This is a genomic window from Pseudodesulfovibrio nedwellii (assembly GCF_027923765.1).
In the GTDB taxonomy this organism is placed as follows: Bacteria; Desulfobacterota; Desulfovibrionia; order Desulfovibrionales; family Desulfovibrionaceae; genus Pseudodesulfovibrio; species Pseudodesulfovibrio nedwellii.
On the sequence record NZ_AP026709.1, the window covers coordinates 3,027,501 to 3,142,843 of the forward strand.

At 48.1% G+C, this 115,343-nt stretch carries 106 protein-coding genes, 3 tRNA genes, 2 rRNA genes and 2 pseudogenes (2 of these 113 cut by a window edge); 71 read left to right on the top strand and 42 right to left on the bottom strand.

Features of this window, described 5'->3' with window-relative positions; all coding sequences use genetic code 11:
* The 4 genes from SYK_RS14135 to SYK_RS14150 form a co-directional block, all read left to right on the top strand.
* Positions 1-1,643 (top strand): 23S ribosomal RNA (locus SYK_RS14135) (it extends 1,299 nt beyond the left edge of the window).
* A 68-nt stretch (positions 1,644-1,711) separates the two neighbouring features.
* A 5S ribosomal RNA gene (gene rrf, locus SYK_RS14140) occupies positions 1,712-1,826 on the top strand.
* A gap of 60 nt (positions 1,827-1,886) precedes the next feature.
* Positions 1,887-2,144, top strand: coding sequence for a hypothetical protein (locus tag SYK_RS14145; RefSeq protein WP_281760918.1), 258 nt, complete (start codon positions 1,887-1,889; stop codon positions 2,142-2,144).
* 11 nt (positions 2,145-2,155) lie between these two features.
* The gene (locus tag SYK_RS14150; RefSeq protein WP_281760919.1) at positions 2,156-2,914 is read left to right on the top strand and encodes a dimethylarginine dimethylaminohydrolase family protein; all 759 of its coding nucleotides are present in this window, start codon (positions 2,156-2,158) and stop codon (positions 2,912-2,914) included.
* A 122-nt stretch (positions 2,915-3,036) separates the two neighbouring features.
* Here SYK_RS14150 and SYK_RS14155 read toward each other — a convergent pair whose 3' ends face one another.
* The 4 genes from SYK_RS14155 to SYK_RS14170 form a co-directional block, all read right to left on the bottom strand.
* Positions 3,037-5,073 carry an AsmA family protein gene (locus SYK_RS14155; protein ID WP_281760920.1) on the bottom strand — a complete coding sequence of 679 codons (2,037 nt, stop codon included), beginning with the start codon at positions 5,071-5,073 and terminating at the stop codon, positions 3,037-3,039.
* Between the two features lie 9 nt (positions 5,074-5,082).
* Positions 5,083-5,778 (bottom strand): DUF4197 domain-containing protein, encoded by a 696-nt coding sequence (locus SYK_RS14160; RefSeq protein ID WP_281760921.1) that lies wholly within the window; start codon positions 5,776-5,778, stop codon positions 5,083-5,085.
* 121 nt (positions 5,779-5,899) lie between these two features.
* On the bottom strand, positions 5,900-9,079 hold the full coding sequence (locus tag SYK_RS14165) for an aryl-sulfate sulfotransferase (RefSeq protein WP_281760922.1): 3,180 nt from the start codon (positions 9,077-9,079) through the stop codon (positions 5,900-5,902).
* A gap of 58 nt (positions 9,080-9,137) precedes the next feature.
* Complete coding sequence (locus SYK_RS14170) at positions 9,138-10,181, bottom strand: DUF1786 domain-containing protein (protein WP_281760923.1); 1,044 nt, start codon at positions 10,179-10,181, stop codon at positions 9,138-9,140.
* A 112-nt stretch (positions 10,182-10,293) separates the two neighbouring features.
* Between SYK_RS14170 and SYK_RS14175 the strand changes: the two genes are divergently transcribed.
* Positions 10,294-11,130, top strand: coding sequence for an esterase/lipase family protein (locus SYK_RS14175; RefSeq protein ID WP_281760924.1), 837 nt, complete (start codon positions 10,294-10,296; stop codon positions 11,128-11,130).
* Between the two features lie 52 nt (positions 11,131-11,182).
* Here the strand turns inward: SYK_RS14175 and SYK_RS14180 are convergent, their stop codons facing one another.
* Entirely contained in the window at positions 11,183-12,766 is a 1,584-nt protein-coding gene (locus tag SYK_RS14180; protein ID WP_281760925.1) for a HEAT repeat domain-containing protein, read from the bottom strand.
* Positions 12,767-12,796: 30 nt separating this feature from the next.
* Positions 12,797-13,255, bottom strand: a complete 459-nt coding sequence (locus SYK_RS14185) for a chemotaxis protein CheX (protein WP_281760926.1) — start codon at positions 13,253-13,255, stop codon at positions 12,797-12,799.
* 311 nt (positions 13,256-13,566) lie between these two features.
* On the opposite strand from SYK_RS14185, the gene SYK_RS14190 reads away from it, so the two are divergent.
* From SYK_RS14190 to SYK_RS14200, 3 genes are all read left to right on the top strand, one after another.
* On the top strand, positions 13,567-14,316 hold the full coding sequence (locus SYK_RS14190; protein ID WP_281760927.1) for an N-acyl homoserine lactonase family protein: 750 nt from the start codon (positions 13,567-13,569) through the stop codon (positions 14,314-14,316).
* Positions 14,317-14,411: 95 nt separating this feature from the next.
* A complete protein-coding gene (locus tag SYK_RS14195) occupies positions 14,412-15,320 on the top strand; it encodes an AEC family transporter (protein ID WP_281760928.1) in 909 nt (302 codons plus the stop codon).
* Between the two features lie 81 nt (positions 15,321-15,401).
* Positions 15,402-15,902 carry a hypothetical protein gene (locus tag SYK_RS14200; RefSeq protein ID WP_281760929.1) on the top strand — a complete coding sequence of 167 codons (501 nt, stop codon included), beginning with the start codon at positions 15,402-15,404 and terminating at the stop codon, positions 15,900-15,902.
* A gap of 52 nt (positions 15,903-15,954) precedes the next feature.
* On the opposite strand, the gene SYK_RS14205 is transcribed toward SYK_RS14200, so the two are convergent.
* A complete protein-coding gene (locus SYK_RS14205; RefSeq protein ID WP_281760930.1) occupies positions 15,955-16,638 on the bottom strand; it encodes a DUF554 domain-containing protein in 684 nt (227 codons plus the stop codon).
* Positions 16,639-17,019: 381 nt separating this feature from the next.
* Between SYK_RS14205 and SYK_RS14210 the strand changes: the two genes are divergently transcribed.
* The 4 genes from SYK_RS14210 to SYK_RS14225 all read left to right on the top strand — a co-directional run bounded on the left by SYK_RS14210 (position 17,020) and on the right by SYK_RS14225 (position 21,026).
* Positions 17,020-17,106: transfer RNA gene (locus SYK_RS14210), tRNA-Leu, on the top strand.
* Between the two features lie 164 nt (positions 17,107-17,270).
* Entirely contained in the window at positions 17,271-18,563 is a 1,293-nt protein-coding gene (locus tag SYK_RS14215; RefSeq protein ID WP_281760931.1) for a hypothetical protein, read from the top strand.
* An 89-nt stretch (positions 18,564-18,652) separates the two neighbouring features.
* Entirely contained in the window at positions 18,653-18,901 is a 249-nt protein-coding gene (locus SYK_RS14220) for a hypothetical protein (RefSeq protein WP_281760932.1), read from the top strand.
* Positions 18,894-21,026 carry an AAA family ATPase gene (locus SYK_RS14225; RefSeq protein WP_281760933.1) on the top strand — a complete coding sequence of 711 codons (2,133 nt, stop codon included), beginning with the start codon at positions 18,894-18,896 and terminating at the stop codon, positions 21,024-21,026. Before SYK_RS14220 ends, SYK_RS14225 begins: the two co-directional genes overlap by 8 nt.
* Positions 21,027-21,615: 589 nt before the next feature.
* Here SYK_RS14225 and SYK_RS14230 read toward each other — a convergent pair.
* From SYK_RS14230 to SYK_RS14245, 4 genes are all read right to left on the bottom strand, one after another.
* Positions 21,616-21,873, bottom strand: a complete 258-nt coding sequence (locus SYK_RS14230; RefSeq protein ID WP_281760934.1) for a Fic family protein — start codon at positions 21,871-21,873, stop codon at positions 21,616-21,618.
* Positions 21,874-21,994: 121 nt separating this feature from the next.
* Positions 21,995-22,288, bottom strand: coding sequence for a Fic family protein (locus tag SYK_RS14235; protein WP_281760935.1), 294 nt, complete (start codon positions 22,286-22,288; stop codon positions 21,995-21,997).
* A 1,273-nt stretch (positions 22,289-23,561) separates the two neighbouring features.
* Positions 23,562-23,933: a hypothetical protein gene (locus SYK_RS14240; RefSeq protein WP_281760936.1), complete on the bottom strand. Its 372-nt coding sequence runs from the start codon at positions 23,931-23,933 to the stop codon at positions 23,562-23,564.
* 154 nt (positions 23,934-24,087) lie between these two features.
* Positions 24,088-24,750 (bottom strand): YagK/YfjJ domain-containing protein, encoded by a 663-nt coding sequence (locus SYK_RS14245; RefSeq protein WP_281760937.1) that lies wholly within the window; start codon positions 24,748-24,750, stop codon positions 24,088-24,090.
* 488 nt (positions 24,751-25,238) lie between these two features.
* On the opposite strand from SYK_RS14245, the gene SYK_RS14250 reads away from it, so the two are divergent.
* A complete protein-coding gene (locus tag SYK_RS14250) occupies positions 25,239-25,652 on the top strand; it encodes a BrnA antitoxin family protein (protein WP_281760938.1) in 414 nt (137 codons plus the stop codon).
* A gap of 1,158 nt (positions 25,653-26,810) precedes the next feature.
* On the opposite strand, the gene SYK_RS14255 is transcribed toward SYK_RS14250, so the two are convergent.
* Positions 26,811-27,797, bottom strand: a complete 987-nt coding sequence (locus SYK_RS14255) for a tetratricopeptide repeat protein (RefSeq protein ID WP_281760939.1) — start codon at positions 27,795-27,797, stop codon at positions 26,811-26,813.
* A 311-nt stretch (positions 27,798-28,108) separates the two neighbouring features.
* On the opposite strand from SYK_RS14255, the pseudogene SYK_RS17730 reads away from it, so the two are divergent.
* From SYK_RS17730 to SYK_RS14420, 34 genes and pseudogenes are all read left to right on the top strand, one after another.
* Positions 28,109-28,381 (top strand): annotated as a pseudogene (locus SYK_RS17730) (prepilin peptidase); the annotation flags it as partial.
* On the top strand, positions 28,382-28,840 hold the full coding sequence (locus tag SYK_RS14260; protein ID WP_281760940.1) for a hypothetical protein: 459 nt from the start codon (positions 28,382-28,384) through the stop codon (positions 28,838-28,840). It begins immediately after the preceding pseudogene.
* A gap of 1 nt (position 28,841) precedes the next feature.
* The gene (locus SYK_RS14265; RefSeq protein WP_281760941.1) at positions 28,842-29,735 is read left to right on the top strand and encodes an alpha/beta fold hydrolase; all 894 of its coding nucleotides are present in this window, start codon (positions 28,842-28,844) and stop codon (positions 29,733-29,735) included.
* 3 nt (positions 29,736-29,738) lie between these two features.
* On the top strand, positions 29,739-30,095 hold the full coding sequence (locus tag SYK_RS14270; protein WP_281760942.1) for a prepilin-type N-terminal cleavage/methylation domain-containing protein: 357 nt from the start codon (positions 29,739-29,741) through the stop codon (positions 30,093-30,095).
* The gene (locus tag SYK_RS14275; RefSeq protein WP_281760943.1) at positions 30,092-30,742 is read left to right on the top strand and encodes a type II secretion system protein GspJ; all 651 of its coding nucleotides are present in this window, start codon (positions 30,092-30,094) and stop codon (positions 30,740-30,742) included. Before SYK_RS14270 ends, SYK_RS14275 begins: the two co-directional genes overlap by 4 nt.
* Before the next feature lie 4 nt (positions 30,743-30,746).
* A complete protein-coding gene (locus SYK_RS14280) occupies positions 30,747-31,742 on the top strand; it encodes a type II secretion system protein GspK (RefSeq protein WP_281760944.1) in 996 nt (331 codons plus the stop codon).
* Positions 31,743-31,755: 13 nt separating this feature from the next.
* Positions 31,756-33,276: a PilN domain-containing protein gene (locus tag SYK_RS14285; RefSeq protein WP_281760945.1), complete on the top strand. Its 1,521-nt coding sequence runs from the start codon at positions 31,756-31,758 to the stop codon at positions 33,274-33,276.
* Positions 33,273-33,779, top strand: coding sequence for a hypothetical protein (locus SYK_RS14290; protein WP_281760946.1), 507 nt, complete (start codon positions 33,273-33,275; stop codon positions 33,777-33,779). The genes SYK_RS14285 and SYK_RS14290 overlap by 4 nt, the downstream gene beginning before the upstream one ends.
* Positions 33,780-33,791: 12 nt before the next feature.
* Positions 33,792-35,228, top strand: a complete 1,437-nt coding sequence (locus tag SYK_RS14295; protein ID WP_281760947.1) for an ExeA family protein — start codon at positions 33,792-33,794, stop codon at positions 35,226-35,228.
* Positions 35,229-35,247: 19 nt separating this feature from the next.
* A complete protein-coding gene (gspG, locus tag SYK_RS14300) occupies positions 35,248-35,712 on the top strand; it encodes a type II secretion system major pseudopilin GspG (RefSeq protein ID WP_281760948.1) in 465 nt (154 codons plus the stop codon).
* On the top strand, positions 35,687-36,172 hold the full coding sequence (locus SYK_RS14305) for a pilus assembly FimT family protein (protein WP_281760949.1): 486 nt from the start codon (positions 35,687-35,689) through the stop codon (positions 36,170-36,172). Before gspG ends, SYK_RS14305 begins: the two co-directional genes overlap by 26 nt.
* 8 nt (positions 36,173-36,180) lie before the next feature.
* Entirely contained in the window at positions 36,181-37,155 is a 975-nt protein-coding gene (locus SYK_RS14310) for a tetratricopeptide repeat protein (protein ID WP_281760950.1), read from the top strand.
* Positions 37,143-37,982 (top strand): type II secretion system protein N, encoded by an 840-nt coding sequence (locus SYK_RS14315; RefSeq protein WP_281760951.1) that lies wholly within the window; start codon positions 37,143-37,145, stop codon positions 37,980-37,982. The genes SYK_RS14310 and SYK_RS14315 overlap by 13 nt, the downstream gene beginning before the upstream one ends.
* A gap of 1 nt (position 37,983) precedes the next feature.
* Positions 37,984-39,987: a type II secretion system secretin GspD gene (gene gspD, locus SYK_RS14320; RefSeq protein ID WP_281760952.1), complete on the top strand. Its 2,004-nt coding sequence runs from the start codon at positions 37,984-37,986 to the stop codon at positions 39,985-39,987.
* A complete protein-coding gene (gspE, locus tag SYK_RS14325; RefSeq protein WP_281760953.1) occupies positions 39,987-41,687 on the top strand; it encodes a type II secretion system ATPase GspE in 1,701 nt (566 codons plus the stop codon). Before gspD ends, gspE begins: the two co-directional genes overlap by 1 nt.
* 3 nt (positions 41,688-41,690) lie before the next feature.
* A complete protein-coding gene (gspN, locus tag SYK_RS14330; RefSeq protein WP_281760954.1) occupies positions 41,691-42,644 on the top strand; it encodes a type II secretion system protein GspN in 954 nt (317 codons plus the stop codon).
* 99 nt (positions 42,645-42,743) lie between these two features.
* Positions 42,744-48,272, top strand: coding sequence for a glycoside hydrolase family 99-like domain-containing protein (locus tag SYK_RS14335; protein ID WP_281760955.1), 5,529 nt, complete (start codon positions 42,744-42,746; stop codon positions 48,270-48,272).
* Between the two features lie 174 nt (positions 48,273-48,446).
* Positions 48,447-48,644: pseudogene (locus SYK_RS14340) on the top strand (transposase); the annotation flags it as partial.
* Positions 48,645-48,748: 104 nt separating this feature from the next.
* Positions 48,749-49,882 (top strand): DegT/DnrJ/EryC1/StrS family aminotransferase, encoded by a 1,134-nt coding sequence (locus SYK_RS14345; RefSeq protein ID WP_281760956.1) that lies wholly within the window; start codon positions 48,749-48,751, stop codon positions 49,880-49,882.
* Positions 49,883-49,885: 3 nt separating this feature from the next.
* Positions 49,886-50,854, top strand: coding sequence for a glycosyltransferase family 2 protein (locus SYK_RS14350; protein WP_281760957.1), 969 nt, complete (start codon positions 49,886-49,888; stop codon positions 50,852-50,854).
* On the top strand, positions 50,855-51,805 hold the full coding sequence (locus SYK_RS14355) for a WxcM-like domain-containing protein (protein WP_281760958.1): 951 nt from the start codon (positions 50,855-50,857) through the stop codon (positions 51,803-51,805).
* The gene (locus SYK_RS14360) at positions 51,792-52,193 is read left to right on the top strand and encodes a GtrA family protein (RefSeq protein WP_281760959.1); all 402 of its coding nucleotides are present in this window, start codon (positions 51,792-51,794) and stop codon (positions 52,191-52,193) included. Before SYK_RS14355 ends, SYK_RS14360 begins: the two co-directional genes overlap by 14 nt.
* Before the next feature lie 32 nt (positions 52,194-52,225).
* Positions 52,226-53,746, top strand: coding sequence for a glucosyltransferase domain-containing protein (locus SYK_RS14365; protein ID WP_281760960.1), 1,521 nt, complete (start codon positions 52,226-52,228; stop codon positions 53,744-53,746).
* Between the two features lie 196 nt (positions 53,747-53,942).
* Positions 53,943-54,683, top strand: a complete 741-nt coding sequence (locus tag SYK_RS14370) for an IS4 family transposase (RefSeq protein ID WP_281760961.1) — start codon at positions 53,943-53,945, stop codon at positions 54,681-54,683.
* The gene (locus SYK_RS14375) at positions 54,610-55,092 is read left to right on the top strand and encodes a transposase (protein ID WP_281763278.1); all 483 of its coding nucleotides are present in this window, start codon (positions 54,610-54,612) and stop codon (positions 55,090-55,092) included. Before SYK_RS14370 ends, SYK_RS14375 begins: the two co-directional genes overlap by 74 nt.
* A gap of 219 nt (positions 55,093-55,311) precedes the next feature.
* Positions 55,312-56,097 (top strand): hypothetical protein, encoded by a 786-nt coding sequence (locus SYK_RS14380; protein WP_281760962.1) that lies wholly within the window; start codon positions 55,312-55,314, stop codon positions 56,095-56,097.
* 161 nt (positions 56,098-56,258) lie between these two features.
* Positions 56,259-57,424 (top strand): IS3 family transposase gene (locus tag SYK_RS14385; protein ID WP_281760963.1). Its coding sequence is split into 2 segments (ribosomal slippage): positions 56,259-56,534 and positions 56,537-57,424, totalling 1,164 coding nucleotides; the frame shifts between segments, so codons are not numbered across the junction.
* Between the two features lie 90 nt (positions 57,425-57,514).
* Positions 57,515-58,498, top strand: a complete 984-nt coding sequence (locus SYK_RS14390; protein ID WP_281760964.1) for an AAA family ATPase — start codon at positions 57,515-57,517, stop codon at positions 58,496-58,498.
* Between the two features lie 2 nt (positions 58,499-58,500).
* Positions 58,501-59,466: a DUF3150 domain-containing protein gene (locus SYK_RS14395; protein ID WP_281760965.1), complete on the top strand. Its 966-nt coding sequence runs from the start codon at positions 58,501-58,503 to the stop codon at positions 59,464-59,466.
* Positions 59,467-59,473: 7 nt separating this feature from the next.
* Positions 59,474-61,063, top strand: coding sequence for a cobaltochelatase CobT-related protein (locus SYK_RS14400; RefSeq protein WP_281760966.1), 1,590 nt, complete (start codon positions 59,474-59,476; stop codon positions 61,061-61,063).
* Positions 61,064-61,086: 23 nt separating this feature from the next.
* Positions 61,087-61,422: a hypothetical protein gene (locus SYK_RS14405; protein WP_281760967.1), complete on the top strand. Its 336-nt coding sequence runs from the start codon at positions 61,087-61,089 to the stop codon at positions 61,420-61,422.
* Positions 61,423-61,437: 15 nt separating this feature from the next.
* Entirely contained in the window at positions 61,438-61,623 is a 186-nt protein-coding gene (locus tag SYK_RS14410) for a hypothetical protein (protein WP_281760968.1), read from the top strand.
* 262 nt (positions 61,624-61,885) lie between these two features.
* Positions 61,886-62,221, top strand: a complete 336-nt coding sequence (locus SYK_RS14415) for a hypothetical protein (RefSeq protein ID WP_281760969.1) — start codon at positions 61,886-61,888, stop codon at positions 62,219-62,221.
* A gap of 104 nt (positions 62,222-62,325) precedes the next feature.
* Positions 62,326-62,478, top strand: a complete 153-nt coding sequence (locus tag SYK_RS14420) for a hypothetical protein (RefSeq protein ID WP_281760970.1) — start codon at positions 62,326-62,328, stop codon at positions 62,476-62,478.
* 11 nt (positions 62,479-62,489) lie between these two features.
* Here SYK_RS14420 and SYK_RS14425 read toward each other — a convergent pair whose 3' ends face one another.
* From SYK_RS14425 to SYK_RS14435, 3 genes are all read right to left on the bottom strand, one after another.
* Positions 62,490-62,942 (bottom strand): hypothetical protein, encoded by a 453-nt coding sequence (locus tag SYK_RS14425; RefSeq protein ID WP_281760971.1) that lies wholly within the window; start codon positions 62,940-62,942, stop codon positions 62,490-62,492.
* Between the two features lie 597 nt (positions 62,943-63,539).
* Positions 63,540-64,769 carry a tyrosine-type recombinase/integrase gene (locus SYK_RS14430; RefSeq protein ID WP_281760972.1) on the bottom strand — a complete coding sequence of 410 codons (1,230 nt, stop codon included), beginning with the start codon at positions 64,767-64,769 and terminating at the stop codon, positions 63,540-63,542.
* A 300-nt stretch (positions 64,770-65,069) separates the two neighbouring features.
* Entirely contained in the window at positions 65,070-65,837 is a 768-nt protein-coding gene (locus SYK_RS14435; RefSeq protein ID WP_281760973.1) for a substrate-binding periplasmic protein, read from the bottom strand.
* Between the two features lie 517 nt (positions 65,838-66,354).
* Between SYK_RS14435 and SYK_RS14440 the strand changes: the two genes are divergently transcribed.
* Positions 66,355-68,274, top strand: a complete 1,920-nt coding sequence (locus tag SYK_RS14440; protein ID WP_281760974.1) for a methyl-accepting chemotaxis protein — start codon at positions 66,355-66,357, stop codon at positions 68,272-68,274.
* 370 nt (positions 68,275-68,644) lie between these two features.
* Here SYK_RS14440 and SYK_RS14445 read toward each other — a convergent pair whose 3' ends face one another.
* Positions 68,645-68,902 carry a hypothetical protein gene (locus SYK_RS14445; RefSeq protein WP_281760975.1) on the bottom strand — a complete coding sequence of 86 codons (258 nt, stop codon included), beginning with the start codon at positions 68,900-68,902 and terminating at the stop codon, positions 68,645-68,647.
* Between the two features lie 9 nt (positions 68,903-68,911).
* Positions 68,912-69,580 (bottom strand): YkgJ family cysteine cluster protein, encoded by a 669-nt coding sequence (locus SYK_RS14450; RefSeq protein WP_281760976.1) that lies wholly within the window; start codon positions 69,578-69,580, stop codon positions 68,912-68,914.
* A gap of 378 nt (positions 69,581-69,958) precedes the next feature.
* On the opposite strand from SYK_RS14450, the gene dsrA reads away from it, so the two are divergent.
* The 7 genes from dsrA to SYK_RS14485 all read left to right on the top strand — a co-directional run bounded on the left by dsrA (position 69,959) and on the right by SYK_RS14485 (position 76,411).
* Positions 69,959-71,278, top strand: coding sequence for a dissimilatory-type sulfite reductase subunit alpha (dsrA, locus tag SYK_RS14455; RefSeq protein WP_281760977.1), 1,320 nt, complete (start codon positions 69,959-69,961; stop codon positions 71,276-71,278).
* A gap of 18 nt (positions 71,279-71,296) precedes the next feature.
* Positions 71,297-72,442, top strand: a complete 1,146-nt coding sequence (gene dsrB, locus SYK_RS14460; protein WP_281760978.1) for a dissimilatory-type sulfite reductase subunit beta — start codon at positions 71,297-71,299, stop codon at positions 72,440-72,442.
* Between the two features lie 68 nt (positions 72,443-72,510).
* On the top strand, positions 72,511-72,759 hold the full coding sequence (locus tag SYK_RS14465; RefSeq protein ID WP_281760979.1) for a dissimilatory sulfite reductase D family protein: 249 nt from the start codon (positions 72,511-72,513) through the stop codon (positions 72,757-72,759).
* Between the two features lie 86 nt (positions 72,760-72,845).
* The gene (locus SYK_RS14470) at positions 72,846-74,240 is read left to right on the top strand and encodes a cobyrinic acid a,c-diamide synthase CobB (protein WP_281760980.1); all 1,395 of its coding nucleotides are present in this window, start codon (positions 72,846-72,848) and stop codon (positions 74,238-74,240) included.
* Positions 74,241-74,318: 78 nt separating this feature from the next.
* On the top strand, positions 74,319-75,449 hold the full coding sequence (locus SYK_RS14475) for a DegT/DnrJ/EryC1/StrS family aminotransferase (protein WP_281760981.1): 1,131 nt from the start codon (positions 74,319-74,321) through the stop codon (positions 75,447-75,449).
* 6 nt (positions 75,450-75,455) lie between these two features.
* Positions 75,456-75,806 carry a hypothetical protein gene (locus tag SYK_RS14480; RefSeq protein WP_281760982.1) on the top strand — a complete coding sequence of 117 codons (351 nt, stop codon included), beginning with the start codon at positions 75,456-75,458 and terminating at the stop codon, positions 75,804-75,806.
* Between the two features lie 107 nt (positions 75,807-75,913).
* Positions 75,914-76,411 (top strand): peptidylprolyl isomerase, encoded by a 498-nt coding sequence (locus tag SYK_RS14485; RefSeq protein ID WP_281760983.1) that lies wholly within the window; start codon positions 75,914-75,916, stop codon positions 76,409-76,411.
* Between the two features lie 107 nt (positions 76,412-76,518).
* On the opposite strand, the gene SYK_RS14490 is transcribed toward SYK_RS14485, so the two are convergent.
* From SYK_RS14490 to SYK_RS14525, 8 genes are all read right to left on the bottom strand, one after another.
* Positions 76,519-77,133, bottom strand: coding sequence for a hypothetical protein (locus SYK_RS14490; RefSeq protein WP_281760984.1), 615 nt, complete (start codon positions 77,131-77,133; stop codon positions 76,519-76,521).
* Positions 77,134-77,275: 142 nt separating this feature from the next.
* Complete coding sequence (locus SYK_RS14495) at positions 77,276-78,013, bottom strand: ABC transporter ATP-binding protein (protein WP_281760985.1); 738 nt, start codon at positions 78,011-78,013, stop codon at positions 77,276-77,278.
* Positions 78,010-78,777 (bottom strand): ABC transporter ATP-binding protein, encoded by a 768-nt coding sequence (locus SYK_RS14500; RefSeq protein WP_281760986.1) that lies wholly within the window; start codon positions 78,775-78,777, stop codon positions 78,010-78,012. The genes SYK_RS14495 and SYK_RS14500 overlap by 4 nt, the downstream gene beginning before the upstream one ends.
* 9 nt (positions 78,778-78,786) lie before the next feature.
* The gene (locus SYK_RS14505) at positions 78,787-79,857 is read right to left on the bottom strand and encodes a branched-chain amino acid ABC transporter permease (RefSeq protein ID WP_281760987.1); all 1,071 of its coding nucleotides are present in this window, start codon (positions 79,855-79,857) and stop codon (positions 78,787-78,789) included.
* 15 nt (positions 79,858-79,872) lie between these two features.
* Positions 79,873-80,784 (bottom strand): branched-chain amino acid ABC transporter permease, encoded by a 912-nt coding sequence (locus SYK_RS14510; protein ID WP_281760988.1) that lies wholly within the window; start codon positions 80,782-80,784, stop codon positions 79,873-79,875.
* Positions 80,785-80,907: 123 nt separating this feature from the next.
* The gene (locus SYK_RS14515; RefSeq protein WP_281760989.1) at positions 80,908-82,089 is read right to left on the bottom strand and encodes an ABC transporter substrate-binding protein; all 1,182 of its coding nucleotides are present in this window, start codon (positions 82,087-82,089) and stop codon (positions 80,908-80,910) included.
* A 248-nt stretch (positions 82,090-82,337) separates the two neighbouring features.
* Positions 82,338-82,949, bottom strand: a complete 612-nt coding sequence (gene cysC, locus SYK_RS14520) for an adenylyl-sulfate kinase (protein ID WP_281760990.1) — start codon at positions 82,947-82,949, stop codon at positions 82,338-82,340.
* A complete protein-coding gene (locus SYK_RS14525; RefSeq protein WP_281760991.1) occupies positions 82,936-84,675 on the bottom strand; it encodes a long-chain-fatty-acid--CoA ligase in 1,740 nt (579 codons plus the stop codon). The genes cysC and SYK_RS14525 overlap by 14 nt, the downstream gene beginning before the upstream one ends.
* Positions 84,676-85,187: 512 nt before the next feature.
* Between SYK_RS14525 and SYK_RS14530 the strand changes: the two genes are divergently transcribed.
* The 3 genes from SYK_RS14530 (at position 85,188) to SYK_RS14540 (ending at position 88,055) form a co-directional block, all read left to right on the top strand.
* Entirely contained in the window at positions 85,188-85,835 is a 648-nt protein-coding gene (locus SYK_RS14530) for a winged helix-turn-helix transcriptional regulator (protein ID WP_281760992.1), read from the top strand.
* 1 nt (position 85,836) lies between these two features.
* Positions 85,837-86,928: an N-acetylneuraminate synthase family protein gene (locus tag SYK_RS14535; RefSeq protein WP_281760993.1), complete on the top strand. Its 1,092-nt coding sequence runs from the start codon at positions 85,837-85,839 to the stop codon at positions 86,926-86,928.
* A 170-nt stretch (positions 86,929-87,098) separates the two neighbouring features.
* Positions 87,099-88,055 carry a chemotaxis protein gene (locus SYK_RS14540; RefSeq protein ID WP_281760994.1) on the top strand — a complete coding sequence of 319 codons (957 nt, stop codon included), beginning with the start codon at positions 87,099-87,101 and terminating at the stop codon, positions 88,053-88,055.
* On the opposite strand, the gene SYK_RS14545 is transcribed toward SYK_RS14540, so the two are convergent.
* From SYK_RS14545 to SYK_RS14565, 5 genes are all read right to left on the bottom strand, one after another.
* Positions 88,052-88,333: a DUF2325 domain-containing protein gene (locus SYK_RS14545; RefSeq protein WP_281760995.1), complete on the bottom strand. Its 282-nt coding sequence runs from the start codon at positions 88,331-88,333 to the stop codon at positions 88,052-88,054. The genes SYK_RS14540 and SYK_RS14545 overlap by 4 nt on opposite strands.
* A 285-nt stretch (positions 88,334-88,618) precedes the next feature.
* The gene (locus SYK_RS14550) at positions 88,619-89,950 is read right to left on the bottom strand and encodes a right-handed parallel beta-helix repeat-containing protein (RefSeq protein WP_281760996.1); all 1,332 of its coding nucleotides are present in this window, start codon (positions 89,948-89,950) and stop codon (positions 88,619-88,621) included.
* 44 nt (positions 89,951-89,994) lie between these two features.
* On the bottom strand, positions 89,995-90,552 hold the full coding sequence (locus SYK_RS14555; RefSeq protein ID WP_281760997.1) for a hypothetical protein: 558 nt from the start codon (positions 90,550-90,552) through the stop codon (positions 89,995-89,997).
* A 96-nt stretch (positions 90,553-90,648) separates the two neighbouring features.
* Entirely contained in the window at positions 90,649-92,235 is a 1,587-nt protein-coding gene (gene groL / locus SYK_RS14560) for a chaperonin GroEL (protein ID WP_281760998.1), read from the bottom strand.
* Between the two features lie 170 nt (positions 92,236-92,405).
* Positions 92,406-92,666, bottom strand: coding sequence for a co-chaperone GroES (locus SYK_RS14565; RefSeq protein ID WP_281760999.1), 261 nt, complete (start codon positions 92,664-92,666; stop codon positions 92,406-92,408).
* Positions 92,667-92,881: 215 nt separating this feature from the next.
* Here SYK_RS14565 and SYK_RS14570 point away from each other — a divergent pair, with 215 nt between their 5' ends.
* The 8 genes from SYK_RS14570 to SYK_RS14605 all read left to right on the top strand — a co-directional run bounded on the left by SYK_RS14570 (position 92,882) and on the right by SYK_RS14605 (position 100,286).
* The gene (locus SYK_RS14570) at positions 92,882-94,354 is read left to right on the top strand and encodes an alpha,alpha-trehalose-phosphate synthase (UDP-forming) (RefSeq protein WP_281761000.1); all 1,473 of its coding nucleotides are present in this window, start codon (positions 92,882-92,884) and stop codon (positions 94,352-94,354) included.
* A 352-nt stretch (positions 94,355-94,706) separates the two neighbouring features.
* Complete coding sequence (modA, locus tag SYK_RS14575) at positions 94,707-95,486, top strand: molybdate ABC transporter substrate-binding protein (RefSeq protein WP_281761001.1); 780 nt, start codon at positions 94,707-94,709, stop codon at positions 95,484-95,486.
* Positions 95,474-96,256 (top strand): ABC transporter permease, encoded by a 783-nt coding sequence (locus tag SYK_RS14580; RefSeq protein WP_281761002.1) that lies wholly within the window; start codon positions 95,474-95,476, stop codon positions 96,254-96,256. Before modA ends, SYK_RS14580 begins: the two co-directional genes overlap by 13 nt.
* On the top strand, positions 96,253-97,314 hold the full coding sequence (locus SYK_RS14585) for an ATP-binding cassette domain-containing protein (protein WP_281761003.1): 1,062 nt from the start codon (positions 96,253-96,255) through the stop codon (positions 97,312-97,314). Before SYK_RS14580 ends, SYK_RS14585 begins: the two co-directional genes overlap by 4 nt.
* Before the next feature lie 20 nt (positions 97,315-97,334).
* The gene (gene tsaA, locus SYK_RS14590) at positions 97,335-97,829 is read left to right on the top strand and encodes a tRNA (N6-threonylcarbamoyladenosine(37)-N6)-methyltransferase TrmO (protein WP_281761004.1); all 495 of its coding nucleotides are present in this window, start codon (positions 97,335-97,337) and stop codon (positions 97,827-97,829) included.
* Between the two features lie 117 nt (positions 97,830-97,946).
* A complete protein-coding gene (locus SYK_RS14595) occupies positions 97,947-98,180 on the top strand; it encodes a hypothetical protein (RefSeq protein WP_281761005.1) in 234 nt (77 codons plus the stop codon).
* A 65-nt stretch (positions 98,181-98,245) separates the two neighbouring features.
* Positions 98,246-98,701 (top strand): hypothetical protein, encoded by a 456-nt coding sequence (locus tag SYK_RS14600; RefSeq protein WP_281761006.1) that lies wholly within the window; start codon positions 98,246-98,248, stop codon positions 98,699-98,701.
* Between the two features lie 199 nt (positions 98,702-98,900).
* On the top strand, positions 98,901-100,286 hold the full coding sequence (locus SYK_RS14605) for a DUF697 domain-containing protein (protein WP_281761007.1): 1,386 nt from the start codon (positions 98,901-98,903) through the stop codon (positions 100,284-100,286).
* On the opposite strand, the gene SYK_RS14610 is transcribed toward SYK_RS14605, so the two are convergent.
* Together SYK_RS14610 and SYK_RS14615 are read right to left on the bottom strand one after the other, a co-directional pair.
* Positions 100,283-100,810, bottom strand: coding sequence for a C40 family peptidase (locus SYK_RS14610; protein WP_281761008.1), 528 nt, complete (start codon positions 100,808-100,810; stop codon positions 100,283-100,285). The genes SYK_RS14605 and SYK_RS14610 overlap by 4 nt on opposite strands.
* A 6-nt stretch (positions 100,811-100,816) precedes the next feature.
* Positions 100,817-101,374, bottom strand: a complete 558-nt coding sequence (locus SYK_RS14615) for a BON domain-containing protein (protein ID WP_281761009.1) — start codon at positions 101,372-101,374, stop codon at positions 100,817-100,819.
* Positions 101,375-101,544: 170 nt separating this feature from the next.
* On the opposite strand from SYK_RS14615, the gene SYK_RS14620 reads away from it, so the two are divergent.
* Both SYK_RS14620 and SYK_RS14625 read left to right on the top strand, forming a co-directional pair.
* On the top strand, positions 101,545-101,973 hold the full coding sequence (locus SYK_RS14620; RefSeq protein ID WP_281761010.1) for a hypothetical protein: 429 nt from the start codon (positions 101,545-101,547) through the stop codon (positions 101,971-101,973).
* 10 nt (positions 101,974-101,983) lie between these two features.
* Positions 101,984-102,535 (top strand): hypothetical protein, encoded by a 552-nt coding sequence (locus SYK_RS14625; protein WP_281761011.1) that lies wholly within the window; start codon positions 101,984-101,986, stop codon positions 102,533-102,535.
* A 9-nt stretch (positions 102,536-102,544) separates the two neighbouring features.
* On the opposite strand, the gene SYK_RS14630 is transcribed toward SYK_RS14625, so the two are convergent.
* From SYK_RS14630 to SYK_RS14665, 8 genes are all read right to left on the bottom strand, one after another.
* Entirely contained in the window at positions 102,545-103,447 is a 903-nt protein-coding gene (locus tag SYK_RS14630; protein WP_281761012.1) for an RluA family pseudouridine synthase, read from the bottom strand.
* 72 nt (positions 103,448-103,519) lie between these two features.
* Complete coding sequence (locus tag SYK_RS14635; RefSeq protein WP_281761013.1) at positions 103,520-103,882, bottom strand: YdbL family probable chaperone protein; 363 nt, start codon at positions 103,880-103,882, stop codon at positions 103,520-103,522.
* The gene (locus SYK_RS14640; RefSeq protein WP_281761014.1) at positions 103,872-104,087 is read right to left on the bottom strand and encodes a hypothetical protein; all 216 of its coding nucleotides are present in this window, start codon (positions 104,085-104,087) and stop codon (positions 103,872-103,874) included. The genes SYK_RS14635 and SYK_RS14640 overlap by 11 nt, the downstream gene beginning before the upstream one ends.
* 12 nt (positions 104,088-104,099) lie before the next feature.
* The gene (locus SYK_RS14645) at positions 104,100-106,487 is read right to left on the bottom strand and encodes an intermembrane phospholipid transport protein YdbH family protein (protein ID WP_281761015.1); all 2,388 of its coding nucleotides are present in this window, start codon (positions 106,485-106,487) and stop codon (positions 104,100-104,102) included.
* A gap of 234 nt (positions 106,488-106,721) precedes the next feature.
* Positions 106,722-108,026 (bottom strand): TRAP transporter large permease, encoded by a 1,305-nt coding sequence (locus SYK_RS14650; protein WP_281761016.1) that lies wholly within the window; start codon positions 108,024-108,026, stop codon positions 106,722-106,724.
* Positions 108,026-108,514: a TRAP transporter small permease gene (locus SYK_RS14655; RefSeq protein WP_281761017.1), complete on the bottom strand. Its 489-nt coding sequence runs from the start codon at positions 108,512-108,514 to the stop codon at positions 108,026-108,028. The genes SYK_RS14650 and SYK_RS14655 overlap by 1 nt, the downstream gene beginning before the upstream one ends.
* Positions 108,515-108,569: 55 nt before the next feature.
* Positions 108,570-109,577 carry a TRAP transporter substrate-binding protein gene (locus SYK_RS14660; protein ID WP_281761018.1) on the bottom strand — a complete coding sequence of 336 codons (1,008 nt, stop codon included), beginning with the start codon at positions 109,575-109,577 and terminating at the stop codon, positions 108,570-108,572.
* A 53-nt stretch (positions 109,578-109,630) separates the two neighbouring features.
* Positions 109,631-111,283, bottom strand: a complete 1,653-nt coding sequence (locus SYK_RS14665) for an FG-GAP repeat domain-containing protein (protein WP_281761019.1) — start codon at positions 111,281-111,283, stop codon at positions 109,631-109,633.
* A gap of 207 nt (positions 111,284-111,490) precedes the next feature.
* Here SYK_RS14665 and SYK_RS14670 point away from each other — a divergent pair, with 207 nt between their 5' ends.
* The 3 genes from SYK_RS14670 to SYK_RS14680 all read left to right on the top strand — a co-directional run bounded on the left by SYK_RS14670 (position 111,491) and on the right by SYK_RS14680 (position 113,151).
* Positions 111,491-112,774: an RsmB/NOP family class I SAM-dependent RNA methyltransferase gene (locus SYK_RS14670; RefSeq protein WP_281761020.1), complete on the top strand. Its 1,284-nt coding sequence runs from the start codon at positions 111,491-111,493 to the stop codon at positions 112,772-112,774.
* A gap of 181 nt (positions 112,775-112,955) precedes the next feature.
* A tRNA-Val gene (locus SYK_RS14675) sits at positions 112,956-113,031 on the top strand.
* A gap of 43 nt (positions 113,032-113,074) precedes the next feature.
* A tRNA-Asp gene (locus SYK_RS14680) sits at positions 113,075-113,151 on the top strand.
* A 295-nt stretch (positions 113,152-113,446) separates the two neighbouring features.
* Here SYK_RS14680 and SYK_RS14685 read toward each other — a convergent pair.
* Positions 113,447-114,637, bottom strand: coding sequence for an autotransporter outer membrane beta-barrel domain-containing protein (locus tag SYK_RS14685; RefSeq protein WP_281763279.1), 1,191 nt, complete (start codon positions 114,635-114,637; stop codon positions 113,447-113,449).
* Between the two features lie 41 nt (positions 114,638-114,678).
* A protein-coding gene (locus SYK_RS14690; protein WP_281761021.1) for a hypothetical protein crosses the window boundary here: on the bottom strand, positions 114,679-115,343 show its 3' portion. The gene runs 451 nt beyond the window's last position; 665 of the gene's 1,116 nt are visible here — the last part of the coding sequence; its start codon lies off the right edge, out of view; the stop codon is at positions 114,679-114,681.

Below are 115,343 nucleotides of genomic sequence, written 5' to 3' on the forward strand. Positions count from 1 at the left end.
TGAGTAACGATAAAATAAGTGAGAAACTTATTCGCCGTAAACCTAAGGTTTCCTGGGTAAAGCTAATCTTCCCAGGGTAAGTCGGCCCCTAAGGCGAGGCAGAAATGCGTAGTCGATGGGAAACAGGTTAATATTCCTGTACATGTATATGTGTGCGATGGAGGGACGCAGAAGGATAGATGGTCCGGGTGTTGGATATTCCCGGTGCAAGCGTGTAGGGTTGAACTGTAGGTAAATCCGCAGTTCTTTATGCCTGAGACGTTATGCCGAGTCTTTAATCGACGGAAGCCATTAATTCCATACTGCCAAGAAAAGCTTCTAAGTTTAGCATATGCATACCGTACCGCAAACCAACACAGGTAGGTGGGTCGAGCAGACCAAGGCGCTTGAGAGAACTCTGGTTAAGGAACTCGGCAAAATGACCCCGTAAGTTCGCAAGAAGGGGTGCTTGAAATTGTGATCATTTTACTATGTGAGCAACTTCAAGACGCAGTGAATCGGGGGGGGCGACTGTTTACTAAAAACATAGGTCTCTGCTAAGTCGTAAGACGATGTATAGGGACTGACGCCTGCCCGGTGCTGGAAGGTTAAGAGGTGGGGTTAGACTTCGGTCGAAGCTCTGAATCGAAGCCCCAGTAAACGGCGGCCGTAACTATAACGGTCCTAAGGTAGCGAAATTCCTTGTCGGGTAAGTTCCGACCTGCACGAATGGCGTAACGATCCCCCCACTGTCTCAACCAGAGACTCAGTGAAATTGAATTCCCAGTGAAAATGCTGGGTACCCGCGGAAGGACGGAAAGACCCTGTGCACCTTTACTGCAGCTTGACATTGGTATTTGATTAATAATGTGTAGGATAGCTGGGAGACTTTGAAGCATGTTCGCTAGAGTGTGTGGAGTCAACCTTGAAATACCAGCCTTTATTACTTAGGTATCTAATCCGTAGCCGTCATCCGGCGCGGAAACAGTGTCTGGTGGGTAGTTTGACTGGGGCGGTCGCCTCCTAAATAGTAACGGAGGCTTGCAAAGGTTACCTCAGGCTGATTGGAAACCAGCCGTTGAGTGCAAAGGCATAAGGTAGCTTGACTGTGAGAGAGACATCTCGAGCAGGAACGAAAGTTGGTCTTAGTGATCCGGTGGTTCCGCATGGAAGGGCCATCGCTCATAGGATAAAAGGTACGCCGGGGATAACAGGCTGATCGCGTCCAAGAGTTCACATCGACGACGCGGTTTGGCACCTCGATGTCGGCTCATCACATCCTGGGGCTGAAGCAGGTCCCAAGGGTACGGCTGTTCGCCGTTTAAAGTGGTACGCGAGCTGGGTTTAAAACGTCGTGAGACAGTTTGGTCCCTATCCTCCGTGGGCGTAGGAGAATTGAAGAGGGTCTGCCCCTAGTACGAGAGGACCGGGGTGGACGAACCTATGGTGTTTCTGTTGTCACGCCAGTGGCATTGCAGAGTAGCTAAGTTCGGATAGGATAACCGCTGAAAGCATCTAAGCGGGAAGCCAGCCTCAAGATTAGTTCTCCCTGGACATTTATGTCCCTAAAGATCCCTTGAAGACTACAAGGTTGATAGGCTGGGTGTGTAAGCAACGTGAGTTGTTCAGCTAACCAGTACTAATAGATCGTGCGGCTTATTTAACAACTTAATGGAATTCTCTCTTCCCCTGTTTACTTATATATTTGAGTAGACATTACTCAACTCTTTTTCTTGGTGCCCAAGGAGGAGGGGGTACACCCGGTCCCATTCCGAACCCGGTAGTTAAGCCCTCCATCGCCGATGATACTGCATGGTAGCGTGTGGGAAAGTAGGTCGGTGCCAAGGATCTTTTAAGAAAAGCCCTGATTCATATGAATCAGGGCTTTTCTGCGTTCTCAACTCAACATGCGAAAACCAAAGTTGACCATCCCGGCCAGATCAATCAAGACTTTATCATTGTTTCCGGCCACCAATTCCCAGCCCGCACTCAAATTGTTTCTCGAATGTGCACACCTGGTGGAAGAGTCGGAACCATCCGGTTATTATCAAGATATTTCAAAAGCCTTGGTTTTCTCTGAACCAGGGCTTTTTGTGTTTTTGAGCCGGCTCTTGACCATTTTGCCCGAAGTCTGCATTCTGTTTTTAATTATAGGACTCATTTGAGGAGAGACGACATGTTCACCCGCGCGATCACCCGCCGTCCATCTGAAGAGATGGTCAACGGCATCACCTCCGCCAGTCTTGGTAAACCGGATTTTCAGCTCGCTTTGAAACAGCATGAGGCCTATTGTCAGGTGCTTATTCATCTTGGCCTTGATGTGACAGTACTTGATTCTGAACCGGGATTTCCTGACTGCTGTTTTGTGGAAGATACCGCTGTGGTTTGTGAGGAAGTGGCAGTTGTTACGCCGTTGGGGGCGTCTTCTCGGCAAGGGGAACAGGAGAGCATTGAGCCTGTCCTTGCCCTGTTCAAACCTGTCGTCAGGATATCCTCGCCAGCCCATATTGAAGGTGGCGATGTGTTGCAGGTTGAGGATACGTTTTATATCGGACTTTCTGACAGGACAAACCATGAAGGCGCTGTGGCCTTGGGTGCTGCCGTGGAACCGTTTGGATATAAATGGAAAGAGATGGCCTGTTGTCCAAGTCTTCATTTCAAGACGGATGTGAATTTTATCGGTAATAATACCATTTTGGTTTCGCCGTGTTGCGAGGATATGGAAGAGTTGGCCCACTTTGATCGAATAGTCGTTGAAGATGATGAGGCCTATGCTCGGAATTGTCTTTTAATTAACGACACGGTCATTGTCCCTGATGGGTTCCCCCAAACGCTTGCCAAGGTTCGTGGCACAGGTGTGGAAACCGTCGTTCTTGATGTCTCAGAATACCGTAAGCTCGATGGCGGATTGACGTGTTTGTCGCTTCGTTTTTAGTTTTTTCTATAGAAAAGGCCGCTCGAGTTACCGAGCGGCCTTTTTTACGTTGTGTATCTTGGTATGGAGATAAATGGTGATCAAAGGTATTCTTTGCTCACCGGATTGAGACTCTGGGTAAGCTATTTCTTTTTAAGCAGACCGCCGAAAGGATTGGTCGGCTTATCGGTTGTGTCGGTTTTTGACCCACCGAGAATGTCTTTCTTCAGTTTGTCTTCCAAGCCTTTAGTACCCTGTTTGAATTGCCCTTTAAGCAAAGCTTCTGCCATCGCCTTTGCATCAAGGCTGATTGATGGGTCATTGAGGTCTCCTTTGACGTTGATGGGCAGGGGGAGGCCTTTAAGGTCTTCCATGGATGCACCATCCTGACCTTTGAGAGTGCCTACAACCGTTACTGTCGCTGTATAGTCGGTGTTGTTTTTCGGCAGGTTGGCCCATCCTTTTCCGGTGACTCGCAAGAGGGGGGACTTCATCAGCAGATCATCATTGGTTATGTGACCATTTTTGAGGACTGCGGAACCGAGCAGCTCAGCAAAGTCTGTCCGGGCCGGTTCGTCGGAGCTAGTGGGCTTGCCTTTGATTTTATTCCAACCGTCGCGGAGCATCTTGGCTACATTCACACCGTTGATCGCGCCATCTGTAAAGGCAAAGGATGCCGTGCCAGTGACAGTTTGTTTGATGTTGGGAGGGGTCAGGCCCATGCCCTTGAGGTTGTATTTGACGATCGTTGTGCCGAGCACATGGTCCTTGCCGGTTAGATCCTTGAGCAACGGTCCCGCCTGAACACCCTTGAGATCAGCTGTCTCGCTCCAGCTTGCGATTTTTGTATTGGCGTTGAGCATAGAGTGCGCCATGAGGGTTCCCTCGTAGAGGTTTGCGGAAAAAGGTTTGATCGTGACAACACCGTCTTTTGCTTTCAGTTCACAAAGGATGTCCGAGATCCGCAAGTTTATGGCCTTGAGTTTTCCAATGGTCATCTTGGCGTTCAGATTTAGTTCTTTGAGTGCGTTGAGGTCGGGTTCTTGAGTTGGTTTTTCTGTGCCTATGTCGGAGGCTGCTGGTTGAGCCTGCGTTTTAGGATCGTCTGATTTGGGTGGCATGTATCTGTCAGCATCAATGTCGTCGACGTTGACGGAAAAAGCGATGGCCGGTTTGGCAAAGTTCTTGACCGAGCCGGTGGCTGTGATGGTGGTGTCGTCCAGTTTTACTGTCATGTTTTCTAAAGATACGGCAGTATCAGAACCATTGTATTTTAGATCGAATCTTAGCTTTTCCAGGGCTTTTGGGTCTGCTGTTTCCAATGATTCCATGCCTATTTCCTGCATGAGCTTTTTGATGGAGGCTTCGGCTAGCGAGAGTTCACCGGAAAAGGCATTTTTTCCGTTTGCAGATTTGGCGAAGAAGTTTCCTGCCAATTCAAGGTTGAGGGCTTTGAAGAGCATTTCGTCAATTTCGACAGTTCCTGCTTTTTGGTCAAATTTTGCGAAGCCGGTCAGGGTCGGACGAGTTTCGATTTTGGGGGAGTCGAGCTTGAGATCAAAACGTAACTCGAATGGGAAGCGAACTGCATCTCCCACTTCTCCAATGATGAGACTCAGATTGCTTAATGAGCTTGTGCTGCCTGCCTGCTCGTCGTCATACAGAATATTGGCGTTGGTGATTTCAACACCCTGTACAGACAAGCTCTCAACCTTGTTTTCTTTGATTTTGGGCTCTTCCGCCACAGGTTTCTGTTCTGATTGGGTTTTGTCCGTGTCTTTGACGAGGTCATCCCAGTTGGTGATGCCCTTTGTGTTTTTCGTCAGGTTGAGGGTCAATCCGTCTAATACGACCATGCCAATGGTGGCATTGCCCGAGAAAAGCGGAAGGATACGGATAGAGGCTTCCGCTTTGTTGATGCGGACCATTTCAGCGGGACTGAAGCCTTTCGCATTGCCAAGAGCCATGGGCCCGACCTCAAGGCCGAGGGTTGGGAAAAAGGTGAAGCCGATGTCGCCTTCAAAAGTGAGATCTCGACCGGTTTCTTCTTTTACAGCCTGAGAAATTTCTCCTTTGTACTCATTCGGGTCAACCGTTGTTACAAGGATAATGACCGCGATAATGAAGAGAGACAGGATGGTTCCTGCCGTTATCAGGAGGATTTTTAGCAGTTTGTTCATTATTTGCTCCTAAAAGAGTTTTTTAAGAAGTTCACTTGCATTGGCTGCACCATTGGATCGTAAATCTTTTTCCTGATCACCAATGTACATGAACATGGCATCAAGAGCCTTGTCTGTCACGTAATCCGTCGGATTAAAGGGAGAGCCAGAGGCATTGGACATGAGCTGGGCTGCTGATATGGCGTTTGTGTAAGCTCCAAGGCCTGCTGTTTCCAGTTGTTGTTCGACAATAGGCCGAGCCAGTTCTTTGAGTGTTGGACGTGCTGTTTCTTCAAAGTAATCCGTAATGGACGTATCGCTGCCGCTGACCATGGATGCGGGGTTACCTATGTCCATGGTGTCGATGGTTTTGTGGAAGAGCCCACCAATGGGTTCGACTGAACTTTCTGCCGCCGTGTTGAATGAGGAAAGTAGTCCTGATTCGCCAATCATGGATGAAAGCATGTCGGGAAGTGGGATTGATGCGGCCGGATTGGCAGCGAACCCGCCGTCTTTCCCAAGTTCTGCAACAGCGTAGTCAGTTCCCATATGTAGGACTTCTCGAATGCCAGCGTCGGCTTCTGTCGGCGTGTAGGGCAATCCGATCGCTTTGGATCCAGTGTCTCCCATTTCCTTGAGAGAGTCTCCCCACCCTGCCATTCCGGGCAGAACAAGCAGTGTGATCGATAAAAATAAGGAAACCGGGAATTGGAGTATTAGCCTCATAGGGTGCTCCTTCTTGTAAAAATTATTTACTTGAAAGCATACCACGCGGCGTGGCCTCTGCCTAGGGGAGAGTAATTATTATCACAAGAAAAGAGCGGCCCGGAGACCGCTCATTAATATTTTACTTATTGATCGAAAGTCGCTTTAGCCCCGGATGTTCAGGAGGAATTCGTGTGGCACGGAATATTCGGTGGTTTGAAGTACTGTTGGAGCCTGTATACGTGTATTCCCAAACGGGTTTGGCATTGGCAGATACTTCGAGAATGCGTCCTGCCGGGCCATCACTAATGAGAGTATGTCCGTTTGCCAGTCGTTGCGCTCCGGATACTTGTTCTGCAAAAAAACGTTTGCCGCCATTCTCATTATAAGACCAGACGACCTTGGCATTGAGGCGGGTCGATTTGAAGTAGTACTCTGGAAGAATTTCGAGGACATCAGATCGCTGGGTATGTTTGTTTCCGTTGTTGAAGATGAGGATATGTTCTTTACCGGGTTTTGCACCTTTTACCCAGCGGGCATCACGTTGATCGACAAGTATGGGACGACCAGAAGCTCCGTATGCCTGAGGATTGCCCCATCGGAACAGAATGTCGCCTCCCCGGTGCATGATGCCTCCTGTAGTGGATGCGGCCTGACTGGTGCTGGTGGAGTGATCGATTATCCAAACTTCACCTGTATTGCGCAGACTCAGTACGATCTGCCTGAGTTGTGGGTTATAGTCGATGGAATTGGCATGGAGCCATTCAGGGCGGCGCGAAGGGTTGTAATTGATGTCTATGCGTTGCGGGAGACGAACCGGATTGGCAAAGTTCGGAGCAGACTGATTAGCATTTTGTATCAAGTGGTCCCAAGCATGCCATTCCCAGACGATGTAGCCACTACGGGGTCCTGATTTGCGAATTTCCACGATATGTTCTGCCCAGATTTTTCCATCCGGGTGGTTGCGGACTGAGCCGCCGACCGCTTCGATGTCAGACTCGTTTTTCAGCTCCCATGCCAGGAGCAAGACGTTGCCGTTGGGAAGTGGGGCAATATCGTGGTGCTGCCGGACCTTGTTCGAAACATAAGTGTATTCCCAGACAATCTGGCCGCGAGGTGAGACTTCCTGAATAATACCGCCAGTAACGTCCTTACCAATAAACGGGGTGCGGACTTCTCCTTTGCCTGGAGACACACACCGGAGCAGGTTGCCGTTGTTGAGCAAATAGACTGCACCGGAAGATTGGTCTTTGCCGTGCCACGTTTTGACGGTTTTGCCCTGCATGTCCACCAGAAGAGTGTCTTTGGACCCCATGGGCGCAAAGAGGGTGTATCCGTTGGAATCATTGACGGCTTGCGCGGTTTGCTTAGGAACGATGGCCGGAGCGGGGGGCGGGGTCGGAGTAATTGTTTTGGGTTGTTGCGCAGGGGCTTGTTTTGGTGGTGCCAGAGCCGCGGTTGAGGTCTGTGTGGGCACAGTGGCCTGTGTGACTGGTTGTTGTGGGCTTTTTGTCTGGCCCGATGCTCTGGTTATTTCCTTTTTGGACAGGCAATTGTCTCCATTAAGGTCCATGCGCCAGAATTTTTGCTGCATTTCGCCGGTTGCTTCATTGATGGTAATGCAGCCGTTGCCGTCCATGTCCATGCTCAGCATGAGTGCTTCGATATTGGGTTTCCTGCCCGGCTTGGTTGGCGTTGGCTGTGTGTCCAATAGCGAGGGCGTTGGGGCAAGCAAAGCTAGATTTTCTGGTTCTTTTTGAGGTGCAACAGGTGTCACTTTTTTTTCTTGAACCGGAGAGACTGATTTTGAGATCGTACTAGGAGTGGCTGCCACTGGGACTATGGCAACAGGTGCGACTTTTGCGGCCGGTGTAGCTGGTGCTTCTGTTACGGATTTCGGAGTCGGGGCCGCTTTGGGTGCCGGAGCTGTTATGATGGGTTCGGCAATTGGTTTTGGAGCTGGAGCAACTTTCGGGGCCGCAGAAACTTTCGGAGCGGGTGCTGCAACGGGAGCGTTCATGGTGTCGAGCAGTTTTTGATCGACGGATGCCGTGTATTTGGCTTCATAGGGTGGCAGATTTTTGATAACTTCGAATCGATCTATGTCCTTGATTCGGTATTCGAGTTTGGATGGACGGAAACGGTGTCCGTTGGTTTTGTAGCCCACGTTCAGCATGGTTTCGGATTTCCGGTCCAGGCCTGGATTGGCCCGAAAAACGGATTTTCCCTTGTAGCCATTTTGGATGACTGAATCTTGTACTTTGACAACGGATTTTTCCCCATTGAAGAATCGTGTGTCTTTGCATTCGCATTCGTTGTCCCAAACAACTGACTTTGTCAGGACTGTCGTGTTTGGTGCCCCAGCTCCTTGATAGATGGCCGGGCCGTTTTTTAATGATCGGTTACCGGTCAGTGTCGAGTAGTACATGATCGGCGTGGAGCCACCTTCATTGGCCATTCCACCGCCGTTTTCTGCTTCGTTGTTGCGGAAAATCGAGTTGAGTAGCATAGGGGCTGCCCCGAAATCGTTGAACATGCCGCCGCCGGTGATGTCTGCGATATTGGAATCGAAGACACAGGAGACGAACAGGGGAGCCGTTTGCATTTGATTGACGACACCACCGCCGTGGGCCAGTGCTGAATTCTGCCAGAAAGTACAATCCGAGAATTTTGGAGAGGTAGCAGGTTTGGCCGTGGGATTGTCTGAAGTTGCGGTCATGTTGTAGGCCGCGCCACCCATGAGAGCATGATTGTCCTGAAAGGTGCAGTTGCGTATTTCGGGTGAGGCTTGATAGTTGAGTATGCCTGCGCCAAATCCTGGCTGAGGACCAGCCGTCAGTGTCTGCGCTGTCAGTGTTTTGCCGCCGGTCCACGCCGTATTGAGGCTATACCCACCGGTAATGGTGAAACCATCCAGTACCGCATTGTTTGCGCCGACAACGACGTGAAATACGTTGTCATCAGGGATGCCGGGCTGGCCGATATCACCGGACAGAACGGTCGGGTGCTTTTTGATGTCGCGTTTTTTCAGTTCCGTTTCAACGCCGGAAAATCCGCCGATCACTTCCACCCCGGATTTGAGGTGGAAGGAGGCGTTTCTGTCATTGGTGTTTGTGGGCGTATACATGCCCTCGGCAACCCATATCTGATCACCGCTTTGAGCTGTTTCAAGAGCTAGAGTCAATGTCTTGAATGCCGTTGCCCAGGAATTCCCGTTACCGGGTTGAGTAACTTTTTCACTGACAAACAGGGTGTCTGCATGGGCGGTGGCCGAAAACAGGAGAACACAGAATATGGCGGCGATGAGTCGATTTTTATGCATAGTCGTACTCTAGTAGCCATACTCATATGTTTCAGTCAACGATCATATAAGTATAAGTTTATGTCTGGTTTTTGTCAGCCAGCGTCATGCCTTTAATAAGACCGAAACATCCGGCAAGCATCATGTCGCCACCCGGTGCCGGGAACGAAACATCATACCCTTCCAGCATTGCCCTGCGCGGACCGAGCACAAAAGTCTGCTTGAACCCATCTGCTTCTTCGGGCAGCTCTCTGGTCAGGCAGCCGTGCCCGCGCTCTTCAAAGACCTGTTCAAAGGGAAGACAACCACAGCGGAACTGCTCCAGATCGGCCCAGAGTTTTTTGCCGTTCACGCACCCGGTGTGTTGTTCGTACACGCCGTGGATCTGTCCTTTGAACAGAAGGAATGCGATAAGATGGGAGTTGCCAATGTTAACCAGGGTGATGCCTTTTTTGAAACTGAGTTCTTCGATTTCGTCCACGTATAGGGCACCGAGCACGGCAGCCGCGCCGGTGTCTGCCACCACGCCTCCTGCTATGTCTTCCTGCAGGTCGCGCAGTCGGGTCAGCATTTCGGGCGGTGTCTGGTAAATCAGAGATTCGGGACGACCTTCGCCTTCAGTCAGGAATGTCTGCCAGAGTTTGAACCGGCCACGTCGGTTGGATTCTCCGGGGTGGAATCCGTGATCTTGAGCACAGGCTGCAATGTGATCGGGCCATGGGAGCTCGGCTGCTTCAAGGAAGTTACGCCACCAGTCCTTGTCAAAGTCTGTGAGACGGACAGGTTCGAATCCTTCAGGGCATGTGTCGGTCAGTTCGATTCCCATGTCAGTGACGCGAGTGAGATCGTCGGCCATGGTGTATGCGGCGCTTCGGCTGGCGGAGACCTTGAGTCCGGCCTTTTGGTGGGCGCGGATGAACCTTGTCACTCCCCCACCCATGTTGCGGTCATGGAGCCATATGTTTTGTCCTTGCATACGCAGATTCTCAATCCTCCGACCAATTTGAAGGGCCGGGGACGGGATCACGAATTTTGGGCAATTTTCGATTTCTATATTGGGAGAATACAGCAGCACATCTTGAGTGCCGCTACCGATATCGAGACAGAGAGTGGTGTTTCCCACGTTGATCTCCTTTTTGTTTGGTAAGGAGATACACCCGGAGTCGTCCAAAGGGCAAGATGTGTCACTATGGTACCAAGTTGACACCGACTCGCTCTGCCGTCATTGTGCCGTCATGCTGATATTCATACTTTCCCTTATAGCTTTTATCGTCGTCGTTCTGTCCGCGTTGCGGTATGGAGCGTTCATTCTTTCCAATGGTATCGCTGGACAATTGTCCGAGATTCGCGAAGGCGTCGGTCAAATGGACCGAGCTGTGGGAAAGGGGCTACTCAAGGCTGTCGCTGCTGACTGTATTGTACTTCCGATGAGTCTGCTTGCCTTGCTTCCAGATCGGGAGGAATATGTTCCGGGAACCCCTATACTGATGGTTCATGGTCTGTATCATAATAAATCTGCATGGACCGTGTTTCGGCATCGACTCAAACAGGCTGGTTTTTCTAACTTGCATACGTATCAGTATAATAGTTTTACCAAGGATTTCGATGCGGCATTGGTCGGGATGGAGGCCAAGCTCGATCAGTTGCTTGCCCAGAGTTCTGAAGGCAAGGTCATTCTTATCGGTCATAGCCTTGGTGGTTTGGTTTCTCGTTGCGTGGCCGGAAAGGCTGCGTATAGGGACCGAGTGACGGCTCTGATCACTTTGGGATCTCCACATAAGGGGAGTGATCTGGCGTGGCTCGGAGGTAATCGTATGGCTCGTTCTCTTATTCCGGGCAGATATATTGCGCAAACAGTGGAAGGGACACCGGACCCGAATTGTCCCCGACTCGGTATTTATACGCTGACAGATGATTATGTTTTTCCTTTGGATATGCTTCGAACCGGGCGAGCCGGATGGCAGGAACGAATCTGTTCCTCCATGAGCCACGTGTGGATGCTCTTTTCTGAAGAGGTAGCCGAAATGACAATCGAATTTATTCGGGCATCAGAGACTTCGGAATCAGAATGATTTTGTGTTTTAGTTTGTAATAAAAAAGGCCTCTTAACGAGGCCTTTTTTATTTATAAAGTAATTTCAGCGATCTTCGCCTTAAGCTCGTCTGGCTTGAACGGCTTGGTGATGAATGCTGTGACTCCGGCTTTTGTGGCCAGATTTTGTTGTGATGCTTCGGATTCAGTGGTGACCATGATGATGGGCACATCTTCCAGACCCGGTGTGGATCGGATTTTGCCCACCAGCTCCATGCCGTCCATGACGGGCATGTTCATATCAGTGATGACTATTTCGAATTCTTCTCCCTGCTCAATGAACTCATAAGCTTCTTCGCCATTGGTAGCCATGAATGGCTCAAAGCCGAGGTCCGTCAGGATGGCCCGGTGCATGGCGCACATGGAGCGAGAGTCATCTGCGGCCAACGCTTTTTTGGAGCCCGTGGATACCTGAGGCAATCTCTGGATGTCTTGCTCCGCGCGAGAACCACCAATTTCATTGAGCACAACACGGAATTCTTCGATGATTTCTGGGTCGTTGGATTCGGCCAGTGCGTCCATCAGAGCATCTGCTGCACCCTGAGTTTCGTAGAGAGCGTCAAAAATGGCGGTTGCCTTGGAGGAAATAACGCCTCGGGCGAGTCTGTCCGCCTGATCGTCGGCTTTGATGATCATTGAGGTCAATGTGGAAATCATGCCGGGATTGACGTGTTTTTCCAGACCTCCGATAACCGCCATGAGAATAAGTTCTTCGGTTTCGGAGAGGCCATCAACCAAACAGATGATGCCCTTCATTGTGCCGATGCGCCCCAGGGCTTCGTAAACGGCATAACGGACGTTTTCATCTTCGGCCAAGCCTTTGTCAAAGGCTGCGACCAATCCGTCTGCGCCCAATTTGTTGCGCAGGAAGCCAAGGACGTTGGCAGCCAGAATTTTGTTGTCAGTGTCGCCAGCTTCGAATGCCGAGAGAAGCATGGGGATGCACTGAGCACCGATAGACAGCAGGGCATCGGTAATGATGCGTCTGACTGTGGGATTATGATGGTGTAGTTTTTCAACCAAAAAGGAGATGGTGTCGTCCGAGTCATACGTCGCGAGGGCATCCACGGCCTTCCATGTGGTAATGTCGCAGACTTCAAAACGATCCGGGGCTTCGCTTTCGGTGATCATGGCCTTGAGATGAGTAACGGACTCCGCATCTTTCAGCTTACCGAGGGCTTCGATGCAGGAAGACTGAATGAAAGCGTCTTCGTGGCTCAGGAATCTTCTGAATATAGGCAGGGCTGAATCGTCAGCGATACGAGCCAGAGAAGTGAGGATTTCCATGAGGCGGTCGAGGTCCGTCTCTGTTTCGGCAAGGGCAACCAAAGGATGGGCTGCTCTTTTGATTGCATATTCGCCTGCAACTCGAATGCAGAGAATTTTATATCCGTCATGGGAGTCGTTTAGGCCTGCAACAACCTCGTTTTCATTGCTGGACAGGACTGCGTTGAGGGCGTTGACTACCATATAGTCGATGGAAGTATCTCCCACCGGGTTTTTGAGAAGTTCCAGAAGGCCGGGTAAGGCGTCTGGGTTTTTGCTTCCTGAAATTTCATTGAGGATCGTTATTTGATCTAGAAATTCCTTGTCTCTGAAATTGTCAAGCATTGGCATGGTCTCTCCACATCTTACATTGTCGTCGGTTTACTCGAAGCAGAATTCAATGGTGAAGTCCCCGTCCTTCGTGGTGAAGGGGATAGCCATGATGGGTGATTTCGCCATGTGGGAGATGGTGTGGTTGTCTCCCATGACGACTGTTGGAGTTGATCCCTGAAAAACAAGGCCGCTTTCGGCAAGGCCGGCACGGGCTTGACCGGAAATCATGTTGGTCAATTCGCCTACTGCGTCCTTGACGTCTTGCATGATGTCATCAATTTCGTCTCCGAGCATATTCTTGACGATGGCTACGGCGCATCCTTTGGAGAAGGAGAGAGAGACGCTGCCGTTCTTTTCGCCGGTGATACCTACCATGCCGGAGACATCCCCCGCCGCGACATTGTTTTTCTTGACGTAGGGTTTGCCAACCTCAGGTTTGACGAATGCCATCGTGGACAGTACGTCAACGGCTGCTTTTATGAAGGGCTTTGCCAGTTTAACATCCATGTTTATTCTCCTTGAAGAATCATATTCGCGGTCACACAATCTTTGCGATACAACCGTTTGAAATGGTTTAACAAAGGTTGCGCAGTTTATCCAATGGAAACGAGATATTAAATCCTCGTATTTCAATTACCTACCGGCTTCGGTAAAAGCGGTCAAGACGTGTATAGTGAGAAATAATGCCCCGTGTGAAATTTTTCTCGTTAAAGTGGGCATGAGTGGAGCGTAAGTAATATGGAGGAACGGTCATGTTGCTTGACAAAATTGCAGGCCCGTCCATAGGTTGAGACAGTAGAGAAAAGGAAGTTATACTTATGAGCACATACACCATTCATCCCATCGTTATGGGAACCAAGGTCTTCGACAAGGGAATGATGACGTACCAGCAGGGATACGGCACGCCGTACACTATTCCTATATATACTTGGTATATAGAAGGCGGGGATAAGAAGATCCTGGTTGATACGGGTGAAATGCACCCGATTATTTCGGATGAACGGGAAAAATCCATCGGAGGTAAGATTCATACTTTTGAGGAGGGGCTGGCGAAATACGGTCTCAAACCTGAAGATATTGATATCATTATTCACACCCATCTGCACAACGACCATTGCGAGAACGATTACAAGTGCGAGAATGCGAAAATTTATGTGCACGAAAAGGAAATGGAACATATTCATAATCCTCATCCGCTCGATTTTCGTTACCTTGAAGATTACATCGAAGACGTAGAGGAAAACGGTCAGGTCATCACCGTGGATGGTGATACCGAAGTTTTGCCGGGTATTACCATGATTCATACCCCGGCCCATACCCCCGGCGGCATGTCCGTGAAGATCGAAACCGATAAAGGTTCGGTTCTTATTTGCGGTTTTTGTACGATTCTGGAAAACTTGGACCCTCCCATCGAGGTCAAAGCCATGGAGATGGAAGTCATCCCTCCCGGGACGAATACTGGTCCGAATGAGGCCTATGACATTTTACTCAAGGCCAAAGACATGGCCGATCACGTTCTACCTTTGCATGAACCGAAGTGGGCGAGCATGGAAACGGTACCCGAGTAGCTTTGGTGTGATTTTTAAGTCTTTTTATGGGAAGTCTCTTCTGAGGCTTCCCGTTTTTCTTGCCACCACCGCCTGACCCGGCGTAGGGTTCAACCATGTCTCTGGTCATCCTCGCCATCGCCCCTGTTTTCGGGCTTATTTTGATTGGTTTTCTTTTGCGTCGTTTTGAATTCCCTTCTCAGGGGTTCTGGCCTGCATCGGAAAGGGTGACGTATTATGTCCTGCTTCCGGCTTTGTTGGTGCAGGGGCTTTCCGGCAAGAATATTCAGGCTGACAGTCTGCCGCTTGCCGGAGCGGTGTTTTTTGCGGTGCTTTCTTCTGCATTGCTGGCTCGATTGTTTTGGCCGTTGCTCAAACTCGATGGTCCTGCATACACGTCATTGTTTCAAGGCGCTTTCAGGCCGAATACCTATGTTGGTTTGTCTATCGCATCGGCCATGCTTGGCCCGGACTGGATGACTTTATCCGCTGTGGCGTTGTTGACCATGATCCCGATAATCAATGTTATTTGTGTGTTGACGCTCTCCCGGTACGGCACTCCCGTCAATGGGGGGATGGGGGTGATTCGTGAATTGGCGAAGAATCCTCTTATTCTTGCCTGCCTAGTCGGACTGTGCCTGAACGTGCTCCATGTTTCGTTGCCGGAAGTGCTCAATGATTTACTGAGTATTCTGGGGCGGGCTGCCTTGCCTATGGGGTTGCTGGCCGTGGGGGCCGGATTACGATTGGAGAAAGTTGAGGGCGGCAAACGGTCTTTATTGGTCTCTTCTGTTCTTCATTTGATATTTCTACCGATTATGGCTGCTGGATTGTGTGCTCTGTTTGGTGCAGATGCGGATGCAACATTGACGGCTGTTATTTACACCGCGATTCCTGTGTCGGTATCGTCTTTCATTTTGGCGCGTCAGATGGGAGGGGATCATCGGCTGATGTCCCAGATCATTACTTTTCAGACACTGGTTTCCGTCATAACCCTGCCGGTTATGCTGGGGCTATTGGGATAGTTGGGGAAAACCCCTTGATTCTATGGGGGAATTGAGAGACTATGCCGATTATTTGTGCATACGGTATACAAGGAGATCATAATGGCTAAAGATTTCAGAGAATATCTTGTTGAAGTGTCCCGGCACGAGACCTTTGGACGCGTGTTCAAAGAGGTGGCCGTCGGGAGCAAGGTATTGATCTCGTTTCAGGCAAGCAATGTCCATGGTTGTTATCCCGAGGAAACTCTGGACGATGTTTATGCATACACGCATTGGGAAGTTTCTTTGCGGTCCACGAAGCCTGCAATTGATGTCCCTAAGGCCGGAGCATGGGAATTCCTCAAACATAATTATTGGGCCAAGCCGTTTGATAAACCCGATTTTCAGCGTGCTATTGCTGCGGACAATGTGCCGGCCAAGCATTGCCAGCGGATTTTGGAAGACGTTATTGAGTACGCCTTGCTGAAAGGGCAGCTTGAATCCGAGGATGATATTCGGTTGATCGAGCAGGATGAGGAAGTAAAAAAATACACCAAGAATGCCAGCGTGGGCTGTAGCGGTTGTGGTGGCGGTCAAAAGACCATTGAAAAGAAAGCCGATTAAATACGGTTTTTAAGATCACGTCGAGGCCCGTTCCATAAGGAGCGGGCCTTTTTTATGCGAAAATGGCGGTGAGAACGACCACGTAGGCCAGAGAGGGGAGTAAATTCGCCATTCTGATTTCGGTCAGCTCCAGTAGGTTGATGCCTATACCTATAATAAGAAGGCCGCCGCAACCGGTGATCTGTGCAATCATCATGTCAGAGAAGTACTGTTGAAAAAAATTGGCTCCCAAGGTTAGTGTTCCTTGATAGAGCAGCACTGGGATGAAAGAGAATAGGACACCAGAGCCATACGTCGCGGCAAAGGCGATAGAGGCAAAGCCGTCAAGAATGGATTTGGTGAACAGAACTGTCGTGTCTCCGCGTATCCCTTCTTCAAGAGGGCCGATGATGGCCATGGCCCCGATGCAGTAGACGAGAGAAGCCGTGATCAATCCCTCTGTGAATTTTGCATTTTTGGAACCGATGAGTTTCTTGAAACGGTTGCCGAGTCGTTCAAAGAGTGTGTCCAGCCGTAATATTTCTCCCGTAATACCGCCCAGAAGAATTGCGAAGATGACAAGGATGGTGTCTTCGGTTTTGAGTGCCATCTGGATGCCGATAAGCAGGACACTCAGGCCCAGTCCTTGGAAAACAATGGTCCGAATACGTTCAGGGAAATGAGATTGAAGCCAACATCCCAGAACAGAGCCGCCGATAATGGCGAAGGCGTTGACGATGGAACCTATGGGCAGCAATGCGATCTCCTGACGTTACGATGAATACAGAGGAAGATTACTACCATTAAGCAGCGGGCTGTGACAAGACAGTTCAGGGGCGTGATGTTGCGATTCGAGGTTTTATTTCGGCATAATGGCAGGCACTTTGTTCACGCGCGGGAGACAAACATATCAAGAAGGACATTCGGGATTTCGTCACCGTGAGCCATATATGAAATGTTTGATGTAATCCGTCAAATTGCTTTCGGGTATCTTACATGAGTCTTTTGTCCTGCCTGAAACAGGTATCTGTTGTATGCTGTCATCTGAATGAACAAATTTTTAAAGAAAAAATGACACCGAAGTGTGACAAGAGGATTGACAGCAACTCCCACCTGCCCTATGAAGAACGTCTCCCGTGCCAGGGTGGCGGAATTGGTAGACGCAGCGGATTCAAAATCCGCCGGCTTCACGGCCGTCGGGGTTCAAGTCCCCGCCTTGGTACCAGAATGAAATCAGGGCCTTAGAGTGATTTAACAATCCTCTGAGGCCCTGCTCTTTTTGGTGAGAAAGAGATATTGCCACAAAAAAACCACAAAATTTGAAAAAGTGGTTTTGTCGTATCTAATGAGTTGAGTCTGTAGGCATCGACCAGGGGCGAAGGAGGACTATTGTCTAGAAAAAAGAACGATTACGTATTCACTTTGAGTTCTGATAAGACGTTGAACCTTATGCATAAGGCCACTGAGCATGATTTTTGGCGTTATGAGTACTCGCGTCGTAATTTTTATCTAGAGCTTGTTAATCCCAAAAACGGATACGGCTTTCATTTGTCGCCAGTGGATGGCGGTGGAATTCCGAGAGAATTGCAAGCTGCCCAAGGTTGTGTGCTTAAAAAGTGTATAGAATTGTTCGAAAAGTCTGGCTATCCCTGCAGTCCTGAGAATCTGGACGAGTTGTCATGGAAGCACAGGCAACATTTTCATTGGGTTCTTTCGGCGTTGATGCAAATTAATCTAGGGCGTCAGTTCGGAGATAACCCCAATTACCAAATAGCATCGGCCAATAAGCTGTATTTGATGTTGGATTATTACGATGTTTACTCGGCTAATTCAGAATTACGAAATATGTTTTTAGATATTCAAAAAAAAGACCCCGCATGGGTTGAGTCTTTGGCATTTAAGATTATTAACCGTTCGTGCTGCGATGACTCGTTAAACTGGTTATTCGAGAAGAGCCTTCAATTTGGATATTTCCCATGGCAAATGCTTCTGATGGACGACTTACTAGAGTCTTTGCAATTCTATAATGACACGACAGTTCCCCCATGTCTTTGTGAGCCTTTTTTGAGCAAGGATAGCCTCTTGATTGAGTATGGTGTTGAAGTGAATTTTGCCTCTAGGAATAGGGCACAATTTTATTCTTCTGAAGATGATAGCTCCTTATATTGCTATCTTAGTATGCAGAATACCGATATTCCTATAAAAATAGCGCAAAGTATTGAGGCCGCCATTTATAGATTTGAAAAGAAAAAGAAAGGCAATCCCTTTGGAGAAAAAGAGGGGTCGGTAATTCAGATCTGTGTAGATATGAATATATTCGACACGAAGCGAATGAAAGAAGTCTTAGTGCTGTTGGAGGCTCAGATCATCAAATATCGGAACTGGGCTTTTCCTCAAGAGCATGTATTCGATGGTGACAATTGGAAGACTCTTAAGGCTATCTCGGTTGTAAAAAGTGAACAGACCTCATTTCGCTCCCGCTGCATTGGTTTATGGTTGTGGGACCAAAGCAATATCCATGGCATGTCCAGAAAAGATGCAAATGAATTGGCGTTTGAAGTTGAGGTGTTTGGATTGTCTGAGGATCTTGATGCAACTGCTTTAGACCGACGCTATACTCTTGCTCGGGCGTGTGTTGAACGTATGCGCGTACTTAACTATCGCTCCTTCATTAAATCCTAATATCTCGTTTTTATTCGTTATCGATTCTTGAAAGCGTGCTTATCTTAAATCGCGTTCATTGTGCAGTCTCTATGGAAAAGGAGGCGCACATGACGTCAAAAGACAACACTTCAATTCAACAAGTTATTCTTCAACTGGAAAAAGAGTTCCCCCCATTAATTTCAAGAAGCCTTGGTTCAAAAGCTACCGGGTACACAGTAGCTGAACGGACTTTCGCTAATCTTGACAGCAAAGGCGAAGGGCCTGCTGAGAGGCTGAGGATCGGCCGTCGGGTTTGTTACCCTCGATCTGCCTTTATATCTTGGGTTTTGGAACGTTTGGAGGTTGATAATGACTAACTTTCTTTCGCAGCCCGAGACACATGGTGGGGCTCTCTCTGTTATTTCCAAAAAATTGTGCCCAGTACAGAAAGATCGGCTGGATGTACTCCGCTATCACGTGCTTAAAATGATCACCGAGGATCCGCTTTCGTTTTTGAAAGGGATCCTACCAAATGGGCGGATTACCGGAGGTGGGGTGCATCATGATGCCGAGATGCGGTTTCGGGTCTTTTTCGAACATCACCGGAACAGTCATGGCAACATCGGTAGGTGGGATCGGAATAGCGATGTGTATGCTCCATTTAGGGAAGTTGGCAGTGGCTCAGACTTCGGCCAGGATTTCATTTCGTTGTATGCAACAGTAGAGGGCCTGAGCCGTGTCGGGGGCATGAGCGAAGCAGAGGCGATTACGGAACTGGCCAGGGAGTACGGTGTGCCGTGTGAGATGCTGGATAATGAGGTTCCGCGTTGGAAGCAGGTCGAGATTGATGATCTGGATATTTCCAATTCAATCAACGATGTGAAGGGATACTTCAAGCTGAGTCAGCAGAAAATCGAGCGGCTGAAGTACAGCAATTCAGACGCGATAAACGCGATCTATTGTCGCCAAAATGAATATCACAGGAACGCTCGTCCCATGCATGACCGTGATGGCAAGCGCATGGGGCTGATGGTCATCGATGCCGAGGGTCAATCAGCCTTGAAGACGCTGTGGATGAAAAAGCCAAACGGCAAGAAAGGCGAGTGGCAATATTCGAACTTTGCAATGAAGCCATACCCGTTCGACAAAACGCATGAGGCCTTCAGGGCAAAGAAGAAGGTTGCCTACGTGATCAGTGATCCGGTCTTGGCTGAACAATTTGAGCGGTGGCAGGAGGAAGGTGTTACCAGCCTCAAGGGCGCATTCGTCCAAACATGGTTCGGGGGAAAGCAAACGGTTGTCGATTTGGACTGGGAGGCCCTCAAGCATCATGATCTACGAGTAGTTATTCGTGAGACTGAGGAAGACTTCCAGCTCGCCCAAGCGATCCTTGAGCAGGTTGTCGATCAACATGGTCTCAAGTCCGTTTCGCTCTATCGCTATGGGACCGAGAGTGTGTACACCAAATCGGTGCTCTACCCTTTTGATGACAGTAGGGCCTTCAATCTCGCAAATGATGCGTTTCTGTTTCAACTCACGAAACAGGACATTTATGTCAGCCTTGGCTTGGAAGAACGTGCCGAGGTCCTCGACGTATTGCCCGATGAACATGACGAGTTGTTTGTCTGCATCGAGGGAGTGCTCGAAAGAGAAACCGCAACCATGCTTTACGCGTATGATGGCGTGGGTAAGAGCATGATTGCACTCAGCGTGGGGTACGGGCTTGCCAGTGGTAAAAATGTCTTTGGTACGGCATGGAAGGTCCCAGTACGTAAGAAGGTTTTGTACGTTGATGGAGAGAACTCTCGGAAGGACCTGAAGCGCCGGGAAGCAGCCTTTCGTCGTTGCTATGGTCTAGAAGAATCCTCCCCATACTTTACGATGATATCGTCGGGTAAGGAACGTAAGCTGTTCGATCTGACTGACAAGGAGTTCAGAGAGCGGCTGCGGGTTAAGCTGTTTACCCCGTCAGGCAAGCGAAAGGTAGATGTGCTTATCCTTGACAATTGGAGCGCCTTATTTTCCGGGGAAGAAGACAAGGCATGGCGGGACATCAATGGATTTCTTGCTGAGTTGAAACTTGCCGGGATAGCCATATTGTTCGTGCATCATGCCTCTGACGCAGATCCGAGTAAGCCGGATGGGTATAAAAAGAAGAATCGCTTTTTCGACAGCCGTTTTTACGCGGTAAAGAAGCAGGCTTCTTCTGATAATGGTGACCAACCCATGGCCGTCAGCGTACATGGCGGGAAAAGTCGTTCTGGCTCAGGTCATACAGCCTTCGATTTGCGGCTCTTTTTTGTCAAAAATCAGTCCGGAGAGGAACGCGCCTTCTGGCTTGTCGATGCAGACAAGCGGGCCAGGGACGTCTTTGAGCTCCGCACCCAAAAAATGATCTACGAGCAAATCGGAAAGGCTCTTGGTTGTAGCAAGAACACTGCAAATGATAGTATCAAGAACAACGGGCATCCTGATCCAGGAAATTGGGTAAAATCCAAATAAATCAGACTGGTATACACCCATCCCAATCCATCCCAGTGAGCAGGCCGCTTTTAATCTGCTTCTGGGATGTTTTTTTTATGTTTAGTCAGTGATTCTAGATTGATGCGCGTATTCGGTTTCATCCAAATAGTAATCCCGAAGTATCGAGCAATGCTAGACACTTTAGAAGGCTGTTTGCTGTTTTAACCATTCGATATGGCAGGATAAAATGAATATGCTGGGATGGAGGGATGAGCTTCGGTCTGAAAATGTTGAAATTTGGATAACCTTATATTCCAAATAGTTATATGCAAATAGTTGGAGGGAGGAGAAAAGGTTGCACCAAGGGGATGTCCTTGACGAGCCAATTCCGAGCTTGAGTAACCCCATTACTCTAAGCATTTAGAGGAGGAAATTCGCCTTTTCCAAGCGAACGACCATGGAGGTAGCATGTAGATTCCTCCTAGGAAAAGATCATCAGCCACCCTTCGTTAGGGCACACATGCGGAATTTATACTTCTTGGCTATTTGGCTTGTGAGCCTCCATCCACGCACTCCTGGAGACCGTTTTAGGCTAAGAGGCTTTTGGCTGTCTGCGGTGTCTACAATGTTAACTAGTAATTCCGACCCAATCAATTCCATACCGTGCTTTTCGCCCTCCACCGCTTTGGACGAGCATCCTGGTTTCCACCGGAGTCTTCAAGTCGCGTGTCGCCGTTGCGGAGGATGCGTTGGTCATGGAGATGTGTTTCTTGTTCGAAATACCACCCTCGAAGTCGTCAGGGTCAGCGACGAGCAACTTGTTGAGCACCTTGCGTTGCCGATCGTTAATATTAATCTCGGCGTACCTTTCCCAAAACTCAGCCATCCATGATGGTCAGCCGTGTCAACTCGCGTGAATTGCGTATGCCTTGTTTGACCATTTCGAGAAACCAGTACAACCTCTTTGCGAGGTGTCAATCGCCTTTTTGTGCGTTTTTTAGGACCGATTAATAGGCCTTTTGGGACGCCGAAACCTGTGAAGACAAGCTGTAGGATTTCTGAGAGGTTTGCTCGTCTTGCGCTATGGCCATATCGGTTATCGCCCGTGCGAGTCTCCCGTTACCGTCATCAAACGGATGAAGCGTAACAAACCAGAAATGAGCGATCCCAGCCCGAACGATGCCGTCTCCATCTACCGGAGAGTTGAACCAATCCAAGAAGACTTCCATCTCTTTGGGGAATAAATCAGCAGGAGGGGCTTCATAGTGCAGTTTCACCTTCCCCGATCTGCCAGAAACCATCTGCATCGCTCCTTGCACGTCTGTCCCCCAATCACCCACAGTAATGCGCTGAATGCCGGTGTACCCTGTCGGGAAAAGCGCCGCCTGTCATCCAATGAACCGCTCTGCGGTAAGAGGATCGCTATGGTTCGCCGTAGCATCCTCGTATTGATGCTGAGGATGATATCCAGCCTCCTCTAGCCCAACTTTCCGAACGACAGACGACCGAACAAACTATGGGTGTAATTTCAGACCCTTAATTCCCGAAGTTAGCAAAGCCTCCGTATCCCCAAATACAGCCTCAGCCTCAAGGGCAAACTGATTATCCAAGGCCGCCATCTGGACGAGTAATTTCCTCTGCATCTTCCGACAACTTTCAAGTTTGGAGAAAAGGATTTCTACATCATACCGGAAAGTAGGCTAGGTCTCTTCCTAGCCATATATAATGAACCAGGATGTGTTTCTTGTTTTATTTAGATCAAATTTTGATTTGAATATGTCAGTTTTTTCATCAAGTGCGAATTGGCATGATGCACAGATCAATGCCTCTCCTTTTGGAGAGGCCTGTACCAAATGGACAAATACTTAGCGTAATTCAGAAGCCCCGAAGGATATGCCTCTTTGCCATGGCCTCGCGAATTAATTTCAGCGAGATCGCAAGCCCTGGCCAAACAAAAAACAAGATCTGCACGGAAGTGAGCTTCTTGCGACATCCTCTCTTGAACTGTAGCAAGCGGAGACGGATGCTCAAGCGTAAGCACAATTCCGTTAGCCTCACTGCAGCACCAGACATCAAAATCAACGTCGTCACAGCCGGTCACCTATCGCTAGGCATTTTTTGCTTCGTTGATAAAATCCACATCTTCGAATGGATTGTTGCCTTCTACGAGGAGTTGTACATGATATATAGAATCCATCAGGCTTTTTCCCTTTTGTACATTCATGAGTCAAAGTACGCTTTAACCGGTTGAGCCAAATCTAAGTCGTAAATATATGCATGGCTAGTTAACAAATTAAGGTACTGAATTACTTTGGCTTCATAATTGGCAGGAGTAAATCCCGGAGGAACAGGGAAGCGAAATCTATTTACAATGATTCTTCTATGTTAAGTTACCATCAAGTCAATTCTTTTACAGGTTTCCTGGATGATTGGAATGCTGGAAAAGAAATGATTTGGATTTCCAGAGTTAAAAAGGTACGGGGCTGAAGACTCGGTCTCCATGGCGGGTTGACAAAACATGGCTATTCCTCGGGATGTTAAGAGATCGAAAGGATAATCAATTATTCATTTTTATTAAACTATTTCAAATTTTAAAACAGGATAACCTCGTGTGTTGTTCTCAATTGTGATGCGGGTGACGACATCTTCAAGTCGAGAGTTTATAGAGGACAAAATGGCGATGTACGGCTTGAAACCGTGCTGGATTGATCCATCGTGAATCGTCAGCCGATATGTGATGTTGTTCAGTTCAAGGTCGAAGTCATATGCGAGTGTCCAGCCGTTAGGAATCTGGGCTTCATCATGGCAGATCCTTTCGCCAACCAAGCCATTTGAAGTCCATTGCAAAAAACGTTTGCCCATGAGTCTAAGTTGAGCATCGATCTGAGGGCCAATGACCGTGTTAGCGAATGTAAATTTTCCATTGCGGATGTTGAGGTAGCGCATATGCTTCTCCATTATTTTTGGTTGAAAAAACAGAAAAGGTCATGAGCGAATGTTTGCCCATGACCTTACTTATTTTTACCAAGTTTCTTCTGTATATTATAGTGGCTATCTATAAAAGATAATTTAATTTTCAGTTCCTATTCCTTGTAGGAACCTAGCGCAATTGAGATGCTCCAAAACGATGGCTGTCTGGCGAAGCATCCTGTTTTTGATTAGTTTTTGCGAGATAGCTTGCCCGATAAAAGAGGTGATCAATGGCGCTATTAAAAGAGATGGTCGAATCGATCAAGGTGCAAACAGATGCTTTTCGGGGAGGGCGTTCAAGTATAACACCATTTTCAACAGCCATACCTTTTTGATTTCGATCACAGGGCCAAACATAATTTTTAGCGTCACGGTCCAGTACCCGTCCCCAAACTTTTATTACTTTACCGAGAAATCTCCGGTAGTCCCGGACAACACTGCCATTCACAAAAACAATGCAATGGTAGTGAGGATGTTTTGAGCTTTTTTGTTCTTTAACCCAAACATAGTGCAGATCAATTTTCGCCCCCTTCCTTTTGCTGAGATTGCGGGCGTTATCTCTCATTATTTTAAAAAAATGTTGAATCTCTACATTTTCGCCCTTTGACTTGTAATCAACCGGAAAATGTAAATCGAACCTTATTGCTAACACTCGACAGTGCTTACCTGTCATCCACCACATGCTGTCATACAGTCGTTGCAGGATGATGTGAAAACAAAAGAACCTGCCGTTCCCTGTGTTGATAGGCAAACCATTGAAACATCCTTTGTTGGTAGTGGATTTATGATGCATAGAAACCTCTTAATATGCTAAAATTACTAACTATAATATAGTACAAGAGGTGTGAAAAATAATTAGCATTATAGAATCTATTAATCGGGAGAGTGTCATGACTTTGATTCCTGAACGACTGAAGGGCGCTGCTTACCAGTTGGCGGAGAGAGTTGCTTCTTGGCTTGGGTGGATTGTATTTTAGTCTTGGCATCAGAAAACAAGGAAGGGTGTCTAAGTGGCTGATACGAAGATTGTTGTCTTTGGTGTAGCGTAATTAACTAACTGTTTTAATAAACAATAGATTAGATATTATAATAATAGCGAGGAAATCAAAGCTCAACAAAGCCCACAGAGAAGGGAGCTCTCGTGGCATGAGATCAGTAGTTCCAGACAATTAAGTTATCGCGAGATATGAAAACTACACGCCAAGAATGTAAATACAAATTGACATACAGTTTGTGCCTGCGAGACTTGGCAGTAATGTAATTTGCATATACATACGTTTAATGAAATCCCAAAAACTCATCATTCAAGACGATGATCCCGATGTGCAGGCAGCCATGTTCGTTAAGCACGCACGGAAAGCTTTAGAGCGTCAGAAGCCTAACAAGACCTCCATATCCATCCGCCTGCATACCGACGTAATTGAGTTCTTGGAGTCTATTTCAGACGGGAAGTATCAGCCCGCTATCAACACGATATTGCGTGCATTTGTCGAATATCCAGTAGATAAACTGCCGGAAGCTTTGGCAGATGATGATTCGCTTCCAGATCTGCCCAAGAAGCCTGTTAGCATCCGTTTAGACAAAGATTTGTTCGCTACGTTTAAGGAACAGGGGAAGGGCTATCAAACTCGTATTAATCAGGCTTTGCGTGTGTTCTTGTTGTACTCAAAGGCTAGCTCTGGTGGGTACTATTGAAGACCTCAAATTTGCAATGAACAGCCTTCTCAATCCCTGTGTTTACGGGGTGAAAATGGCCTAAAATTCAGATTTGGCTTACTCGGTCAATCATCTTGATGATCTCTCGGTTAGAAAAGATCACACCCTCCAAGTCTTTTTTACGACATGGCGTTTCATTTAGAAATGAAGCAACCCAACGGTGCTTTTCTTCAGTTTTGGGTAAATGACCCAGCCGATTCTTCAACATGAATTCGACAGCATACTTCATGTTGAAAGGGGGAGCGGGAGTTGTTGGGAAAGTGTGATGCGGTGTGACAAGCTAATGCTAGAAACGCATTGTTTTTCTTTTTTTTCTGGAATTAAAATCGAGATTGATTTCCTGGGGGGGGGCTGGTTTTTTTGCCCTGGATATTTTGGATAAGGCAACCCCGCCAACGACGAAGAAGATGCCGATGCCAAGGATGATGAGAGTGGTCTGATTCATAGCTGTGATCTATGTGTAGTGAACGAATACAAGGTCAAGACATCTGTCTGTTTTGAAGGGAAGAGTGACGAAATAAGAACGCCCACAGCAATGTCTGGCCGTGGGCGTTCTTATTTGGGAGAGGTGTTTTGAAAATGTCGACAAATCCAGCATTGAATGTATGCGGTTTGGGTGGTCGAAGCTAGGTGTGTTAAGAAATAAGCGCAAAGCCTCCGGCCTAGATGAGGCCGAGAGCTTTGCTCTTTTATTTGAATTATCCGGCTTAAGCGACTTCTATATAGGACTGACTAAGAGCTGTAACGACTAAAAAAAATATGAAAAGACGTCATGCCTATTCGAGAGGACAGGCATGACATCTTCAACGTCAATATAATATTAAAACCTATTCAGGTACGTAAAGTTCAACTGCTGAAGCTTCTTATCTATCAAGAGTTTTATTCATCAGCGCGGGGCCATATATGCCCTAGGCTCTTCGGACTACTGAGCGGCGAATTAAGGTGGATCTTTTTTTATCAAGATAAGTTCGTTTGGATAATCTTGTGCTGCATTGTTGAAATAAATGCATGATTATATATAGCTCTATATACAAATTGCTCTTAATCTGCCAGGCCTTTATATTGGTGCTTGTGGGTCTAAATTCTAATAATTTGTTTGAAGCGTAGTTCTGCAGCTCTAGGTCGGGCTGCATAGTGCTATTTACTTGTTTCTAGTTTTTTTGTGTATTGCTCAAGCTTAGTTTTCATTTCCTGCACAGTTTTTGCGTTATTGTCTTTCTGAGCGATTTGGATGGCTTCTTTCAAGGTGTTGATGGCCTTTTGCAAGAAACCGGATTCTGCGTATGCCGTAGCGAGCGTGTCCAGTTTATTTAAATCTTGCCCAGAAGATAAATAGATAGCTCTTTGGGCCAATTCAATCGAACGCATACCATTTTTGTATTTTGGTTCTGGACAGGTTGCTAAAAACCAAGCAAAGCCATTAAGAGTGGTGCTGTCTGTGTCATGAATAGCAAGCGAGTGTTCATAGTCTTGTAGGGCTAGAGCGTATTCATCTAATTTTATATAAGCTAACGCCCGGTTGTAATAGGCCATGTAATTATTGGGATTAATATTGGTTGTTTTTGAAAAATCGGAAATAGCCTTGTCGAGTTGGCCTGTTTTCAAATATGTGGTGCCTCTATTGAAGTAGCAAGGAACACAACGTCTATTGATTTGGATAGCCTTTCCGTAATCTTCGATGGCCATCTCGTAGTTTTTCATTTCACTATATATGGCACCTCTGTTTATGTATGAAATAAGATTTCTATCGTCGATTTCAATCGCTTTATTAAGGTCACTGATGGCCGTCTTATAATCTTTTACATCCGCAAAATAGTTTGCTCGATTGTTGTAAGCGGCGGTGTTTTGTGGGTCTAGTGAAAGAGCCATATTCAAATCACTTATGGCCTTGGCATGTATTTTATTTCTCCTGTAATATTCACCTCGGTTACTATAGGCCTGTGATAAGGCTTGCTTGTCTCGGTTATTTGATTTTATCAACCAAGTGTAATGATCTGCTATCGAATATTTGGGCTGACTACCTTGAGTCTGAATATTTGTGCCAGCTGAGGCATATATGGTTGTGGTTAACAGGTAGGCTATTATGAGAATGGACGTACGCAGGCGAATCTGCAAGTTTTTCATAGGGGGCTCTTTGTTTTTTTATATTTAAATTTAAATGCTTATCGCGTTTGGCGCTCATTCACTTAAAACGAAAATAGAGTTTAAGTTTTATTAAAGAAATCATGTTGGCGTATAATTGGGGCTTGCTAGCATATATAAATGCTAGACTCTGGCCGGCTGTCAAGTATGGAAAAGAATGAATGGAAGAATAACGTTAGTCTTGCGATCTTATTTCTACCTTGCGAGCCAGTCATCTGATTCTCATCGTTATGAGGGAGTGCTATAGGCAATGGTGAAAGAAATTGATCATTCTATCGTCGGGAGAGCCTGTGGTGCCTGAAGTTCTTAGGATACTAATTTTTGTTGTTTTAGGGCTCATACTCGGTAGCTTCGCGGGCTGCTTGTCCTATCGGCATACCGTAGGAGCATCGGTTGTCACTCCATCCCGTTCGTATTGCCCCGAGTGTAAGACTTTCTTGGAGTGGTTCGATAACATTCCGCTCATAAGCTATTTCTTTTTAAGAGGCAGATGTCGATATTGCGGGTGTCCGATAAGCCCACGATATCCTATTGTTGAATTTTCCTCGTTGGTCTGTGGAGTTTTCTTGGCCGTTCGCTATGAGTCTCCGTTGCAATGGTCGCTTGCGATGCCAGTACTCTTTCTTTTGATCGTGTCATCTGCTGTTGAAATGCAAGTGAAGCAGGTGCCTAAGTTTGTTATTTGGGGGATTTTGCTTGTTGCAATTGGTTCGATGATTGTCAGTCCTAGCGATGCTCTCTATACAATATTTGTTGGCACAGGTGTTGGAGTGATGTTTTCAATCATATATTTCGTAATTGCATGTCGAGCAGGGAAAGTTGTGCCAGAATTTGGAATCTTATTGGTGGGGACGGCAGCAGTCATCAGCTGCTTTGCCGAGTCGAGGCTCATCGTCATGACCTTGATCATGTGTGTTGCTTATGGGATGGTTGTTTTCTTCACGGCTAAATGGAATAGGGGCAACAAGATGCCCGCCTCAGCTATATTGGGAATTGGGTGTTTAGTTATGATGATGTGGGCGTAATATGAGAAAACTAATACTATGTGCTCTTTTGATTATTCTTGGCGCGGTTGTTGTCTTTCAGGGAGAGAACCTGTTTCAGGAAGGCTTGAAGGGCTATCTTGCCCTAAATGGGGTTTCTTCGAGGTTTATCCATAAAAATGAAAGTACTGTCTTTATCTTTGAGGGCGGGAAAGAGAATCTTGAAACTGTCATCCTTCTCCATGGCGTCGGAGGTAACGCCTTAACCTCTTGGTTTCAACTTCTTCCTGAACTGGCAAAAAATTATCACGTTGTTGCTCCGGATATGTTTTTTGCCAATCTCCCGGACTTAGTCAATTCAGGTTACCATATTAATTTTGAAAGACAGCTTGTCGAATTACTTTTTGAGGACTTGAAAATATCCAAAGCATCATTGGTAGGTCTGTCCTTCGGGGCATGGCCAGCGTTACAGATGGCCACAGGATCCCCGGAAAGAGTTAAGGACTTAGTCCTGATTTCTCCATTGGATGGGAGTGCCAATAAGATTGTTGCAGGCTTGGATTTAAATAAAGAAAATCCAGGCAAAGATTTTTATTACCGCATATTTAAAACTCCCCCTCCTGTTCCTAATCTGTTTTTACAATCTCATTGGGACAGGACTTCTCGCGTTTTTGCTGCATTGCCTCGTTTTCAAGTCCAATTGGATTTAGAGGGCAGGAAGTTGAATGCCGCTCTCTCTAATATCAAATGTCCAGTACTTATTGTGTATGGGCAGGAAGATCGGGTAATACCTCGTGAGCACTTCGATGATATGGAAGCTAACATTGAAGGAAGCTTGTTGCGAGGACTGGAGCGAAGCGGGCATGCCGTGGTTTGGGACCAGCCTGAGCAACTTGCGTTAGCAGTGGACTCATTTTTGGCGAGAGTGGAGGAGTAACAGATGAAGCGTGAAGCAGGGTTTACTCTTATTGAGGTGCTCATTACGTTGATTGTCCTCAGCGTTGGTGCGCTGGCTATCATGAAACACACTTCGCAGACGCAGGATTTGATGGCAGAGATTCGTCATCTTGATACCATCTCCCGTCTCGCCGGATTGAAAATGCAAGATTTGGAAAAGGACGGTTTTTCTTCTTCGCTTTCCAGAGAGGGCACTTTTGAAGATCATCCTGGCTATGAATGGAGCGCGAGTTCGCACCTCCTAAAAGACGGTGGATGGTATCGTTTGAAACTGGTTGTCAGGCGGGACGATACGGACCGGTCTGTTAAGGTAGAACGGATTTTCCGCGAGTTACTATGAAAAAGATAAAAAAAGGAAGAATTGCGACGCGAGGAGATAGGGCCGGCTTTACGCTTATCGAGGTCCTTGTGGCTGTTGCGTTGTCTTCAGTGATTATGATGGCTTTGTTCGGTATGTTTAATTCCGTTGTGGACGTTGCGTCCAGTGTCAAATTTCAAGAAAGCTCATCTTATGGTGAACGCACCTTTGAGGGGATTCTTTTTGATGACCTGCGTTCGGTTTATGCGGCTTCGGGTGATTCCTTTCGTTTTAAAGGGAAGAGTGGCTCTTTCCTCGGTATTGACGGCCTGCTTATGGAGTTTTGCTCAACTGCGAGCCTGAATAACTTCGGAACTAGTCCTTCTTTTTCGTTGCAAAGAGTCGAGTATGTTATGAAAGGCGGTTCAGATACGAAAAATATTTACCGTCGGGAAAGGAACAATTGTGGACTTTCGGGGGATTGGGAGTGGGTCGAGGTCCCTATTCTTAAAGAAATTTCGGATATTGAAATCGAATATTATGATCCTGAGGATAACTCTTTTGTGACGGAATGGGATGGTGGTAACGCGCAATACCCTCAAGCAGTTAATGTAAAGGTTGTATATCCAGGTAATCGGGAGCATCTGTTCACAGTTGGGTTATCTGCGATGGTAGAAGATGAGAGTTAAGCCCATGAGACACCAAAATAAAGATGGATCGGTTCTTATTGTCGTCTTGCTCGTCTTGGCTGCTGCTGCATTTCTGATATTGGAGAGTGGTAAGTTTCTGAGGATTGATTATTCTAGCGCCGCTTATCAGCGAGTTGTTGTTGCTGGGGGGAGTTTGCTGCGCTCTGGGTTGACCGTGGCCAAGGAAATACTGCTTGAAGATATAAAGGACAATGGGAATAGTGCCGATCATAAGTTTGATAATTGGGCCAACATTGAGGTTTTTTATGACGAGATATCCGCTTCGCTTGAATCCGGTGATATCAGTGGGCGTATAATTCCTGAAGATGGTCGGATTCATTTGAATTCATTCCGTGCAGGGAATGATGTAGGGAAAGATCTTGGTGAAATTTTTGTCAGACTTGTTGAGGGCTTATGTTCGGCGCATGGAATTGAGGCTGATTCAAACATTTATCTGAAATCAATTAAGATCTGGCTAGGGGAAAAGGATACACAAGGGGACAAGGATTGGTACGCAGGGCAGGAACCAGCGTTCATCTCAACCAACGGTCCTTTTCGAGCCCCCGATGAATTGTTGCTGGTTAGATGGGAGGGAGTCGAGCCAGAAGATATTCGTAAAGTGTTTTATGGTGCGAATGGGATTCCTGGACTCAGAAAATTTATTACCGTTTGGAGTAGTGGTAAAATCAACGTCAATATCGCTGAGCGTGAGGTGATTGCGGCTATGATACCTAATTCGGAGTTGAGTGCTGAATTTGTGGAAGCCGTTGAGAACTACAGGAATGAGGGGGCTAACGATTTCTCCCTTCCTTGGTATAAGGGTATTGCCATGAGAGTCGGGGGCGATATGTCCAATTTCCCGGATAAAGCTCTAGCCAGTAAGAGTTCAGTTTTCCGTGTGTTGTTGACCGCTACAATCGGTGCGGGGCATCTTAATTCTACTACCATTCTTAGAAGAGACTCTAAGCGGTGTGTTGTGTTGTTCGAGAATATCCATTAGGTCAATATCTAGCATGAAAAATGGCGTTGGTTATATAACTTTATCTGATGGAAAGATGCACTTCTTGTTACGGCAGGATAGGAATTCCGAGCCATTAATGCTGTCCTCGTCCATTGAGTCAGATGCAAAAGCTTTGTCCATGGCCATGAGTTATGCCATGGACAATAATGCCATATTCGAGCGAGCCGTCGTAGGGATTGACGGAAGGAATTGTATTCTTAGGAATTTTCAACTGCCGATCCAAAATCGTCGACAGATTGATCAGGTTGTGGCGTTTGAATTGGATGAAGATCTTCCCTTTGAGCGTCATGAATTGGTGAGTGACTATTTCAGGGGACGTTATTCGGATGGGACTTCGTTTCTTTCTGTAGCGTCTGTGAGAAAAGAGCCTGTCGCGGATCTTATAGGGCTTTTTCAGGAACAGGGTGTTGAGGTTGAAAGGATTGATGTGGATGTGGCCGCTTTTGCCCGGGCCTGTGCGAGTCGGTTCTCTAATTATGAGAGATGCGTTGGCTTGGAGGTAGGCAAGGATCGAATGCTCTTTTGCCACTTGGTTGATGGTCAAGTTCTGAGCTTAGCGGTCATTCCCTGGGGTGAATCTTTTTTGGTAAATTCATTTGCTACAAAAAAGGGTTTGTCTGTCAATGAAGTCGATCGGATAATGGTTTTTGCGGGGGAGAACCCGGTCGAGGATTCAGGGAATGATATTCAAGAGGCATTTCAAAAACAACTCGAGGCTTTTGTTGGCAAACAACTGCGAGAAATTTATAGGCTTCTTGGAGACTCTGAATGGCCCTCACGCTTCATTTTGAGTGGCGATGTCGTACGAATTCAAACTTTCAGAAAAGCGTTTGAAGAAGCTTCTGAAGGGCATTTAGATATTTGGGATGAGTTGTCTCTCAAGCTTGGTGACGAAGTCGATGAAGGGCAGAGGGGGAGTGGGCTTGCCACTTCCTTTGGCTTGACGGAAGAGTCTGATGCTTCATTCAATTTCAGGAAAGATGAATTTGCTTTGGTTGGGGCGAATTCTGTATGGCATCAGGAAGCTTGGTTCTTTGCCGTGCTTTTTCTTTCGATCTTTATTGCCTGGGGTGCGTATTCCTATGCGACTTTAATCGCCAATGATCGCGAACTGGCATATTTGGAAGAAGCAACGCTTCAAACCTATAAAGATGCCTTGCCTGAAGTGAGCCAGAGCCTTGCCCCCATGCAATACCAGAGTATTATTTCATCACGGGTCGATATGCTTTCCGGAAGGCCAGATGACCAGGCTGGGGGAAAAAGCGTATCGGTTATTGAAACGCTTCGTGTAGTGAGCGCTGTTCTGGATAAGAAAATTGATGTTGAATTTATCAGCCTCAATTTGGACAGTAGACGAATTGATCTTCAAGGGGAAACCCGATCCATGAACGCGGTGGATAGTGTTCGCAAGGCCATTGAGAAAACGAAAGTTTTTCAGGGAGCGAAGATTAAGAATGCCACAGCGAACAAAAAATCGAAAAGAATTCGTTTTGAAATTGAGGTGCAGCGATGAGCGCCCTCTCTTTAGATATGCATATCAGTCGCCCGGTCAGAATAATGATAGGTATGTTTGTTGTTATCGTTATTGGTGTTGGAATATTTCTTCCTATGGCACGCCAACAGGATGATGGAGTATTGGAAATCAGCGCAGCTAGAGACGAGTATCTGAAGGCCCTAGATTCTGTGCAACGATATACATCAATCAAGGCTGGCGAAAACAGTAAAACATCTGTCATTTTGAAGGAACAGCTTTTTTCCTATGTGGAGAAGGTCTCTCGAAATTTGAAGTTGAACAAGAGGATAGATTACATTCGTCCGGGAAATAGGACAAAAGATGATGGCTCGATCGTGGAGGTCGTGCATGTGTCTTTTAAGGGCATTTCTTTGGATGAGTTTGTCAGGTTTCTATACCATATTGAAGTCCAAAAAAGGGAAATATACATAGAAGCTATTTCCATTAAAAAAGATAGCAAGAAGAATCTGAACACACAGATGACTCTTCAGAAAAGAGGCTGATAGAGTTCGCTTATGGTCGCAAAAAGCAGGCTTAACCCATTTGGTGACTCATCGAAAGATTTCGTGTTTTTCCCTTCCTTGAGTCACAAGAAAGGCGTGCACAGAATCGTTCGTGGCCTTGAGTCCAATTGTGGCTTGATCTTGCTCACAGGCGAGATCGGCATCGGTAAGACGTCCCTGGCCCGATATATTCAGAGCTACCTTTCTAATGGATTTGTTTTTGTAGAGCTTGGTAATCCCTATCAGACTCCATTGGAGCAGGTTTTCCATTGTTGCGAAAGGTTCGGCTTGGATTCAGCCGGGTTGAGTTCCATACACGACTGTGTAGGAAAACTAGAGAAATATTTTCATACCCTTTTGGAGAATGGTAAGCGGCCCGTTATTGTTTTTGACGAAAGTCATTTGCTGACGAAGCGACATCTGAACTTGATTCATATTCTTTCCAATCTTCGTGCGCAGGATGGCCCGCTCGTACAGATTCTGCTTGTCGGGCAGTTGGAAATACTCGATTTGTTGGCGACTGAAGGCATGGAAGCCCTGAATCAGCGAATCGGTGTTCGCTGCGAACTTTCTCCGCTTGTCCTAGATGATACGGATAAGTATATCCATTTCAAGCTGGAAAAAGGTGGACGGATCGGAATGGCGTCTTTTTCCCGTGAAGCGGTTGAGCATATTTGGAAGGAGAGTGGTGGGTTACCACGTCTTATCAATCATGTCTGTGCGCATGCATTGGATGGTCTGGCTTTCAAGGATACGAACGTTGTTACGCCTAAGATGGTTGATGAAGTCTGCCACGATTCTGTTTATACGGGCTTGTTCCAAGTGAGGACGAAGAAGCAGCCACCTAGGAGGACGTTAATTGGGGCAGGAGGGATTGCAACCCTCCTGGTGATGTTTGTCCTCGTTGTTGCTTGGGCTCTGAGGGACCCCGTATCAAGTCAAGTCGCATCGACAACAGTTGATAGTAAAGACGTTCGGACTCAAGTTGATACAACTGTATTATCCGCTGCAGGTCTTAGTGATGTCTCTGATAACAAAGAGCCTCGTTCGGTCTGGAAGTATGAAGAGCGCGTTCCTGCAAGTGCGCCAGAGCAGGCCTCGGTAGATAGAACCCAAGATAAAATTAAATCGACTGTTGAAGACAGTCTATACCCAGAGGTCCTAGTCGTAGTTGAGGAACCTAGTTTTGATTTAAATTCAGGGCAATCAGCAGCTGGCCCCCATGCGCTAGGAGAACCGAAGGATGGCAGCGTCCATCCAGTCATTGGTGAATTGGTGATAGGTGCAATTGCCTGGAATAAGGATGTGGCAGCAAGTATCGCCGTCATCAATTCTAAGCTTCTCCATGTAGGAGAATCTGTTGACGATGTTAAGGTGATAGATATAGGACAAGGCTACGTGTCGTTTGAGTTTGATGGAGAACTCTTTCGGCGAACAATTTCACGATAATTGATGGAGAGTTGTTTACATGGGTTTTTCTAGGATGAAGCACGGGAAAGGTCGGAAGCGTCAAGGCCGTGAAGGGTTTACTTTAATCGAGCTGATGGTTGTCATTGTCATTTTGGGTGTTCTTGCAGGCTTGATTGTCCCGCAGTTCATGGATGAGCCGCAAAAAGCGCGCGTGGTTAAAGCCAAAATGCAGATGGAGAGCATCTCCACGTCCTTGAAAAAATTTTACATTGATAATGGTTTTTATCCGACAACCGAACAAGGTCTAGAAGCGCTTGTGAGGAAGCCGTCGACTGGCAGGACGCCGAAGAATTATGCCTCTTCCGGCTATCTTCCGAAGGTTCCGAAAGACCCATGGGGAACGCAGTATATTTACATCTCACCCGGCAAGCACGGAAAGTTTGATTTATCTTCATATGGCGCGGACGGTGTTTCTGGTGGAAAAGATGGTGATGCGGATGTCAACAGCTGGCAGATCGACTAGGCACCACAACGGTGGGTTCACTCTTTTTGAGCTGCTTGTTGTCATAGCGATCCTTGCAGTCGTCGCGGGGTTGGTCGTGCCGCAAATCGACATGAGCGGCGATGGTGGTGGTATCGAGTCCGTGGTTCGTTCTGTGCGAGGAGCGCTGGACCAGGGGCGCACACATGCTAAGCTGACTAGAAGTGATGTCATTATGGAGTTTAGGCTGGAGTCTGTTCGTTTCACCGGCGGTGAAGGTGAACTTGTTTTTCCTGAGTCAGCTCGTTTTCGGGAGATTGTGTTTGCTGGAGAAGGGGACAGGACAGGAAAAGAACTGCTGATAGATCGGCGGGGAATAACATCGGCTGCTATTCTTAGGATAGAAGTTGACGAGAAATTATATAGTCTTTTTGTGAGCCCGGTTATACGAGAACTGGAATACAGGGAAGGGGCTGTCCATTTTACGGATTTTGCCGAATAGGTGCGAGTATGAAATTGGGACTTTGTGTGTGGCTGATATTTTTGTTTACAACCCTGCTTGCTGGAGGGTGTACTTCCACGCGTCCGGTAGTCGAAGTCTCAACAGATCTGAGTGTGGTAAGTCTTGTCAGCTTGGATGCTGTGAAAGCGTATGAAGCTGGCGAGGGACAGAAAAGCCTTGAGTTGTATCAACAACTTGTGGCCGCCAACTCGTCCGACCATGTTTCTCTGAATAACATGGGCGTGATCCTGCTCCGGGGTGGTCAGGGTGAGGCCGCTCTTGACGCATTTGAAAGTGCATCCCTGCTTGCTCCCATGAATTCCAATTATCTTGTCAATGTAGGGTTTGCCCAGATCAAGATTCAGAACTATGATGAGTCCCTGAGTTTTTTTGACAGAGCCATACAGATCAATCCACGCAATGCTGTTGCCTACTATGGCAAAGGTGTCGCATTTTTTTATATGAATGAGCCTGAAATAGCCCTCGGTCTTTTCCGCCAGTCCGTTGCTCTTGAACCTACCAGTGCGGAAAGTCTTTTTATGAAGGGGTATGCCGAGCAAAGGAACGGTCTCTGGATGGATGCTGTAAAAGACTACACCGCGTATATGTTCTTCAGTGAAAATCCTACTCAGAAAGCGAACGCCTATTCAAATCGTGCCCTTTGTTACTTTCAGTTGAAAGATTATAAGAGCGGGATGACTGATCTTGATGAAGCCATGAAGCTGAACGATTCAAGTGCGGTATATTACTACAACCGCGCACAAGGTTATCAAATGCGGCAGGATTATGAAAATGCCGTGTCCGATTATACTCGAGCTATCTCGCGTAAGTCTAGTTTTCCTGAAGCCTATATCAACAGGGGCGAGCTGAATTACCTTCTTGAAAAAGAAGAGAAGGGGTGTGCGGATTTGAAACGAGCTTGCGATCTGGGTTATTGTGGGCCTTTTGAAAAATATGAATCAGCTGGAAAATGCGAGAATTAGAAATTGGCAGGCTTATTGGGCGTTGGCCGAGACTTGCCCTGAATCTTTCAACCATATCGGTGGTTGCCTATTTTCTTGCGAGCGCTGCCGTGGTGCTCGTCGTTGAACCAAAGCTGCCTTCAATACACGGCACGAGTATAAAATCTGTTCAGTCAGCAAGTAAAGTTTCAATTCCACCGTTGAAATATTTCGCACCGATTTGGAGTAGGAATGCTTTCAAGGCCGCTAGGCCTAAGCCTCCTGTAGCGAAGAAAAAAACACTTGCTCAGTTACCGGTGGCAAAGCTGAATATCAAGTTGGTGGGTACTATTTATTCAGATGTGACTGTATTGTCGCGTGCTGTAACACTTCAAGGCAACAAACAGAAATTGGTTAAAATTGGCGATAAGCTTAGTGGATTCAAAATAGTCGAGATACAGAGGAGGGCAATAGTTCTTCAAAAAGGTAATCAAAAACAACTGTTGCTCATAGATAATACTGACAAGAAGATTGCAGCGAAAAAGGGAGTAGCGCGTAAGATGCTCCCACGTCGTGATCTAAAGGCCAAGTTGCAGGATCTCGACTCTCTTTCCCGGGACATACAGTTTGCACCTGCTACTCGTGGAAAACAAAAAGGTCTGTGGGTTAGACAGTTGCGTGCAGGTAGTCTGTTTAGTAAGGCTGGATTACAGAAAGACGATGTCGTGTTGTCTGTAGGCGGTAGTCTTGTAGCTCATGGAGTTAACCCGTTGACTTTATTTAAATTGCTGGATCAACCACAAGTCAATGTGGGTATACTGAGGGATGGCAAGCCTATACAACTTGTTTTGATCCTGACAGGAAAATAATATGCGAATGATACGTTTGTTCTTGTTGGTATTCTTGGCTCTCTGGCTTGCTGCCGCTCCTGTAATGGCAGCACAGAAGGCTAAGATTGCTCCTCAACGTACTATTAGCATGGATTTTAAGAACGTTGATCTTCATATCCTGATCAAGTTTATAAGCGAACTAACCGGACGAAATTTCATTGTGGATAAAAGGGTCGCCGGGCGAGTTACAGCCTATTCTCCCTCCAAGTTATCCATTGAAGAAGCATACAAGGCATTTGAATCAATTATGGTGGTCAATAACTTTGCCATTGTCGCTACCAAGATAGAGAACGAATATAAAATTGTTCCTATGGTCGAGGCAAGGCGGTTGGGGATTCCCGTTCAGGCCGGTCGATCAGTCAGGTCTGACTCTGGTGAAGAACTAATCACTCAGATCATTCCTCTCAAGAATTCCAGTGCCCCGGAGTTGTCCAAGTTGCTGGTTAATATGACCGATAAGAATGGTTTGGTGAGTGTTTATAATCCCACAAATACGCTGATTATTACCGCACCAGCTGCTAATATCGAGGCCCTCCTGTCTATCATCAAGGAAGTAGATAAGGGGTCATACGCCTCACAAATGGAGACCTTTCCGCTTGTTCATGGTGATGCCAAAACAATCGCTGGCAGCATCTCGAAGATCATGACTTCTAAGATTCAGGAGATGGAGAAGGTGGGCAAGAAAGCCATGGCTCTTGTGGAGGCGGATGTTCGGACGAACTCTGTGGTCGCCTTGGGTGACCCCGCCAGCCTGGATACCATTTCAGATATGATTTCAGCTTTGGATATCCCGACACCCGTTGGTAAGGACGATATTCATTTCATGAGTCTTGAAAATGCCGATGCTGAAGATGTTGCCAAGATTCTCAACGAATTGATTTCGCGTCAGACCGACAAAGATGGTAAGAAGACTAAGCTCTCCAAGGATATTAAGGTGGTGGCTGACAAGGCAACTAACAGTTTGATTATTACTGCCCGTCCTGATGAATTTGCCACGCTGGAGGGGACGATTAAGCAGCTCGATATACTCAGGAAGCAGGTGTATATTGAAGCGTTGATTATGGAAGTGTCGGTAGACTCAAGCTTTTCTTTTGGGGTTAATTGGGCTGTGGGTGGTTCTGGGGGTGATACCTCGGTATTTGGATCTACGAATACGGGCGGCGGTTCTATTACTGTTCCAAGTGCAACTTCTGCGGCTCCTGTGCTGACTTTTCCCGATGGCGGAACAATAGGAACAATACTTAGTAATGCAGTTAATATCGGTGGGACAGCATATAGCATCCAGTCTATCATTAATCTTGCTGAGACAAATAATGATTACAAGATATTGGCAACGCCTCAGTTAATGACCCTTGATAATGAGAAGGCTAGTGTTAATGTTGTAGATAATATTCCGTTTTCAAAGCAAACACAGACTTCAAATGTCAACTCAGACTATGCTTCACAAAGTTTGGATTATAAAGATGTTGGTGTTAAGCTAGAGATTACGCCTCATATTGGAGAACGTGGAACGCTGCGTCTCGAGGTTAAGCAGGAAATAAGTCGGGTTATTAATAGCCTTGTTGCCTTGTCTTCTACTCAAAATGTTATTGCTCCGACAACTAAGAAGCGGGAAGTTGAGACGGTCATTCAGATGCAGGATAACCAGACCGTAGTCATTGCTGGTTTGATCAATGATGATAATACAAACAATAAAGCCCAAGTCCCCGGCTTGGGAGATATGCCTTTGTTCGGATGGTTGTTTAAGCAGAAGGAAGAAAAGAGCTCTGCAACGAATTTGTTTATATTTATTACTCCTCGGATTATTGATACTTATGATGAGTCCTCTGCTTTAGCCCGATTGAAAAAAAGAACGATTTATGATGCCGAATTGGGAGCTGATGGCCAGGGACTTCCCAAGATGGTTATGTCCGATCCGTTGAACCCAATATTTATTTTCCCAGAGAAGAAAGGCGCGTTGTCTGAAAAGGATTTGGAGCAGTAATGCTCGATTTCAGTGTTGAAAACGCCTTGGTTGCCTCCGGGCACCTCTCAGATGAAGAGGTTCATGAGCTTGGTCCCTTGGCTCAGGAACAGGACTTGGATTTGCCGGAGTTCTTACTTAAGAAAGGGCGAATTTCAGAATCCGACATTACTCAGTTCTATGCTCGATTCTACGACAAGCAATATTTTGATTCCTTTGAAACGTCATGGATTCTTCCCGAGCTGATTCGCAAATTCACCATTCATTATCTCAAGCGTTTCAATGCCGTTCCTCTCAAGGACAAGGACGGAAATGTCTTCGTTGCCATCAGTCGCCCCGAGGCATTGAACATCATCAATGATTTTCACCTGACTCTCGACTCTGAATCCATAACACCGATTTTCGCGCCGTCACAGGTTGTGCTTGGAGCAATCAACCAAGTTTTCGGTGATGTAGAAGAAGACATGGAAGCCATTGAGGTTCTTGAAGGAGCCGATGTGGATTCCTTTTCCATGCTCGATGACGATAAGATCGAGGACCTTCTAGATGATACGAGTGACGCACCGTTCATCAAATTGGTCAACATGATTCTCTCGCAGGCCGTACGCGCTAATGCCAGTGATGTTCACGTTGAGCCATACAAAGATATCCTAAGAGTTCGCTTCCGCCTCGATGGTGTTTTGTATGACAAACATTCCGTTTCCAAGAAATTTCATGCTGCCCTTGTCTCGCGCATCAAAATAATGGCCAAGCTCAATATCGCCGAAAAAAGGTTGCCTCAGGATGGCCGTATTGCCCTGTCACTAGGCGGTCGTCAGGTCGACTTGCGTGTATCCATCCTTCCCACCGGATTGGGAGAGCGTATAGTCATGCGCTTGCTCGAAAAGAGTACGGAAATCTTGAATATGCCCGAGCTGGGGCTGACAGATCAGAATCTTGATCGTATGAAGCGGCTGGTAAAAATTTCGCATGGTATCATCCTGGTAACCGGCCCGACTGGTAGCGGTAAGACTACGTCCCTTTATTCGGTTCTCAACTACATCAACTCGCCAGACAAGAATATTCTGACCATCGAAGACCCTGTTGAGTACCAGTTGGACGGAATCGGCCAGATTCAAGTTAATTCAAAAATAGGGTTGGACTTTTCCTCCGGTCTTCGGTCCATCGTACGTCAGGACCCCGATGTAGTTCTGATCGGTGAAATTCGAGATGGCGAAACCGCTGAGATCGCTATTCAGGCCGCTTTGACGGGCCACCTTGTGTTCTCCACTCTACACACTAATGATGCACCCAGTGCCGTAACCCGGCTCATCGATATGGGTGTGGAGCCTTTCCTCCTCTCTTCGGTCCTTCGGGCCGTGGTGGCACAGAGACTGGTTCGCCGTCTTTGTTCCGAGTGCAAGGAGGCTTATGTGCCCAATGAGGAACAATTGGCCACAGATTTCGGCAAGTTTGCCGACGAGTTCCGAGGCCTGGAAGTATATCGTGCTGTGGGATGTGAGAACTGCATGGGGACCGGGTACAAGGGGCGGATGGCAATTTATGAAATAATGGAGCTATCTGAAGCGACTAAGTCACTCGTGCTCAATACTGCGGACTCAAACCAGCTTCGCAAACAAGCCAAAGCAGACGGCATGGATACTCTGACGCAAAACGGGGTTTTTAAGACTAAGCTGGGCTTGACAACGCTTACCGAAGTCCTCCGAGTGACGAATCTGTAGCCTATGAATCCTCTGAATACCATACGGGAGAGGTTTTTTTCTTTTTCGCTCCTTGATTCCATCAAGGGCATTGAGATCTCACGGAAGAAAGCACTTACGTGGTCTGCATACTTCTTTTTCGGGTTAATAATTTTCTCACTGGTTTTTACTGCTAAATACTACGTTCCACAAGTTGACGATATGGCGCGCAATGCCACATCCAATTTGGAAGGCATTACCGTCGAGTTTTCCTACCTTGAACCACAACTTTTCCCTCCGCGAGTGATGCTCGATTATCTGCGGATATATGAGAAGAAGCCCAAGAAGCCCATCTTGTTGTTGAAAGATACGGATATCCGGCTGTCGCTTTTTCCCTTGCTTGTGGGCAAAGTCAGTTTGTCTATCGATAGCCGCATGTATGGCGGCCTTATGGCGGCTGATATCTCGACGGGTATGCTTTTCAACACAGACTGGGTCAGTGTCGATCTGAAATTGGATATGGTCGAATTGGAAAAGATTCCGCAAGTAAAAGAATATGACCGTTCGTTCAAGGGATTTGCCTCTGTAGAAACATCTTTTGATGGAAATATTGCTTTCCCTTCCGTTATGGAGGGTGACCTTCTGGTGAAGGTCGATCAGTTGGATATGGAAAACAGGTTTCCAATAGTTAAAGGAGCCAGACTTAGTGGGTACAAGGTCGTCCTTGATTGCTCCCTTGATGATGGTCTGATGACGGTTCGCGATTTTGACCTGAGCGACAATGATGGCATATCTCTAAAAGCCGATGGAACCATTGCCATCGATCAAAGTGATTTCAATAAGAGTTTGTTGGATTTGCGTGGTAAATTCCTTGGCTCGCCTGCCAGATTGGCGACAAGTGTATTAGATCCCAAGGTCCTTACAATGCTGAAGAAAAAGCAGGCTGTGCCAGTTGTGGTAGTCGGCCCACTTGAGGGGCCACAGGTGCTACTTAAGTAATGAAATGAATATAACCGGTGTTGAGTTTCAATCTATATAATGGGTTGTGTTGCGGGTGATATGGATGCGTAATGGGAAGATGAAATAGACGAGATTATTATGAAGAAATTAAAAAGACGCTCTAAAGTAATCCTTCAAACAGGTATGCACCGTTCTGGGACGAGCCTTCTTGCAAAAGGCCTGATGACACTCGGTGTACACATGGGCAAGGATTTTATTTCGGCAGATTTAGACAATGTTAAGGGTTTTTACGAAGATAGGTATGTGGTTGATTTACATAAAAATTTTTTGCAGGCCATCGGAGCAGATCCTAACCATGGAATGACCATATTTGGGGAAATAGATCTATCAAAGGCGCCTGTCACCGATGCAATTAAAGCACTCGAAGCGTTTATTCATAAAAGGTGCGAAGAAGAGGTAATGTGGGGAGTGAAAGATCCCAGGCTTTGCTTACTCCTCTCTATTTGGCTTCAAACTCTGGACGCAACTGACGTTCAGCCTTTATCAGTTTTTTCTTTGCGAAATCCTTTGGATGTTGCTCTCTCGTTGGAAAATCGTAATGGTTTTACCATTGAGCAGGGGCTGCTTATGTGGCTCGAATATGTTTATTCGTTTGCGTGCAATGTGGGGACATGCCCTTCCTTGATCGTTTCTTACGAAAAGCTATTGCATGATCCTTCTCGTGAGTTGGAAAGGGTTGCTGAGTTCATTGAAGTCGACTTTAAGTCAAGGACAAACAACGTTGAAGAGTATATCTCAATATTCGTGGATAGTGGCCTTCAACATCATCGATCTTCGTATGGCGACCTACAAAAGGCTGCTGAAAATTTTCCTGAAGTGATGTTTGTGTATGATTGGTTGAAGGAGCGGGCCGATGGGGATGAGCTCAGCTCAAGAACCTGGAACGAGGTTCGAGAGTATGGTTCTGGCCTTGATCTTGCCCAGAAAATTATTACCAATCTTCCACTTCAAGATGTTGTTCGATTGACTGGTTCACCTCCTTTGGACCCCATACTGTATTATGATACAGGTGGAGATTTTTCTGAAAATGAAGTTCTTCAAGCAACTGTTTCATCTGAGATAGGTTCTGTTGTTTTCGATCTTTCCTCTATTTCGAATATAAAGCGGTTGCGATTTGATCCATGTGAGGACGTGTGTGTCCTTAGAGTAGAAGAGATGACTGTCACAGACTTTAATGGCAGGTCAAAGAAGATTGCTCCAAGCTATTCAAATGCATTGTTTTGTGAAGATGATTTGTACGGTTTTAATACTACTGATCCTCAGTTGTATTATGATGTTGGCAACGACATTCGAGAAGTTTTTTTCTCTTTTCAATTTGATGCCATAGGCCTTTCTGCAATGCCACGAATAGTGAATGAACTTATGGCCCAGCAGGAGAAGATCAGTCAATCGGCAAAAGAAGAAAAGGCTCTGATTCGGGGAGAGAACCGAGAACTACAGAAAGTGTTAGGGGGGATGCAAGAAAAGATTAGAGATGTTCGTGCTGACCTTGAATCTTCTCGATTTGACACAGTCTCCGCTCGTGCTGACCTTGAATCTTCTCGATCTGATACCGCCGCTGTTCGTGCTGACCTTGAATCTTCTCGATCTGATACCGCCGCTGTTCGTGCTGACCTTGAATCTTCTCGATCTGATACCGCCGCTGTTCGTGCTGACCTTGAATCTTCTCGATTTGACACAGTCTCCGCTCGTGCTGACCTTGAATCTTCTCGATCTGATACCGCCGCTGTTCGTGCTGACCTTGAATCTTCTCGATTTGATACCGCCGCTGTTCGTGCTGACCTTGAATCTTCTCGATTTGATACCGCCGCTGTTCGTGCTGACCTTGAATCTTCTCGATTTGACACAGTCTCCGCTCGTGCTGACCTTGAATCTTCTCGAGCTGACATCGCCGCTGTTCGTGCTGACCTTGAATCTTCTCGATCTGACATCGCCGCTGTTCGTGCTGACCTTGAATCTTCTCGATCTGACACAGTCGCCGCTCGAGCCGGTCTTGAAGCTACCCGTGTTGAGCTGACAATTGCTCGTTCTGAGACCAAAGAAGCCAATGTTCAAGCGAATATGGCATGGGGCGATGTGGACATTGCCCGAACTGAGAGGAGGATAGCTCAGACTGGAGCTATTGAAGCATGGCGGCGTCATGCTCTGGTTCAAGGTGATTTAGCTCAGGCAATAGCCGACAATGACGCTGCACAGCGGTATATTGCAGCAATTCGGAAATCAATATCATGGCGACTGACCGCCCCGCTGCGTTTCGTACGTATTCTTATAGCGGGTTCTTTCCGATTATTTTTTGCCTTGATTACATTTAGTCCGACAAGATTACGGAGAGTCTTGGAGGACTTTCGCTGGAGTCCGGTAGGTGCTTTCTTCTATTCGCTGCTGATCCCAAATTTTGTTAAAAAAAGGATCAATAAGGGCTGGAGAAAGGGTCAGAAACCAGCCGAAAGCTCGACTCCTTTTCTTCCTGTACGGGAAGGGGGCAGACCGGAATTGTTTGAAACTGAAGCGCCTGAGACCTCCTCACCTTCTGCAATAGAAGCTTTGGCTTTTTATCTGCCTCAATTCCATCCCATTCCAGAAAACGATGAATGGTGGGGGGAAGGATTTACAGAATGGACTAATGTTACTAAAACTCTTCCAATGTACCCTGGTCACGATCAACCAAAGCATCCTGGTTCTATGGGGTATTATGATTTGCGTTTGCCAGAGGTGATGAAGCAGCAAGCTGAGCTTGCGAAGAAGTTTGGAGTTCATGGCTTTTGCTTTCATCATTATGATTTTTCAGGCCGGCGAATTCTGGAGACTCCGGTGGATAATTTCATAGCGAATCCTGATATTGATATTCCCTTCTGCCTGTGCTGGGCAAATGAAAATTGGACGCGCAGATGGGACGGCTTTGATCAAGATATTCTGCTGAGCCAAAACCATTCGCCCGAGGATGACGTTCGGTTTATTAATTCCATGGTTCCGTACTTTGCTGACTCTCGCTATATTCGCAAGGATGGCAAGCCGTTCTTCATTGTGTATAAGGCTGAACAATTCCCCGATATGGCCGGAACTTTACAAAGATGGCGTGACCGATGGGATGAATTGTACGGCGAGGGGTTGTACCTTGTCATGGCTCAATCATTTGGAGCGGAAGACCCGAGAGATTATGGCTTTGATGCCGCGGTACAGTTTCCACCTCATAAATATTCATGGGACAATCCTCGGCTTAATGATCAGTTGAATGTAGTACCTGATTACGATGGCCAGATTTTTGATTATGAGCACTTTGCCAAAAGCTACAGTTCGGTAGACCCAGAATATGTCTTGTATAAGACGGTTTCTCCTGCATGGGACAATACGGCACGGCGTGGCGTCTGTGGAACTATTTTTGCAAATTCAAATCCCAGTAAATATAAAAAGTGGTTAGACTTGGCCTCTAAATGGACTTCTTCCAAACATCCTTCCGGTAGCCAGTTTGTCTTTATCAATGCATGGAACGAGTGGGCTGAAGGTGCATACCTTGAGCCTGATCGGACTTATGGATATGCCTACTTGAATGCGACATCCCAAGTGCTAGCAGAGTACCCAAAAATGCGGGCTACTAAAGACTTGTCTACTGGTAAAATTTTGTTTGTTTCGCATGATGCATATTTAGGTGGTGCGCAGAAGGTCTTGCTTTCTTTGTTACAATGGCTGTCGACTCATACTTCGTTGCAGATATACACACTTTGCTTGCGTGGCGGACCATTCATGGATGATTTCGCAAAATTTGGGCCAGCTACGACGGCCGAGGAGTTAGGATGTGGCCCGTCGGGTGAAAATGACCTGGCTGACAAAGTACAAATGTTCTGTGGTGGAAAACTGGATTTGATTTACGGTAATACTGTCGTGGCTGGCAGGGCCTATGAAGAGTTGTCAAAATTTAAAGTGCCGATCATTACGCATGTTCATGAACTCGAAGAAAGCATTCGCGTTTATGCCAGTGATTATATCGCTGATGTAATCTCGCATACAACCAATTTCATTGCTTGCTCACCCGCAGTTGAAGCCAATATGCGGTCCAGTTATTCTGTGCCTCAAGCGGCCATTGACCTTATCTGTGCGCATATTGATCCTGTTGCAGAGTCCCCTTCTGTCGGGCGTAAACAAATGCTGCGTGAAAAGTTGGGCCTGCCTAGAGACTCGAAGATTGTCTTGGGGTGTGGACTTGGCCTGTTCTGGCGTAAAGGAGCCGATCTGTTCATTGAAGTTGCCAAGAAGGTCGTCAAAGAGAGCTATGAGAAAGTCGCGTTTTATTGGGTTGGCGGCTTTGATCCGGCTCAAGCGCACGATGAACATGGATCATGGCAGGATATATGGGACGCAATGGAGCGAGAAGGCTTGGCGGATCTCGTTCATTTTATAGGGCAGCAACCGAATGCTGTCGAATATATTGAGGCTTCGGATATCTTTCTGCTTCCTTCTCGAGAGGACCCTTATCCGTTGGTATGTTTAGAAGCGGCTGAGCGTTCCGTGCCGATAGTATGCTTTGATAAGGCAGGAGGTATGCCAGGGTTTGTTGGAGATGATTGTGGTTTTGTCGTTCCTTGGGGCGATGTTGATGCCATGGCTGAGAAAACCGTGTCTTTGTTGCAAGACGCTGATTTGTTGACTCGGTTGGGAGTGCAGGCGCGCAATAAGTTACTTTTTAGACATACAGCGGATGTTGTTGGACCAGCCATTTTAGAGGTCATCAGAGAAGTTGGAGGCATCGCGCCAGTTGTTTCAATTATTGTCCCTAATTATAATAAAAAAGATTACTTGGTAGAGCGATTGGATTCAGTATTCAATCAATCGTACAAGGATTTTGAAGTTATCCTTCTTGATGACTGTTCCACTGATGGCAGTGGTGAGATATTGGAGCAGTATTCAAACCGATCCAATGTTTCATTTATCCAAAATGTTAGGAATAAGGGGGTTTTTGCCCAATGGGCGAAGGGTATTGAGCTTGCCAAAGGGGAGTTTATTTGGATCGCTGAGGCTGATGATTCATGTTCTGTAGATTTTCTGAAAAAACTCATTCCTGCCTTTATTGATGAAGGCGTTCGGATTTCATACTCGGAATCATTAGCGATAGATGCCAATTCAGATTATCTTTTTCAGTACAAGAATATGGAGTATTTGAAAGAGCTGTCTCATACCAAGTGGAATACATCGTATGTCGTTGATGCGAAACAAGAAGTTGAATGTTCGTTGGCATATCGCAATACAATACCTAATGTTAGCGCAGTCGTCTTTCGTAAATTTGATTGCAGCGTCTGGTTTGAAGTAGCGAAAGACATGAAGTTAGCAGGCGACTGGGTCTTTTACTTGTACGCCATGATGAACGGTTCTGTGAGCTATGTTAAAGAGCCTTTGAATCACCATCGCAGGCATGATGACACATGTACGGCGAGTACGGAAAATAGCGTGGTGAGGTTTAAGGAAGTTGTCATGGCCCAGAACTTGGCTTGCTCACTCTACGATTTAGATAGTGACTCTGCTGCATGCTGTAAGTCATACGCAAAAAATATTTGGATTGAACTTGGGTTGAATGAAGACGGTTTTGAGGCGGAGTATGCCGGCATTTTAGGTTGATTGGATGGCGAAAAGTCCTGTGCTTCATTGGTCCTTTGTAGATGAATTGAGAGGGGATTATGTGACGTTCTCCCGTGATCTAGGGCCAAACATGATGCGAGTTTTTCGGCGAAATAGATTATCCAAAAGTAGGAGGATTTCGCTGTGAAAAAATCAAGGTACACCGAAGAATAAATCGCATTTGCGTTCCGCCAAGCTGAGCATGGGACTCCGGTCAAAGAAGTCATTCGCAAGATGAGAATTTATGAACAGATGTTTTATCGCTGGAAAAAACTGTATAGCGGAATGGGAACCAGTGAACTCCGCAAGATGAAAATGCTTGAGGAAGAGAATCGCAAACTCAAAAGGCTTGCCGCAGACCTCAGTCTCGACAGTTCCACTTCAGATTGAGGGAGCCGCACTCTAACAATACGGAAAAGCGTAATGATTACATATTGTTCTGTTTTAAACTTTTTCAAATTAAGACTGGAAGTGATATGAATATAGGCACTAAAGTCCCTTTTAATGATACGGCAAGAATATATAATAAGAATAGAGCTGCATTATCAAAAGTGATGTCTGAAGTTGCAGAGTCAGGGTGGTGGTTGCTTGGTAAGCAAACCCAAGCTTTTGCAGAAGAGTTCTCAGCTTACTGCGGCGTAAATTTCTGTATTCCGGTTGCAAACGGAACAGATGCATTGGAATTAGCAATAAAAGCCGTGATCGGTGATGCATCGGTCGATGCTAAAATTATTACTGTTTCAAATGCTGGCGGCTATTCATCAATTGCGTGTAGATTGGCTGGTGTTACGCCTGTATATGTAGATATTGTACCAGAGACATTGTTAATCGACATTGACTCTCTTAAGGTCTGTTTGAGAAAAAATGTGAAAGCCGTTATTATTACGCATCTGTTTGGTGCCGTAGTTGATGTTAAGAAAGTCAGACGTGTACTTGATGAAAGTGGTTTTCAGAGTGTAAAAATCATAGAAGATTGTGCGCAGTCACATGGCGCACAATTGGAAGGGCGGCGTGTCGGGAGTTTGGGGGATATTGCGGCATTTAGTTTTTACCCGACTAAAAATCTTGGGGCAATGGGGGATGCCGGGGCCGTGATGACGAACAGCGAACTGTTGTCCAATAAAGTCAAAGAATTACAACAATACGGTTGGAGTAGTAAATACAAGATAAATATCGCGGGCGGCAGAAACTCTCGAATGGATGAAATACAGGCCGGTATTTTGAGATGTTTATTGCCTTTCTTAGACAGCTGTAATCATAAACGAAATAAAATCTATGATACTTACAAAGCCCTTGGTGCAAAAGGTTTGTATTTTCAGCAGTATCATGCCTGTGATTTTGTAGGACATTTGGCTGTAATCAGAACCCCAGAGCGTGAAAAATTTATTACTTATATGAAAGAAAGTGGTGTCATGGTTGATGTGCATTACCCTGTTCTGGATATTGACCAAGTCGCATGGCACTCCATGCCATTTATGATTGATGAACAAAGTAATTTAGAGGCCTCTCGTGCAGCTGTTAAAGAAGTTGTTTCGTTGCCCTGCTTTCCAACGATGACAAATCAGGAAATAGATCAGGTCTGTCATGCATTATTAAACTGGAAAGGTTGATAAATGAAAAACGGAAATTTATTGATTAGTCATTCACTGGTTATTCCTGTTTATGGAAATGAAGAAAACATTCCACATTTAGTTCTTGCCTTACAGAAGATGGCGCGAGCTTACGGTGAGAGTTTTGAAGTTGTTTTTGTTATAGATGGCTCGCCTGACAACTCTCTCAACCGTATCTTAGAGTTGGCGGATGGATTTAATTATAAAACGGTTTCCCATAGTCGAAATTTCGGTTCTTTTGTGGCTATTCGCACGGGTATCGAGCACGCAGAGGGAAAATATATTGCAGTGATGGCCGCTGACTTACAGGAACCACCTCATTTAATTGAAGACTTCTTTAAGATTTTAGAAGCTGATGAGGCAGACTTAGTTTTTGGTCGGCGTATTGATAGAAATGATCCTATTCTAAAAAAATTGTTATCAAATGTATATTGGTGGTTTTATAAAAAAGTGATCGAGCCTGATCTACCTAAGGGCGGGGTTGATATTTTTGCCTGTACTGAAGAAATTAAAAAAAGCTTATTAAAAATTGAAGAACCTAACAGTTCACTAATTGCCCAGTTATTTTGGTTGGGGTATCGGCGTGAGTTTGTGTCTTACGTACGCCAAGAACGTCAGCATGGCACCAGTGCCTGGGGGCTTGGCAAGCGTATACGCTATATGATTGACAGTGTTTTTTCTTATACGGATTTACCTATAATGCTCGTTCTTTGGCTGGGTTTAGGTAGTCTTACGGTAACAACAACAGTTGGAATAGTCACTATTGTTGCCAAGTTCGCAGGCTTAATTGCTGTGCAGGGATATACTGCGATAGTACTACTAATATTGTTTTTAGGGTCCTTGATCATAACTATTCAAGGAGTAATCGGTTGCTACTTATGGCGTACGTTTGAAAACACTAAGAAAAGGCCCATAAGTTTGGTTCGGTCAGTTGAAGTAAAACATAACTTTAAAAAAATGAAGGCATTATAGATGACAAAAGAGGTTTTCATTCATGAAAAGGCTCTCTGCGAAACTGATAAAATAGGTGAAGGCTCAATGGTCTGGGCTTTTGCTCATATATTGTGTGGTGCTATTATAGGTGAAGAATGCAATATATGCGATGGCGTTTTTATTGAAAACGACGTGGTGCTGGGTGATCGTGTAACAGTAAAATGCGGTGTTCAGTTATGGGATGGTGTAAAAGTGGCCAGTGATGTGTTTATTGGCCCGAATGTTACCTTTTCGAATGACAAATTCCCACGCTCCAAAGCTATTCCGGAAGAGTTTGCCCGTACTAATATTTCCCAAGGTGCTTCTTTAGGAGCAAACGCCACTATACTGCCGGGTATTACGATTGGTGTTAATGCGATGGTGGGAGCGGGGGCTGTTGTTACGAAGGATGTACCTGCAAATGCAGTAGTTGTCGGAAATCCAGCGAAAATTATTAGCTACAATGTTGGTAGTAGGGCGATTGGTTTTGAGGCTGATTCCTCTACTGTTTTAGGAAATAATCCCCTAAATGAAAAAATTGTGTTGCCTATCAACGATTGTGAGATTTGGCCATTACCTGCGTTTAATGATATGCGTGGAAGTTTGATGGCTGTCGAGAGTCAAAAGGATATGCCGTTTAAGCCGGAAAGAACATTCTTTGTGCATGATGTTCCTAATGATAAGGTGCGGGGAGAGCATGCACACAAAGAGTGCTCTCAGTTTTTGATAGCCGTGAGCGGGTCTTTAAGCGTGGTTATCGATGATGGAAAGAATAGAGTAGAAGTGCGGCTTGATAGTCCCTCTAAGGGGTTGTATATGCCTGCTGGAACTTGGGGTGTACAATATAAATTTTCCAAAGATGCGGTACTGTGCGTATTTGCTTCACATGCTTATGATGGCAAGGATTATATTCGGGACTATGTTGAATTTAAAGAATATGTCGGCAGATAAAATCTGCAGTATACAAGGCTTACCGTTATTTTTAAAGGACGGTATTCGTTTTTTGCTTGCAGGAGGACTTAACACCATTTTAACGTTAGCTATTTATCAGTTATTTCTTTTTTTTATTTCAGCCCAGCCGGCCTATGCTTTAAGCTGGTGTATCGGCTTCATTTTCTTGTTATGCGTTTACCCTGCTAAGGTGTTTCCAGGCGCAACAACAAATAAAAAGCAATATTTTTTAGTCGCTTTAGTTTATATGAGTGTATTTTTTTTAGGATTGTTTTTAATTAAATTAACCGTACAGACAGGTATTAATTCACATATTGCAATATTTTTAGTGATGAGTGTTACAACGGTTACGAATTTTTTGTTAATGCGTTCGGTATTACGTAAATAGTATTAGGTTATTTTTTATATGGTGGTGAGACTTTGAGTGTTGAAAGATATATTGATTCTTCACGGCAGTGGTTTGAAGCAAATAGAAGTTGGTTTGTTTACTTGCTTGCGGTTGTTTTATTGTCATATACTTACGAGTTGTTCAATTTTACGTTAACAATCGATGATGAAAATTGGGCTAGCGTACGCCAGGCAGGTTCTCATAAAGGCTGGCTTCAGCAAGCCCGGTGGGGAATGCATATATTGTCTTATATGTTTAACCCAAATCCCGTTATCCCATTCTCTCCTCTGTTTCTGTCTCTGATTTGTATGGCACTATCGTATACGGTAGTTGTCAGACTTCTGGCGGTGCAAAGAACGAATGCAGATTATCTGTGTGCACCCATTTTCATTGCATGCTCGACCTTATACTACAGTTTAAGTTTTAGTTCCCTTGTGCATGGTATAGGCATAGGCTTTTTGGCCTGTTCTCTGGGCATTTACTGCCTAGTTCATAAGAACAGATTGCTTCAATGTATTTCAGTGCTCCTAGCCGCATTTGCCATTTCTATTTATCAGGCTTTTTTGCCGGTACTTTTATCACTTTACGCGTTGCATATTATAGGCCTCTTAATCGGTGAACCGGCATTTGACTTTAAGCGTATCCTTACAGGGATAGTGAAGTTTATAGTTTGGATTTTCATGGCACTTCTATGTTATTATGTACTGAATCAATTTTTTCTGTATATTTTTGGTATTGAGATAAATGGATACATAGGAGGCTTTGTACAATTTCAGTTTACTTCTGAATATTTTTCAAAAAGTATTAGTTTAATTGTTTTGGATGCAAAAAGATATTACTTGGGAAAACCTGAGGTATTTGGTTATGAGCTAAGTTCCCTTAAATATACTTTCTTAGCCTGTCTGCTTTCATTCAATGTGGTGAACTTAATCTCTAATCAAAAATGGTGGGCGAAATTAGCCGCGTTTCTTATATCCATTTCTCTCATATTTTTACCCTTTCTGCTGCATCTAATGAATGCCGGCCGTATGCCCGTAAGATCCATGTTGGCATTTCCCCTCGTATTGACAGGTTTTCTTTATTTTTCATTATTAATCAAGTGGCCTGTATGGCGTTTACTTTTAAGTATTTTGATTGTTGTTTGTGCTGTTCGTTTTTCAGTCGTGAATAACCAGTTTACCTATTCAAATATCTTAAGCTGGCAGTCTGATAATGCTGTTGCCATTCGTCTGTTAGAACGGATCGATAGCAAAGATTTATCCATTTTCAAAAAAGGTGAAAAAATACCAATAGTAATGGTTGGCTACCTGGAGAGAGCGGAAATGCCCATTCGATTTCGCAGGGAAACTATTGGTGCGTCATTTTTTGAATGGGATAGAGGGAATGTCTACCGGGTAATATACTTTATAAATACCCTGGGGGAACATCGGTTTTTTGGCCGGACTCGTGATGCCTCGTTTGTCCAAAGTAAAAAAATTGAAGAGATGCCTACATGGCCTATGAAAGGATGTGTTGAAATTATTGATGCCATCGTTGTTATCAAATTTAAGTAAATCTGGTAGGAAGTGACATTGCTGTCCGGCTAAGAACCGTTGGTGCCCGTGGATTCCCGCATGAGTGCTGTTTTTCAGGCGAAGGCCAGTCGATGGACATGTTTGACAGCCTTTTGAAAAGAAAATATCCGAATTCTCCTCGATTTATGGTATGCAGTTAGTGTCTAAATCGCTGCACACAAAGGAGATTTCGGACATGTCGAATTTTAACACGATCCTTCATCAAGTGCTATCTCTGATTCCTCGCTCGGAGTTCGAAGCTTTGGCCCGTAAACACGGTACGGGGCGTTGTTCCCGGGTGTTTTTTCGCTGGAACCAATTCGCCTGCCTTCTTTTCATTCACTTGGCCGGACGCAGAAGCATGCGGGGCGGCATCCGAAATCTGGAGGCGAATACCCGCCAGTTTTACCATTTGGGCATCAGGTCTGTAGCCAGATCTATCTTTTCGGACGCCAACTCGAAGCAACCGGCCGATTTCTTTCAAGCGATCTTCGGCAAGCTTTACCAGCGTTGCTCGTCTGCGGTTCCAGGTCACAAATTCAGGTTCAAGAACAAGCTGTATAGCATTGATTCTTCAACCATTAAACTCTGCCTATCCGCGTTTCCTTGGGCTTCATTTCGGGCCAAACGAGGCGGCGTCAAGTTGCACACAGTCCTCGACCATGACGGCTATCTGCCAGCATTTATACGTATCAGCAAGGCACGGTTACACGATTCTTGGATAACCAAAATGCTCAAGCTACCCAAGGGTTCTATCGCCGTCTTCGACAAGGCGTACATCAAGTATTCCTGGTTCCAGACACTTGGGGCCTCCGGTTTGTTTTTTTGTTATCAGACTGAAGACCAACACCGTATACAAGGTCATCAAGCGTCAGCCAGTCCGCAAAAGCACCGGAGTGATCGCCGACCATGTTATCAGCGTTTCCAGTCGAGGTGAGGAGCTCCGGCTTCGCCGTTTTGGCTATCGGGATCCAGAAACCCGCAAACATTACGTGTTTCTGACCAACCATTTCCGCCTTTCAGCCAAGACCATCGCTGATATCTACAAAGAGCGCTGGCAGATTGAAATCTTCTTCCGGCTGATCAAGCAGAATCTACGACTTAAATCTTTTGTCGGAACTTCCGAAAACGCCGTTATGAGCCAAATTTATGTGGCCATGATCGCCTACTTGATCTTGGCGTGGCTTAAATTCCGCTCCGGCATTGACTTCAGTCTCCAGCAAATGTTTCAACTGCTTCAGATTAACGTTTTTGATCGCCGCGAACTGGTGGAGCTTTTCAAGCCACCCGACAAAGCCTGTGACGACATCAACAATAATTACGGTCTATTGTCGTATGTCTCTTAACCGGACAGCAATGAGGAAGTGACTAAAGAGGTAATGGGATGGACCTATTATACGGGCTCTTTACAGCTCAATGACACCCTGCCATCAATGGCTAAAATGAACTCCGAGCAACAAAAGAGTGCTTGTTGAGGGAATGTGCAGAGGTCTCACACTATTATAAGTCAGATCGGAATCAGTGTCAGCTCCAAGTATGATTAATAATTTTAAGGGATAGTTAATATGGTTAAAAGATATCTAGTTCTTGGCTCCTGTCGAGTTGTAAATACAATCGCATATGGAGTTGGTGATAAGATCATTTTGAATAAAAAGGATCTGTGGTTTACCCACTATATTCAGGAGCATATCCAAAAAATTAAGCATTTGTTTGGGCATAGCTCAATTCCTAGCGAGCATAAGGAGTTGTTTGTACGCTATGAACAGCAGAACCACTATGGCGCCCACTCAACTCTAAGAGTAGGGGATTCCGTTAATAGTGGCACAGTGGGACTTAATAATAGTTGCCATTTCGGAACGCTTAATGTTGTCGTAGAGCTTCCCACTATTCGTTATATTAAAGTTCCTGTCGAGGGTAGGATTTTATGGGGACATATGACCAATCTTGACCTCATTAGAAATTCTCCATTCAACCACGTGGGTGGATATTCTACTGACGAAGAGTTTCTAGAATTACTGAATGAGTTTGAGCAAGTTGTTATAGACTCAATTCTATCCTCTGCAGTAGGTGAGGCTGTTAATTTTATCTATGTACCTCACAATCCTTTCATCGAACTGAAAGAGGGCGGTTGGGGCATATCTGATCAACGTGTCCATATCTCTGATTTGATTCGTTGCCATTGTGCAAAAAACGTTCGAGTAACCAGGATTCCTGTAACACGGTGCATGCTATATATCAGAAATATGATTGAGGAAAATGGTGGAGTTGAGAGCATGTTGAAAGATCAGAATCACTACTCTCTTCAAGGCAGAAAAGTCGCATTCAAGTATCTGGATGCACTGGCTCAATAAATGGTTCATCCGGTTAAAGCGTACTTGGATTCATGAATGCCCATGATTCTGAGCTTGAAAAACTCTTTATCCCGATAACCATATGCCTGTCTTTAGAAGTGGATCTAAGAAACTGGACCACAGTTTAAGGTGGACGTAAGATGCCTAAAGGAGGCTTTCCAATGTCCAATAAAAGAAGAAGATTTACTGCTGAATTTAAAGCCCGTGTCGCTCTCGACGCCCTGTCTGGCGAACACACTCTTTCCGAGTTAGCCAGCAAGTATGGCGTCCACACGAATCAGATATCCCAGTGGAAGAAGCAGGCCAAAGATCAGATCGTTGCTGGCTTTTCCGGCAAAGCCAAGAAGAACCAACACAATGACGAAGCGCATATCAAAGAGCTTCATGCCAAAATCGGCCAACTTCTGATCGAGAAGGATTTTTTGCAACAAGCCTTCGCCAAAATCTGAGCTGCGAGCGAAGGCGTGAAGTCGTCGACAAAGAGCATCCAAAGCTCAGCGTTCGTCGACAGTGCAGAATTTTCAAGCTGCAACGCTCAACATACTACTATCAGCCAATCGGCGAGTCTCCGTACAACTTGGAGCTGATGAAACGTATCGACGAGTTGTTCATGGAATTGCCATTTTTCGGCTCTCGACAAATGCGCAACATCCTGCGGGATGAAGGGCATTGGGTTGGCCGTGGTCGAGTCAGACGGCTTATGCGTAAAATGGGATTGATGGCAATCTACCAAAAGCCACAGACGAGTCAGCCGCATCCGCAGCACAAGACGTATCCATATTTGTTACGCAACATGAAAATCACAAAGCCGAATCAAGTTTGGTGTACCGACATAACGTACATCCCGATGAAGCGAGGCTTCTTGTATCTCGTGGCAATCATGGATTGGCATAGCCGTGCAGTCTTGTCGTGGCGTTTATCGAATACGATGGACGCTGACTTTTGTGTTGCAGCCTTGGAGGACGCGATTAACCGTTATGGCGTCCCTGAAATCTTCAACACGGACCAGGGGAGTCAGTTTACCAGTTATGAATTCACAAAGACTCTGAGGGATGCAGGTATCCGTATCTCAATGGATGGCCGGGGGCGTTGGATGGACAACGTTATGATCGAACGACTTTGGAAATCTTTGAAGTACGAATGTGTATATTTGCGGGAATTGGAGACAGGAAGTGATCTGCGGAGTGCTTTGGCCTGGTGGTTTAACTTCTACAACAACCGGCGTCCTCATAAGACCTTTGACGGACGCAAGCCGATGGAGATATATCAAGCGAGCCCCATCCCAGAGGGGGTACCCCCTCTGGGATGGCCCCGCCAAGCAGCGTAGCCAGTTAAACTGTCCACCTTAAAAACGCTGCTCAGTGGTCCAACAAAGTGAACCCACTTCTGGTTTTTTTGTTTTCAAAGGAGAAAAACCATGAGTGAAATCATCAAGGAACTGAAAAAACTGCAACCTGCGGAACTTGATGCAGGTGAAATCTTTAGCGGCAGGAAATCGAAACGGACTGTGCGTGGCTTCGAAGCCCCCTCCTCGTTCACCCCGGAATCTAACCCGGAATACCTGTTCCACGATTCGAGCCGTGACGCGGTTGTCTGGTTCATGGATTCGTCTGACCCGTTGTACGTCTTTGGACCTGCAGGATCGGGAAAGACCAGCCTCATCAAACAGCTCGCGGCCAAACTTAATTATCCGGTGTTCGATGTTACTGGACATGGGCGGCTGGAGTTCCCGGACATGGTCGGTCATCTGACCGTGGAAGATTCCAATATGTCATTCCAATACGGCCCGCTGGCATTGGCCATGAAGTTCGGTGGACTCTTCCTGCTCAACGAAATTGATCTGCTTGATCCTGCGACTGCTGCTGGCCTGAATGGTGTTCTGGACGGTGATCCGTTGTGCATCCCCGAGAATGGCGGCGAAGTCATCAAGCCTCATCCTTTGTTTCGATTTGCGGCAACGGCCAACACCAATGGTGGGGCAGACGAAACCGGCTTGTATCAGGGAACTCTTCGGCAGAACCTCGCTTTTATGGACCGTTTCTGGCTGTGCGAGGTCGGCTATCCAAGTCCCAAGGACGAACGGAAGTTGCTACATAGAAAAGCCGGAAAACTTCCCAAAGAGATCCGTACTAAGATGGTGGAATTTGCCAATGAGGTCCGCAAGCTCTTCATGGGCGAAGCTGACGGCAACTACCGCGACACCATTGAAGTAACCTTTTCCACTCGTACCCTCATTCGTTGGGCAGATTTGACTGTCCGATTTCAACCACTTGCAAGGCAGGGCATTCAGCCCGTGGCCTATGCGCTTGATCGTGCGCTTGGATACCGGGCTAGCCCGGAGACTCGGACTGTGCTGCATGAGTTGGCGCAGCGCATCTTCCCACAAGAAAACAAGGAGTAATCATGAATACCCATACTGACATTACTGTGCTTGACCATTTGATGGCCCTGAATCTGGATGTAAATATTTGGACTGCCCGCAAGAAGTTGACGCCTTCTGATTTTGGAGGCGCTGAATTGCCACCTGAAGAACTTGCTTCGCTTGGTAGTAAGAAAATCTGCAACCCGCAGGAGTTGCGTATCTTCGGAACCTTGAAGGCTCGTGCTGTAAATCTGCTCGATAGGACCGGCGTTCGTTTCATTGGCGGCTGGGCTATTCCTGAAGATCAGGCAGATGACATCGTGACTGAACTGATCTCAATTCGCGACGATTTTCTGAATGCGAAAGAACAGTTTCTCAACCGCTACGATGAAGCCGTGCGAGATTGGATTACACAGCACCCCGGATGGGAGCGCTTGATAGGAAGTTCCACTGTCAGTGCGGATTACGTGCGCAGTCGCATTGGTTTTAAATGGCAGTTGTTCAAACTTCTGCCGCCGACAGAAGACGCCGTGCATCAAGGTTTGCAGGAGGAAATCAATGACCTTGGTGGCACTCTTTTCGGTGAGGTCGCCAAAGCTGCAACCGATACCTGGCATCGTTGCTTCGAGGGCAAGGATCAGGTGACGCACAAGGCTTTGTCTCCTTTACGCTCCCTTCACAAAAAGTTGAGCGGCCTGAGTTTTGTTGAGCCTCGCGTTGTGCCGGTGGTGGATCTGCTGGAGACGGCTTTCAATCGCATGCCTGCCCGTGGTTACATCCATGGCAGCGCATTGATCATGCTTCAGGGCGTGGTTTCGTTGCTTCGCGATCCGGCGACGCTCGTTGCTCATGGACAAAAGATTCTTGATGGCAACGACACCAACGACATCTTGGCCGGTCTGGTCGCGGACACAATTCCGCTTTTGTCGGCGGAAGAGCCCGTTGTCACTGAGTTTGTCCCAGAGCCGGTACCTCAGCATCAAATCGACAGCCACGGTTTGTGGTGAGGTTGGCATGACAAATAATCTTATCATGAAATCACTGCCAATGGTGGCAAGCGTACTTGGGCAAAAGTACGGGGTGAAAATCGAGATTGGAGGAACCGGAGCATATACGGATGGCAATACTATTCATCTGCCTGCGCTTCCTCTGGATTGTGACGAAACACTCATCGGGCTAGCGCGTGGATATGCGGATCATGAATCGGCGCATATCCGCGAAACACGGTTTGATTGGCTTGTGCTGGCAAATCTCACTCCGCTTGAAAAGTACGTCTGGAATACGTTTGAGGATTGGCGCGTTGAGCACCGGCTGGCGCGGTTGTTCCCCGGATGCAGACAGAACTTCAACTGGCTCATTCAGCATCTCTTCGGCAAAGAAACCGAGCAGACTACTGATCCGGCCATGGCTATCCTGAACTGGCTATTGCTTTCAGTTCGTGCGTGGGATGTTTCGTCGTTGGGCGATCAGCGTGACCGCGTCGGTAATCTTGTCGAGGTTCATTACCCCGGCCTGATTGCACGTCTGAATTGGATCCTGCAAAAAGTGCATGCGTACTGTGATTCGACTCAGGAATGCATTCTGTATGCACGAGAAGTCGCTGCTATCCTCAATAATATGGCAAAAGCAAAAATGGATAATAACGGTCCGAAAAAGCTGGGAATAAAACCGGAAAGAACGATTAAAAACGATGCCCCTGATGAGTTGCCCTCGTCCTGTCATATTCGTGATTTGAAGTGGTTGGTCAATGCGTCGGAGGATGATCTTCCATTGGATATGGGGGAGGCTCTGGCGGATCGTTTGCGCAAGGAAACTCCCGAGGATTTGAATGACTCTTTACGAGTGGCTCAACTTGGCTCCAAGACGACCAAACCGATTCAACCGGAGGATGCAACTGCAACAAAACGAGCATCAACGGCCTTGCGGACACAACTCCAAGGGCTGCTACAAGCATCAGTGCTGACGCGAAGCAAAGTTGGTCGCCATGGTCGGCTCGATGCGCGGCAGCTTCATCGATTGTCGGTCGCTGATTCTCGTGTCTTCAAGCGAGATGGACAAAAAGCGGGCATAAATACCGCCGTCCATATTCTGTTGGATTGCTCTGGCTCGATGCGGAGACGAATCAAGCTGACAACGCAGGCCTGTCATGCAGTGGCCACGGCTTTGGATTCCATCGACGGCATCAACGTAGGTGTGACGGCCTTTCCGGCAGGAACACCCACAGATGGTGGGAATGACAATCCCACAGGAGCGACTGTTTGCCCGATCCTGGCTCATGGCGAACGGATGCATACGGATTTTGCAGTACAAGCGACTGGCTGTACGCCTTTGGGCGAATCTCTCTGGTGGGTATTGCAGAAAATACATTCATTGTCCGAGTCTCGAAAGATCGTTCTGATTCTAACGGACGGGGACCCGGATTCCTTTAACGTCGCATTTGAAGCCATCGAAGACGGCAGACGATTCGGCGTCGAAATATACGGCCTGGGTATCATGTCCGAGGCCATCACCAAACTGCTTCCACATCACAGTCGCACCATCAACGATCTGTTCGAATTGGCTCCTGCCATGTTCGATATGCTTCGCGGTGCGCTCGTCGAATAAGCACAAATCATCACGAGGAAAATATGGACAATGAGATCCCCAAATGCCCGAACTGCGACAGCTCGGATTGCGTCGTATTGGTCAATACTGCCCAAAAAGTCGGCACTGCAGTCGGCGGAACCGTTGGCGCTGCTGCCGGATACGCTGGAGCATCCACGGGCGCAGCGACAGGCGCGGCCATTGGTTCTGTTGTGCCAGGAATAGGGACAGCAGTCGGTGCGGTCAGCGGAGGTTTGGCCGGACTATTAGCCGGTTTCTTTACCGGCGCAACAGTGGGCAACAAGGTCGGCGAGCAAGTCGATCGTCACATCATCTGCGAGTACCGCTGCAATCGGTGCGGCATTGAATTCGAAGCCTAAATCAAGGAGACAATCATGAAGGATTTCTGGACATTCATCGGTGGCGTCGCTGTCGGCATCTTGGCCGTGACTGGTGTGTATGCTTTTGAAGAAGAGACTACTCGATTCGTAGAGCATGACGAAAATGAGGCGGAAAAATTGGAAGATGAAATTGAAGAGGATACGGATGACGAAGGAGAGTTGATCGTGGGAGCCTCATAGAAGAGAGAGCCGCTGGCGGGTGCTGGCGGCTCTTGTTTATCTTCTTGTCTTTATTTTGTTGATTTAGTTTTTTTGATATGAGGAATATGGTTTATTCCCATTTTGTTTTAATTAAACGACGATAGTGAGGGAGGCTATGGCTAAAAGAAAAGCTGCCCACCAAATGCCATCTGCTTGGTACATGCTGGATCTTCGAGAACCGCATTTGTTTTGCGGTGAGCTATTGTATTCTTACAATCCACAAAGATAACGAGGGCGTGCCGTGTCCGAGTTGCTTTCATTTCTATCCCTTAAGATTTCAGGAAAGCTTGCTTGCACAAGTAGTACGAAGGCCGAGGCTGGTATTGATGTCGTAATTGATTTGAAGTTGGAAGAAAGGCCGAATGAATTACCAATTTCCGGTTTCGTCGAGAAAAGTAATGAATGCCTTTCGTTTTATGTCTGGTTGCCGGATAAGATTTTTAATCACATCCATATGACGTTTGTCTCATCTAAGCCGGAGGTGCTTCGGATATTCGGTACTGAGCTTTATTATTGTCAGGGAGATATTTCTGGCATCGACCTGCTTCATCGGTACGATGAAGACGATATCTTTTAAGGTTGCCGTTCGCTGTCACTCCTCGTCAAGGTCACCCTATGGCAGTGTCTCCTTGTTAACGCCAAGGCGCATGGTGCATCAGGCAAAAACAAGGAAATACAATTATGACCAAAAAAAATAGAAATAAGATCAGCCCCTCAAACAATTCTGTTAATATGCCAAATGCCAACAAAGGCACCTCGGGAACCAATCGGCAGTATGATCAAAATCAAGGAAATCGGGGCAAGCAGATGAATCCTAACCCCGGCGGGAAGTAATTTTTAATTGATTATGATGAGGCGAGGAGTTCTTTGTTGCTCTTCGCCTTACTCCATTTTGCACAGCTTTTGCTGTGGAATTCTTGCCACTTCGATTGTTCTTGAAAGATGGACACAAGATCTTTTTCCTCTTCGAAAAATGTGGGGGTGTGGTTGTCTCTAAGTTCTTGCAGTAGTGATTGAAGGAAGCGTGCAACTCCGTATGAGACCATGGGGCCATCATCGCCTCCAAAAAAGGTGTCGCTTATGGAGCGTATGTTTTCCCAATTTGGAGGGATTTTTCCAGACAGCCGTCGGTGGATCTGGCGTTTTTGACTGTCTATGTTCTTCTCCCTGCCCGGTATAGTTAAAGGGGGGATCACCTCGGCGAACTGAGCTATGCTTGGTGTTTTTAGCTTTTCCATTATGACTTCGAACAATTCCCTCATTGGTTCAATGAGTTTGCACTCCTTGTAATGGGCCATTATTTTGCTTCCAGAGTTTCGAGCCAGAAGGGACAAGGTCGGATTTGATAAGGGATGTTTCTAGCGCCGCTAGAATGAACAGGTTTGTCCGTAGCAGTACTTTATCGCCTTGAATATGGACGGTTTTTCCTTTCTTGCTGCTTCGCTTAGCTTTTCGGATTTGAAAACATGTTTCTATAAATGATTCTGGCATAACTGTTTCGGGAAGTCCGCTGAGCTTGAATTGCTGAATCCATCTTGAATCGCCTCGTTGTTTAGCTGCAGCGGCTTTGAAAGGAGTGATTTCAATTTGAACGATGAACTCAGTCGAGTAATCAAAAGAAGGAGGGTAGTGTTTTTTTCATGCCTTTTTTGAATCCTGCGATTGCGTTCTTCCATGGTTGCGGCGATTGAAAATTCAAGTAATGGCGGAGTTCTTTTTTGCTGAATGAGCTCCCTGAACTTAGGTCGGAAATGATGGTCTCAATTATTTTTTTGAAGGGGATACTCCCTTTTTGAGGTCCTTTCGTGTTCTGCCTGGGACAGATGGAAGCATGCCGGCCAAGAGTGATTTGTATTTGCCAGGGCAAAGCATCTTGGCGAGTACGTCTGGTGTAATTAAGAGCATGATTTATTGGCCGCTTTCTTGAAAGGAATAACTTTTCCACCCGACTTGGTTGCCAATGCCTTCTCCAGCGAATCAACGGCAGCTCGTTTCGATTCATCCAGTGCGTGAGTGTAGCGCTGGAGCATGGCAAGGGTAGACCAGCCGAAGTGCGATTGGATGGTTCTGATGTCTACACCGGCAGCGAGCATCATGGATGCAGATGTGTGGCGGAGGCTATGGAAGCAGATCCACTCTCGTTTGTCTGTTCGCCCTTCATTAAGCTTGAGATCTTTGATGGCTTGGCGGAATCCCCATGGGGCTTCACGCCATTTTTCTCCTTTTGAGTTGGTAAAGACCAATTCGTCCGCATTTCCTTGAGGAGTGGCTTTGAGTATATGATGCAGTGGACTAGCAATAGGTAAAACGCGGGGCTTGCCGGTCTTCGTATGCAGAAGAGTTATTGATTTGGTGTCTTCTTCTAGATCGATTGCGCTCCAGGTGAGGCCTGTTAGTTCGCCAAGTCTTGCCCCCGTGTAGAGGGCTGCCACGGTGAGTGAGTAAGCCTTTTCGTCAAGGTCCTTGACCGTATCTAGAAGCTTTTGAGCCTCTTTGGGTTTCAGAAATCGGGTGCGTTGGTTGTTTATCTTGCCAATCTCAATCGCACGAGTAGGGCTGTCGGTCTCGACGACGTTTCTTTTGCGGGCATGATTCCAAACGAGCCGGAAGACTGCCAGGACGTGTTGCGCTGTCCTGGGTGCACGGCCCTTGTCCAGGATGGCAAGTTTGATTTGCTCAATGTCGTCTGGAGTGATGGAATGCATCGGTTTCCCGCTCAGTTGAGGGGAAATCCAGTCTCGAAGATGCTGCTTCTCGCACCGAATTGACGATTCTTTTTTGCGAGTACGCGCTTCCGGGAGGTATCGGTTGTTGAAGTAGTCTTCAAACGAGGTCTCCTTGCTTTTTTCGGCAAGGACAGCGGCGCGGGATTGTTGCTCTTCATCCTTGAGGCTTGTGGGGCCAATCCCATTCTTGGCGTTCTCAAGATAGAATTGCCTTTTAAGGTAGGTATCTTTCTCAGACCAGCCTTCAGTCTCCCAACCAAGGAAACCTTCGAATTGTATGCCTTGGAACATAAACCGGTAGCCGAACTTGCGGTCAAAACGGATCCCGTGCTTGCGCGTCGGGTGTTGTTGCCACCTGATTCCGGTAAATTTTTTTGAGTTGAACCATTTTTTACTCACTTTAGCCTCCTGGAGTGACCACAAATTAACCACAAAATGACCACAAAATCACCACAAAATTTCGTGGTAAATGAGGTGCGCTCCAGTGAACTCTAGTGAAGGGCGGAGTGCTTAACCGTTTGAAAATAATATTGAAAAATGATCTTTAGTGCGTTCTAGTGAATCCTTAAATAGGGATTCAAAATCCGCCGGCGGTAACGCTGTGGGGGTTCGAGTCCCCCCCTTGGTACCATAGGTAAAATGAGGCTTTTGTAATCACATTTTGATTGCAAAAGCCTTTTTTTTGCGTCGATCGATGTGTTAGGGCGCTTGCGGGAAGTATTTTTTTTGGAGTTTGGAGTGGGCTTTTGACTTTTTGAACGCAATCAGTGTCTTGGAGAAGTTCTTGACGAATTCTTTTGTGGTATTTTTGCGGCTGAAGATGATGTATAGGCCGTCGCGTTTGACGGTAATGGTTTGATCGGGAGTAATGTTTTTGTATTTGAGCGTGGCTGCAAGGTGGAGGCCGTTGCTATATTCCGCGACAGTCGCGTCGATTCTGCCCGCGCTGAGTTTCTTGAAGTTGGCCTTGTCGGAGTTGACGTTTTCTACGATACAGTTGGTTTTGATGAAGTCCCAGAATTCTTTAGTGTAGCTATAGCCCGACACAACTCCTATTGTTTTTCCTTTTAAACTCTCCAGAGAGTGAATTTCTTCACCTCTTCTTGTCCATATCACCCAGGACGATTCAAAAAGTACTTCACTGGGGTAATACGCGAATGTTTGTCTGTCAGAGGTAAGGTTTGCTGAGAAGAGCCCTTCTGCGTCGCCGTGTTTGATCATCTCCATGGCCCGTCGCCATGGGAATGCACGGATGTTATCAGTAGGAACGCCCATTTGGGTATATATGGCTTGCACCATCTCTACAGAAAAGCCGGAAATGCCGGTTGCTGTTTCAATTTGGTATGGAGGCCAAATGTCGCAAACCAGTTTGAATGGTTGTTGAGCCTCTGCATTGGTAAACAGGAGCAAGGCTGTTAATAATGCCAAGCCCAATGATGCGGTTGGTTTGTTTTTTATTTTTCTCATTCGTTTGAATCCTTCCTGTTTATAGCATCTGGAAATGCTTATCGCAATTATACTGTCATAATACTATCTGTCCCGTTCCAATTTTTAGTTTTCCATTCCTGTACGAGTGGTTAAAATTTATTTTCATAAAATATTTTGCTTTTTGCGAACAGTAACTACGGCTGCTTTTGGGGCGTCTTTTTTAGTGTTTCTTTTTGAACGAGAGAGGTCTCAGTTCAGAACTTTGCAGAAAGGAGCTCGAGAATGGGGTTTTGTCGTGAGTTAGAAAAAATGTAGTTTCAAGATTCTTTTTGAGTGGAAATCATGTTGGCTCTTTCTTTTGAAGGAGTATGCGTATCTATCTGCTATTGTGGGGATAAGAGCGAAGGGGGCTCATGACATCTTTGAGGGTAAGCCCCATGTGGTTTTGAAGAAAAGGCGTGTTTTTTTCCATGAGATTAATCTAACCATCTAAAAATATAATAGATTGCGAACTATGTTTTTTATAAAGAGGTGGGTATCAAGTGGAGGATTACAAATGAAACTCAGTAAGATTGGTATTGGGCAAAGGTTGATTGCCATTTTGGCTGTACTGATGGTCATTCTGGTTACTTTTTTTCTTGTAAACGTTAATTTGGGGACAAAGGAAATGACTTTGTCCATTGTTGAAAAGACTTTGAGTCAGAATGCACGTAGTTCAACTGACTTGGTCGATACTTGGCTTGCCGACCAGATGTTGTTTTTAGGGCTTGCTTCAACAAATCCAATGGTGGTTGCTGCTGCAGATGGAGGCGATTGGGGCCCGGCTACGGAGTGGCTGAAGAGTGCCAAGAACAATGATCCGATGCTGGAGTCGCTTTTTGTACATGATGCAGAAGGCAACAGCGTGGTGACAACAAATACGGGCGGTCGAGGGAAGAATTATAGAAGCCGTGGATATTACAAGGCGATCATAGGAAGTGGAGAGGATTCTTTTATTTCGGAATTGAGCCTTTCCCCTGTGAGCAAAAAACCCCGTATAGCCTTGGTTAAGGCCGTGAAAAAAGATGGCAGGACCATTGGGTATGTTGGCATGTCTGTTTTGGCTGAAGGATTTGCCAAGCATTTGCTGTCTATCAAGGTCGGTGAAAGCGGTTACTGTTTTCTTTATGATACAGCCGGACGGATTTTGGCGCACCCGGATAAAGATTTGATTTTTAAAGATTTGAGTAAATATGATTTTATTCAGGCCGGAATCCGCAAGAAAGACGGGTTTATTGAGTACGAGTGGCAAGGTGCTGTTAAGTATATGGCGTTTGGTGAGGTTAAAAAGACTGGCTGGATTGTTGCCCTTTCCGGTACACGTGCTGATTTCTTAATCGAAGCCGATGCCATGCAGATGCAGCTTTTGATTGTGGGGGTGGTCTCTTTAGTAGTCATCCTTCTTTTGACTTTCTTTATAACGCGTCGGCTTGTGACTCAACCGCTTGCAGTGATCGTGGAAAAATCCGAAGCGGTGAGTCGTGGTGATTTGTCTGTCGATCTTTCTGGTAAATTCAGTGGCGAACTTGCTCGTTTGCGGGATGCCTTTAGTTCCATGGTCGAGAATCTGCACGAAGTGGTTGGTAATATTCATTCGGGCAGTGAAAATGTTGCTTCTGGATCAGAAGAGTTGACCGCAACGGCTGAGACCTTGGCTCAAGGGGCCAACACTCAGGCAACCGGCGTTGAACGGCTGTCGAGTTCCGTTGAACAGATGAGTTCAAGTATTAATAACAACGCTACCAACGCTCAAGAAACAGAGTCGCTGGCTCAACAGGCTGCCAAGGATGCTCAGGCTGGTGGTGAAGCCGTTGCTCAAGCTGTCGCAGCAATGAGTGATATCGCCGAAAAGATTTCGATTATTGAAGAAATTGCTCGGCAGACCAATCTGTTGGCCTTGAATGCGGCCATTGAAGCGGCGCGTGCTGGTGAACACGGTAAGGGGTTTGCGGTTGTTGCTGCTGAAGTTCGCAAGTTGGCTGAACGGTCCGGTGTTGCCGCGAGTGAAATTAGTGAATTGTCATCTTCAAGCATGGATGTTGCTGATACTGCTGGCAAGATGCTTGAAAAGCTCGTCCCTGATATTCAAAAGACAGCCGAATTGATTCAGGAAATATCTGCGGCTACGTCAGAGCAAAATACTGGAGCTGGTGAAATTAGTACTGCCATTCAGGATTTGGATCAGGTGGTTCAGCAGAATGCTGCTGCGTCGGAGGAGACGTCTTCTACTGCTGAAGAATTATCGAGTCAGGCAATGCAGCTTCAGCAGATCGTAAGTTACTTCCAGCTGAAGGATAATCCGATCTCTTCAGGGCGGAGTCATGTTACCGCGTATGAGCAAAAACCGTCCTTGGGGAGTGCCCCTGCGGCACCGTCTACACCCTCGGCCATGCTTGAGGCTGGAGTGGAAACCGATGAAGGATTTGAACGATTCTGATTCCGTTTAAGACAAGGGATGTCGGTCGGGTGAATAAGTCTGGCCTGACCTTCCGTCTCAGAGAGTGAAATGAGGCCTCAGTCAACTGACTGGGGTCTTTTCTATGGGCCTAAAAAAAATGAAAGGCTCCATGGCGGTGTTTGGAGCCTTTCGGGGGAGTTCCCGACGGGGAACGTCGGGAAAACAATTTGAAAATCAGGTCCTGTATAAAGCACATATCTGGACGGTTATGACAATAGGGAATGTTCCCGTTGTGGACAGAGTCGTTGGGAGAATATCCCGTTTGAAGAGTCGAAAAAAAAGCAGCCGTCCAGCTTTGTGGGCTGGGCGGCTGCTGAAAATCAATTTGGTATATCGAGAAATGGCCGGATCAGCCCTCTTGAAGCAATTTTTTTGCGATGTCCATGTCATATAATGCCAAGGGGTTACGGTCTGTGCCGCGTTCTCTGAACATGGCGGCAGCCTGTTCGATTGCGGAGTAGGGCATCCATTTATGTTTCTCCCAAATGATGGGTTCCTTGGGGTTATAGAGTCTGAACTCGATATCGTCATTATTGGCGCGTACGTACATGCGTACTTCGGAATGCTGGAGCGAAGGTGTATAGTAATGGCCGCGTTCGTCTTTCATAGATATCTCCTAACCGTTGAAACCGAAACGGATAGTTCCGCCCGCTTCGTATGTCTTTATATTCATGCCTGCGAGTAGGATGCGCAGGGGTCTGCCAAAGAAGAAGTCGTTCATTTCCGATGCCATGCCGGTTTTTTCCGGGACCAAATGTCGTAATTCCATATCGAAGACAACCATTTCCTTGAGGGATTTGCCAGCTTCGTGGTCGCCTTCTCGAGCCGCTTTTCCCAATTGTTCCATCTCGGCGGGGGCACATCTTTTATCATGTTCAGCCATGAGCTCCAGCAGGGGGTGCCCTTCGGGCATCAGGTCTACGCGGGTCAATCTGTCTATGGTATACATGGCTCGGAGTGGTTCGATGTCCTTGCAGAAGAGTACCTCACATTCGATGGGGCGCGCCCCATAGATGCCACAGGTATTGCCTTCCGGGCTGAAATGAATGCAGGTCCACGTGCCGTCGCGTCCCTTGAGCTTGAGCATCTCGGCATCAAGGGGAGCCACTTTTTGCTTGGGTTGATCGTATACCCACTCGCCTGGCCTGAGTGCGACTATTTCGGACAGGGCGATGGTTCCGTCCTGGATCAACGGGAGATCGGCCTTATGAAGTGCCGGGCCGCCATTTCTACAGCAGTCACCGCACCGTCGGCAGCCTGTTTCGTTTGTGTTTGATTTTTGCAAGTTTGTGTTGCTCCTAATATCCTTTTACGGTATCGGTTGTGGCGGTCCATAACCTGTGCCATGGGACCGATACTCCGGCTTGGCCTCAATGGCAAGCTCGAGGGATGAATCTAAACATGAGTACAGGCTGTCCGTTGGGTCCGCAGATTAAGGATTGGCAATGATTACTTGGATATTTCGGTTGACATAAAACCGGTGTGTTCAGTACATTGTCAGCCCTGCATACCTTGTGAATATAGGTGCAAAAGCCAATATTCAAGGTACTTGCGTTACGTAGGAAAGGCGCTTTGGCTTCAGGTGATCTCCATCACTGCTTGCCGGCCTGAGCGCAATAATGGTTGATGGCAACATCTTAATCAAACAATGGAGGTTAAGGGAATGGCGAAACACAAAACTCCTCTGTTGGATCAGCTGGAAAGCGGCCCGTGGCCCAGCTTCGTATCCGACATCAAACAGGAGGCTGCATCTCGAGCCAAGAACGAGAAGGGTCTTGACTACCAGATCCCCGTCGACTGTCCCGATGATTTGCTGGGCGTGCTCGAAATGTCCTACACCGATGGTGAAACTCACTGGAAGCACGGCGGTATCGTCGGCGTTTTCGGTTATGGCGGCGGCGTTATTGGCCGTTACTGTGACCAGCCTGAGATGTTCCCCGGCGTAGCTCACTTCCACACCGTTCGTGTGGCTCAGCCCAACGGTAAATGGTACAGCACCAAGTTGCTGGGCGACTTGATGGACATTTGGGAACTTCGTGGTTCCGGTCTCACCAACATGCATGGCGCCACCGGCGACATCGTGTTCTTGGGTACCACCACTCCGCAGTTGGAAGAAATTTTCTTCGAGCTGACCCACAATCTGGACATCGACCTCGGCGGTTCCGGTTCCAACTTGCGTACCCCTGCTGCTTGTATGGGTATGTCCCGTTGTGAGTATGCATGTTACGATTCTCAGGAACTGTGCTACCACCTGACCATGGAATACCAGGATGAACTTCATCGTCCGGCATTCCCTTACAAGTTCAAGTTCAAGTTCGATGCGTGCCCCAACGGTTGCGTTGCTGCTATCGCTCGTTCTGACCTGTCCTTCATCGGTACTTGGAAAGACGACATCAAGGTCGACCAAGAAGCCGTTGCAGCGTACGTTGGCGGAGAATTCCCCCCGAATGCTGGCGCCCACGCTGGTAAAGACTGGGGCGCATTTGACATCCAGAAAGAAGTTGTCGATCTGTGTCCGTCCAAGTGCATGTCCTACGAAGGTGGCAAGCTGGCCATCGACAACAAGGAATGCGTCCGTTGCATGCATTGCATCAACACCATGCCTCGTGCATTGAAAGTCGGTGACGAACGTGGTTGCTCCATCCTTTGTGGTGCAAAAGCCCCGATCCTCGACGGTCCCCAGATGGGTTCCCTGCTCGTGCCTTTCATGGAAGTCAACAAAGACGATGACTACCAGTCTATCAAAGATCTCATCGAAAACGTTTGGGATTGGTGGATGGAAGAAGGCAAGAACCGTGAGCGCATTGGTGAAACCATGAAACGTCTCGGCATGGCCACATTGGTCAAGGCTGCTGGCGTTCCTGTTGACGCCCGTCAGGTTCAGGAACCTCGCCACAACCCCTACATCTTCTGGAAAGCAGAAGACGTTGAAGGTGGTTGGGATCGCGATATCAACGATTTCCGTAAGCGTCACCAGCGCTAAAAAGAGGAGTGAAATAATATGGCTTTTATTTCTTCCGGGTACAATCCCGACAAACCGATGGAAGGTCGGATCTCCGACATTGGCCCTCGTCACTTCGGCGAGTACCTGCCCCCGGTTATCAAAGAAAACTTTGGTAAATGGGACTACCATGAGATCCTTGAGTCCGGCATCTTGCTGCACGTAGCTCAGGGCGGTGCTAAGACTTACACCGTCCGTGCTGCTACTGCTCGTTTGATGACCGTTACCCATATCCGTGAAATCTGTGAAATCGCTGACAAGTTCTGTGGTGGTTTCGTTCGTTTCACTACTCGTAACAACCTCGAATTCCAGGTTGAGACCGAAGAAGCAGCCAAAGAACTGAAGGCCTTCTTGAACGACCAAAAGTTCGACGGTGGTTCCATGAAGTTCCCGGTCGGCGGAACTGGCGCTGGTGTGACCAATATTGTTCACACTCAGGGTTGGGTCCATTGCCACACCCCGGCAACTGACGCTTCCGGTACCGTTAAGGCTACCATGGACGTCGTCTTTGATGACTTCACTGACATGAAGTTGCCTGCTCCGGTGCGCATCTCCATGGCTTGCTGCCTGAACATGTGCGGCGCTGTTCATTGCTCCGATATCGCGATTCTCGGTATTCACCGTAAACCGCCTATTATCGATCACGAGTACTTGGACAACTTGTGCGAAATTCCTTTGGCCGTTGCAGCCTGCCCCACCGGTGCAGTCCGCCCGTCCAAGGTTGAAGTTGATGGCAAGACCTTCAAGACGGTTGCTATTAAAGAAGAACGCTGCATGTTCTGCGGTAACTGCTACACCATGTGCCCCTCCCTTCCGCTGTCTGACGGCGAAGGTGACGGTATCGCACTGATGGTCGGTGGTAAGATCTCCAACCGTATCACGAAACCCGCCTTCTCCAAGGTCGTGGTTCCGTTCATCCCCAACGAGCCGCCTCGCTGGCCTACGCTGACCAAGACAATCAAGAGAATTCTTGATACTTACGCAGCTGAAGCCAACAAGTACGAGCGTCTGGGTGACTGGGCCAATCGTATCGGTTGGGAACGTTTCTTCGAGAAATGTGACCTGCCCTTCACTGAGCATCTGATCGATGACTTCCGTGATCCGGCATACTACACTTGGCGTCAGACCACTCAGTTCAAGTGGTAGGATAAATACCATCGGGGTACGGTCTTATGGACCGTACCCCGTTCTTTTCAAATAACAAGGAGTCCATCATGGCACTCGACGTTGAAGCCGCAAAAGCTGAAATTCTTGCTTTCTGCGAATCGAAGTCCAAGAACAAGTCCAAGTTCTACTTTAATGACTTCACCAAGCTTTTCCCGGATGAGAAAGCCCGTGCAGTCAAGAAAATTCTGACCGCTTTAATTCAGGAAGAAAAATTGGTGTTCTGGTCCTCCGGGTCCACCACCATGTACGGTATGGCCGGTGCAGGCAAACAGGCCGCTTCCGAGGGCGAAGACTAGACTCTAGCCGAGTTCGGTAATTGAGGCCTTGCCCGTATCTTTATGATGCAGGGCAAGGCTTTTCTTGATTGTGAGTTGAACCTGCTATGGCGCAAAGTAACATTTCTCGTATAGTTCTGGCCGGTTTATCCGGCGGCACAGGGAAGACTATTGTCTCTCTGGCTTTGGCTCGTGCTTTTAAAAGAGCCGGAAAACGGGTGGCTCCCTTTAAAAAGGGGCCGGACTACATTGATGCTCAGTGGCTTAGTCTGGCCGCGGGGCGTCCTTGTTCGAATCTTGATCCCTTTTTTCATTCAACAGAAATGATCCGTTCTTTATTCTTTCATAAATCATGCGGCTCTGAAATTAGTTTAGTGGAAGGGAACCGCGGACTCTTTGATGGTATGGACGAGCACGGTTCCTGTTCGACTGCGGAATTGGCACGCATGCTTGATGCGCCTGTTATTCTTGCGATTGATTGTACCAAAATGACGCGTACTGTGGCGGCGATAGTTCAAGGCTGCACACACTTCGAGCCGGGGTTGAACCTTGCTGGCGTGATTCTCAACCGAACTGCCGGAGAACGTCATCGTTCGGTGTTGCGAAAATCCATTGAGACTCATACAGATATTCCAGTCTTGGGGATGTTACCAAAAATTTCTTCCAATCCTATTCCTGAGCGGCACATGGGACTCGTTTCCGATCAGGAATATGACGTCCCTGCGCAGGAGGCTCTTGATGCGCTGGCTGATATGGCCGAAGATCTGCTCGATATTGACACCATAGTTGATATCGCTACAAACGCACCTGATTTCGGCTCGGATCCTGGTCCTATTTATCAAAGTGAATCCGTGAAGAAAAAGGTTCGCATTGGTTACGTCCAAGATGCTTCCCTTTGGTTTTATTACCCGGAGAATCTCGAAGCTTTGGAACATGCAGGTGCAGAATTGGTTCGGTTGAGCATCCTTTCCGACGAACCGTGGCCCACTATTGACGGTTTGTACCTCGGCGGTGGTTTTCCTGAGGTTTTTGCCGAACGTATAGCGGATAACACCACTATTCTTGCTCATATAAACAACCTGTCTGAAAGTGGAATGCCCATTTATGCCGAATGTGGTGGATTCATGGTGCTGTGCGATTCGCTAGAGGTTAATGGTGCTTCCCATCCGATGGCTGGAGTCTTTCCCGTTGGAACGTCTTTTTGCCCCAGGCCGCAAGGCTTGGGCTACACTGAAGCAGAAGCCGTTGAAGATAATCCCTTTTTCTCGACCGGAACATGTGTCCAAGGTCATGAATTTCACTATTCGTTGTGTGTTTCAGACGGGTCTTCAACTTTGCGACCTGCTTTGAAAATGTTGCGGGGGCAGGGGGGAGGCGTTGGGTATGACGGTTTTCTGCATAAAAAAACCCTTGCCGGGTATAATCATATCCATGCCCTTGCAGTGCCTGATTGGGCCATCCGATTTGTTGCCGCAGCCAGCGAATATCGTTCCAAGTCTTAACGCGTAAATTTCTTGTCTCCGAGTCGCTTTTCATGAGAAAGTGCGGCTGAACCTATCAAGACAACAAGTGAGTAATAAATGAGTATTCCTTTTATCGACTTGAAATCACAGTATAAAGAAATTGAGACCGCCGTAAAGAAAGGTATAGATGGTGTTCTGGAACATGGTGCATATATCATGGGGCCGGAAATCGCTGATTTGGAGGCTCGTTTGTCGAGCTTCAGTTCTGTTCGTTTCGGAGTCGGATGCGCTTCAGGTACCGACGCTTTGGTCATGGCTCTCATGGCTCTGGAAATTGGGCCGGGTGATGCTGTTTTCACAACGCCATTTACATTCATGGCCACTGCAGAGTCCATTGCTCTTCTCGGCGCGACTCCGGTGTTTGTGGATGTCGATCCTGTGACATACAATATTGATCCTGAAGATCTTCGTCGCAAGATTGCTGACGTCAAGGACAATCGTACTGATCTGACTCCTCGCGGAGTTATTTCCGTGGATCTCTTTGGGCAGCCTGCAGACTATGATCTCATCGAACCGTTGGCGCACAACAGCGGCTTGTTTCTTATTGTAGACGCGGCCCAGTCTTTTGGCGCGACTTACAAGGGCAAGCCAGTTTGTTCGTTGGGTGATGTTGCCTGCACTTCCTTCTTCCCGGCCAAGCCGCTTGGTTGCTATGGTGACGGTGGAATGGTGTTTGCGCATAATGAGGAGCTGTATAAGTTGCTTCAATCCATTCGTGTTCATGGCATGGGTGAAGACAAGTATGAAAACGTTCGTTTGGGAATCAATGGCCGTCTTGATGCCATGCAGGCAGCCGTGTTGCTTGCCAAGTTCGAAATTTTCCCCGGCGAAATTGTCAAACGTCAACAGGTTGCAGATCGGTATGAGGAACTTTTGTCCTCTGTGCCTGGTTTGACAACGCCCGCCGTTGCAGAAGGGAATACCTCTGTCTGGGCACAATATTCTGTATTGGCTAAAAATTCAGAGCATCGCACCGAACTTATGGGTAAGCTTGGTGCAGCCTCCATTCCTACAGCTATTTACTATCCGAAACCGCTGCATCTTCAGAAGGCTTTTGCCAATCTGGGATATCAGGAAGGGGATTTCCCTGTCTGCGAGGAAATCGGTAATCGTATCTTTGCTCTGCCCATGCATCCGTATCTCAAGGCAGAAGATCAGGCGACCATAGCCGAGACGCTCAAGGGATAAGGATTTATGGCTTTCGGAAATTCATCAAACTTGGTGCGAGTCTTCAAGCCCATTGCGGCTGGACTTGCGTTGGCCTTTTTGGCTACCGCCATGGTGGATAAACCCGCTCCGGTGCATTTCCAGCCCGAGAATCCGTATGCCGCAAAGCAAGCGGAAATACTTGAGCCACAGGCCGAATTGGTTATTGAAAAGAATATTATGAAACTCGGTTCTCTCCTGTCTGTCACGGCTGTAGGTTCCGTGACGCAGGAGGGGCTGCCCGTATTTAGTAGCCCGGTTGTGTCAGATGAAATTGAAGTTTTGTCCGAGTCAAACTCTCTGCCGAATACGGTGCCTTCGGAATCACAACAACCCTGACTATAATCGGCACTTGCCGACAATTTGCCAGCCGTGCATCCCTCTGATACACGGTGGGACGCGAACGACATTACGCCGGGGAATTGCCGGCACAAAGGAGATACAAAATGATTAAAATGGAAACCAGCATGGGTGACATCGTCATCGAGCTTGATTTTGAAAAGGCCCCCAAGTCTGCTGCTAATTTTCAGCAGTACGTTGAAGAAGGCTTTTACGATGGTCTTATTTTTCACCGTGTTATCGGTAACTTTATGGTTCAGGGCGGCGGCATGGATGAAAACATGCAGGAAAAGGCAACCCGTGAGCCTATTGAAAACGAAGCCAACAATGGCGTGAAGAACGACTGTTACACATTAGCCATGGCGCGTACCATGGACCCCCATTCCGCTTCTTCTCAGTTCTTCGTTAACGTCAAGGACAACGGTTTTCTCAACTTCTCTTCCGAGACCCCTCAGGGTTGGGGCTATGCCGTTTTCGGTAAGGTTGTAGAAGGTACTGATATTGTAGACGAGATCAAGGGTGTGGCTACTGGCCGTAGCGGCTTCCACGACGATGTCCCGGTCGAGCCTGTTTTTATCAACAAAGCCACTGTGATCGAAGACTAATTGATTCTTCGCTGGAAATATCCGGCATACGAATATAAACGGCGTACCCTGTGAATACAGGGTACGCCGTTTTATTTGTACGGATAAAGTATTTGGCTGGAAGAGTCTTAGACAGTGAGGTTCAGTCCGGTGTACGAGTTCTGGCCCTGACCAAACATCAGCCCTCCACCGTCAAACCAGGATGTCGGATCTGAATTATCAGCAAACCACCATGACATGGATTTGAATTGAAGGTTTTGCATCATCTGACCTTGTGACAGCTTGGTGCTTGCTGTGTTGGTCAGTTTACCCAATTGAAGAATGGTATCGAATTCTTCAACTTTGTCTGGGTTGTCTTCGAAATATTTATCGATGATTTCTTTGTCTTCATGGCCCTTGGCAATGGTCACCTTGCCGGTAGCTGGGTCATAACTCAACGGAAGTTCTTTCGTGACATCCACGCCCAAAGCTTTGAGATCTGCAGTTACAGTGATATCCCATTTGGCTTCGAGCTTTGCACGATATTTATCGACATCGAGGAAAGAGAGTCTGTTGTCCGTTCCCTTGGGAATTTTGGATAAGTATGACTCAATGTCACTCGCCATGCCGTTTGTGCTTTCAGTTTTATCCTGCTCTTTATCCATTTGAGCGGCGCGTGTCTTTAATTGCTGCTCTTCATTCGCGGCTTGCAAAAGTGAATAGGCATCCATGTATCCATTTGATCCAACCGATTGAACTGCCATTGTGGTCCTCTTGCATTCAGGGTTCATGGGCAATTTTTGCCCTGTCGAAATCTAAAGCATAAGCTGTGCCATGACAGGGCCAAGGATACAAAAAAAGGACTGCCCATGAGGACAGTCCTTTGAAGTGTGCGCGAGCTTTGTGCTAGCCGCCGAGATAGGCTTTTTTGACCTCAGGATCTTCCCTGAGTTGATCGCAAGGCCCTTGTGCCACTATTTCGCCGGTGTCGATGACGTAGCCTCGGTGGGCGAATTTGAGAGCAAGGTTGGCATTCTGTTCAATCAACAGAATGGTCATGCCTTCTTTGTTTAGTTCTTTCAGGGTGCGGAACATGTCGTACATAAGCAGCGGGGCGAGTCCCATGGACGGTTCATCAAGCATGATGATTTTACAACCGGACATAAGAGCGCGGCCCACGGCCAACATCTGTTGTTCTCCACCGGACAGGGATTCTGAACGTTGTTTTTTGCGTTCATCCAGACGGGAGAAGAGTGAGTAGACTCGTTTGTAGTCCCGATCAATATCTGCCTGAGAATCTTTGCGGGCATAGGTTGCCAGCTTGAGGTTTTCCTCAACGGTCAGATTACCGAAGATGTGACGGCCTTCCGGGACCAAAGCAAGATGGAGGTCGCTGACAATCTTGTCAGGGGCCATACCCAGAATGGATTTGCCCTTGAACTTGATGTCGCCCTTGAAGATCTTGGGGGCTTCAGGCGGCGGCAGTTGTGCGATGGACATGAGTGTCGTTGATTTGCCTGCGCCGTTGGCTCCGATAAGCGTAACGATTTCGCCTTCGCCCACGGAGAAGTCGATGCCGTGAAGGGCCTCGATGTTACCGTATTTAACGTAGAGGTTTTCAACCTCGATGAGTGGAGTTGTCATATGTTGTCGTCTCCAAGATAGGCCTTGATGACGGCCGGGTTGCTCTGGATGTCTTCTGGTGTGCCTTCGGCGATGGTTGCACCGAAATCAATGACTTTGATCCATTGACATAGGGATGTCACGACCTTCATTTGATGTTCAATCATGAAGATAGTGATATCGAAGTTGTCGTGAATCCAGCGGACCAGTTTGATGAGGTCTTCCACGTCGGCGGAGTTCAGTCCAGCTGCAGGTTCATCCAGCAGCAGGAGCTTGGGCCGGATAGACATGGCGCGGGCAATCTCAACACGGCGTTGCAGGCCATACGGGAGGTTCTTGGGGAACTCGTAGGCCACGTCAGTCAGTGACATGGCGTCCAGCAGTTCTTTTGCAATCTCCAGAATGCGTGCTTCTCGCGCTCGATATTTAGGGCCTCTGATGATGGAGTCCCAGACCGAATAGCCCAACCGATAGTGCTGGGCTATGCGGATGTTATCAAGCACGGTCATATCGTGCCACAGTCGAATATTTTGAAAGGTTCGGGCAATGCCCATTGACGTAACCTGATGCGGCTTGAGGCCTGCGGTCGGGTTGCCGTCAAATATAATACTTCCTTCAGTAGGCTGGTAGAAACCAGAGATCAGGTTGAAGATGGTTGTCTTGCCTGCTCCGTTGGGGCCGATCAGCCCCATGAGTTCGCCGCCTTTCATTTCCACGCTGAATTCGGATACGGCCTGAAGGCCTCCGAAACGCTGGGTCATAGTGTCGATTTTGAGAAGTGACATGCCGATCCCCTACTTGAACGTGTAGAATTTTTTGAGTTTCGGGAATACGTCCGATAACTCCTTGTTACCCATGATGCCTTCGGGCCTGAACTGCATGATCAGGACGAGGAGCAAGGGAATCATGACCCATTTGATGACACCGGCTGACGGTTCCCATTCAGGGAAGACGAACGTTGCAGGAGCCAGCAGGAAGTCCATGAGGGACTGGGATCTGAGCACTTCCATCAGGAAGGTGAAGACCACGGCAGAAATGATTGCGCCCGAGAGCGATCCCATGCCGCCGAGGTAGACCATGACCATGGCCTCGGTGGATTTAAGGATGTTGAATGACTGCGGATTGACGTAACCGACGACGTGGGCGAACAGGCCGCCCGCACATCCGGCCAGACCCGCCGAGATCATGAAGTTGACCAGTTTTATTTTGTTGGTGTTCACGGACATGATTTCCGCTGCAGTTTCATCTTGGCAAATGGCATTGACGCCTTTGCCATATGTGGATGTGATAAACCGGCGGATGACCCAGATGGTAAAGACCATGAAGGTAATAACCCAGAAGAGCATCCATGGACCGTTTAACGTGTCTTTCATGGCCCAGACAGTGCTTTTCATCCCTTGGAAACCGCGAGAACCACCAACAAAGTCCATGTTTTCAATGGCCGAGATGACCATGTAGTTTACGGCGATGGTGATGATAGCCAGATAGTCGTCTCGAGTTTTGAATGCCGGGACTGCCACCAGAATACTGACAACAGAAGCAAAGGCACCACCCAAGAGTATGATAATCGGGAAAGCCAGAAAAGCCATATCCGGGGGAAGCAGCGGATCACCGAGAGTCTTGCCGAAAAATAGGACTGACAGGATTGATGCGACGTATGCCCCCACGCACATGAAGGCTGCGTGCCCACAGGTGAATTCACCCATGTTACCGTTTACCAAGTTCAGGCTAGTCGCCATGATTATGTTGATACCAACATACATGAATACGGCTTGGATGTAGTTGCTGATGACGCCGAACTGGGCCAGGGACAGCAGGAACAGGGCACTGACAACCATGACGAAGTTGAGAGAATATTTTTTCATATGTATTTCTTCCAACTAAATTTTGGTTGATTGCGGCATGCCGAACAAGCCTGTTGGTTTCATCCACAGGATGATCAACAGGATCGTAAAGGCGAACAGGTCGCGGTAGGTGGATGGGAACACGGTAACGACGCCGACCTCAATGAAGCCGAGCAGGAAGCCTCCGTAGAATGCGCCTCGGATGTCTCCGATACCGCCGACAACCGCTGCGATAAATGCTTTCCAACCGATGATCATACCCATAAATGGTTCAAGGACCGGATAGGACATGGCGAACAAAAGTCCGGCCAGACCTGCAAAAGAGGACCCAAGAACAAAGGTGAATACGATAATGGCGTCAATGGGAATGCCCATGAGTGGAATGGCAAATTTGTCGTAAGAGATGCCGCGCATGGCCATGCCGATTTTCGTTTTGGTGACGATAAAGTTTAGGAAAATGAAAACGGCGATTGCCGCTACGATGACGATGACTTTTAAGTTGGTGATGGTCACGCCGCCGAAGTGCCAGATTGATTTTTCAATCAGTTCGGGAAATTTGAGACGGCTGGCTCCGAGCACTGCCAGGTTGGAGTACTCAAGAATCAACCCGCACATGAGTGCGGTGATGACCACATAGAGTCGGTGTGCTCCTTTTCGACGCAAGGGGCGGTAGGCAACGCGTTCAAGCGTAACACCGACACAGGCGGTCAGGAACATGGTCAGCGGCACGGCGAGCATGAATGTCACGATGGGCGAAAGGCCAACTGTGGGACCGAGTAGGAATCCGGCCACGAAAAAAGCGATATACGCGCCAACCATGAAAATATCACCATGGGCGAAGTTGATCAGCCTGAGTACGCCGTACACGAGGGTGTAGCCCAATGCGATAAGGGCATAAAAGCTGCCCCACTGAAGCGCATTGAGTATGTTTTGAATAATAAAGTCCACGTTTACTTCCCGGGAAATATCTTTGGGCCTTTGGGGTTTATTCCGAACGAGTTGGCCCGTTCACTCAGTAAAAGAGCGGGGACCAAATGGCCCCCGCCCGATTATATCAGGTACATTTTAGGCTTATGGGCAGACAGACTCTTCGAAGACGAATTCGCCCTTGTCAGAGATCTTGACGACCACAGCGCATTTGATGGGATCGCCCTGTGCGTCAAACTTGGAGGAACCGGTGATACCGTCAAAAGACTTGATGGCAGACAGGCCCTCGCGGACGGCCTTACGCATGGCAACGGGATCGGACTCGACCTTGCCGGCGTTCTTGATGGCTTCGATCATGATGCCGATGGAATCCCAAGTCAGGGCTGCGTAGTCAGCCGGAGTGGCTCCGTAGATTTTTTCATAGCGATCAATGAAGATCTTGGTGGCGCCTTTGGCTCCTGCAGCAGCATAGTGGGTGGAGAAGAAGTTGCCGTAGCATTCGTCACCGCACAGCTTGATCAGGTCAGGTGTACCCCAGGCATCGGAGCCCATGAAGGGACCTTTGTATCCGAGGTCGCGAGCCTGCTGGATGATCAGGGCAACCTGATTGTAGTTGTCAGGCACGAAGATGAAGTCCGGGTTGGCAGCGATAACTGTGGTCAGCTGAGCGGAGAAGTCCTGGTCCTTGGTACCGTGAGACTCGAAAGCCACGACCGGGCCGAGGCCCTTTGCTTCCCAGGAAGTCTTGAAGATTTCGGCCAGACCCTTGGAGTAGTCGTTGGAGACATCAAAGATGACAGCAGCAGTCTTGGCGTCAAATTTCTTGGCAGCAAAGTCGGCAACAACGGGGCCCTGGAAAGGATCGAGGAAGGCTGCACGGAAGACCCAGGGGCGATCCAGTGTGGTGTTCGGGTTGGTGGACCACGGGGAAATCATGGGGACGCGGTTTTCGTTGCAGGTACCACCTGCGGGTACAGCTTGCTTGGAGGAGTTGGGGCCGATGATGGCGACAACGTCTTCCTGGTCGATGAGTTTCAGAGCGACGTTTGTGGCAGATTCGGCTTTGGACTCGTTATCCATGTAGACGAATTCGAGCATGTACTTCTGACCGCCCACTTCCAGGCCGCCTGCGTCATTGATATCTTTGAGATACATTTCGGCTGCGTTCTTGGAACCTTCGCCGACTTCCGGGATGTCGCCGGTCAGGGGCAGGTTGAAGCCGATTTTGATTGTATTAGACTTTTCCTCACCGCAACCGGCCAGCAGAAAGGCGCTGCATACCAACATCAGGGTCAGCAGGCCTATACCTTTAAGAAAACCTTTCATCATTTCCTCCTCTCATAGGAATATTGGTTACCAATCGATACAAGCTCTGTGCTTACACCAAATAGGCCATGAGAGGAAGGGGTTTTCTAGACTACATTTTTGCAAATGTAGTGTTATGGTTGAATAAAATGCGTATTTTCAAGGTATTTCATAATAAATTAAACCGAAATTTTTCAAAAAGAAAAATTTCGGTTTTCATTATTGTCAATAAGAGGACTTTTGAGAGGGGCCTTCTCCTCGTTTGGTGGCTATTTCACATCTAAAAGGGAGATTTTCTCTTTAAGAAAGGCGAACACCTGATCAACGCATTCGTCAATATTACAAGATGTTGTATCCAAGCGCAGATCTGGCGATTCGGGAGTGTCAAACGGTGCACTGATTCCAGTGTAATTTTTGATTTTCCCCTCACGGGCGAGCTTGTAATACCCTTTTACATCGCGTTCTTCACAGACTTCCACCGGGCAGTCCACATGGACGAGGAAGAAATCCCCATCCTCATGCATGCCACGGAGACGCTGCTGTGAGTTGTGTTCGGGAGTGATGAATGCACATAGACAAATAGTACCGGCATCCATGAATAGCTTTGTCATTTCGCTGATGCGTCGGATATTCTCAGCGCGTCCTTCTGGTGAAAACGAGAGGTCGCCGCATAGACCGTGACGGACATTGTCGCCATCAAAGGTGTATGTACGTGCTCCTTCATCAAAGAGTCGTTTTTCTACAGCATGGGCAATGGTCGATTTTCCCGCACCGGACAGTCCGCAAAACCAGAGAGTCATGGCGCGGTATCCGTTACGCATTTCGCGGTGTCCCCGGCAGACTTCTCCGCGAAACTTACATTTATACTTATTCTCCGGCATGATCTTCTGCTTTTTTTGCTTTTTTGAGAGCCTTTTGGGCTTTTTTCGCTTCGACTTTGGCCGTTTCTTCATCGCGCAGGGCTCGGCGGAGGACTTTGCCGACCATGGTTTTGGGCAGGTCTTTTCTGAATTCGACTTTGCGAGGGACTTTGTAATTGGCAAGCTTTTCTCGACAGTAAGCTATGACATCGCTGCGGGAGAGTTCTTCTCCGGGCTGGGTGATTACATAGGCTTTGACGATTTCGCCGCGTGTTTCGTGGGGAATTCCAACGGAGACAGCTTCCTTGATCATGGGGTGGGAGTGCAGGACTTCATCTATTTCGCGCGGATATATGTTATAACCACCTGAAATGATTAGATCTTTTTTGCGATCCACTATGTAGAAGTATCCCTCTTCATCCATGGTGGCGATATCGCCGGTGTAGAGCCAGCCATTTCGTAGGACGTCGGCCGTGGCGTCCGGGCGATTATAGTAGCCTTTCATTATTTGCGGGCCACGGACAACCAGTTCTCCTCGTTTCCCTGGAGGCAAAGGTTCTCCGCCGACATCCATGTCGACGATCTTGGCGTCAGTATCAGGGAAAGGCAGCCCAATAGAGCCGACTTTGCTGATACCTTCTAGCGGGTTGAAATGGGTGACGGGTGACGCCTCCGTCAACCCATACCCCTCGGTAATGGATGTGCCAGACCTTTTTTTGAATTGTTCCATGTATTCGACAGGCATGGGGGCAGAGCCGGAAACACACACTTCAATGGACTTTAGATCGTATTTGTCGATGTCTTTTTGCTGAAGTAGGGAAATATACAGTGACGGTGCACCGGGGAATACGGTCGGTTTGAGCTTGTTGATTCCTTTGAGTACGTCAAGAGGAACATAGCGCGGAAACGGAGCCAGTGTTGCCCCCAGACTGGTCGGCCAGGCAAGACAGGTCGTCAGTCCATATATATGAAAATAGGGGAGGATTCCGAGGAATGTTTCCTTTTTTTTCCCCAAGGTGTGCATCATGGCATGGCATTGTTGCATGTTCGCGCTGATGTTGGAATGGGTCAGGATGCATCCTTTTGCCACTCCTGTGGTTCCGCCTGTGTATTGCAGAAGGGCGGTGTCGTGATGGTCTACTTTCTTGTCGGTGAATTTTTCACGGCCTTTCGTTAACTCCTTGAAGGAAAAAATCTGCTTTCCGTCATAGGGAACTTTGGGCGCGGTGCCGTTTTTTTTGGCTTGAAGTTTGTAAAGAGTGCTTAAGGGGAACTTCAAGCCTTCACCTATGGTGGTGATGAAAAATTTTTCTACCGGGATGGAGTCCCGTAGTTTGTCCAGTTTGGGCCAAAGCATGTCTAGAGTGATGCAGCATCGTACGTCTGCGTCGTTGAATTGGTGGACTATCTCTGTTTCCATATAGAGCGGATTGGTCATGACTCCAACGGCCCCCGCGCGAAGCACACCCCAAAAGGCAATGATCGTCTGCGGCAGGTTGGGGAGCATCAGGGCGACCCGGTCTCCTTTACGTATCCCGGCCGTTTTGAGATTGGCCGCGAAAATTTCGCTCTGAGTTTTAAGTTTGGCGTATGTTATCGACCAGTTCTTGAAAACAATAGCCTTACGTTTGGGCCATTTGTGCGCGGCCCTGTCCAGAAAGCCGAACAGGGGGATCTTGTCATAGTCAAGCGTGGGCGGCACGTCAGGGTCGTACGCCTTGAGCCAGGGGCGGTTTATATGCTCCATGGAGTAAATATCCTCGTTGATTTCGTTGAAAGCGTCCTAGAACCTATAATAGGTGGGGCACGGGGTCAATATGACGTGTTTTAAACAGTGACGGGTCGGAGTTTTGACGCGGTGTGCGATTCTGAAAATCAGATGCGAAAGTTTTTTATCCGCCTTGAGTATACTGATTTTAAATTAAAAGTCAGTATTTCGGTAGCTTGGTTAAATGTATGTGCTGTATGTCATGTGTGAAGTGATCCCTTGGCAGACTCTTTGCAATTCAATTTCCGTTTTCAAATGTGGAAATGATTGCCTCTCTGCTAAAGTTTGGGGCGAAAAAGGCCGATTATTCAATATGTCAACGATTGATTGAAAGCGGCTTGTACGAATTAAAAATGAGAAACATTGCCTAAACCATTGTGGGACGGGCGTATTGACAGGGATGCAGCGCATGTCTAGAGTGACTCACTCGGCGATGCAATTCCCATTTAAACTGGATGAATCATTGACCGAACGAATGACCGAGAGAGTTCATGGCAGATCAAGTTGAAAATGTGGTTACCGGAATGTTGATAACCGACGGGTGCTATCTCAAGCCGAGCAAAAGTACGCGTGTGCTTGCCATTCTGGATGCCCTTTCAAGGGATTCCAGATTGTCCCAGTTCGAGCTGGGCAAACAGCTTCATTTGTCTGGGGCTATGGTCAATCAATATCTCAAACAACTCCAATCCGAGGGGCTGGTTGAATTTTTTCCTATCAACGGGAAGAGTTATAGCTATACTCTTACGGATCAAGGGCGTCAGTCCCGGCAGCGGATGTTTTCGGATTATTCTTCTGAAACGGTCCGTCTGTATTCGACCATCAAAGAGTTTGTTTTGGATCGGCTCACTGTTTTGGAGAGCCAAGGAAAAAGAAAGTTGGCGTTATTCGGTGCATCCGAGACCTGCGAAGTGGTTTTGTCCGCTCTAAGGGATACAGGATTTCAGGTCCTGGCGCTTCTTGATAATGATACGAAGAAACAGGGGCAGATTTTTAACGGCCATGTGGTTTCCGCACCGCATGTTCTGGATCAGGTGGACTGCGATGCCGTAGTCATCACCTCTTTTGGCAAGCAGGCCGAGATTTATGAGCAGCTCAAGCCGTATTCCGAAAAGCGCGGATTTCAAATTGTGAGATTCTGATATGAAACAGATTCAGTCCGTCACACTTCGTTCAGGCGTCACCATTGGCAAGGGCCATCCTTGTTTTATCGTCGCAGAGATTGGTAATAACCATCAGGGTGAATACGACATCGCACAAAGGATGATCGACGAAGCCGCTGCCGCCGGTGTGCAAGGTGTCAAGTTCCAGAAAAGGGACAACGAGGCCTTGTTGACCCGTGAAGGTAGGGCAGCCCCGTATACAGGTCCCAATAGTTTTGGTCCGACGTACGGTGAGCATCGCAATGCTTTGGAGCTGTCCATTGAGCAGATGAGACAACTCAAGGAGTATAGCGAATCCAAGGGGCTGGTATTTTTCGCTTCTGCTTGGGATGAACCCAGCTTGGAGCAGATCGTTGGTCTGAATGTGGAACTGCTCAAAATCAGTTCTGCCGAATTGGTCAACGTGCCGTTGGTCCGTAAATATGCGGCCACCGGTATTCCTATTATTCTTTCCACTGGCATGAGTGGGCTTGAAGACATCGACGTGGCCATGGCGGAAATTCGCAATTTTCATGACAACGTGATTCTGTTGCATTGTAATTCCACCTACCCCTGCCCGGAAGAACAGATTGGTTTGCCGGTCATGGAGGCGCTTATTGAGCGTTATGATGTCCCGGTTGGTTATTCTGGTCACGAAAAAGGTATTGGTCCTAGTGTCGGGGCAGCGGCTTTAAATGCCTGTGTGGTTGAACGACATTTTACTTTGGACAAGACTCTTAAGGGAACAGATCATCAGGCTTCTCTTGAACCTCAAGAGCTGGCGTCCATGGTGACCATGATCCGTGAAGTCGAAAAGGCCATTCAGGTCAAAGGTAAGGTCGTATTCCCTGACGAGCAGGCCGCATCCAAGAAATTGCGCAAGTGCATTGTGTTTTCCCGTGAATTGCCTGCCGGGCATGTCCTTACAGAAGCGGATCTGACAACCCGTTGCCCTCGGGTAGGCGTATCTCCTGTCCATTGGGATGAGGTGTTGGGAGCGGTTCTTAATCGTTCCGTGAAGCACGAAGAGCCAGTGCAATGGGATACTTTGCGTCTTACGGAAGTTGAAGTGGCCGGAGCGGTATCGTCTTAACCGTTATTTTAATAGATTCTCAATGCGCCGCTTAAACGCGGCGCATTTTTTTTTATAGTCATGCCATGAAATCATTAAAATTGGTTTAGATGAAAAAAATCATTCATCTAAAGCGGCATGCCGTGCTAAGCGAGAAGCAAGTCGCATAATTGCGGAGCGGAGGAGGAAGAATGAGTCAGACGGATATTTTATTGGAGACTGGGACCAATGAGCTTGAAATCATTGAGTTCTTCATTAATGAAAAGACAGAGAAAGGCATTGAGACTCAGTACTTTGGTGTTAACGTGGCCAAAGTTCTTGAGGTGGTCGAAGCCCCGGAAGGCCTGGAAGGGTCTGAGGCGGCAGTTCATCCCAGTTTTCTTGGGACGATTCCTTTGCGTGATCTGATTTTGCCTGTTGTCGATTTGAGTGTGTGGTTGAAAATTGACAAGGCAGATGATGTGAACGAACCCGTCATTGTCACTGAATTCAACGCCATGATTACAGGTTTTTTGGTTTCCGGTGTGACACAGATTCATCGTGTGAATTGGGCAGACGTCGAACCGCCCAGTAAATATTTTTCTTCCATGGACACCAACTGCATCACCGGTACGATTAAGATAAAGGATCGTTTTGTCTTGATGCTTGATCTTGAGCAGGTGTTGGCCGATTTGGATGAATCCGGGCAAACTGAGGCCAATTTGAGCGACCTGGTCTCCGAAGAACGCTATCGGGCTCTTGTTGCGGATGATTCAACATCGGTGCGTCAGTTGCTGGAAAAGAATTTTACGAATGCGAATTTCGAAGTGACCATGGTCGGCGATGGGGCCGAAGCATGGGCAAAGTTGGAGGCCATCAAGAACAAGGCCACAGAAGAAGGGAAGAGTCCTTTGTATTACTTGGACGCCGTGGTTTCTGATGTGGAGATGCCGCAGATGGATGGCTACACATTAACACGTCGGATAAAAGAAGACCCGGTACTTAAGGTGTTGCCTGTAACCCTGTTCTCTTCCTTGATTTCGAAATCAGTTCTTCACAAAGGCAAGGCTGTCATGGCTGATGCTCAGGTGACCAAGCCGGAGTTCAACGGATTGACCCAGAAGGTCATCGACTTGATTCAAGGATGGGAAGGCCGAGAAGCCGGTTAGCCGACGACTTCGCCCAACTGTTTGCGAAGAGTGCTTATTCCACAAGAGTGATGCATGTATACAGGGACGTCCTTGCCGCGCACTGCGTCGAGGACGTCTTTGCGTGCTTTGTGTGAGACTTTGTTGGTAAACAGGACGACAAAATCAACATTGCCAAGAGATTGGGATATTTTTCGCTCTTTACCTGTGAAGTGTTTGAGCTTGACGCCGTTTTTTTTGGCTTCAGTCACATATTCTCTTTTCAGTCGGTCCATTCCACCTACGAGAGCGGCACACATAATTACCTCGGCTTGTTGAAATTGAAAATCGTTATCAATCAATACCGGGTGAAATTAGAGGTGTCAACACAAAAGGTAATATTTATCAAGTTGATGATGGCATTGCAATGGAAGTGCTGGTTTTCTTACATGCTTTTTGATGAAATTTCGTTTGATTCTCTTGCCCGGCAACTGTCTGGTTGGGGTAATTCGTCAAGAAAGATCGTATATGTTGCGGGTTCTTGTTTGCATAAGTGTGAACTTCATGAACAAGTCTCAAGCAAGTCAAGGGTTGAGAGCTGTCAGCTATTCGACGGGTTCCCAGGATTCGCCTTCGGGGTCAACTTCTGGGAGGGCACATGGCGGAGTGTCTACCACGCGATTGCCTTTGCCTTTGTCGAGCAGTGCCGGGACCGAGCCGACAACTACATTAACCTGACCGCCGAGTAGGATGTGGCCTTTGATACCCGTGAAATCGTTTAGTTCAGTCCATGCAAAGGTGTTGGCCGTGGCTTTGAGTGATTCGAATGGGTAGCAGTAAAGGGCATATCGAGCTTCGCCGCGCACTCTATTGTTCGCGAAAAAACCGCGTGAACCGGTTTGGACAATGCCACGAGCGCTGACGCCGCCGCCCATGACGACATCATTGCAGGTGGCCACGATGTCATTGGCATAGAGCAGAATACCGGTTGAGGCATCACCTCGGCCCTCGATGCGGTTGCCTGTGATGGCAATACGGTTGTTGCGTGAAAAGTTCGCGCCACCGCGAGTGTCGAAGTACCAGCCCGCTACAATGCCGTTTGGGCCATATTTGTGAGGATAGGGAATGCCTTCCTCGTCCGTTGTTATGCGATTGCCGGATATGGAGATGGAGCCGTTGCCTTTGGCGTCGCGTGTGTTGTCCAACACTTCTATGCCGTTTCGAGATGTACGGAGGATGATATTGTCCTTGATGGTAATTTCCGCGCCCGTGGTCCAGTCTGTGAGAACACCGAATCCGGCTGTACTGTCGGGGTGTTTGTTTTCCATGAAGAAACGGTTGTTTTCAATTCTGATTGTTCCGCTCACCGCTTTTTTTAACGGTCCTTTGGTATGGACAATGCGGTTGCCCACGATGACTCCGGCTTGAAATGCAAGGGTGTCGGCCTCAGACCATTCAATGTCAACTTGTTGAGGAATGACATCTGTTACGGTGCATCCCCGTATATCCAGGCCGCTTACATAGGGGAAGTGGAGCGGGGTTCCTTTTGAGCCATCGAATCGGATGGAACTGACAGCCACGATGGGACCTTTTCCAGACGGAGGTGCATCCTTGTAGGGCAGGGGAGCGTAGAAGGTCCAGAAACCGCCGGTAATGATGGTCTTTGGTTCTCCAATGGAATCGGTTTCGCCGGAAATACGAATGTTTTTTGTGAGTTTTACTCGGCCTTCAGACCCAAAATTGAATTTCCCTTTGAGGAGGACCGATCCGCCTTTGTCCACGGCGGCCTGAACATTCGGCACATCTTGAGTGGGCGAACCTGTGCCGACAACGGTTGTGTCGGCAGATAACGCTGGGAATGAAAAAATAAGTACGGCAAGAAGTGCCGAGGCAAAATAGTGGCTTAAGCGTTTGAATATGTGGTGATGTTGCGGCATGGCAATGAAATTACATGCTTTGGATGCGTTTTACAAACAGTTGGTTAATATCCTTGTTTGTGCTCACGGTCTCGCTGTCCGCGTTCTCGAAATTTTCGGTCATTTTGATTCGTCTTGTCCTGTTCTTGCACGGCCTTGGCAACGGCTTCGCATGCAACCTGAAGGTCGGGGGTATCCTTGGTACGAATCATTTTGAGTTGATCCTTGAGCGTGTTGGCAATGATGCGTTGCCCAGCCCAGTCCGGGTAGTTTTTCCAGTGAGTGACAGTTTTTTCAGTCAGGCCGAGTTTTGCCGCTGCATATCCTGCATGCAGAAAGGCGTCCGGAATATCTTTTGCTTCAATGCATTGTTCAAGCACTCGTAATCCGTCTTTAAATCGGCCGATACGGGTGTAACAAATTCCGGCCATGACCAGATGGGACGGGCGGGAGTCTTTGCTTGCGGCGTCCTTTTTCGCGAAGTGTTCATCAAAGGCGTGTGCAGCCGTGGTGAAGCACTCCTCGGCTTTTGCGAAATCCCGACGGAGTTCCGCGGTTCGTCCGCGTTCAAAGTTCTTTTCACCTTTTCGATAGGGCTGCACGAGTTTTGATAAAAATGACATGGTTGGAGTCTACATATTTGACGAAGTTTCGACAACAGGGAACAAAAAAGGCCGGACGCAGTGCGTCCGGCCTTTGAATATCGAATGGCGTGAAGACTAGTCTTCTTCGATCACAGCCTCGGAGATGGCGCATTCGGTGGTCAGCAACATGCTGGACACGGAAGCGGCGTTCTGCAGGGCGATGCGAGTGACCTTTTTCGGGTCGATGACACCGGCCTTAACCAGATCGGTGTACTCGCCAGTGGCGGCGTTGAAGCCGTTGTTGCCCTTGAGGGCTTTGACCTTTTCGACAATGACTGTGCCTTCGAGGCCGCAGTTGTTGGCGATCTGGCGCAGAGGCTCTTCGATGGCGCGAACGACGATGTCCACACCGGCCTGCTCGGTGTCGTTGGCACCCTTGACCTTGGCCAGGGCTTTACCAGCGCGAACCAGAGCGGTTCCGCCGCCGGCGACGATACCTTCGTCAACGGCTGCGCGGGTGGCGTTCAGGGCGTCTTCAACGCGGTCCTTGCGTTCTTTCATTTCGATTTCTGTAGGAGCGCCGACCTTGATGACAGCTACACCGCCGACCATTTTGGCCAGACGTTCTTGCAGCTTTTCGCGGTCGTAGTCACTGGAAGAGTTGTTGACCATGTTCATGATCTCTTCGCAGCGGCGTGCTACGACTTCCTTGTCGCCTGCACCATCCACGACCAAGGTGTTGTTTTTGTCAACAACCACTTTCTTGGCGGTACCGAAATCGTTCGGCTGGATGGATTCCAGAGTGACAGCGGTGTCTTCTGAAACCGGAGTCGCGCCGGTCATGATGGCGATGTCGCGGATCATGTCCTTGCGGCGTTCACCGAAGCCGGGAGCCTTAACGGCGCAGACTTTCAGGGAACCGCGCATGGCGTTAATGGTCAGACCGGCAAGAGCGTCATTCTCAACCGTCTCGGCGACGATGAGCAGGGGACGTCCGGCTTTGGCCACGGCTTCCAAGATGGGAACCAGCGGTTTGATGCTGGAAATTTTGCCCTCGGAGAGCAGGATGAACGGGTCTTCGTAAACAGCGGCCTGTTTGTCACCGTCATTGATGAAGTAAGGGGAGAGGTAACCCTGATCCCATTGCATACCCTCGACCACGTCCAACTGGGTGGACAGGCCCTGGGATTCTTCAACGGTGATGACGCCGTTGTCGCCGACTCTTTCCACGGCTTCGGCGAGGATTTCACCGATAGTCATGTCGTTGTTGGCGGAAATAGAACCAATTTGGGCGATTTCGGAGCTCTTTTTGACCGGTTTGGCCATTGCTTCCAGTTCTTCAGCCAGAGCGTCGACAGCCATGTCGATACCGCGTTTGATGCACATGGGGTTGCGGCCGGCAGCCAGCAGCTTGACGCCTTCGTTGAAAATGGACTGGGCCAACACTGTAGCAGTGGTGGTTCCGTCTCCGGCGATTTCATTGGTCTTGGAAGCGACTTCCTTGACCATCTGTGCGCCCATGTTTTCGAGCTTGTCTTCCAAGTCGATCTTTTCGGCTACAGTCACGCCGTCTTTGGTTACCTGAGGAGCACCCCAGGTTTTTTCCAACATGACGTTGCGGCCCTTGGGACCGAGAGTAACTTTGACGGCGTTGGCCAGGATGTTGACGCCGTTTTGCATGCCCTCACGGGCAACCGCTTTGTAATCAATTGCTTTCGCCATTGTTTATTCCCTGTGAAATTTGTTTGTTAACTACAAAAAAAATATCGTGAAAATGTTCAGAAAGGTTTGAGTGCAAGGCACGAAAAAGGATCAAGGCCGGAGCGTAGTCTTCCTACACGGGGATTTGATTCTTTTGAGGCAACGAAGCAATCGGGCCTTCATGAATAGTTTTATGCAAAGACGCCGAGGATGTCGTCTTCTCTCATGATGACCAGCTCGTCGCCGTCCATGGAGAATTCGCTGCCTGCATACTTCGCGAACAGGATGATGTCGCCGTCCTGAACGGTTTTGCACTCGGGGCCAGCTGCTATGATAATGCCGTTCTGCGGCTTCTCTTTTGCGGAATCCGGGATGTAGATGCCCCCGGCAGTTCTGTCCTCTTCTTCTTTCCTCTGAACGATGACGCGGTCATGCAATGGTTTCAAGCCCATGAAATTATCTCCTTATGGTATATTCACCGCAACCCTGCGCGGCGTGTAATGTCGACTGCGGCAAAAGATAAGTATGCGGTCGCTCTTGTCAACAGTTTGGGGCCATAATTTTTACCGTTCTGTTTTACTCGTGTGGTTGAAATCCCCATCAAAGAGCGGTAACAGTCTATTAATGAAGAAAATCCGTTCTTCATGTCTGAATTGGGAGATGATCGATGGAATCTGGAATGCAGAAGCTTGTGGTGGTTTCAAACCGCCTTCCCGCAGCACTTAAAAAGGAACAAGGTCGGTGGACGGTTAACCCTGGCTCTGGAGGACTGGTCACGGCTATGGCTCCGGTGCTTAAAAATCGTGGCGGCACCTGGATTGGTTGGTCCGGTGCGTCTGACCCGGATGTGGATGTAGATAGCTTACTGGCTGATTTCTCAAAGGAAGCTGGGTATGAGTTGTGCACCGTGCCTTTGACCAAAGAAGAGGTGGATGGGTATTATTTCGGTTTTTCTAATGAGATCATCTGGCCTTTGTTCCATGATTTACAGACTCGCTGCCGGTTTTATCCCAAGTATTGGCGGGCGTATTTGGACGTGAATTTCAAATTTGCCGAAGTGGTGGCCCGTAAGTCTGATCAAGACGATTACATCTGGATTCAGGACTACCATCTTATGCATCAGGCGTTTTTTCTGAAGAGCATGGGCGTGAAGCGGAATATTGGATTTTTTCTGCACATTCCGTTTCCTACGCCAGATATTTTTATGAAATTGCCGTGGCGATGGAAGCTTATTCAAGCCCTGATAGAATATGATCTTGTGGGATTTCAGACGATTCAGGATCGCCGGAATTTCGTGGGGTGTTTGCAACGATTGATGCCTGAGGCGAGAGTCGAGGGGCGCGGTGCAGTGGTGACGGTGCATGCGGGTAATAGGCAGTTCCGACTCGGAGCTTTTCCTATTTCCATCGATTACAATCAGTTTTCGGATTTAGCCAAGCGGCCTGACGTGGCCCGAAAAGCGTTTGAGTTAAAAGAGGCCTTGCGACATCGTAAAATTATTCTTGGTGTGGATCGACTAGACTACACTAAAGGTATCCCCGAGCGCATACGATCTATCCAGACATTGTTGCGGCGGTATCCTGATTTGAAGGGGCGGATGAATTTCGTGCAGATCGCTGTGCCTAGCCGCGAGGAAGTGGGGGAGTACAAAGATTTGCGCACCGAAATTGAACAGTTGGTGGGCCGGGTTAACGGCGAATTCTCTTTTCCCGGCTGGGTGCCGGTGCATTATCACTACCGCAATCTGCCCTATGATGAACTGGTGGCCTATTACGCCGCCGCAGACATCGGCCTTGTTACCCCTCTACGCGACGGTATGAATCTAGTGGCCAAGGAATATTGCGCTTGCAACAATTCAGAAGACGGCGTCCTCGTCCTCAGTGAGTTTGCCGGGGCGGCGGCTCAGCTTCAGAAACATGCCTATCTGGTCAACCCTTATGATATGGACGGCATTGCCAAAGGGATACACCGCGCATTTCATTGGAGTAAGGAAGAACGGTCTCTTCACATGTCCAAATTGCGTGAGCAGGTTCGTAAAAACAACATTTTCTGGTGGGTGGATTCCTTCCTTCAGGCGGGCATCGCCAAAACTTTAGGCGATTTTCCTGAAGTGGAGACCGTGCATTTTGAACAGGTGTAGAAATGAAGGATGAGATAGTTCAACCATAAATGGGGTTGGTGCTGTTGTGCAAAAACGTTCAGAGTCGCTATAGCCTATACTTCCTTCCTCGTTTTTTTCTTTTGCTAATCCATACCTTTGAAGTTCGTGTCATTCTCCTGTGTAGGGCTGAAATCCTTGCTCATTATGAAGGGATGCATTATGTTCTTCGGAACATATTAAGCGCGCAGGTCTGTGTACTTTTGCGTAGTCCGTAGTCCGTAGTCTGGGCCGAGGTCGAATTTGAGGGAAGTCGGTACGGCGGTCTTATTGGTCTGTTTCATGGCGGAATGGAGCCGAACTACTGTATCTGTAACTTTTCTGGAGTGTGGCCATGTCTCGCCGTTTTTTGCCCATGACTTTTGTCCTTTTCTTGTGCCTTGCCGTTACCGGCATGTTTACCAATGCCTATGCTGATGATTTGCGTATTTTTGCCGGTGCTGGGTTGATGAAGCCCATGGAAGAGCTTCGTCAGAACTTCGAGAAATCGCACGATGTGCATATTGATGTGCATTATGGCAGTTCAGGTGAAATTTTCGGAATGCTCGGCGTGGGACAAACATGTGATGTTTTTATTCCCGGTGCCGAGAAATACACACGCGATGCCATCAAAAATGGATGGGTGTATGAACCGAGCATGAAGCCCATCGTCAAGCATGTGCCTGTCATGGTCGTGCCTGGCGGCAATCCTGCGAATATCCAGACTTTGGATGATCTAGCCCGTCCCGGTGTCAAAGTTGCTTTGGGAGATCCCAAGGCTGCTGCCATCGGTAAGGTTTCCAAGAAAATGCTGAGCAAGGCAGGAATGTGGGAACAGGTGACTCCTAACGTGGTTGTGTATGCTCCTACCTGCAATCAGCTGCTTATTTATACCGCGTTGGAGCAGGCCGATGCCGCTATTAACTGGTTGGATGTTACCACATGGGCCGAGGGCAAGGGCAAGGTGCAGGTCGTGCGTATTGATGACAAACGCAATATGATCAAGACAATTCCGACCGCCGTCCATGTCTCTGCAAAAGAGAATCCCCTGGCTCTTGAACTCAATGATTATATAGCCTCTGCCGAAGGGCTTGTTGTTTGGGAGAAGTGGGGTTTTGAAGCATGCACAAAGTAACGCCGTTTAAGGCGGGGCTGCTTTTCAGTTCCTTTTTCATCACGTTCTTTTTGCTGTGCGCGATTGGAGCGTTGTTGATGGTGCCAACCTTTGAAGATATCATGACCAATATCTGGAGTGATGAGATGCAGCTTTCACTGCGTCTTTCTTTGCTCACAGGGCTTGTCTCCACGGTGTTGGTTATGCTGTTTGCACTTCCCATCGGGTATGCGTTGTCCCGACTGGATTTCTGGGGCAAGGGCGTGGTGAAGACTATTATTGATCTTCCAGTGGCCTTTCCTGAATTGGTTCTTGGTTTGTGTCTGCTCTTGCTGTTTGGGAAGACTCCTATTGGTAAGGCGTTGAGTTCCATTGGTTTGGATTTTGTCTTTACCAAGAAGGGTATCGTTGCGGCCCAGTTTTTTACGGCCCTGCCATATTCGGTGCGGATCATGAAATCCACGTTCGACTATATCAACCCTCGCATGGAGTTTGTGTCCAGAAGTCTTGGCTATACGCAATTCGAGACGTTCCTTCGAGTGTCTATCCCCTTGGCTGGAAGCGGTATCCTTGCTTCAACAGTCATCGCCTTTGCCCGGTGTATTGGAACGTTCGGCACTGTGTTGATTTTGGCGGGTGGTTCCTACATGCGGACAGAAACCCTGCCCATCACTCTTTATTTGAACATTTCGTACGGCAACATGGGGATGGCCCTAACCAGTGGAATCCTGCTTATCGGTGTGTCTTTCATCGCCATTTTCATTTTTGAGAAAACGGAGGCGAAATTATGAGTTTCCTACGCGTTGAAGACTTGCATATCGATCTCGGAGAATTCTCGCTCAAAGGCGTGTCTCTAGAATTTGAACGTGGCGAATACCTGACCGTCATGGGACCGACCGGCTCCGGCAAGACTATTTTGCTCGAGTGCATTATCGGGTTTTACAAACCGTCCAAAGGGAGGGTGTTTCTGGAAGGGCGCGATATCACGGATGACCCGCCGGAAAAACGGCGCATTGGCATCGTGTATCAGGACTATGCACTTCTGCCCCACAAGAACGTGTTTCAAAATATCGAGTATGGTCTGAAGAAAGTCGATCGGGACAAGGTGAGCCGAAAGGCAAAGATCATGGAGATGGCCGAGGCTCTGAATATTCTCCATGTGTTGCATCGTAAACCAACAACTTTGTCTGGTGGTGAGCAACAGCGCGTTGCTTTGGCGCGCGCACTGGTGGTTGAGCCTCGACTTTTGCTTATGGACGAACCCCTTTCGGCACTTGACCCGCAAACTCGACATACAACGCGTGCTCTTTTGCGTCGGATTATGCGCAAGCGTGACATTACCGTCCTGCATATCACGCACGACATGGATGATGTGTGGGCCTTGGCCGACAAGGTCGCCATCATGCGTAACGGACGACTGGAACAGCACGATACCATGCACGATGTCTTCAACAGGCCGAGTAATCGGTTTGTCGCTGATTTTGTGGGGGCGAGTGTTTTTGAAGGGACAGTTCAACCCGGAGCCAACGGCCAGTGTCAGGTTGACGTGGGTGGTTTGGTCTTGAATTCCATTGAGTCTGCCCGGAGCGGTGACAATGTCCGTGTGTTTCTGCGGCCTGAAAATGTCATGGTCTTTCGGGATCGACCGCAAAAAACATCCATTCAGAACCTTGTGGACGCGACGCTTGAAGACTATTATCAGGAAGGCATCCTGTATCACTTGTCGTTCCGGTCGCAGGGTGTGCGCATCCCAGCAGTTATTACTGCCAGTGCATTTCAGGAGTTGGATATTCACCGGGATGACACCATGTGCCTTGGCGTCAAGGCGGCAAACGTAACACTTGCCTGAAACATAGCGGAGAGCCTCATATGAATAGCGTCGTTTTTACTCCCATTGGTGTGATTCATACACCGTTTACGTCTTTGGACGATATGCCCATCCAGCCCACCGGGGCCAAAGATGTGGTCGGTGAAATTCGGTTGAATGAAGAGTTTGTGGAAGGCTTGGAGGACTTGGATGGATTCTCTCATATCCATCTCTTGTATCACCTGCACAAGAACACCGACTTTAAGCTCAAGGTTACGCCGTTCATGGACACGGTTCCACGCGGCTTATTCTCCACGCGGGCTCCTCGCCGGCCGAACATGATCGGCATGTCCGTGGTCCGGTTGGAGTCCATTGAAGGCAACATCTTGCGTATTCGCGGTATTGATGTTCTCGATGGAACGCCTCTTCTAGACATCAAACCTTATGTCGCCAAGTTCGACGTTGCCCCGGCGGATCGTTTTGGCTGGCTGGATCAGAATGCGGACAAGGCCGAGACGTTGCGGTCAGATCATCGTTTTGTGGCGAAATCCGAATAAATTCCGGTTACGGTGAAAAATGTTTTATTAAGGCCATGCAGTTTGTCTGCATGGCCTTTTTCTGTGATCTGGTGACAAGGCATTTACGATTGTCTTTCAGTGCGTTACCATTTGGACATGCTCACACTCAAATGTTCTGCCTGTCGTCGTAAGCTCTGGAAGTATTACAAGCTTGGCCAGGGTGAAGTGCACCGTTGCCATAAGGATCGCATCAAAAAAGTGTGGAATATGGAAGAGCGGGACGGCAAGGTGTTTTGTCCTTGCGGCAAGGCTGTGGGCATTGATCGCGGGTCGTATTATACCATGGATAAAAAGGCGTTTACCTATAAGGGAACGAAAACCAACAGTTGACACGGATTGTGCTCTCCGTGAGTATGGTCCTGTCATGGAATGAACTAAAGACCAAGGAGACTGGTTTGAAAATACGCGTACTTGTTTTCGCTGCCTTGCTGGCCGTAGCATTCTCTGTATCCGCATATGCTGCGGCTGAGTGTAACGCCATTCCCTGGGGAGAACCCATTTCTACTGTGGAGCAGATTACTTTTTCCCACGCCGTGAACGGTGTGAAGTATTATTCTGTCACCAAGGTGGACCCGTGTGGTATTTTTGAAGTGGAGCAGGGGGAGGTCACCTATGGGTTTTTAGGTGGTAAGCTCTATACGACACTGGTTGAGATCGACAAGGCCAAAGATGTTAAGAAAGTGGTCACCACGCTTATGGATTCTTATGGTGTGCCGGATCACAAGAAGATTGACAATTGGGATGTCTACCGCTGGGAAACTGATGACCTCAAGATCAAGCTCAAGAGTCAATATTCAACTGATCGCATAAAGATCGGCATGTATTACAAGCCCCTGACTCCCAAAGAATAAAAACAAATCAATTGTATTGAGTCATAACGGTCAAGCCCTTGCGTACGGCGAGTATGTTAAGGGTTTGGCCTTTTTTATGCGCTGTTTTGCACATCCTTGAACCCTCGGCGTGTTTCGCTTACGGGGATTTGAAATGGATCGAATAAGTTCTTGCTTTGCCATTTGAAAGCATGGCCTTATCTTGTTCGTGGAGGAACGCATGTCCAAACAGATGAAGAATTTTCTGACCCTTATTGGAGTCATTGTCATAGGGGCGTTTTTCGCCTTCATATATGATTGTATTGTTGGGCTGTCCGATTTTGCCGGGCGGATTAACGTGGCCGCAACTCCGTGGGTTTTCTGGGGGCTGCTGCTCGTCGTGGCGGTTGCGTTTGGTTGGTTGGTGGCGACAGCATTGTTGCGACCAAGGCCCATGATGGTCCATGCCGAACCTTCGCCCGAAGAAATGGTCCGGTTTCGTCAGGCTCTTGTGAAACGACTCGGAAAGAATCGTATCCTGAAAGATGCGGATATTCGTGTGGCTGACGAATCTGATTTGGAAACAGGACTTGCCGTGCTGCGTGATCGGGCAGATCAGGAGATTCGAAGTACGGCTAAGCGTGTATTTATCGGTACTGCTGTCTCTCAAAACGGGCGACTTGATTCTCTGGTGGTTCTGTTCCTCATTTCGCGTTTGGCATGGCGGATATCCAAGTTATACAACCAGCGTCCGCATTGTCGAGAACTTATCAATCTCTACGCTAATATCGCGGCGACATCCTTTTTGGCCGGGAGCATCGAAGAGTTTGGCATCGAAGAATATATCCATGAATTGATGGGGCCGATGATTGCCAGTTCAGCAGTGGGGGCCATGCCCGGTGCCGAGGCTATTGCCGGGACTGTGACTACATCGATTTTGAGTGGTTCCACTAATGCTCTTCTTGCTATGCGGTGCGGTATCGTTGCTCGGAATTACATGAGTTTGGATTTGGACTCGAAAGGCCTTATGCGTCGGTCTGCGACCCTTGAGGCCGCCAAAATGTTTATGTCCATCAGCAGTGAAACCGTGACTCAGGTGACCAAGCTTTTGATTAAGGGGTCGACTGGTGCCGTGAAGAAAGGCGCGAAAAAAGTAGTCATGACCATGGGCGCGTCTGTGACGGGTACAGCCGGGGCCGTCGGGTCGGGAGCCAAATCCGTGGGGCGTGGCGTTTCCAACTCCGCGAAGTCTGTCGGACGTGGTGTGAAGGGGTCGGCCAGAGCCGTGAAACAAGGCGTGAAGGGATCTGCGAAGGCCGTGGGTGATGGTGTCAAAGGTTCTGCCCGGTCGGTCGGAGACGGAGCCAAGTCTGTTGCCCGCAGCGCCGAGAAAGTGGTGGATAAGGCCGCTAATGGTGTGAAGCGGTCAATCCATAAGGTCGAGCAATCTACGCAAAGAGTTACGCGCGAGTTTGCTCCTGCCGTGGAAAAGGTTGACGCAGCAGCAGATAAGGCCAAGAACTTTATTCGTTCGGCCGGCAGATCGGTTGAGAAGACCGCTCGGACAATTCGGAATATTGTCCCCGGCAAGAAGCGTACGTCGAAAGAAAAGACCGACGAGGATTAGAGAACGCGGCGTGCTCCCAAATAGTGCTGTGCCCAGTACGGGGAGTTCAGACTTGATTCCATAACCTGTTTGCCGGAGCTGGGAGCATGCACAAAGGTGGCGCGGTCCGTAACAATGCCGACATGCAGGGATTTTCCCGTTTTTTTCACATCATAGAAAACAAGATCGCCTGGGCGGATGTCGTTCCGTTTGATCGAAGTCCCTGTGCCGAACTGCTGCCATGACACGCGGGGTAGGTTGATGCCGTTTTGTCGGTACACGAACCAGATTAACCCGGAACAGTCGAATCCAGTCTCTGGCATGTGCCCGCCCCATTTATATGGATACCCTACTAATACCAGTGCCGTGCGGATGATGGAAGCAGCCTTGGGTGAGGCTGGTTGACTGTGGACGACTGAATCGGGTGATACGGGCGTAGGGGATTTGGTTCCGCAACCTGAGAGCGTGGTCACGGCGAGAAGGCAAACTGCCAAGAGCAGGAGAAAAGGGCGAGCCATGGAGTGTGTTTTCATCGCGTCGCCCATGATTGTCTACCTCTTGACCTTGAGGAACGATTTGACGTTGCGAACGCCGGGAACGCTCTTCGCATGGCTGATGGCTCTCGAGATTTCGTTACTGCTGCCGAGTAGGCCGACCATGACGACATTGCATTGGACCACTTCAAATTCGATGTTGGTGGACCAGATGTTCTTGTCGCTGATCAGCTTCTCTTTGAGTTTGGCATATATATCCAGACTGTCTGTTGTGCCGCAGTAGTCATGAGCTCGTTTGGGCAGAACGTACGTTGTGACAGTACGGACACCTTTGACGGCCTTGGCAATTTTGACGGCTTGATCGACCTGAGCCCGATTTTCGTATTCACCGATAATGTAGACGTGACCTTCGTAGCTGTATGCGTCAAAGTCGAGATATTTGACTTGGTCATCGGCCAGAAAGTCCTTTTCAATGACAAAGGAAATTGTTTTGTCGTCGGCCCAGTCGCCTGCGTTACGCTCTTCTACTGCCACGTCATAAACGGCACAGCCGGAAGCCATTGCGCCGAACGCTAGCGTAGCGAGCAGCAGAAATATGGGGAGAAAACGGTGCATGGAAAACTCCTTACTCAGAGTGACTCTTGGTTTCTAGACTTTGTCTATATACCGATTTTCATATGAGCCTGCAAGGTTGTGCAACCTTTGGTCGTACAATAGCACTTTAGCCATTGACCCGAGCGATGTATACGGTATGATCTCATTGATTATTTTTTGGAGGTTGCGAGATGAGACAAGTGCAATTTTTGTTGTTGCTAGTGATGGCTTCCCTGTTGCTCTTTGCTGCGGGCTGTGGTCCAAAACGACCAGTGTTGTACCCCAATGATCACCTGGATTCTGTGGGAATGCAGGTAGCGCAGGCTGATATTGATGACTGTATCATGAAGGCCGAGGCCGCAGGCGCAACGGCTCGGGATTCTGGTGAGTCCGCAAAGAACGTGGCAACTTCTGCAGGCGTAGCCGCCGCAGCCGGAGCCGTTTTTGGCGCGATTATGGGGAATGACGTGTTGCGGACGGCTGGCGCTTCGGCCGGAGCTGCTGCCGCAGGTTCCACCGTGTATGAGGCTGCCAAGTCGGGTGACCCGGCTTCCATCCACAAGAATTTTGTCGACAAGTGCCTGCGAGAGAAAGGGTACGAAGTGATCGGCTGGAAATAAGGAGACGACCATGAAATTTATCAAGATAGTGTTCCCCTTGCTCCTCCTAACTCTGGCTGTCGGTTGTGCGACCAAGAGTCCGGTAGGTGAAGCACGGAATGACAACCGAGTGATCTTTACGGTCGCTGAAACCGGTCAGTCCGTGATCGTGGAAATAGGCAGTGAATATACATATGATTCTTTTGTGAAGCGTTCGTTCAAGGGGACGGATTTCCGAGGCTATTTGTTTAGAGCAAAAGATGAATCGGCCATTCTTGTTTCAAAAATGCCCCGTGTTGAGTTCGAGGATCTGATCGGTTTCACCCTTGATGCTCCTGCTAACAGCATCAAGAGTTATCCTCCCAAAACCATCTTCCAGAGCCATTACTGTAAGTTGGTTCGGACCTATGTCACAACGTTGGACATGGATGTGGTGTCAGCAGTCAAGTTACAGACACCCACCACGGATGAGTCGATGTGTTCCGATTGGACAACACTCGATGAAGTCATGGTAGACCGGTTCGATATGCTGGCAGACTTTGACAAAAGTGCGGATGAAAATATCCACATGATAGTCAAGTAGATCTGACGGTTAATCATCGTACAAAAGAGATAAAGCCTCCCGGAGCGCATCGGACGGCACTTCCCATTTGCCGGACCAAAGCGGTTCAAGAGTGATGGTTTTTTCCATGATTTGCATGGCGTAACAATGCAGGCGCATGGCTGTGCGGTCTCTGGATTTTCCGTATTTATGATCTCCACAGACCGGGTGTTTACGTGATGCCAACTGCACCCGAATTTGATGGGTGCGTCCAGTGATTAATCGTACCGCCACGAGGCTTTGCCGACGTCCGGAAACCAGACCTGTCACTTTGGCGAGGGCGGTTTTACCTTTGCCTGTGCGGACTTTTTCCTGCCCCGGCACTCCTTTTTTTCCCATACGGTCTTCAAGGAGTATTGTCTCTCGTTCCTTCCATTCGCCTTCCACCCATGCAAGGTAGAGTTTGCCGACATCGCCTGATGCAAACAGGTCATTGAGTGTGCGCAGAGCCTCATAGCTCTTCGCTGCGAGCAAAAGGCCGGAAGTGTCTCGGTCCAGCCGATGCGCCAGTGTCGGCATGAACTCTGCGTCCGAATGGATGGAGCGGAGTCGAGCTGTGACCGAGTCGGTGATCTTGTCTCCGCCGTGAGCTGCCAGTCCTGCTGGTTTGGCAATGGCCATGTAATCGTCGTCTTCGTAGGCCGTAACAAGGTTGCCGGCTGAGACAGTGGCTTTGGATTCGCCGGGAGTGTACGGCGGGATTCGGACGATCTGCCCTGCAGTGATGCGGTCAAAGGGTTTTTTGCGCCCTTTGTCCACGCGCACCTGTCCTTTGCGTATCCATTTCTGAATAGCTGAACGCGGAACATCTCCAGTCAGTCGTCGTTCAAGGAGTTGGAGCAGCTTTTGGCCTGACTCGGCATCGGAAACGGTAATGAATTGTGCTTTAGGCATGTGATGAGAGTAAAGAGAAGGCGGCGTTATGTCGAGATGTCATAACGCCGCCAAATTGATTGAGGTGAGGGGTTATTTTTTATACCAACTGCCGCTTGGGTTTTGAAGCCATGTGCCGGGGCGGGCCGACTGGGCAATCTTGGCAGCGCGTCGTTGGCCGACCAACTGAGGAGTCGTGCCTGCTTTCTTGGCAATGGCCTGATAGACTGTGGACCGGTCTTTGTTTTCGGCGGCAACCACGTCAGTTTGTTTTTTCGCTCCCTTGAATTCAAGGAAACCCTGATTGTTTTCGCCCACGGTTCCGTCACCCAGCAGGGCCATTACAGCAGGCCTGCGGGCTTTGATACGGTCCTTGATTCCTCCGGCAAAAGCCGAGCCACCTGCGAGGCAGGCGATGAGGGCCATGATAATTATGAGTTGTGTTTTATTGCGCATTGGGTGCCTCCGGTGCTGCTACTGGTGCATCGTCGATGTCAGAGAAGAAATCATCCAGTTCCTTGTCTACCTTGACGTTGACGTCAATGGTGATGTGGATGGGTTTGACTTCCACGGGGGCCACTTCGACCTTATGGCTTGTGGAGCATCCCCATGCGGTCAGGAGTAATCCACATGTCGCCAGTGTGATTAATGTCATTTTCATTGCTTTGTCTCCCTATTCGATCATGTTCACTATGTCTTTATAAAGCAAAATGCGGTCCAAGGGTACGCTGAAATTTACATCGAGGCGCAGCCCTTGAAAATTTGATCCTTTGACATCGCCTGTGACGCGCATAAACCCGCCGAATTCGCGTTTGTATACGAAGGGCAGAGTCCCAGCAGGCTTGCCGTCTACAGAGAGGCGTACCAATAGGTCTTCGCCCACGGTGTCGGCTTTGATGCGCACCCATTTGTACTCGAAATCACGCACGGCAGCCTGTGCCAGTTCGATCTGGCCGCGTTGGGGGGTGCCCTCAGGGATGGCGGCCACCAAATCTTCCATGGCTTGCACTCTGATAACCCCACCTTGCCCTGGTGTGGAGTGCAAAAATCCGCTGTTGAACGAAATTTTCCCGCTTTTCCATATGATGGGCAACTCGCCGGACATGGCGGCTTCGCCTTGTGCTTCGGCCAGTCCGAGTTGAGACAGAATTTCCGAAAGCCTGAGTTCGGAGCAGAACATGGTGACCGCGTATTCCTCGGACCCCGGAACGACCCGGAATGCACGACTGGAAACATGGCCCCCTGCCCAGTCAAATCCGGCCTGTTCCACAAGAACAACGCCTTTGGGTTCAAGCTGGTACGCGATTTCACCGTTGCGGATAACAATGCCACCGGCTTTAACTTCGTCAAAGGAAAGTGTTTGGGCAGGCGCACTGCGCATGGAAAGCAGGTCCGGTGAGGCAAAGGAAAGACGAATGCCGGAAATCGAAGTTGCCCCTTCGGACATGGTCATTTGCCCGTTGGTAAAGAAGGCTCCCAGTCGACTGTGCAGGCCGTCATCGTTTATTGTGATTGCGCCATCCACATCCAGCACTCCTGCCAGAATGATGTCTTTCAGTGCCGGTACCAGTGTTTCTGGAGAAAATCCGTTGGGCAACGTGTATCTCTTGATACCGAAATTCAGCGAAGCACGGTTGCTGATCATCGACGCTACTCCGGAAAAAGGAATACGCAGGTCAGGCAGTAATTTTGTAAAGAGTGTTCCGTTGTAAGCGACATCGGTTCCCTGTTGCCGGATTCGTGCTGAAATATTTCCCAGAGTGCGATCATCCATGCGGACATTGGACAGGCTCATTTTGCCGGACGTATGCTGTTTGGGGGCAGGCCATGCAAGCGGGAGTGTCAGCCGCATCCGGCCCGAACGAACAGTCGTACCACCAAGGCCAGCACCGTTTGTTGCACAATTGAGTGTCATATTTGCGGACTTTGGTCCTGCTGTGCCCTGCATGGAGAAAATGAATCCGGCGAGATTGATAACCCGACCACTGGTGTTGACGACCAGATTGTTCGGATTGGCCGCCGTGAATGCGACGTCCCAAAGTCCGTTTGTGTCATCAGCGATTTTGTCAGCCTCAAGTCGCCCACCCATTTCCACCCCGGCCCCGGCCAGCGAGAATTGGGCGAAAAGAGATTCTTTGGCAATCCTGCCTGATCGGATTTCCGCTGTAATTGGGAAGGGAGTAACGACAGAGACTGGAGGCATGGAAAAGAATACTTCCTGTTCTTCCAGTTTCCCTTTTATCAAAATGCCAGCATTCTCGACCAACTGGATTCCCAGACTGGAAAGATCACTTTTCCCTATGGACAATTTGAACTCGCCAGTCATGGCTTCGGGCTGCGACAGATTGATGGCACCATTCATGTCGAGGGTCATTTCTCCGTTGATGGGGACTGGCAGAAAATCGTTGAACGGTCCTAGTCGAAATGTGTCGGTGTTTACGGCAAAGAACAGGTCGTCAAGCGTGGGACCAAGTTTGCCGCTAACGACCATCATTTGATCGCGTGGACGAAGTCGAATGTTGAATTGGATAACTTTGTCCGGTGTGATGGCTGCGTCAAAAGGAATGGAAAACGGTTTGCCGTCAATGGTGCAATGTAAAATGGAATTTTGGATGACGAGCTCATCAAATGGCGTGTCTGGAATGGCATTGCCTGCTTCGTCATTGTTTTTAGATTTCGGCAGAAGGTCGAGTAATGGTAAAGTCAATTTCCCGTCTTCATACGAACAGGCCAAACTGACGCCATCAAGAACCACAGTGTTTATGCGCTTTAATTTAAGTGAAGCCGGTGTGTAGGTTACATGAACATTGGAGAGCTTGAGCGCATCAGCTTTTTTACCAATCTGTATCGGGCCGATGTCTGCTGAGAAAAGACCTGCGTGGTTGATCCGAAATTCAGTCAGTTCCACACCCATGTCGAGGGCCAACCGAGGGATGACTCCTTCCAGATATTTTGGAGTCCAAACAGTCAATACCCATCCCGCTGCCAGTACCAACGCAAGGAACCACGGCGTGATGATGAGCGACCATTTCGCTATTTTTTTCCAAGAAGATGCAGCCATCTAATGACCATACCGACTGACTCACCCCATTGGCAAGCACGGAGAGTCAACAGACTGCCTTGACCACAAAACGAGTGATAAACAATACACCCTATGCTGCCATTTGTTTTTGCCGAAGACGCTACAAAAAGTTTAGGAAGGAAGATGGGATGGGGGTCTGGGGGAAGGGAAGAGGGAAAGCCCTTTCCAAAGGGTTGCCCTCTTCCCTTCCCCCAGCCGCCGGAGGCATCGTTCTTACTGCATCAGTCTCGGCAAGAATGTGACGAGGCCGGGGAAGAGCATCAGAATCGCCACACATAACACATAAGCGGCAACGAAATAGGATACGCCTTTGAATACGTCGGTCATGGGTACGTCTTTTGCCATGGACGCCACAATGAAAGTGTTGACACCGACGGGCGGGGTGATGGCTCCAAGAGTCGTGACAACGGTGATAAGAACACCGAACCAGAGCGGGTCGTAACCCATGGCCGTAACCACAGGGAAGAAGATCGGGATGGTTACGAGAAGTAGGGCAAGGGCATCCATGACCATGCCGCCAATGACGTAGATCAGACAGATGACTCCGATGATGACGAGGGGCGGGATAGGCAATCCAGCTACCCAGCCTGCGGCCTCGAAGGGCAGGCGCGTGATAGCTAGAAATCGGCCAAAGATGACCGCGCCGAGCATGATGACCATGATCATACAGGAAATCTTGAGCGAGTCGTTTACGGCCAAGTGGAATTTTTTCCAGCTCATTTTTCCGGAAAGAACAGCAATGAGCAGTGCGAGTCCCGCACCGGCTGCACCGGCCTCGGTGGGCGTGAAGAACCCAAGAAACAAACCGCCCATGACCAGGAAAAAGAGTATGACCATTTCAATGGAACCGGGCAGGGAGCGGAGTTTTTCCGCGAATGTGGTCTTCGGTCCGGCCGGACCCCAGTCCGGGTTCTTTTTGCAGAGATACCAGATGGTGGAGAGGAAGAGCACGGTCAACAGTACGCCGGGAACCATACCACCGACAAAGAGTTGTGCAATGGACTGGCTGGTTTGTAATCCGATGATAATCAGGACGACGGATGGCGGGATGACTACGCCGAGTGTCGCGCCGGCAGCAACCACGCCGGTGGAAAGAATCGGGCTGTACTTGAATTTTTTCATCTCCGGCAAGGCCACGGTGGACATGGTGGCGGCGGTGGCCGAGTTGGATCCGCAGATGGCCGCAAATCCGGCACAGGCCAGAACAGTGGTCATGGCGATACCGCCACGGATTTCACCCATCCAGGCGTAAGCGGATTTGTATAGACGTTCGTTGACCCCGGAATAAAAACAGATTTGCCCCATGAGGATGAAGAGCGGGATAACAGTCAGGCCGTACTTGGAGAAGACGTTCCAGAGTTCGGTGCCGAGCATGCCGGTGGCCGCGTTCCAGTTCAGGACATAGGCGAATCCGCCGAATCCGATGATGCCCATGGCAAATCCCACCGGAATACGGAGAAAAAAGATAGAGGCGAGCAGTATGAGGGTGCCGACGATTCCGGCTGTGATCGGATCCATTACGCCACCTTCTCTGCGGTCAGGGTTTTGAGTGTGTCAACGGCCAGAACGAATGCAAGGGCGAGACAGCCTGCCGAGGCCGCAAAGACGAATGGGTGGTAGACGATTTGAAGCGTCTCTGAGACTTCGTTGGTCTGCACGAGAAAATCGGCCCATTTCCATGTTTCGATTCCGGCCAGAGTGAAAAAGGCACAGGAACATGCGCTGGTCGCTGCGTCTGTCAGTCGTCGGATGATTGCCGGGAACCGGGCAAGCAGAATTCCCACAGCTATGTGGGCTTTTTTACGCTGGGCAAAGGCCAGTGAAAAAGCGGCTACAACCGCGCCCATGAAGCCCATGAGTTCAAAGGTGCCCTGCAATGGTGCCCAAACTGCTCGCAATACCATGTTGGCACAGGCCAGAAGCATCATGGCCACAAGAAATATTCCGGCCAGAGCTGTAAGTATTTTGGCAATGAAGCCGCTGATGTAATCCAGAGTATCGATCATGTTGCTCTCAAAAAAAGCGCCCCCGCAATGAGTACGGAGGCGCTTGATTATCGTTTTATTGTGCTTCGTATTTAGCCTTGAGGGCGAGCATTTCTGCCAAGATAGCTTCCGCATCAAGTCCGGCCTCGACTGCGTCGGCCTTCCAGGCTGTGATAAGCGGTTCACCCTGTTTCTTGATTTCTACGTATTCGGTGTCAGTCAATTCAAAGACCTCCACCTGATATTTTTCCTTGGCCCAGGCAAGAGCCTGACTGGTGTAGTCATCCAAGTATTTTCCGGTCCACACGGCCTGTTCACGTCCCAGATCGTCGAGGACCTTCTTGGTCTCGGCTGGTAAGGCGTCCCACCGGGCCTTGTTCATGATGATGGCGAAGGGATAAACTGGCAGGTTGGTGACGGTTTCATAGCGGCACTGCTCGGCAAAGTTCAGATCTTTCAACACGTCGTAGGAGGACACAAGTCCTTTTACGACACCTTTTTGCAGAGCTTCAGGAGTTTGGGACATGGGCATGCCCACACCCTGAGCTCCCAGGCCGCTCAGGATTTTCAGAATGGAACCGGAAGCACGGAGTTCAAGCCCTTTGAGGTCTGACAACTGCTTGACGGCGACTTTGCTCATGACGTGAGACGGGGCCGAGGTAAACATGGTCAGGACTTTGACGTCCTTGAATTCCTTCGGCTGATATTTTTGGAACATGTCCCACATGACAAGGCTGGCCACCTCGGTGGAGGTGAAGGCCACAGGCAGGTTGACCACGGAGATGAGCGGAAACACTCCGGGATAGTATGCTGTAGAAATACAGCCTATGTCGGCCTGACCGGTCTGTACGCCTCTGAGCATGTTTTTTGCGCCCAGCAAAGTGGAACCGGGGAAAGTCTGGACAGCGATGTTGCCGTTGGTCCGTTTCTCGACTTCAGCCTTCCAATGTTCCATTTGGACACACGGGAAGGTCGGGGCGGGCGGGAAGTTCGCATAAGTCAGGGTGGTCCCGGCCATGGCCGAAGCACCCATCAGACAGGCCAGTGTAATACTGGCCGCCATCAGGCTCATGATTTTTCGCATCTCTCTCTCCTTGAAAATGCTTATGGTTCGAACGGCCCTCTCAAAGCCGTTGTCTACTGAAGGTTGAGGTCGTAGGCTACAACCACTGATTTGCGGTTGCCGTAGCCTATACCTGCAAAGGTGTTGATGAGAACACACAACTGTTTGTTACCGTCGTTGTTCAGATCAGCCAGGGCGATGTCGGAAACCTGTCCTTTGATGCGACGGGTTTTCCAAGCGAGGTTCATACCAACTCCATCCCAGGCCAGCGAGTGAATTTCGCCTTGAGTGTAGTAGTGGTAACTGGAAAAGACTTGAGCCGAAGCCGACAGATCCTTGTTGACCAGCAGTTCGTATTTTTTGGAAGTGAGCGGCGCTGTGATCATCCTGAAGGGGATGTTGTACGCCATGATTTGCTCTTCAGTGACGCCGGGGCCCATGCCGAGCATTTTGTCGGCTGTGGGAACAACCACGCCTGAACTGTTGAATGTTGCGTCAGATTCGTTGAGTCGTTCCATCGTTTGACTGAAGGTCACGAGCTTATTTTTGTTGCTGAGGATGACGTAGTTGTAGCCGAGTTCCTGAGGCAGATAGGTCATGTTGTAGACAGTGCCAAAGGGCGGAGCTTGAATTCTTTGCCCCAGTGAAATGGAATCGCCTTTGATAAAGGCTTCACGAATGTGTTTGTCGAACAGATAGCGCTGTCCCTTTTTCTGCGCGACCAGAATAGGCATGTAGGTCGGCGGGATTCTCAGGATGCCCAGGAATTTGCTGTATTTTTTAACGATGTATTTGAATTTGCCGCCCTCAAAGGAAAGAACGCTTGAGCGAGGCTGCCCGTTCGGGGCTTTAATACCATATTGGGATTCAAACTGGTAGCCGCCAATGATGAATTCGGGCATGCCGTCTTTGTTCAAGTCGGCTATTTCCATACGAATACTCATGACGTTGGACGGCAATTCAAAGGTGGATAAATGTTGTAATTTGCCTTCCTTGAAACGGTAGGCAGAGATGGCAGATTTTTGGAGAATGAAAACTTCATTCTGTCCGTCGGCATCACCGTCAGCCACGTACATTCCATAGGAGGAGTAGCGCATGGTCTGGCTTCTCCATCGTCCGGCGGTTTCAGCTCCGCCTTCATAGCGGAATTGAGGGTTTAGATTGTCTTGTTTGTATGTGCCATCGGCGGGGATGAACGCGGAAGACATGGGAGAGGCAGGTTTGTCAGCATCGATTTCTTTTTTCGCTGCTTTTTCTGCGGTTCCATAGCCCGGGCGGTTAAAAACATCGCCTTGAATAACCTTGCTCTGGTCGTCCAGCCATGAAGTGATTTCATCCAATCCCATCTCACCTTTTTTCATCCAGGCTTTTCCGTCTTCACTTACCACTTCCATCTTGATGTGGGCTTTTTTCCCGAGGATGGAAATATCACCGAATACGAGATGGTCGATTTCAAGTCCTCGGAGTGCGTTGAGTGCGTTCGCCTTGTTGGAAGGCGTTGTCAGTGAAGATGTGTCTTTGGTGGTCGGTTCGACTTGTCCCAACCATTCCAAGTCACTTTCCAGGCTCGCCTGGAGTGCTTTGGGGAAATATGAGTATTTTTGTGGACCGTTGTATGTGAACGGCACGACCGCGAAACTTTTAGCTCCTGAGGCAAGGGCGGGGAGCGCCATGAGTAGGGTCGCCATCAGGGCGATACAAGCGGTAATAAAACGTCGATGAGTCATATATTCCTCCGAGAGATGGGTGATATTCGATAAGAGTGTCGTTTTTTTAGATGCCGCACTCTATAGTACGGCAGGACCTTGTACCAGTTTCCGTCTCGGTATGCAAAGCTCAAGGTGCTTGATAGGTCGGATGGAAGCCGCTATTGGTCCATGTGAGAAGCAGGTCCGTTCGCATGGATGATCTGTATAACCGACCCGGGAGTCTGTATGACGCAATTTGGACGAACATTCCGCCTCGTGTGCGATGACACGGCTATTCCGCTTGTGGAGAGCCTGCTTGTCGCTCAAGGTTTTTCTTTTGAACCAGAGCCGTTCTATTTCGGCGCTCGTAAGCTGACGCATGAACCGTTCCCCCTTGGTGAAAGTTTGGCGTCCCGTTTTGGGCTCATATATATTCAAGACCGATCATCAATGCTTCCGCCTTTGACACTCGATCCGCCTGTAGGGGCTAGTGTTTTGGATATGTGCTCAGCCCCTGGAAGCAAAACAAGCTTGCTATCCAGACTCGTTGGACCGCATGGGTTCGTTTTTGCGTCTGAGCCTTCGGCTGACAGGTTGGGGACACTGAGGGCTAATCTTCGTCGTACAGGATCGATCAATGCGGTTACGGCCAAGACCATGGCTCAGGATCTGCCATTCTCGGAGCAGTCTTGGGAATATATTCAGCTTGATCCCCCGTGTAGCGGTTGGGGAACAGCGGAAAAGAATCCCAAAGTCATGGACGTCTGGTCCGGGTCCAAGACGGCCCCGTTGATAGCTTTGCAAAAGACGCTCCTGGAAAAAGCGGCAGGCTTACTCAAGCCCGGTGGTACGGTTCTGTATTCGACCTGTACTACTAATATAGAAGAAAACGAGGAGCAGGTGGCTTGGGCACTGGAGACGCTGGATCTTGAATTGGAACCGCTTGCCGAGCCTGAAGGGTTTGTTTTTGGTGCGCCTCTTCTGGATGGGATGGATGGCGTGTTGCGTGTATCCGAGGCTTCTGCGGGGCAGGGATTCTTTTTGGCGCGGTTCCGTAAAAAAGCATCAGTCAGTGCAACGGATGGTTCTCGTGTGCAAAAAAGAGAGCTGCCGGGAAACAAATTGCGACTTTCCCGGATGATAGGTGGTGAGCATTTGCATTTGGAAAATCTTCCTGCTGGAGAGGTGTTCAATTTTGGTGGTAAAGCCTTCTTTTTGCCGGAACAGGCTTTGGAAATGATTCCTGGATCTATACGTTGGCAAGGTTTTCCTTTGGGCAAGGTGGCAGGTAAAGGCGATAGATTGAAATTTTTACCCGGCGGTCTGGCCAGAATTTTGCTGCCGTCAAGCCCGAAGCAGGCCCAACTTGATGTCTTGGATGTGGATGATATAGCTGTTCTGGAGCAACTTTTTACAGGTCAAAGTGTCCGCTTTGCTTCCGGGAAAGGACCAGTGGGCCTTTATTACCGGGGGCTTCCGCTGGGTTGGCTGTCACGAAAGGGAAGTCGCCTGTTGTGGGCAATCAAATAGCTGATATATTCCAATCGTTTGTGAAGTTGAAATTTTTTGAAAAAACCCGTTGACAAACAGGCGGCGGATGGGCAGTATCCCTTTCGCTGAACGCGGATGAGGAGTTCCGGCAACGCAGCTAACCATTTTGAAAAATGTGGTTGACAAGCGAAACAAGCCAAGATAAACACTCCATTCCTGCGGGCGCTTAGCTCAGCTGGGAGAGCATCGCCCTTACAAGGCGAGGGTCACAGGTTCGAGCCCTGTAGCGCCCACCAATTTGACATAGAGGGAATGCTTAACGCCCTTTATATATAGTGCGGAGCCGTAGTTAAGCTGGTTATAACGCCGGCCTGTCACGCCGGAGGCCGCGAGTTCGAGTCTCGTCGGCTCCGCCACTAAAAGATCAAGCCCTTACATTAAGTTGTAAGGGCTTTTTCTTTTGGTTAGTCGTTGTCAATGTTTTGTTGATTGCAAATCTAGCATATCGTTTGTGCCATTTCGAAGTTTATTCGATCATGTAAGTCGATACGACCTAGGAAAATGGGCTTTTGAGTTGAGGAGTTTACGGCCGATTTGTTGAAGACTGCCCATGGAACAGCCTTCGACGAACCGTTGATAAATTTCATGCATAGGCAGGCTCTGAAAGAGGCCCTTTATATGTAACGGGTCGTGTCGATTGACGACTCATTTTTAAAACTCATATCGTGCGATGGCGGATATGCCGTGGGAGCGGCTGTGTTGGCTGGCTTCTCCGGTATACGCTAGGCTAAATGTCGTGTTGTCTTTGCGCACCGATGCCCCTAAGCCGAGGCTGAGATGATCATCGTCATTTTCTTGTGTGATTTGAGCTGAGGTTGCGCCGAGGGTTTGGCGTACGGTGATGTCGTTACCGTTCAGATCGTGGGTCCAATTCAGTTGCGCATAAGGAGTGAAGGTGGCGGATTCTGTCTCGATGTTGCCGCTCAGACGTATGCCAACGACGCTTTCTATGAAGAGAGCATCAAGACTGTCATAGGATACTGCATTGACGGCATCAGTTTCTGAAAAACTGCCTCGATTGAAATAACTGGTGTTGAGGCCCAGTTCCGGGGCGAGTGTCCAAGCCTCAGTTTCTATCCATCTATATGAAGCCAACAGTTGATTGCTGACAAGCTGACTGTTGTAATCTGCTTTGGCTGTTTGCCCTAGTCCTGCGTTTCGTTCGGAATCATGCTGAGCGTATGAGAAGCTCAAGGTGTCGGTGAAAGACCAATCGTTCAAGCGGTATCCACCATATGCGCCGAGTACATAGAGGCTCTGATCCTCTGTGTCGTTTTCTGCAAAAGTGTTTCCTTTGAAGTCGATGCCGGTTGCGGCATAACCTGCAAATGCCCCTAACAGTAGGTTGTCGTTGACAAAAGTGTCTGCACCGATTTCCAGCCCGGCCATCTTGGCATCGTAACCTAGTGCGGAGCCAAAGGCATCACGCTCGCTGATACTGAACATGGGCTTTGCATATACACCATAGCGTTTGCCTGTGGAGGGCTTGGAGATCAAATCTGTAAGCGGTCCATTTGAGGCTACCATGATATTTTTATCTTCTTTTTCGTTTTCGGCCAGAAGAGTTTGGCTACGAGCTGTGGGGATTTGGATGAAAGCCAAATTGGAAGCCAGGGTCGAGGTCATGCTCAACGCGGTGTTGTCCCATTGAGGTGTATATGGTGTTGAGAGTTTTACATCGGTTCCATCAATGCGAGTACTGAGCGAAAAATTGGGGTTCACGCTGACAACGGAGTCGAAGTTTCCGGCGACGGAACCTGCTGCAATGATAGTTTGATCTCCAACCATATTTTTGCCATCAGCATCAACGACCAACTTACCTGCCACGGTGGCAAGTCCTATTACTGTTACAGGGGCCGTTCCATCGCCGTTAAGATTGACAGCTAACGTACTGCTGAGGCTTGAGTATAGGTATTACCACTGAGATGCACCCCAGAATTCAGAGTCAATGTGCCATCGTCGAGAGAAAAGGCTTGTGCAGCGACATCTCGAGTTAATGCCCATGTTCCAGCTTCGGCTTTATGGAATTCGGCCCAGTTCCCGGTTATATCAAAGTTTACAGTTCCGCTGCCAACCAGATACAATGCATTGGTTCCATCCGCGTCATGAACACTTCCAGCCAGTATATTGGTCCCGGTCTTCAGATAGACTTGAGAATTCGTCTGAGCGGATATGGCTCTCTTTCCTGCGTCATATGCTGCGATGGTACCAGTATTGGTTAGAGTTGCAGAAGCGCTTATAAGAACAGCATGGTTAGTATTAATTACGGTTCCGCTGTTATTCATAATAGACCCCGCTCCCACAAAAGCCCCAAAACCCGAAGCAGTTATGGTCCCGTAGTTCGTTAAGGTAGAGTCAATCCCACTCAAAGCATACGCACTTTCTCCCTGAGTGGTGATGGTGCCCCAATTGGTCAGTGTGGAAGATGATTCTCCATGTATACCACGAATATCATCCAATCTTGTATAAATAGAACCCCTATTCTCGAGAGTGCTAGCTTCTGCCCACATGCCAGCTCCTTGTTCATTGTTGTAAATCGTCCCGTAAT

What these genes read in the sequence shown, in the direction of transcription:
- SYK_RS14145 (WP_281760918.1), top strand. Translation starts at nt 1,887, where the DNA reads ATGCGAAAACCAAAGTTGACCATCCCGGCCAGATCAATCAAGACTTTA.
- SYK_RS14150 (WP_281760919.1), top strand. Translation starts at nt 2,156, where the DNA reads ATGTTCACCCGCGCGATCACCCGCCGTCCATCTGAAGAGATGGTCAAC.
- SYK_RS14155 (WP_281760920.1), bottom strand. Translation starts at nt 5,073, where the DNA reads ATGAACAAACTGCTAAAAATCCTCCTGATAACGGCAGGAACCATCCTG.
- SYK_RS14160 (WP_281760921.1), bottom strand. Translation starts at nt 5,778, where the DNA reads ATGAGGCTAATACTCCAATTCCCGGTTTCCTTATTTTTATCGATCACA.
- SYK_RS14165 (WP_281760922.1), bottom strand. Translation starts at nt 9,079, where the DNA reads ATGCATAAAAATCGACTCATCGCCGCCATATTCTGTGTTCTCCTGTTT.
- SYK_RS14175 (WP_281760924.1), top strand. Translation starts at nt 10,294, where the DNA reads ATGCTGATATTCATACTTTCCCTTATAGCTTTTATCGTCGTCGTTCTG.
- SYK_RS14180 (WP_281760925.1), bottom strand. Translation starts at nt 12,766, where the DNA reads ATGCCAATGCTTGACAATTTCAGAGACAAGGAATTTCTAGATCAAATA.
- SYK_RS14185 (WP_281760926.1), bottom strand. Translation starts at nt 13,255, where the DNA reads ATGGATGTTAAACTGGCAAAGCCCTTCATAAAAGCAGCCGTTGACGTA.
- SYK_RS14190 (WP_281760927.1), top strand. Translation starts at nt 13,567, where the DNA reads ATGAGCACATACACCATTCATCCCATCGTTATGGGAACCAAGGTCTTC.
- SYK_RS14195 (WP_281760928.1), top strand. Translation starts at nt 14,412, where the DNA reads ATGTCTCTGGTCATCCTCGCCATCGCCCCTGTTTTCGGGCTTATTTTG.
- SYK_RS14200 (WP_281760929.1), top strand. Translation starts at nt 15,402, where the DNA reads ATGGCTAAAGATTTCAGAGAATATCTTGTTGAAGTGTCCCGGCACGAG.
- SYK_RS14220 (WP_281760932.1), top strand. Translation starts at nt 18,653, where the DNA reads ATGACGTCAAAAGACAACACTTCAATTCAACAAGTTATTCTTCAACTG.
- SYK_RS14225 (WP_281760933.1), top strand. Translation starts at nt 18,894, where the DNA reads ATGACTAACTTTCTTTCGCAGCCCGAGACACATGGTGGGGCTCTCTCT.
- SYK_RS14230 (WP_281760934.1), bottom strand. Translation starts at nt 21,873, where the DNA reads ATGGCTGAGTTTTGGGAAAGGTACGCCGAGATTAATATTAACGATCGG.
- SYK_RS14235 (WP_281760935.1), bottom strand. Translation starts at nt 22,288, where the DNA reads ATGGTTTCTGGCAGATCGGGGAAGGTGAAACTGCACTATGAAGCCCCT.
- SYK_RS14240 (WP_281760936.1), bottom strand. Translation starts at nt 23,933, where the DNA reads ATGCGCTACCTCAACATCCGCAATGGAAAATTTACATTCGCTAACACG.
- SYK_RS14245 (WP_281760937.1), bottom strand. Translation starts at nt 24,750, where the DNA reads ATGCATCATAAATCCACTACCAACAAAGGATGTTTCAATGGTTTGCCT.
- SYK_RS14250 (WP_281760938.1), top strand. Translation starts at nt 25,239, where the DNA reads ATGAAATCCCAAAAACTCATCATTCAAGACGATGATCCCGATGTGCAG.
- SYK_RS14255 (WP_281760939.1), bottom strand. Translation starts at nt 27,797, where the DNA reads ATGAAAAACTTGCAGATTCGCCTGCGTACGTCCATTCTCATAATAGCC.
- SYK_RS14265 (WP_281760941.1), top strand. Translation starts at nt 28,842, where the DNA reads ATGAGAAAACTAATACTATGTGCTCTTTTGATTATTCTTGGCGCGGTT.
- SYK_RS14270 (WP_281760942.1), top strand. Translation starts at nt 29,739, where the DNA reads ATGAAGCGTGAAGCAGGGTTTACTCTTATTGAGGTGCTCATTACGTTG.
- SYK_RS14275 (WP_281760943.1), top strand. Translation starts at nt 30,092, where the DNA reads ATGAAAAAGATAAAAAAAGGAAGAATTGCGACGCGAGGAGATAGGGCC.
- SYK_RS14280 (WP_281760944.1), top strand. Translation starts at nt 30,747, where the DNA reads ATGAGACACCAAAATAAAGATGGATCGGTTCTTATTGTCGTCTTGCTC.
- SYK_RS14285 (WP_281760945.1), top strand. Translation starts at nt 31,756, where the DNA reads ATGAAAAATGGCGTTGGTTATATAACTTTATCTGATGGAAAGATGCAC.
- SYK_RS14290 (WP_281760946.1), top strand. Translation starts at nt 33,273, where the DNA reads ATGAGCGCCCTCTCTTTAGATATGCATATCAGTCGCCCGGTCAGAATA.
- SYK_RS14295 (WP_281760947.1), top strand. Translation starts at nt 33,792, where the DNA reads ATGGTCGCAAAAAGCAGGCTTAACCCATTTGGTGACTCATCGAAAGAT.
- gspG (WP_281760948.1), top strand. Translation starts at nt 35,248, where the DNA reads ATGGGTTTTTCTAGGATGAAGCACGGGAAAGGTCGGAAGCGTCAAGGC.
- SYK_RS14305 (WP_281760949.1), top strand. Translation starts at nt 35,687, where the DNA reads ATGTCAACAGCTGGCAGATCGACTAGGCACCACAACGGTGGGTTCACT.
- SYK_RS14310 (WP_281760950.1), top strand. Translation starts at nt 36,181, where the DNA reads ATGAAATTGGGACTTTGTGTGTGGCTGATATTTTTGTTTACAACCCTG.
- SYK_RS14315 (WP_281760951.1), top strand. Translation starts at nt 37,143, where the DNA reads ATGCGAGAATTAGAAATTGGCAGGCTTATTGGGCGTTGGCCGAGACTT.
- gspD (WP_281760952.1), top strand. Translation starts at nt 37,984, where the DNA reads ATGCGAATGATACGTTTGTTCTTGTTGGTATTCTTGGCTCTCTGGCTT.
- gspE (WP_281760953.1), top strand. Translation starts at nt 39,987, where the DNA reads ATGCTCGATTTCAGTGTTGAAAACGCCTTGGTTGCCTCCGGGCACCTC.
- gspN (WP_281760954.1), top strand. Translation starts at nt 41,691, where the DNA reads ATGAATCCTCTGAATACCATACGGGAGAGGTTTTTTTCTTTTTCGCTC.
- SYK_RS14335 (WP_281760955.1), top strand. Translation starts at nt 42,744, where the DNA reads ATGAAGAAATTAAAAAGACGCTCTAAAGTAATCCTTCAAACAGGTATG.
- SYK_RS14345 (WP_281760956.1), top strand. Translation starts at nt 48,749, where the DNA reads ATGAATATAGGCACTAAAGTCCCTTTTAATGATACGGCAAGAATATAT.
- SYK_RS14350 (WP_281760957.1), top strand. Translation starts at nt 49,886, where the DNA reads ATGAAAAACGGAAATTTATTGATTAGTCATTCACTGGTTATTCCTGTT.
- SYK_RS14355 (WP_281760958.1), top strand. Translation starts at nt 50,855, where the DNA reads ATGACAAAAGAGGTTTTCATTCATGAAAAGGCTCTCTGCGAAACTGAT.
- SYK_RS14360 (WP_281760959.1), top strand. Translation starts at nt 51,792, where the DNA reads ATGTCGGCAGATAAAATCTGCAGTATACAAGGCTTACCGTTATTTTTA.
- SYK_RS14370 (WP_281760961.1), top strand. Translation starts at nt 53,943, where the DNA reads ATGTCGAATTTTAACACGATCCTTCATCAAGTGCTATCTCTGATTCCT.
- SYK_RS14380 (WP_281760962.1), top strand. Translation starts at nt 55,312, where the DNA reads ATGGTTAAAAGATATCTAGTTCTTGGCTCCTGTCGAGTTGTAAATACA.
- SYK_RS14390 (WP_281760964.1), top strand. Translation starts at nt 57,515, where the DNA reads ATGAGTGAAATCATCAAGGAACTGAAAAAACTGCAACCTGCGGAACTT.
- SYK_RS14395 (WP_281760965.1), top strand. Translation starts at nt 58,501, where the DNA reads ATGAATACCCATACTGACATTACTGTGCTTGACCATTTGATGGCCCTG.
- SYK_RS14400 (WP_281760966.1), top strand. Translation starts at nt 59,474, where the DNA reads ATGACAAATAATCTTATCATGAAATCACTGCCAATGGTGGCAAGCGTA.
- SYK_RS14405 (WP_281760967.1), top strand. Translation starts at nt 61,087, where the DNA reads ATGGACAATGAGATCCCCAAATGCCCGAACTGCGACAGCTCGGATTGC.
- SYK_RS14410 (WP_281760968.1), top strand. Translation starts at nt 61,438, where the DNA reads ATGAAGGATTTCTGGACATTCATCGGTGGCGTCGCTGTCGGCATCTTG.
- SYK_RS14420 (WP_281760970.1), top strand. Translation starts at nt 62,326, where the DNA reads ATGACCAAAAAAAATAGAAATAAGATCAGCCCCTCAAACAATTCTGTT.
- SYK_RS14425 (WP_281760971.1), bottom strand. Translation starts at nt 62,942, where the DNA reads ATGGCCCATTACAAGGAGTGCAAACTCATTGAACCAATGAGGGAATTG.
- SYK_RS14435 (WP_281760973.1), bottom strand. Translation starts at nt 65,837, where the DNA reads ATGAGAAAAATAAAAAACAAACCAACCGCATCATTGGGCTTGGCATTA.
- SYK_RS14440 (WP_281760974.1), top strand. Translation starts at nt 66,355, where the DNA reads ATGAAACTCAGTAAGATTGGTATTGGGCAAAGGTTGATTGCCATTTTG.
- SYK_RS14445 (WP_281760975.1), bottom strand. Translation starts at nt 68,902, where the DNA reads ATGAAAGACGAACGCGGCCATTACTATACACCTTCGCTCCAGCATTCC.
- dsrA (WP_281760977.1), top strand. Translation starts at nt 69,959, where the DNA reads ATGGCGAAACACAAAACTCCTCTGTTGGATCAGCTGGAAAGCGGCCCG.
- dsrB (WP_281760978.1), top strand. Translation starts at nt 71,297, where the DNA reads ATGGCTTTTATTTCTTCCGGGTACAATCCCGACAAACCGATGGAAGGT.
- SYK_RS14465 (WP_281760979.1), top strand. Translation starts at nt 72,511, where the DNA reads ATGGCACTCGACGTTGAAGCCGCAAAAGCTGAAATTCTTGCTTTCTGC.
- SYK_RS14470 (WP_281760980.1), top strand. Translation starts at nt 72,846, where the DNA reads ATGGCGCAAAGTAACATTTCTCGTATAGTTCTGGCCGGTTTATCCGGC.
- SYK_RS14475 (WP_281760981.1), top strand. Translation starts at nt 74,319, where the DNA reads ATGAGTATTCCTTTTATCGACTTGAAATCACAGTATAAAGAAATTGAG.
- SYK_RS14480 (WP_281760982.1), top strand. Translation starts at nt 75,456, where the DNA reads ATGGCTTTCGGAAATTCATCAAACTTGGTGCGAGTCTTCAAGCCCATT.
- SYK_RS14485 (WP_281760983.1), top strand. Translation starts at nt 75,914, where the DNA reads ATGATTAAAATGGAAACCAGCATGGGTGACATCGTCATCGAGCTTGAT.
- SYK_RS14490 (WP_281760984.1), bottom strand. Translation starts at nt 77,133, where the DNA reads ATGGCAGTTCAATCGGTTGGATCAAATGGATACATGGATGCCTATTCA.
- SYK_RS14495 (WP_281760985.1), bottom strand. Translation starts at nt 78,013, where the DNA reads ATGACAACTCCACTCATCGAGGTTGAAAACCTCTACGTTAAATACGGT.
- SYK_RS14500 (WP_281760986.1), bottom strand. Translation starts at nt 78,777, where the DNA reads ATGTCACTTCTCAAAATCGACACTATGACCCAGCGTTTCGGAGGCCTT.
- SYK_RS14505 (WP_281760987.1), bottom strand. Translation starts at nt 79,857, where the DNA reads ATGAAAAAATATTCTCTCAACTTCGTCATGGTTGTCAGTGCCCTGTTC.
- SYK_RS14515 (WP_281760989.1), bottom strand. Translation starts at nt 82,089, where the DNA reads ATGAAAGGTTTTCTTAAAGGTATAGGCCTGCTGACCCTGATGTTGGTA.
- cysC (WP_281760990.1), bottom strand. Translation starts at nt 82,949, where the DNA reads ATGCCGGAGAATAAGTATAAATGTAAGTTTCGCGGAGAAGTCTGCCGG.
- SYK_RS14525 (WP_281760991.1), bottom strand. Translation starts at nt 84,675, where the DNA reads ATGGAGCATATAAACCGCCCCTGGCTCAAGGCGTACGACCCTGACGTG.
- SYK_RS14530 (WP_281760992.1), top strand. Translation starts at nt 85,188, where the DNA reads ATGGCAGATCAAGTTGAAAATGTGGTTACCGGAATGTTGATAACCGAC.
- SYK_RS14535 (WP_281760993.1), top strand. Translation starts at nt 85,837, where the DNA reads ATGAAACAGATTCAGTCCGTCACACTTCGTTCAGGCGTCACCATTGGC.
- SYK_RS14540 (WP_281760994.1), top strand. Translation starts at nt 87,099, where the DNA reads ATGAGTCAGACGGATATTTTATTGGAGACTGGGACCAATGAGCTTGAA.
- SYK_RS14545 (WP_281760995.1), bottom strand. Translation starts at nt 88,333, where the DNA reads ATGTGTGCCGCTCTCGTAGGTGGAATGGACCGACTGAAAAGAGAATAT.
- SYK_RS14550 (WP_281760996.1), bottom strand. Translation starts at nt 89,950, where the DNA reads ATGCCGCAACATCACCACATATTCAAACGCTTAAGCCACTATTTTGCC.
- SYK_RS14555 (WP_281760997.1), bottom strand. Translation starts at nt 90,552, where the DNA reads ATGTCATTTTTATCAAAACTCGTGCAGCCCTATCGAAAAGGTGAAAAG.
- groL (WP_281760998.1), bottom strand. Translation starts at nt 92,235, where the DNA reads ATGGCGAAAGCAATTGATTACAAAGCGGTTGCCCGTGAGGGCATGCAA.
- SYK_RS14565 (WP_281760999.1), bottom strand. Translation starts at nt 92,666, where the DNA reads ATGGGCTTGAAACCATTGCATGACCGCGTCATCGTTCAGAGGAAAGAA.
- SYK_RS14570 (WP_281761000.1), top strand. Translation starts at nt 92,882, where the DNA reads ATGGAATCTGGAATGCAGAAGCTTGTGGTGGTTTCAAACCGCCTTCCC.
- modA (WP_281761001.1), top strand. Translation starts at nt 94,707, where the DNA reads ATGTCTCGCCGTTTTTTGCCCATGACTTTTGTCCTTTTCTTGTGCCTT.
- SYK_RS14580 (WP_281761002.1), top strand. Translation starts at nt 95,474, where the DNA reads ATGCACAAAGTAACGCCGTTTAAGGCGGGGCTGCTTTTCAGTTCCTTT.
- SYK_RS14585 (WP_281761003.1), top strand. Translation starts at nt 96,253, where the DNA reads ATGAGTTTCCTACGCGTTGAAGACTTGCATATCGATCTCGGAGAATTC.
- tsaA (WP_281761004.1), top strand. Translation starts at nt 97,335, where the DNA reads ATGAATAGCGTCGTTTTTACTCCCATTGGTGTGATTCATACACCGTTT.
- SYK_RS14595 (WP_281761005.1), top strand. Translation starts at nt 97,947, where the DNA reads ATGCTCACACTCAAATGTTCTGCCTGTCGTCGTAAGCTCTGGAAGTAT.
- SYK_RS14605 (WP_281761007.1), top strand. Translation starts at nt 98,901, where the DNA reads ATGTCCAAACAGATGAAGAATTTTCTGACCCTTATTGGAGTCATTGTC.
- SYK_RS14610 (WP_281761008.1), bottom strand. Translation starts at nt 100,810, where the DNA reads ATGGGCGACGCGATGAAAACACACTCCATGGCTCGCCCTTTTCTCCTG.
- SYK_RS14615 (WP_281761009.1), bottom strand. Translation starts at nt 101,374, where the DNA reads ATGCACCGTTTTCTCCCCATATTTCTGCTGCTCGCTACGCTAGCGTTC.
- SYK_RS14620 (WP_281761010.1), top strand. Translation starts at nt 101,545, where the DNA reads ATGAGACAAGTGCAATTTTTGTTGTTGCTAGTGATGGCTTCCCTGTTG.
- SYK_RS14625 (WP_281761011.1), top strand. Translation starts at nt 101,984, where the DNA reads ATGAAATTTATCAAGATAGTGTTCCCCTTGCTCCTCCTAACTCTGGCT.
- SYK_RS14630 (WP_281761012.1), bottom strand. Translation starts at nt 103,447, where the DNA reads ATGCCTAAAGCACAATTCATTACCGTTTCCGATGCCGAGTCAGGCCAA.
- SYK_RS14635 (WP_281761013.1), bottom strand. Translation starts at nt 103,882, where the DNA reads ATGCGCAATAAAACACAACTCATAATTATCATGGCCCTCATCGCCTGC.
- SYK_RS14640 (WP_281761014.1), bottom strand. Translation starts at nt 104,087, where the DNA reads ATGAAAATGACATTAATCACACTGGCGACATGTGGATTACTCCTGACC.
- SYK_RS14645 (WP_281761015.1), bottom strand. Translation starts at nt 106,487, where the DNA reads ATGGCTGCATCTTCTTGGAAAAAAATAGCGAAATGGTCGCTCATCATC.
- SYK_RS14650 (WP_281761016.1), bottom strand. Translation starts at nt 108,026, where the DNA reads ATGGATCCGATCACAGCCGGAATCGTCGGCACCCTCATACTGCTCGCC.
- SYK_RS14655 (WP_281761017.1), bottom strand. Translation starts at nt 108,514, where the DNA reads ATGATCGATACTCTGGATTACATCAGCGGCTTCATTGCCAAAATACTT.
- SYK_RS14660 (WP_281761018.1), bottom strand. Translation starts at nt 109,577, where the DNA reads ATGCGAAAAATCATGAGCCTGATGGCGGCCAGTATTACACTGGCCTGT.
- SYK_RS14665 (WP_281761019.1), bottom strand. Translation starts at nt 111,283, where the DNA reads ATGACTCATCGACGTTTTATTACCGCTTGTATCGCCCTGATGGCGACC.
- SYK_RS14670 (WP_281761020.1), top strand. Translation starts at nt 111,491, where the DNA reads ATGACGCAATTTGGACGAACATTCCGCCTCGTGTGCGATGACACGGCT.